General features: G+C 57.3%; 103 protein-coding genes and 1 pseudogene (2 of these 104 cut by a window edge). 53 read left to right on the top strand and 51 right to left on the bottom strand.

Going from position 1 to position 114375, the window contains the following annotated elements; all coding sequences use genetic code 11:
- Nucleotides 1–500, bottom strand: the 5' end (the start) of a protein-coding gene (locus tag ACOTZC_RS05520; protein WP_421635644.1) for a cytochrome ubiquinol oxidase subunit I. 901 nt of this gene lie to the left of the window's left edge; only the first 500 of its 1401 coding nucleotides appear in the window; its start codon is at nucleotides 498–500; its stop codon lies off the left edge, out of view.
- A 391-nt stretch (nucleotides 501–891) separates the two neighbouring features.
- Between ACOTZC_RS05520 and ACOTZC_RS05515 the strand changes: the two genes are divergently transcribed.
- The 9 genes from ACOTZC_RS05515 to ACOTZC_RS05475 all read left to right on the top strand — a co-directional run bounded on the left by ACOTZC_RS05515 (nucleotide 892) and on the right by ACOTZC_RS05475 (nucleotide 9410).
- Nucleotides 892–1080: a hypothetical protein gene (locus ACOTZC_RS05515; protein WP_023311998.1), complete on the top strand. Its 189-nt coding sequence runs from the start codon at nucleotides 892–894 to the stop codon at nucleotides 1078–1080.
- 82 nt (nucleotides 1081–1162) lie between these two features.
- Entirely contained in the window at nucleotides 1163–2572 is a 1410-nt protein-coding gene (locus ACOTZC_RS05510; RefSeq protein ID WP_023311997.1) for a PLP-dependent aminotransferase family protein, read from the top strand.
- A gap of 271 nt (nucleotides 2573–2843) precedes the next feature.
- Nucleotides 2844–3989, top strand: coding sequence for a putative ABC transporter substrate-binding protein YdcS (ydcS, locus tag ACOTZC_RS05505; protein WP_045400070.1), 1146 nt, complete (start codon nucleotides 2844–2846; stop codon nucleotides 3987–3989).
- 17 nt (nucleotides 3990–4006) lie between these two features.
- Nucleotides 4007–5020: an ABC transporter ATP-binding protein gene (locus tag ACOTZC_RS05500; protein ID WP_045354186.1), complete on the top strand. Its 1014-nt coding sequence runs from the start codon at nucleotides 4007–4009 to the stop codon at nucleotides 5018–5020.
- 1 nt (nucleotide 5021) lies between these two features.
- A complete protein-coding gene (locus tag ACOTZC_RS05495; protein ID WP_023311994.1) occupies nucleotides 5022–5966 on the top strand; it encodes an ABC transporter permease in 945 nt (314 codons plus the stop codon).
- A complete protein-coding gene (locus ACOTZC_RS05490) occupies nucleotides 5956–6762 on the top strand; it encodes an ABC transporter permease (protein ID WP_023311993.1) in 807 nt (268 codons plus the stop codon). Before ACOTZC_RS05495 ends, ACOTZC_RS05490 begins: the two co-directional genes overlap by 11 nt.
- Before the next feature lie 24 nt (nucleotides 6763–6786).
- The gene (gene patD, locus ACOTZC_RS05485) at nucleotides 6787–8211 is read left to right on the top strand and encodes an aminobutyraldehyde dehydrogenase (RefSeq protein WP_163353877.1); all 1425 of its coding nucleotides are present in this window, start codon (nucleotides 6787–6789) and stop codon (nucleotides 8209–8211) included.
- 183 nt (nucleotides 8212–8394) lie between these two features.
- Nucleotides 8395–8568 carry a GhoT/OrtT family toxin gene (locus ACOTZC_RS05480; protein WP_013096478.1) on the top strand — a complete coding sequence of 58 codons (174 nt, stop codon included), beginning with the start codon at nucleotides 8395–8397 and terminating at the stop codon, nucleotides 8566–8568.
- Between the two features lie 86 nt (nucleotides 8569–8654).
- Entirely contained in the window at nucleotides 8655–9410 is a 756-nt protein-coding gene (locus ACOTZC_RS05475; RefSeq protein ID WP_047174494.1) for an alpha/beta fold hydrolase, read from the top strand.
- Nucleotides 9411–9440: 30 nt separating this feature from the next.
- Here the strand turns inward: ACOTZC_RS05475 and ACOTZC_RS05470 are convergent, their stop codons facing one another.
- Genes ACOTZC_RS05470 through ACOTZC_RS05460 form a run of 3 tightly spaced genes read right to left on the bottom strand, consistent with a single transcriptional unit; the run spans nucleotide 9441 to nucleotide 15950 of the window.
- On the bottom strand, nucleotides 9441–11618 hold the full coding sequence (locus tag ACOTZC_RS05470; RefSeq protein ID WP_248162410.1) for a virulence factor SrfC family protein: 2178 nt from the start codon (nucleotides 11616–11618) through the stop codon (nucleotides 9441–9443).
- The gene (locus tag ACOTZC_RS05465) at nucleotides 11615–14596 is read right to left on the bottom strand and encodes a virulence factor SrfB (RefSeq protein WP_421635643.1); all 2982 of its coding nucleotides are present in this window, start codon (nucleotides 14594–14596) and stop codon (nucleotides 11615–11617) included. Before ACOTZC_RS05465 ends, ACOTZC_RS05470 begins: the two co-directional genes overlap by 4 nt.
- Nucleotides 14597–14600: 4 nt before the next feature.
- Complete coding sequence (locus ACOTZC_RS05460) at nucleotides 14601–15950, bottom strand: SrfA family protein (protein WP_163353876.1); 1350 nt, start codon at nucleotides 15948–15950, stop codon at nucleotides 14601–14603.
- Between the two features lie 283 nt (nucleotides 15951–16233).
- Here ACOTZC_RS05460 and ACOTZC_RS05455 point away from each other — a divergent pair, with 283 nt between their 5' ends.
- Nucleotides 16234–17832, top strand: a complete 1599-nt coding sequence (locus tag ACOTZC_RS05455; protein ID WP_421635642.1) for an ABC transporter substrate-binding protein — start codon at nucleotides 16234–16236, stop codon at nucleotides 17830–17832.
- A gap of 101 nt (nucleotides 17833–17933) precedes the next feature.
- Nucleotides 17934–18167, top strand: coding sequence for a YdcY family protein (locus tag ACOTZC_RS05450; protein ID WP_047174489.1), 234 nt, complete (start codon nucleotides 17934–17936; stop codon nucleotides 18165–18167).
- Nucleotides 18168–18170: 3 nt separating this feature from the next.
- Here ACOTZC_RS05450 and ACOTZC_RS05445 read toward each other — a convergent pair whose 3' ends face one another.
- Together ACOTZC_RS05445 and ACOTZC_RS05440 are read right to left on the bottom strand one after the other, a co-directional pair.
- Nucleotides 18171–18620: a DMT family transporter gene (locus ACOTZC_RS05445; protein ID WP_045400041.1), complete on the bottom strand. Its 450-nt coding sequence runs from the start codon at nucleotides 18618–18620 to the stop codon at nucleotides 18171–18173.
- Entirely contained in the window at nucleotides 18617–19135 is a 519-nt protein-coding gene (locus tag ACOTZC_RS05440; protein WP_045354167.1) for a GNAT family N-acetyltransferase, read from the bottom strand. The genes ACOTZC_RS05445 and ACOTZC_RS05440 overlap by 4 nt, the downstream gene beginning before the upstream one ends.
- A gap of 148 nt (nucleotides 19136–19283) precedes the next feature.
- Here ACOTZC_RS05440 and ACOTZC_RS05435 point away from each other — a divergent pair, with 148 nt between their 5' ends.
- From ACOTZC_RS05435 to ACOTZC_RS05425, 3 genes are all read left to right on the top strand, one after another.
- Nucleotides 19284–19859: a helix-turn-helix domain-containing protein gene (locus ACOTZC_RS05435; protein ID WP_023311983.1), complete on the top strand. Its 576-nt coding sequence runs from the start codon at nucleotides 19284–19286 to the stop codon at nucleotides 19857–19859.
- A 65-nt stretch (nucleotides 19860–19924) separates the two neighbouring features.
- Nucleotides 19925–20965, top strand: a complete 1041-nt coding sequence (locus ACOTZC_RS05430; protein ID WP_421635641.1) for an NADP-dependent oxidoreductase — start codon at nucleotides 19925–19927, stop codon at nucleotides 20963–20965.
- A gap of 254 nt (nucleotides 20966–21219) precedes the next feature.
- The gene (locus tag ACOTZC_RS05425; RefSeq protein WP_248169652.1) at nucleotides 21220–21888 is read left to right on the top strand and encodes a GntR family transcriptional regulator; all 669 of its coding nucleotides are present in this window, start codon (nucleotides 21220–21222) and stop codon (nucleotides 21886–21888) included.
- 119 nt (nucleotides 21889–22007) lie between these two features.
- Here the strand turns inward: ACOTZC_RS05425 and pqqU are convergent, their stop codons facing one another.
- A complete protein-coding gene (gene pqqU / locus ACOTZC_RS05420) occupies nucleotides 22008–24122 on the bottom strand; it encodes a TonB-dependent receptor PqqU (protein WP_023311980.1) in 2115 nt (704 codons plus the stop codon).
- Nucleotides 24123–24364: 242 nt separating this feature from the next.
- Here pqqU and ACOTZC_RS05415 point away from each other — a divergent pair, with 242 nt between their 5' ends.
- Nucleotides 24365–25426, top strand: a complete 1062-nt coding sequence (locus ACOTZC_RS05415; RefSeq protein ID WP_421635640.1) for a YncE family protein — start codon at nucleotides 24365–24367, stop codon at nucleotides 25424–25426.
- 51 nt (nucleotides 25427–25477) lie between these two features.
- On the opposite strand, the gene ansP is transcribed toward ACOTZC_RS05415, so the two are convergent.
- The gene (ansP, locus tag ACOTZC_RS05410) at nucleotides 25478–26974 is read right to left on the bottom strand and encodes an L-asparagine permease (RefSeq protein ID WP_023311978.1); all 1497 of its coding nucleotides are present in this window, start codon (nucleotides 26972–26974) and stop codon (nucleotides 25478–25480) included.
- 304 nt (nucleotides 26975–27278) lie between these two features.
- Nucleotides 27279–28193: a LysR family transcriptional regulator gene (locus ACOTZC_RS05405; protein ID WP_045400026.1), complete on the bottom strand. Its 915-nt coding sequence runs from the start codon at nucleotides 28191–28193 to the stop codon at nucleotides 27279–27281.
- 112 nt (nucleotides 28194–28305) lie between these two features.
- On the opposite strand from ACOTZC_RS05405, the gene ACOTZC_RS05400 reads away from it, so the two are divergent.
- A complete protein-coding gene (locus ACOTZC_RS05400) occupies nucleotides 28306–28704 on the top strand; it encodes a (R)-mandelonitrile lyase (protein WP_023311976.1) in 399 nt (132 codons plus the stop codon).
- On the opposite strand, the gene ACOTZC_RS05395 is transcribed toward ACOTZC_RS05400, so the two are convergent.
- A complete protein-coding gene (locus ACOTZC_RS05395; RefSeq protein ID WP_047174485.1) occupies nucleotides 28701–30236 on the bottom strand; it encodes a methyl-accepting chemotaxis protein in 1536 nt (511 codons plus the stop codon). The two genes, ACOTZC_RS05400 and ACOTZC_RS05395, sit on opposite strands and share 4 nt — an antisense overlap.
- Nucleotides 30237–30581: 345 nt before the next feature.
- Between ACOTZC_RS05395 and ACOTZC_RS05390 the strand changes: the two genes are divergently transcribed.
- From ACOTZC_RS05390 to ACOTZC_RS05340, 11 genes and pseudogenes are all read left to right on the top strand, one after another.
- A complete protein-coding gene (locus ACOTZC_RS05390; RefSeq protein ID WP_047174484.1) occupies nucleotides 30582–31121 on the top strand; it encodes an AAA family ATPase in 540 nt (179 codons plus the stop codon).
- Between the two features lie 110 nt (nucleotides 31122–31231).
- A complete protein-coding gene (locus ACOTZC_RS05385) occupies nucleotides 31232–32233 on the top strand; it encodes an LLM class flavin-dependent oxidoreductase (protein WP_047174483.1) in 1002 nt (333 codons plus the stop codon).
- Nucleotides 32230–33351, top strand: a complete 1122-nt coding sequence (locus tag ACOTZC_RS05380; protein WP_047174482.1) for an amidohydrolase — start codon at nucleotides 32230–32232, stop codon at nucleotides 33349–33351. The genes ACOTZC_RS05385 and ACOTZC_RS05380 overlap by 4 nt, the downstream gene beginning before the upstream one ends.
- Before the next feature lie 16 nt (nucleotides 33352–33367).
- Nucleotides 33368–35631 (top strand): annotated as a pseudogene (locus ACOTZC_RS05375) (NtaA/DmoA family FMN-dependent monooxygenase).
- A 9-nt stretch (nucleotides 35632–35640) separates the two neighbouring features.
- Nucleotides 35641–36150, top strand: a complete 510-nt coding sequence (locus ACOTZC_RS05370; RefSeq protein ID WP_032656866.1) for a GNAT family N-acetyltransferase — start codon at nucleotides 35641–35643, stop codon at nucleotides 36148–36150.
- Between the two features lie 9 nt (nucleotides 36151–36159).
- A complete protein-coding gene (locus ACOTZC_RS05365; protein WP_045400006.1) occupies nucleotides 36160–37086 on the top strand; it encodes an amino acid ABC transporter permease in 927 nt (308 codons plus the stop codon).
- The gene (locus tag ACOTZC_RS05360) at nucleotides 37070–37843 is read left to right on the top strand and encodes an amino acid ABC transporter ATP-binding protein (protein ID WP_024909602.1); all 774 of its coding nucleotides are present in this window, start codon (nucleotides 37070–37072) and stop codon (nucleotides 37841–37843) included. The genes ACOTZC_RS05365 and ACOTZC_RS05360 overlap by 17 nt, the downstream gene beginning before the upstream one ends.
- Nucleotides 37844–37852: 9 nt before the next feature.
- Nucleotides 37853–38740, top strand: a complete 888-nt coding sequence (locus tag ACOTZC_RS05355) for an ABC transporter substrate-binding protein (protein ID WP_421635639.1) — start codon at nucleotides 37853–37855, stop codon at nucleotides 38738–38740.
- A gap of 233 nt (nucleotides 38741–38973) precedes the next feature.
- Nucleotides 38974–39591: a glutathione S-transferase family protein gene (locus tag ACOTZC_RS05350; RefSeq protein ID WP_126303393.1), complete on the top strand. Its 618-nt coding sequence runs from the start codon at nucleotides 38974–38976 to the stop codon at nucleotides 39589–39591.
- A gap of 37 nt (nucleotides 39592–39628) precedes the next feature.
- Nucleotides 39629–39859 carry a tautomerase PptA gene (gene pptA, locus ACOTZC_RS05345; protein WP_023311964.1) on the top strand — a complete coding sequence of 77 codons (231 nt, stop codon included), beginning with the start codon at nucleotides 39629–39631 and terminating at the stop codon, nucleotides 39857–39859.
- A 197-nt stretch (nucleotides 39860–40056) separates the two neighbouring features.
- The gene (locus ACOTZC_RS05340) at nucleotides 40057–41058 is read left to right on the top strand and encodes a Kdo(2)-lipid IV(A) acyltransferase (RefSeq protein ID WP_322408063.1); all 1002 of its coding nucleotides are present in this window, start codon (nucleotides 40057–40059) and stop codon (nucleotides 41056–41058) included.
- Nucleotides 41059–41102: 44 nt separating this feature from the next.
- On the opposite strand, the gene ACOTZC_RS05335 is transcribed toward ACOTZC_RS05340, so the two are convergent.
- Nucleotides 41103–42788, bottom strand: a complete 1686-nt coding sequence (locus ACOTZC_RS05335; protein ID WP_047063576.1) for an NAD-dependent malic enzyme — start codon at nucleotides 42786–42788, stop codon at nucleotides 41103–41105.
- 32 nt (nucleotides 42789–42820) lie between these two features.
- Nucleotides 42821–43768: an AEC family transporter gene (locus tag ACOTZC_RS05330; protein WP_126303389.1), complete on the bottom strand. Its 948-nt coding sequence runs from the start codon at nucleotides 43766–43768 to the stop codon at nucleotides 42821–42823.
- A gap of 404 nt (nucleotides 43769–44172) precedes the next feature.
- On the opposite strand from ACOTZC_RS05330, the gene ACOTZC_RS05325 reads away from it, so the two are divergent.
- Both ACOTZC_RS05325 and ACOTZC_RS05320 read left to right on the top strand, forming a co-directional pair.
- A complete protein-coding gene (locus ACOTZC_RS05325; RefSeq protein WP_322408062.1) occupies nucleotides 44173–45504 on the top strand; it encodes a 2-hydroxycarboxylate transporter family protein in 1332 nt (443 codons plus the stop codon).
- 121 nt (nucleotides 45505–45625) lie between these two features.
- Entirely contained in the window at nucleotides 45626–46261 is a 636-nt protein-coding gene (locus tag ACOTZC_RS05320; protein ID WP_045399993.1) for a helix-turn-helix domain-containing protein, read from the top strand.
- A gap of 27 nt (nucleotides 46262–46288) precedes the next feature.
- Here the strand turns inward: ACOTZC_RS05320 and ACOTZC_RS05315 are convergent, their stop codons facing one another.
- Nucleotides 46289–47767 (bottom strand): PLP-dependent aminotransferase family protein, encoded by a 1479-nt coding sequence (locus ACOTZC_RS05315; protein ID WP_248162392.1) that lies wholly within the window; start codon nucleotides 47765–47767, stop codon nucleotides 46289–46291.
- A gap of 164 nt (nucleotides 47768–47931) precedes the next feature.
- Between ACOTZC_RS05315 and ACOTZC_RS05310 the strand changes: the two genes are divergently transcribed.
- Nucleotides 47932–48387: a GNAT family N-acetyltransferase gene (locus ACOTZC_RS05310; protein WP_047174472.1), complete on the top strand. Its 456-nt coding sequence runs from the start codon at nucleotides 47932–47934 to the stop codon at nucleotides 48385–48387.
- A gap of 69 nt (nucleotides 48388–48456) precedes the next feature.
- On the opposite strand, the gene ACOTZC_RS05305 is transcribed toward ACOTZC_RS05310, so the two are convergent.
- Nucleotides 48457–48759 (bottom strand): ArsR/SmtB family transcription factor, encoded by a 303-nt coding sequence (locus ACOTZC_RS05305; protein WP_047174471.1) that lies wholly within the window; start codon nucleotides 48757–48759, stop codon nucleotides 48457–48459.
- Nucleotides 48760–48919: 160 nt separating this feature from the next.
- On the opposite strand from ACOTZC_RS05305, the gene fusA reads away from it, so the two are divergent.
- Complete coding sequence (fusA, locus tag ACOTZC_RS05300; protein ID WP_023311955.1) at nucleotides 48920–51019, top strand: elongation factor G; 2100 nt, start codon at nucleotides 48920–48922, stop codon at nucleotides 51017–51019.
- Nucleotides 51020–51054: 35 nt separating this feature from the next.
- Here the strand turns inward: fusA and ACOTZC_RS05295 are convergent, their stop codons facing one another.
- The gene (locus ACOTZC_RS05295; protein WP_029741093.1) at nucleotides 51055–51627 is read right to left on the bottom strand and encodes a flavin reductase family protein; all 573 of its coding nucleotides are present in this window, start codon (nucleotides 51625–51627) and stop codon (nucleotides 51055–51057) included.
- Nucleotides 51628–51735: 108 nt separating this feature from the next.
- Here ACOTZC_RS05295 and nhoA point away from each other — a divergent pair, with 108 nt between their 5' ends.
- Complete coding sequence (nhoA, locus tag ACOTZC_RS05290) at nucleotides 51736–52581, top strand: N-hydroxyarylamine O-acetyltransferase (RefSeq protein ID WP_322408058.1); 846 nt, start codon at nucleotides 51736–51738, stop codon at nucleotides 52579–52581.
- Nucleotides 52582–52620: 39 nt separating this feature from the next.
- Here nhoA and ACOTZC_RS05285 read toward each other — a convergent pair whose 3' ends face one another.
- Nucleotides 52621–53214 (bottom strand): TetR family transcriptional regulator, encoded by a 594-nt coding sequence (locus ACOTZC_RS05285; protein ID WP_045399983.1) that lies wholly within the window; start codon nucleotides 53212–53214, stop codon nucleotides 52621–52623.
- Nucleotides 53215–53330: 116 nt separating this feature from the next.
- On the opposite strand from ACOTZC_RS05285, the gene ACOTZC_RS05280 reads away from it, so the two are divergent.
- Together ACOTZC_RS05280 and ACOTZC_RS05275 are read left to right on the top strand one after the other, a co-directional pair.
- Nucleotides 53331–54818, top strand: coding sequence for an MFS transporter (locus tag ACOTZC_RS05280; protein ID WP_126303381.1), 1488 nt, complete (start codon nucleotides 53331–53333; stop codon nucleotides 54816–54818).
- A gap of 77 nt (nucleotides 54819–54895) precedes the next feature.
- Nucleotides 54896–56779 (top strand): potassium transporter Kup, encoded by a 1884-nt coding sequence (locus ACOTZC_RS05275; protein WP_023311950.1) that lies wholly within the window; start codon nucleotides 54896–54898, stop codon nucleotides 56777–56779.
- Nucleotides 56780–56818: 39 nt separating this feature from the next.
- On the opposite strand, the gene ACOTZC_RS05270 is transcribed toward ACOTZC_RS05275, so the two are convergent.
- From ACOTZC_RS05270 to ACOTZC_RS05240, 7 genes are read right to left on the bottom strand one after another with little or no spacing between them, the layout of a single operon-like run.
- Nucleotides 56819–58045 (bottom strand): Zn-dependent hydrolase, encoded by a 1227-nt coding sequence (locus ACOTZC_RS05270; RefSeq protein WP_047174467.1) that lies wholly within the window; start codon nucleotides 58043–58045, stop codon nucleotides 56819–56821.
- Nucleotides 58042–58524: an L-2-amino-thiazoline-4-carboxylic acid hydrolase gene (locus ACOTZC_RS05265; RefSeq protein WP_047174466.1), complete on the bottom strand. Its 483-nt coding sequence runs from the start codon at nucleotides 58522–58524 to the stop codon at nucleotides 58042–58044. Before ACOTZC_RS05265 ends, ACOTZC_RS05270 begins: the two co-directional genes overlap by 4 nt.
- 18 nt (nucleotides 58525–58542) lie before the next feature.
- The gene (locus tag ACOTZC_RS05260; protein WP_163353857.1) at nucleotides 58543–59700 is read right to left on the bottom strand and encodes a branched-chain amino acid ABC transporter substrate-binding protein; all 1158 of its coding nucleotides are present in this window, start codon (nucleotides 59698–59700) and stop codon (nucleotides 58543–58545) included.
- A 28-nt stretch (nucleotides 59701–59728) separates the two neighbouring features.
- Nucleotides 59729–60448, bottom strand: coding sequence for an ABC transporter ATP-binding protein (locus ACOTZC_RS05255; RefSeq protein WP_045399974.1), 720 nt, complete (start codon nucleotides 60446–60448; stop codon nucleotides 59729–59731).
- Complete coding sequence (locus tag ACOTZC_RS05250; protein ID WP_047174464.1) at nucleotides 60441–61208, bottom strand: ABC transporter ATP-binding protein; 768 nt, start codon at nucleotides 61206–61208, stop codon at nucleotides 60441–60443. Before ACOTZC_RS05250 ends, ACOTZC_RS05255 begins: the two co-directional genes overlap by 8 nt.
- A complete protein-coding gene (locus tag ACOTZC_RS05245; protein ID WP_322408057.1) occupies nucleotides 61205–62311 on the bottom strand; it encodes a branched-chain amino acid ABC transporter permease in 1107 nt (368 codons plus the stop codon). Before ACOTZC_RS05245 ends, ACOTZC_RS05250 begins: the two co-directional genes overlap by 4 nt.
- 8 nt (nucleotides 62312–62319) lie before the next feature.
- Nucleotides 62320–63270, bottom strand: a complete 951-nt coding sequence (locus ACOTZC_RS05240) for a branched-chain amino acid ABC transporter permease (protein WP_047174462.1) — start codon at nucleotides 63268–63270, stop codon at nucleotides 62320–62322.
- A 170-nt stretch (nucleotides 63271–63440) separates the two neighbouring features.
- Here ACOTZC_RS05240 and ACOTZC_RS05235 point away from each other — a divergent pair, with 170 nt between their 5' ends.
- Nucleotides 63441–64385: a LysR substrate-binding domain-containing protein gene (locus ACOTZC_RS05235; protein WP_322408056.1), complete on the top strand. Its 945-nt coding sequence runs from the start codon at nucleotides 63441–63443 to the stop codon at nucleotides 64383–64385.
- A gap of 22 nt (nucleotides 64386–64407) precedes the next feature.
- Here the strand turns inward: ACOTZC_RS05235 and ACOTZC_RS05230 are convergent, their stop codons facing one another.
- The 3 genes from ACOTZC_RS05230 to yddG all read right to left on the bottom strand — a co-directional run bounded on the left by ACOTZC_RS05230 (nucleotide 64408) and on the right by yddG (nucleotide 67474).
- The gene (locus ACOTZC_RS05230; RefSeq protein ID WP_421635638.1) at nucleotides 64408–64815 is read right to left on the bottom strand and encodes a GFA family protein; all 408 of its coding nucleotides are present in this window, start codon (nucleotides 64813–64815) and stop codon (nucleotides 64408–64410) included.
- A 77-nt stretch (nucleotides 64816–64892) separates the two neighbouring features.
- The gene (gene ompC / locus ACOTZC_RS05225; protein WP_045619887.1) at nucleotides 64893–65975 is read right to left on the bottom strand and encodes a porin OmpC; all 1083 of its coding nucleotides are present in this window, start codon (nucleotides 65973–65975) and stop codon (nucleotides 64893–64895) included.
- Between the two features lie 620 nt (nucleotides 65976–66595).
- Nucleotides 66596–67474 carry an aromatic amino acid DMT transporter YddG gene (gene yddG / locus ACOTZC_RS05220; RefSeq protein WP_063409218.1) on the bottom strand — a complete coding sequence of 293 codons (879 nt, stop codon included), beginning with the start codon at nucleotides 67472–67474 and terminating at the stop codon, nucleotides 66596–66598.
- 221 nt (nucleotides 67475–67695) lie between these two features.
- Between yddG and fdnG the strand changes: the two genes are divergently transcribed.
- From fdnG to fdnI, 3 genes are read left to right on the top strand one after another with little or no spacing between them, the layout of a single operon-like run.
- A complete protein-coding gene (fdnG, locus tag ACOTZC_RS05215; RefSeq protein WP_421635637.1) occupies nucleotides 67696–70743 on the top strand; it encodes a formate dehydrogenase-N subunit alpha in 3048 nt (1015 codons plus the stop codon).
- Nucleotides 70744–70754: 11 nt separating this feature from the next.
- Complete coding sequence (fdxH, locus tag ACOTZC_RS05210) at nucleotides 70755–71639, top strand: formate dehydrogenase subunit beta (RefSeq protein ID WP_322408053.1); 885 nt, start codon at nucleotides 70755–70757, stop codon at nucleotides 71637–71639.
- Nucleotides 71632–72288: a formate dehydrogenase-N subunit gamma gene (fdnI, locus tag ACOTZC_RS05205; protein ID WP_032640727.1), complete on the top strand. Its 657-nt coding sequence runs from the start codon at nucleotides 71632–71634 to the stop codon at nucleotides 72286–72288. The genes fdxH and fdnI overlap by 8 nt, the downstream gene beginning before the upstream one ends.
- Before the next feature lie 51 nt (nucleotides 72289–72339).
- On the opposite strand, the gene ACOTZC_RS05200 is transcribed toward fdnI, so the two are convergent.
- From ACOTZC_RS05200 to ppk2, 3 genes are all read right to left on the bottom strand, one after another.
- Nucleotides 72340–72663, bottom strand: coding sequence for a CcdB family protein (locus tag ACOTZC_RS05200; RefSeq protein WP_045619889.1), 324 nt, complete (start codon nucleotides 72661–72663; stop codon nucleotides 72340–72342).
- Nucleotides 72663–72851 carry a type II toxin-antitoxin system CcdA family antitoxin gene (locus ACOTZC_RS05195; RefSeq protein ID WP_045354074.1) on the bottom strand — a complete coding sequence of 63 codons (189 nt, stop codon included), beginning with the start codon at nucleotides 72849–72851 and terminating at the stop codon, nucleotides 72663–72665. The genes ACOTZC_RS05200 and ACOTZC_RS05195 overlap by 1 nt, the downstream gene beginning before the upstream one ends.
- Nucleotides 72852–72953: 102 nt before the next feature.
- Nucleotides 72954–73796 carry a polyphosphate kinase 2 gene (ppk2, locus tag ACOTZC_RS05190; protein ID WP_045399953.1) on the bottom strand — a complete coding sequence of 281 codons (843 nt, stop codon included), beginning with the start codon at nucleotides 73794–73796 and terminating at the stop codon, nucleotides 72954–72956.
- 179 nt (nucleotides 73797–73975) lie between these two features.
- On the opposite strand from ppk2, the gene ACOTZC_RS05185 reads away from it, so the two are divergent.
- On the top strand, nucleotides 73976–74620 hold the full coding sequence (locus ACOTZC_RS05185; RefSeq protein WP_047174394.1) for a quinolone resistance pentapeptide repeat protein QnrE4: 645 nt from the start codon (nucleotides 73976–73978) through the stop codon (nucleotides 74618–74620).
- A gap of 120 nt (nucleotides 74621–74740) precedes the next feature.
- Nucleotides 74741–75916, top strand: coding sequence for an MFS transporter AraJ (gene araJ / locus ACOTZC_RS05180; protein ID WP_126303368.1), 1176 nt, complete (start codon nucleotides 74741–74743; stop codon nucleotides 75914–75916).
- 6 nt (nucleotides 75917–75922) lie between these two features.
- On the opposite strand, the gene ACOTZC_RS05175 is transcribed toward araJ, so the two are convergent.
- The 12 genes from ACOTZC_RS05175 to ACOTZC_RS05120 form a co-directional block, all read right to left on the bottom strand.
- On the bottom strand, nucleotides 75923–77014 hold the full coding sequence (locus tag ACOTZC_RS05175) for an alkylhydroperoxidase domain protein (RefSeq protein WP_421635636.1): 1092 nt from the start codon (nucleotides 77012–77014) through the stop codon (nucleotides 75923–75925).
- Between the two features lie 10 nt (nucleotides 77015–77024).
- The gene (locus tag ACOTZC_RS05170; protein WP_126303367.1) at nucleotides 77025–78014 is read right to left on the bottom strand and encodes a putative FMN-dependent luciferase-like monooxygenase; all 990 of its coding nucleotides are present in this window, start codon (nucleotides 78012–78014) and stop codon (nucleotides 77025–77027) included.
- Nucleotides 78011–79618, bottom strand: coding sequence for a dipeptide ABC transporter ATP-binding protein (locus tag ACOTZC_RS05165; RefSeq protein WP_045399947.1), 1608 nt, complete (start codon nucleotides 79616–79618; stop codon nucleotides 78011–78013). The genes ACOTZC_RS05170 and ACOTZC_RS05165 overlap by 4 nt, the downstream gene beginning before the upstream one ends.
- A complete protein-coding gene (locus ACOTZC_RS05160) occupies nucleotides 79618–80466 on the bottom strand; it encodes an ABC transporter permease (protein ID WP_421635635.1) in 849 nt (282 codons plus the stop codon). Before ACOTZC_RS05160 ends, ACOTZC_RS05165 begins: the two co-directional genes overlap by 1 nt.
- On the bottom strand, nucleotides 80463–81407 hold the full coding sequence (locus ACOTZC_RS05155; protein ID WP_421635634.1) for an ABC transporter permease: 945 nt from the start codon (nucleotides 81405–81407) through the stop codon (nucleotides 80463–80465). The genes ACOTZC_RS05160 and ACOTZC_RS05155 overlap by 4 nt, the downstream gene beginning before the upstream one ends.
- 10 nt (nucleotides 81408–81417) lie before the next feature.
- Nucleotides 81418–83037 carry a TIGR04028 family ABC transporter substrate-binding protein gene (locus tag ACOTZC_RS05150; RefSeq protein WP_126303361.1) on the bottom strand — a complete coding sequence of 540 codons (1620 nt, stop codon included), beginning with the start codon at nucleotides 83035–83037 and terminating at the stop codon, nucleotides 81418–81420.
- A gap of 149 nt (nucleotides 83038–83186) precedes the next feature.
- Nucleotides 83187–84197, bottom strand: a complete 1011-nt coding sequence (adhP, locus tag ACOTZC_RS05145; RefSeq protein WP_023311899.1) for an alcohol dehydrogenase AdhP — start codon at nucleotides 84195–84197, stop codon at nucleotides 83187–83189.
- Between the two features lie 196 nt (nucleotides 84198–84393).
- Nucleotides 84394–86106 carry an ABC-F family ATP-binding cassette domain-containing protein gene (locus ACOTZC_RS05140; RefSeq protein WP_163353847.1) on the bottom strand — a complete coding sequence of 571 codons (1713 nt, stop codon included), beginning with the start codon at nucleotides 86104–86106 and terminating at the stop codon, nucleotides 84394–84396.
- A 328-nt stretch (nucleotides 86107–86434) separates the two neighbouring features.
- Entirely contained in the window at nucleotides 86435–88132 is a 1698-nt protein-coding gene (locus tag ACOTZC_RS05135; RefSeq protein WP_023311897.1) for an NAD-dependent malic enzyme, read from the bottom strand.
- A gap of 176 nt (nucleotides 88133–88308) precedes the next feature.
- Complete coding sequence (sra, locus tag ACOTZC_RS05130; protein WP_008501714.1) at nucleotides 88309–88446, bottom strand: stationary-phase-induced ribosome-associated protein; 138 nt, start codon at nucleotides 88444–88446, stop codon at nucleotides 88309–88311.
- Nucleotides 88447–88541: 95 nt separating this feature from the next.
- Complete coding sequence (gene bdm / locus ACOTZC_RS05125) at nucleotides 88542–88757, bottom strand: biofilm-dependent modulation protein (protein ID WP_013096534.1); 216 nt, start codon at nucleotides 88755–88757, stop codon at nucleotides 88542–88544.
- A 232-nt stretch (nucleotides 88758–88989) separates the two neighbouring features.
- The gene (locus ACOTZC_RS05120; RefSeq protein WP_163353846.1) at nucleotides 88990–89841 is read right to left on the bottom strand and encodes a Vmh family MBL fold metallo-hydrolase; all 852 of its coding nucleotides are present in this window, start codon (nucleotides 89839–89841) and stop codon (nucleotides 88990–88992) included.
- A gap of 110 nt (nucleotides 89842–89951) precedes the next feature.
- Here ACOTZC_RS05120 and ACOTZC_RS05115 point away from each other — a divergent pair, with 110 nt between their 5' ends.
- Nucleotides 89952–90827: a LysR family transcriptional regulator gene (locus tag ACOTZC_RS05115; RefSeq protein WP_248190872.1), complete on the top strand. Its 876-nt coding sequence runs from the start codon at nucleotides 89952–89954 to the stop codon at nucleotides 90825–90827.
- A 7-nt stretch (nucleotides 90828–90834) separates the two neighbouring features.
- On the opposite strand, the gene ACOTZC_RS05110 is transcribed toward ACOTZC_RS05115, so the two are convergent.
- A complete protein-coding gene (locus ACOTZC_RS05110; protein WP_248162371.1) occupies nucleotides 90835–91794 on the bottom strand; it encodes a hypothetical protein in 960 nt (319 codons plus the stop codon).
- A gap of 115 nt (nucleotides 91795–91909) precedes the next feature.
- Between ACOTZC_RS05110 and ACOTZC_RS05105 the strand changes: the two genes are divergently transcribed.
- Nucleotides 91910–92338, top strand: coding sequence for an OsmC family protein (locus ACOTZC_RS05105; RefSeq protein WP_023311893.1), 429 nt, complete (start codon nucleotides 91910–91912; stop codon nucleotides 92336–92338).
- 23 nt (nucleotides 92339–92361) lie between these two features.
- Here ACOTZC_RS05105 and ACOTZC_RS05100 read toward each other — a convergent pair whose 3' ends face one another.
- Nucleotides 92362–93267, bottom strand: a complete 906-nt coding sequence (locus ACOTZC_RS05100) for a LysR family transcriptional regulator (RefSeq protein WP_248162370.1) — start codon at nucleotides 93265–93267, stop codon at nucleotides 92362–92364.
- A 133-nt stretch (nucleotides 93268–93400) separates the two neighbouring features.
- Between ACOTZC_RS05100 and ACOTZC_RS05095 the strand changes: the two genes are divergently transcribed.
- Complete coding sequence (locus ACOTZC_RS05095) at nucleotides 93401–94150, top strand: SDR family NAD(P)-dependent oxidoreductase (protein ID WP_023311891.1); 750 nt, start codon at nucleotides 93401–93403, stop codon at nucleotides 94148–94150.
- Here the strand turns inward: ACOTZC_RS05095 and ACOTZC_RS05090 are convergent.
- From ACOTZC_RS05090 to ACOTZC_RS05060, 7 genes are read right to left on the bottom strand one after another with little or no spacing between them, the layout of a single operon-like run.
- Nucleotides 94147–95076, bottom strand: coding sequence for an oligopeptide/dipeptide ABC transporter ATP-binding protein (locus ACOTZC_RS05090; protein WP_045399916.1), 930 nt, complete (start codon nucleotides 95074–95076; stop codon nucleotides 94147–94149). The genes ACOTZC_RS05095 and ACOTZC_RS05090 overlap by 4 nt on opposite strands.
- The gene (locus ACOTZC_RS05085) at nucleotides 95069–96055 is read right to left on the bottom strand and encodes an ABC transporter ATP-binding protein (RefSeq protein ID WP_126303355.1); all 987 of its coding nucleotides are present in this window, start codon (nucleotides 96053–96055) and stop codon (nucleotides 95069–95071) included. Before ACOTZC_RS05085 ends, ACOTZC_RS05090 begins: the two co-directional genes overlap by 8 nt.
- Complete coding sequence (ddpC, locus tag ACOTZC_RS05080) at nucleotides 96055–96948, bottom strand: D,D-dipeptide ABC transporter permease (RefSeq protein WP_023311888.1); 894 nt, start codon at nucleotides 96946–96948, stop codon at nucleotides 96055–96057. Before ddpC ends, ACOTZC_RS05085 begins: the two co-directional genes overlap by 1 nt.
- A complete protein-coding gene (locus ACOTZC_RS05075; RefSeq protein WP_033145620.1) occupies nucleotides 96945–97967 on the bottom strand; it encodes an ABC transporter permease in 1023 nt (340 codons plus the stop codon). Before ACOTZC_RS05075 ends, ddpC begins: the two co-directional genes overlap by 4 nt.
- A gap of 23 nt (nucleotides 97968–97990) precedes the next feature.
- A complete protein-coding gene (locus tag ACOTZC_RS05070) occupies nucleotides 97991–99523 on the bottom strand; it encodes an ABC transporter substrate-binding protein (protein ID WP_248169631.1) in 1533 nt (510 codons plus the stop codon).
- 15 nt (nucleotides 99524–99538) lie between these two features.
- Nucleotides 99539–100114, bottom strand: coding sequence for a D-alanyl-D-alanine dipeptidase (gene ddpX, locus ACOTZC_RS05065; RefSeq protein ID WP_023311885.1), 576 nt, complete (start codon nucleotides 100112–100114; stop codon nucleotides 99539–99541).
- A 12-nt stretch (nucleotides 100115–100126) separates the two neighbouring features.
- Nucleotides 100127–100981 (bottom strand): MurR/RpiR family transcriptional regulator, encoded by an 855-nt coding sequence (locus ACOTZC_RS05060; RefSeq protein WP_045399904.1) that lies wholly within the window; start codon nucleotides 100979–100981, stop codon nucleotides 100127–100129.
- Between the two features lie 265 nt (nucleotides 100982–101246).
- On the opposite strand from ACOTZC_RS05060, the gene ACOTZC_RS05055 reads away from it, so the two are divergent.
- From ACOTZC_RS05055 to ACOTZC_RS05020, 8 genes are all read left to right on the top strand, one after another.
- Complete coding sequence (locus ACOTZC_RS05055; protein ID WP_421635633.1) at nucleotides 101247–102728, top strand: alpha/beta hydrolase; 1482 nt, start codon at nucleotides 101247–101249, stop codon at nucleotides 102726–102728.
- Between the two features lie 95 nt (nucleotides 102729–102823).
- Nucleotides 102824–104035 carry a diguanylate phosphodiesterase gene (locus ACOTZC_RS05050; RefSeq protein WP_023311882.1) on the top strand — a complete coding sequence of 404 codons (1212 nt, stop codon included), beginning with the start codon at nucleotides 102824–102826 and terminating at the stop codon, nucleotides 104033–104035.
- A gap of 88 nt (nucleotides 104036–104123) precedes the next feature.
- Nucleotides 104124–105014, top strand: a complete 891-nt coding sequence (locus ACOTZC_RS05045; RefSeq protein ID WP_421635632.1) for an aminoimidazole riboside kinase — start codon at nucleotides 104124–104126, stop codon at nucleotides 105012–105014.
- Nucleotides 105015–105187: 173 nt separating this feature from the next.
- On the top strand, nucleotides 105188–106705 hold the full coding sequence (locus tag ACOTZC_RS05040) for a carbohydrate porin (RefSeq protein WP_133549058.1): 1518 nt from the start codon (nucleotides 105188–105190) through the stop codon (nucleotides 106703–106705).
- 66 nt (nucleotides 106706–106771) lie between these two features.
- Nucleotides 106772–108142 carry a sucrose-specific PTS transporter subunit IIBC gene (locus ACOTZC_RS05035; RefSeq protein ID WP_032656958.1) on the top strand — a complete coding sequence of 457 codons (1371 nt, stop codon included), beginning with the start codon at nucleotides 106772–106774 and terminating at the stop codon, nucleotides 108140–108142.
- Complete coding sequence (locus tag ACOTZC_RS05030; RefSeq protein WP_322408049.1) at nucleotides 108142–109548, top strand: sucrose-6-phosphate hydrolase; 1407 nt, start codon at nucleotides 108142–108144, stop codon at nucleotides 109546–109548. Before ACOTZC_RS05035 ends, ACOTZC_RS05030 begins: the two co-directional genes overlap by 1 nt.
- A 28-nt stretch (nucleotides 109549–109576) precedes the next feature.
- Nucleotides 109577–110593, top strand: a complete 1017-nt coding sequence (locus ACOTZC_RS05025; protein WP_047174371.1) for a LacI family DNA-binding transcriptional regulator — start codon at nucleotides 109577–109579, stop codon at nucleotides 110591–110593.
- Nucleotides 110594–110682: 89 nt separating this feature from the next.
- Entirely contained in the window at nucleotides 110683–112233 is a 1551-nt protein-coding gene (locus tag ACOTZC_RS05020) for a methyl-accepting chemotaxis protein (protein WP_126303349.1), read from the top strand.
- A gap of 354 nt (nucleotides 112234–112587) precedes the next feature.
- Here the strand turns inward: ACOTZC_RS05020 and ACOTZC_RS05015 are convergent, their stop codons facing one another.
- Nucleotides 112588–113220, bottom strand: coding sequence for a hypothetical protein (locus ACOTZC_RS05015; RefSeq protein WP_421635631.1), 633 nt, complete (start codon nucleotides 113218–113220; stop codon nucleotides 112588–112590).
- A gap of 465 nt (nucleotides 113221–113685) precedes the next feature.
- Here ACOTZC_RS05015 and ACOTZC_RS05010 point away from each other — a divergent pair, with 465 nt between their 5' ends.
- Together ACOTZC_RS05010 and ACOTZC_RS05005 are read left to right on the top strand one after the other, a co-directional pair.
- Complete coding sequence (locus ACOTZC_RS05010; protein WP_023311873.1) at nucleotides 113686–114105, top strand: hypothetical protein; 420 nt, start codon at nucleotides 113686–113688, stop codon at nucleotides 114103–114105.
- A 5-nt stretch (nucleotides 114106–114110) separates the two neighbouring features.
- A protein-coding gene (locus ACOTZC_RS05005) for an RNA polymerase sigma factor (protein ID WP_080337270.1) crosses the window boundary here: on the top strand, nucleotides 114111–114375 show its 5' portion. Its footprint extends 296 nt past the window's final position; the window shows 265 of its 561 coding nt (coding positions 1–265); the start codon lies at nucleotides 114111–114113; its stop codon lies off the right edge, out of view.

Genomic DNA, 114375 nt, shown 5'->3' with positions numbered 1-114375 from the left:
ACGACCTGACCGTTGACGATCTCATAGCCCTGCGGGGTCTGCATCCAACTGTTCGACGAGAGGATCCAGAAGGTGGAAATAATTGTGCCCAACGCCACCATGCAGGTGGAGAAGAAGTGCAGTCCCGGCCCGACTTTGTTCCAGCCGAACAGCATCACGCCGAGGAACCCGGCTTCGAGGAAGAAGGCGGTCAGCACTTCATACGTCAGCAGCGGGCCGGTAATGCTGCCCGCAAACTGTGAAAATCCGCTCCAGTTGGTGCCGAACTGGTAGGCCATCACCAGCCCGGAGACCACGCCCATGCCAAAGTTGACGGCAAAAATCTTTGACCAGAAATGGTACAGCGAGCGCCAGACCGGATTTTTGGTTTTCAGCCACAGCCCTTCGAGTACGGCAAGATAGCTTGCCAGGCCGATGGTGATCGCCGGGAAAATAATGTGAAAGGATACGGTAAAGGCAAACTGTATCCGTGCAAGGTGAAAAGCATCTAAACCAAACATGCACAGCCTCAATGTCAAACGGTGTGCTGTTATGGTATAGGGGCAACGTTCGGACTATCAGACGCAGAAAAGTGATTTTTAACCATAACAGTTGGCTTAAAACTCATGCTTTAACCATCTGATATACCTCGCGTGAGGTATAAAAATTGTATTTTTATGAATTTTACGCATAAAACTGCTTGCCTTGTCGTCTGCGCCGTGCGTTAATCACCCTCTGGTTTTGAGTCCAAATAAATATCTGACGTAGTTTTATAAAGCAGTTCTCATCACGTTGTGCCTCTCCGCAGCCTCTCTTGGGTCTTTATCTACTTTCCGATTCGTTTTGTTTAAAACCATTATTGCCCAATCGGCCCATTAGTAATTTACGTTTTTACGTTCACAGGAGAATCCTATGACTTCTTATATTCATTTCCGCTGCCCATGCTGTCATGGCTCGCAGTACCGTACCTCAGTCTTTGATATGTCCGAGAAAAACCCACTCGGCGCGAAATGCATCTTTTGCAAATCGTCGATGATTACGCTCGATCACCTGGCCGCCGCGCGCCAGGCGCAAAGCCACATTACCGAGTACCGTAAGTAATTCGTTTCACGAACCATAACAGTTAGCTAAATCTTCTCTTTTTCTCCTGCTGATATACACTGTCGGTCACAAGGAGAATTTGATGAAAAAATACCAGAGTCTGGCGCAACAAATTATCTCGCAGATTGAGCTTGGCGTATGGCTGCCGGGCGATAAGCTGCCTTCGCTGCGAGAGCAGGTGGCGAGCAGCGGCATGAGTTTTATGACCGTTGGCCACGCGTATCAGATGCTGGAAAGTCAGGGGCGCATTGTCGCCAGACCGCAGTCGGGCTATTACGTTGCCTCGCGCCCGACCGCACATCAGCCTGCTCCACCTGCCCAGGTGATGCGTGACGAAGTGGTGGATATTAATACCTACATCTTCGACGTCTTACAGGCCAGCCGCGACCCGTCCGTTGTTCCTTTTGCCTCCGCGTTTCCCGATCCCCGGCTTTTCCCGCTGCAGCAGCTCAACCGCTCGCTGGCGAACGTCAGCAAAACCGCGACGGCGATGAGCGTGATTGAGAACCTGCCCCCAGGTAACGTCGATCTCCGCCACGCCATTGCCCGTCGCTACGCGCAGCAGGGGATGAATATCTCCCCGGAAGAGATCGTGATCACCGCAGGCGCGCTTGAAGCGCTCAATCTCAGCCTGCAGGCGGTAACCGAGCCGGGCGACTGGGTGATAGTCGAAAACCCGTGTTTTTACGGCGCGCTGCAGGCGCTGGAACGCCTGAAGCTCAAAGCGTTGTCGATTGCGACGGATGTCCGCGAGGGGATTGACCTGAATGCCCTTGAACAGGCGCTGAAGGAGTACCCGGTTAAGGCCTGCTGGATCATGACCAACAGTCAAAACCCGCTTGGCTTCACGCTGAGCGCGGAGAAAAAAGCGCAGCTTGTCGCGCTGTTAACGCAACACAACGTCCCCCTGATTGAAGACGATGTCTACAGCGAGCTCTATTTTGGCCGCGAAAAGCCGCTCCCGGCGAAAGCATGGGATCGCCAGGACATGACGCTTCACTGCTCGTCCTTTTCAAAATGTCTGGTAGCCGGTTTTCGCATCGGCTGGGTTGCGGCAGGAAAACACGCGAGACGCATTCAGCAGCTACAGCTGATGAGCACGCTCTCCACCAGCTCACCCGTGCAGCTGGCGCTGGTGGATTACCTGGCGACGAAACGCTACGACGCCCATCTGCGCCGGCTGCGGCGTACGCTCGCCGAGCGAAAACAGCAGGCCTGGCAGTCCCTTTTGCGCCATATGCCTGCCGGCGTCAAAATCCACCATAACGACAGCGGCTACTTTTTATGGCTGGAGCTTCCGGCGCAGCTGGATGCGGGGCTGCTCAGCGAAAAAGCCTTAACGCACCACATCAGCATTGCGCCCGGAAAGATGTTTTCCACCTCCGACGCGTGGACACCGTTCTTCCGGTTTAATACCTCCTGGGCCTGGGGAGAGCGAGAAGAGCAGGCGGTCATTCAATTAGGAAAATTAATTAGCACGATGCTGGAATAAACTTTTCTCCGTTATTTAAATAATCAATTCTTATCCTGATGACGGCGCTGCGAATATTTCGCGGTGCCCTGTCATAGGAAATCTGCATACCGTCTCTCGCGGCTAACTCCTTGTCTATAATCCAGTTAACGGGGAATGCGCCCTCGGTCACACCTTGATGAAATTTCCTGAAGCCGTACGGTGCGGCGCATTTGCGCGGTCTACGTTTAATAAGGGAGATATTTTTACGGCACGGCTGCCGCTAAATTTCATTGCGACAGGAGTAACCCTTATGAGCAAAAAATTTGCCCGCAGCAGCCTGTGCGCGCTCGGCATGACTATCATGACAGCGCAAGCCGCAGAACCACCAAAGGCCATCGGCGACGGGGAAGGTCGACTGGATATTATCGCCTGGCCGGGATACATCGAACGCGGACAGACGGATAAAAACTACGACTGGGTCACCCAGTTTGAAAAAGAGACCGGGTGTGCGGTCAACGTCAAGACGGCGGCCACGTCGGATGAAATGGTCAGCCTGATGGCGAAAGGGGGATATGACCTGGTCACCGCCTCGGGTGACGCCTCCCTGCGCCTGATCATGGGGAAACGCGTTCAGCCCATTAACCCCGACCTCATCCCCAACTGGAAAACCCTCGACGCGCGGATTGTGAAAGGGGAATGGTTTAACGTCGGCGGGAAAGTCTACGGCACGCCGTATCAGTGGGGGCCAAACCTGCTGATGTACAACACCAAAACCTTCCCGACGCCGCCGGACAGCTGGAGCGTGGTCTTTACCAAACAGGATCTGCCGGACGGTAAAACCAATCAGGGACGCGTTCAGGCCTATGACGGCCCGATTTATATCGCCGATGCGGCGCTCTTCGTCAAAGCTACCCAGCCGCAGCTGGGTATCAATGACCCTTACCAGCTTACCGAAGCACAGTATGCCGCCGTGCTGAAAGTGCTGCGCGACCAGCACGCGCTGATCCACCGCTACTGGCATGACACCACCGTTCAGATGAGCGATTTCAAAAATGAAGGCGTCGTGGCCTCCAGCGCCTGGCCGTATCAGGCGAATGCCCTGAAGGCCGAGAACCAGCCCATTGCCACCGTCTTCCCGAAAGAGGGGGTGACAGGCTGGGCGGACACCACAATGCTGCACGCGCAGGCAAAACACCCGATGTGCGCCTATAAATGGATGAACTGGTCGCTGACGCCGAAAGTGCAGGGCGATCTGGCGGCCTGGTTTGGCTCCCTGCCCGTGGTTGCTGAAGGGTGTAAGGCCAGCACGCTGCTGGGTGATAAAGGCTGCGAAACAAACGGTTATAACGAGTTCGACAAAATCATGTTCTGGAAAACCCCCATCGCCGAAGGCGGCAAATTTGTCCCTTACAGCCGCTGGACGCAGGATTACATCGCCATCATGGGCGGTCGTTAATTGCCCGGGAGCAGAACATGACGTACGCGGTAGAGTTTAACAATGTTTCCCGTCTGTACGGCGACGTACGGGCGGTGGATGGGGTCACCATTGCTATTCGTGACGGAGAATTTTTCTCCATGCTGGGGCCTTCGGGCTCCGGCAAAACCACCTGCCTGCGTCTGATCGCAGGTTTTGAACAGCTGTCAGGTGGCACAATTTCTATCTTCGGCAAAGAGGCGAGCGAACTGCCTCCCTGGGAGCGGGATGTGAATACCGTCTTTCAGGACTACGCGCTGTTCCCGCATATGTCGATCCTCGACAATGTTGCCTACGGGCTGATGGTCAAAGGCATCGACAAGAAAAAACGTCATGCGCAGGCCCGTGATGCCCTGGAAAAAGTGGGCCTGAGCTTTGCCATAGCCCGCAAACCTTCACAACTTTCCGGCGGCCAGCGGCAGCGTGTCGCCATCGCCCGGGCGCTGGTCAATGAGCCGCGCGTCCTGCTGCTGGATGAACCCTTAGGTGCGCTCGATCTCAAACTGCGTGAACAGATGCAGTTCGAGCTAAAGAAGCTTCAGCAGGAACTCGGCATCACCTTTATTTTTGTCACCCACGATCAGGGCGAGGCCCTGTCCATGTCAGACCGGGTGGCGGTGTTCAATAACGGGCGCATCGAGCAGGTGGATACTCCGCGCGATCTCTACATGCGTCCGCGCACGCCGTTTGTCGCCGGTTTTGTCGGCACGTCCAACGTCTTTGATGCTGGCCTTGCGCAGAAAATATGCGGCATGGAAGGCAGCTATTCCCTGCGCCCGGAACATATTCGCCTTAATGAGGGCGGAGACGTTCAGGTTCAGGGCATCGTGCAGGCCGTTCAGTATCAGGGGGCGGCCACGCGGCTGGAGCTGAAACTTGCCGATGGCGCCAAACTGCTGGTGAGCCAGGCCAATCTCAGTGAAACCTCGTCGCTGAGCGGCATTGCGCCGGGGCAGGCGGTGATGGCGTCGTGGTCACGCGAGGCGATGATTCGCCTGCACGAGGAGAGGTGAAATGTCTATGAGTGTCGCGCATCCTCCCGCCTCGCACGGCCGCTTAAGCCGCATGACGGCGCTGTTCTGGCGTAAACCGTCGCTCGGCCTGTTCCTGCTTCTGCTCGCGCCGCTCATGTGGTTTGGCATCGTCTATTTAGGATCGCTTCTGACCCTGCTGTGGCAAGGATTTTACACCTTTGACGATTTCACCATGGCCGTCACGCCGGATCTGACCCTGGCGAACATTCAGGCGCTTTTCAACCCGGCAAACTACGACATTATCCTGCGCACGTTAACCATGGCGATTGCGGTGACGATTGCCAGCGCCATCCTGGCCTTCCCGATGGCCTGGTACATGGCGCGATACACCCGCGGCAAGTGGAAAGCGTTTTTCTATATCGCTGTGATGCTGCCAATGTGGGCGAGCTACATCGTCAAAGCCTACGCCTGGACGCTGCTGCTGGCGAAGGATGGGGTGGCGCAGTGGTTTCTCAACCATATGGGGCTGGAGCCGATCCTGACCTCCCTCCTTACGCTCCCGGCGATTGGCGGCAACACCTTGTCTACCTCCGGGCTGGGACGGTTTCTGGTCTTCGTCTATATCTGGCTGCCGTTTATGATCCTGCCCGTCCAGGCGGCGCTGGAACGCCTGCCTGCCTCGCTACTGCAGGCCTCAGCCGACCTTGGCGCGCGTCCGCGCCAGACCTTTCGCTACGTCGTTCTGCCGCTGGCGATCCCTGGTATTGCCGCGGGCTCAATATTCACCTTTTCCCTGACGCTGGGGGATTTCATCGTTCCGCAGCTGGTGGGGCCGCCGGGCTACTTCATCGGTAACATGGTCTACTCGCAGCAGGGCGCAATTGGCAATATGCCCATGGCCGCCGCGTTCACGCTGGTGCCCATCGTGCTGATTTCACTCTATCTGGCGTTCGTGAAACGTCTGGGAGCATTCGATGCACTCTGAACGCGCACCGCTGTTCCTGAAAGTGGCAGCCTGGGGAGGCGTCATCTTCCTGCACTTCCCGCTGCTGATTATCGCGACCTATGCCTTCAATACCGAAGAGGCGGCCTTCAGCTTTCCGCCGCAGGGGCTGACGCTGAAGTGGTTTAGCGTGGCGGCGGGGCGCGGCGATATTATTGAATCAGTGACGTTGTCACTTCAGATTGCGGCGCTCTCCACCGCGATTGCCCTCGTGCTTGGCACGCTTGCTGCAGCGGCGCTGTGGCGAAGCGAGTTTTTTGGCAAGAATGCGATCTCGCTGCTGCTGCTGTTGCCGATTGCGTTGCCGGGGATCATCACCGGTCTGGCGCTGCTGACGGCCTTCAAAACGATCGACCTTGAGCCTGGGTTTTTCACCATCGTGGTCGGACACGCCACCTTTTGCGTAGTGGTGGTGTTTAACAACGTGATTGCCCGGTTCAGACGCACCTCCTGGAGCCTGGTGGAAGCGTCGATGGATCTCGGGGCTGACGGTTGGCAAACCTTCCGCTATGTGGTGCTGCCCAATCTGGGTTCAGCGCTGCTGGCCGGGGGAATGCTGGCGTTTGCCCTGTCGTTTGACGAGATAATCGTCACAACGTTTACGGCGGGACACGAGCGCACGTTACCGCTGTGGTTGCTCAATCAGCTCGGTCGTCCGCGCGACGTTCCGGTCACCAACGTCGTGGCACTGCTGGTGATGCTGGTGACAACTATCCCCATTCTGGGAGCCTGGTGGCTAACCCGCGACGGTGAGAACATCGCCGGCAGCGGGAAATAACAGTGAATTCAACAGGAAAATGCTATGCAAACACAACTGCTGATAGAGGGAAAACTGGTAACCGGAGAGGGAGAAAAGCAGCCGGTCTATAACCCGGCCACTGGAGAACTCCTGCTGGAGATTGCTGAGGCGTCAGCGGCTCAGGTCGACGCGGCGGTTCAGGCGGCCGACCGTGCTTTTGCGGAGTGGGGGCAAACCACGCCGAAAACCCGTGCCGAGTGCCTGCTGAAGCTGGCGGATGCGATTGAAGCGCATGGGGAGGACTTTGCCCGGCTCGAATCCCTCAACTGCGGGAAGCCGCTGCACAGTGCTCTGGGCGATGAAATTCCGGCGGTGGTCGACGTTTTCCGTTTCTTTGCCGGGGCCGCCCGCTGTCTGAACGGGCTGGCCGCCGGGGAGTACCTTGACGGCCACACGTCGCTGATCCGCCGCGATCCGGTGGGCGTGGTTGCCTCTATTGCCCCATGGAACTATCCGCTGATGATGGCGGCCTGGAAGCTGGCCCCCGCGCTGGCGGCAGGGAACTGCGTGGTGATTAAGCCCTCAGAGATCACGCCGCTGACCGCGCTGAAGCTGGGAGAGCTGGCAAAAGATATCTTCCCGGCAGGTGTGCTGAACGTCCTGTTTGGCCGGGGGAAAACGGTGGGCGATCCGCTTACCGGGCATGAAAAAGTCCGTATGGTCTCGCTGACCGGTTCGATTGCTACCGGGGAACATATCATCGGCCATACCGCGTCATCCATTAAACGCACCCACATGGAGCTGGGCGGCAAAGCGCCGGTTATCGTCTTTGATGATGCCGACCTGGATGCGGTTGTCGAAGGGGTGCGGACGTTTGGTTTCTACAATGCCGGGCAGGACTGTACGGCGGCGTGCCGGATTTATGCCCAGAAGGGCATCTATGCCGCGCTGGTGGAAAAGCTGGGCGCAGCGGTCGCCAGCCTCAAAATGGGGGCGCCGGAGGATGACTCTACCGAACTGGGACCGCTCAGCTCGGCCGCCCATCTTTCACGCGTCTGTCAGGCGGTCGATGAGGCGAAAGCGCTCGGCCACATCCGCGTTGTCACCGGTGGGACCAAAAAAGAGGGGGCAGGCTACTACTTCCAGCCAACCCTGCTGGCGGGGGCGAAGCAGGACGACGCCATCGTTCAGCGGGAGGTGTTTGGCCCGGTGGTGAGCGTCACCGAGTTTGATGATGAGGCGCAGGTGCTGGCCTGGGCGAACGATTCGCAGTATGGCCTGGCGTCATCGGTCTGGACCAAAGACGTGGGCCGCGCCCATCGTCTGAGCGCGCGCCTGCAGTACGGCTGCACCTGGGTGAATACCCATTTTATGCTGGTGAGCGAAATGCCGCACGGCGGCATGAAATTATCCGGCTACGGCAAAGATATGTCGGTCTACGGGCTTGAGGATTATACGGTCGTGCGGCATGTCATGATCAAACACTAAGCCCGCCACGCCTGGCCGCATGCGCGGCCAGGCGTTCCCCGTGCCCGCCATGAGTGTTACGCAAGATACTCAATTGTTATTATCCATAATCTTTAAGTGGTTATTCTGTAACGAAAAAACTTGATCTGTATCAACATATGACGCATATTGCGTGCGGTTATTTTTTCGGCTCTGGTATACAGAATGACGTTGTATCAAAAGATGTTGGTTTTCTACGCAATCATGGCTTCCATCTGCGCATTAATTACCTGGTTCCTCTCTAAAGACCGCAAACGTATCCGCCTGCTCAGCGCTTTTCTGGTGGGGTCAACCTGGCCAATGAGCTTTCCCGTTGCGCTGCTGGTCTCGCTTTTCTGAAGCACGCTTCCATTTTTAAAAGATGAATATGGCATTCCAGATACGGTAACTGTATAAATAAACAGTGCATCGTAAAAGGAGTGCTTATGAACAGTTTTTACTCGCAGCAGGCCGGTTGTACCGTGCGCTGGCATGACCTGCCCGGCACCGGCGATCCCGTGGTGTTCATTCACGGGCTGGGCTGCGCCTCTTCCTATGAATATCCCCGTGTCGTTCATGACCCGCTGTTTGGCGCGCGCAGAGCGATTCTCATCGATTTGCCCGGCAGCGGCTACAGCGACAAGCCTGAACGCTACAGCTATAAAACCACCGACCAGGCCCACGTTGTGGCGGAACTGATTGACCATCTAGAGCTGGAGTCCTTTTGGTTATACGGCCACAGCATGGGCGGCAGCATTGCTATCGAAACGGCGGGGCTGCTGGCGTCGCGCGTGAAGGGCCTGATGGTGTCAGAGCCTAATTTTCACGCGGGCGGGGGCATGTTCAGCCGGTCTATTGCGGCGCAAACCGAGCAGCAGTTTCTGACGCAGGGCTATGACGCCATGCTCAGCGCGGAAAAAACGGCGTGGGCCGGGTGCCTGCAGAGCAATGCGCCATATGCCGTCTGGCGGGGCGCATCGAGCCTGGTGGCGGGCGTAGAGCCCGAATGGGAAGCGCAGTTCCTGTCACTTCCTTGCCCGGTAACGTTGATTTTCGGCGAACTGTCTCTGCCGGATGACGATGTGGAAAGTCTGAAGCAAAAGGGCGTCGAGGTGAAAATCATTCCTGCGGCAGGGCATTCAATGTCGTGGGAAAACCCTTCTGCGCTGGCGCAGACGATCGTTGGCTGTATGGCGCGGTGAAAATGGCCCGCATGGCTGCGGGCCGACATCTCAGCGCAATAACGCCTGTAAAGCCCGGCGAGCACCGGGCTGAACATCATGCGGATGCTGGTAATCAATGTTCTCTATCGCGCGGCTATAGAGTGCGACCAGCCAGTCGTATACGTACGCGGTGGCCGCATGCACAGGCTGTTCTCCCAGTCGCGTCAAGCGAGGCTCGGCGCTGCTGACCACTGGCGTAACGAAGATGGCCTGCCCCTTGCGGATGCGGCTTGCCGGACGTGTTGCCACAGGCGTCTGGTCGTAACCCAGCCAGCCAATGAAATTGCCCATCACGGCATGCAGCTGTGCCGCGCTGCTTTTATCCGCTTCGACGATACGCTGAAGCTGTTGAGGCAGATCAAGCCGGTAGCTGGTGACCACCAGCACATCCGCGATTTGCTGTAATACCGAAGGCTCCAGCCCAAGGCGCGCGGCCGTGGCCTCATTGCGGCTCCACTGACGCAGATGATTTATCCAGACTCTGTGCGCCAGACGCGCTTTGTCTTTTGTCTGGAACAGGCCGCTGCTTTCCTGGGTATTCTCGGCAAACAGGTCAATAGTGTCCGTAAACAGCCCGTTCACCTGCTCCTCGCGCGGCTGCTGAACGGCGAGCAGCGTTTCAAAGGCTTTCAGCGGCGGCAGCAGGCCTTCAAGCAGTTCGCCGTGGCGGGCGGCGCTGCTTTGCAGCGTGCGCACCATGTTTTCGGCCTGAGCGCGTCTTGTCCCCGGCTCTTCAACCAGCGGTGCCAGATAGCTCTGCATCAGCGATGAGAGCTCCTGTCGCAGCAAGCCTTTCAGCGTGCCGAGACGCTTCTGTCGATGCGCGGGCAGCGTGGCCTGAGAGAGCCACTCAATGACGCGCTGCATGCTGTGGCTGTCCAGCGCCTGCAGCGTGCCCCAGCGTAAACCCGGCTTTCCAAGCAGATGCTGTACGGCTTCATCGAGATTCTGTCGGGTGGTAAAGCGGGCGTCGTGAGGGGTAATCGCCCACACCAGCCCTGGCAGGGCAGATTCTTCAGCAGGCTGCGTCTCCCTGACCCAGTTCATCAACACTTTTGCTTTTTTTGCCGTGTGTTCGTGCTGCGCCGTCGCGTTGCAAATCACCAGCACATCCGGCTGAAGCTGTTGACGGTAATGCTCGAGCAGCCACTGGGACTTCGCCTGGCGTAGCGGGTCGGCACGGTTATCTTCAAAAACCGGAATATCAATAATATCGACGTTATCCAGCGCGCCGTTCTCAACCGGCAGCACCAGCTCGCGGGTCAGGAAGGCCAGCACGTCGACGGGGATGCTGATGGCGTTTAGCATTTCACCGCTATTCAGCGGATGAAGCAGCGTCTCCTGCGCGTCCTGAAGATCTAACGTGCCGTCGTGCGTCAGGAATCCTTCACCCGGCAGGCCAAAGCTGTCCACCAGCAGGCTAAGCGGGGCAGCAAGCTCGCCGGCATGGCTGGTCTGGTGCAGCACATGGGCCAGTTTTAACCACTGCTGGGTCAACTCCTGCTGCTCGCCCCACAGCAGCGACCAGACGCTGGCCCGCGTGCTGAGATCGAGAGAAGGCACCAGCCTGGCGAACTCATGCCACAGGGCATCATCAATTTGCTGCTTAGCGGCGGGTACGGTGCTTTGCCAGAAGCGGGCTATCGCACCCACTTCCTGAGCCGTGATACCGGGCACGCCCTGCGGCTGGCGCAGCCCGCGCCATTTCTCCAGACGTGTCTCAATGACAGCCTTATCTACCGCGCGCATCTGCGGATGCAGCGTCGAGCGGGCAATAAACAGCTGTACCAGCTCGGCCTCGGTGACCAGGCTTAGACGCAGCGGGAACGCCTCATCCGCCACCTCCGGGCTTTCCCGGGTGAAGCGGACGGCCATATTGGTCAGGGCATGTCCCGGATTGATATGCGAAAAATAGTCAAAGGTGCGCTGGCCCGGCGTCACGTTCAGGCGTCCATTACCGCTGCCGCACAGGGATAACAGCAGATGGGCTTTCGCGCTCTGCGAATGACCGTAAAGCCCAATGCTGCTCTGGCGCGTCATGGCGCGTTCAATGGCCTGCTCCCGCGCCTGCGCCGAGTTGATGCGAGCAAGCAGGGCGTCAGCATCGTTATCCAGCACAGGGGCGTTCAGGCGCGTCTCATTAATCCACCCGATTAAGGCCTGAGTGGTGGTCGTCGTCGCTGTCATTTCAGGTATACGCTCCCGCTGTCGATCCAGTAGTGGCTACCGCTGTGTCGGCGATCGGCCAGGGTATTCAGTTTGAAGGTTAATGCGTCAGGGGCAACCGGCGTGCCGTCCTGCAGCCAGGCATCGCTCAGCTCGAAGGCCTCAGGACCTTCCTGCTTGCTGCCGCCGCAGAGCTTCAGCCGCACGTTCAGCACGCCGTCACCGGCAATGGCTTTCGCCAGTTCAGCCGAGTTGATGCTGAGCGTGTAGAGCGGCGTGGCGGGCCAGCGCGCGTTCGCCAGCTGGCGGAAGCCGAGGGTAACGTTACCGCGCAGCGGGAAGTGCAGACGCGCGTCGAGCTTCGCGCCCGGCTTATCGAGGTCGATATCCTGATACCAGACGTTTTCCTCGCGCAGGGTATTAACGGTGTTATCCAGCACGCCGAGATACCGCACGGTTGAATACGCGCCAATGTCCGCGGCTTTAAAGTTGAAGCGCGGCAGTCGCAGGTCCAGCGCCAGGCTGCAGAGCATGGCCCCCACGGCGGCCGTCGATTTCGGGTTGCCAATGCGCCCCTGCTGGCTGAACGGATACCACTCGTGCACCTGGTATTTATCCAGCCAGACGATACGGTTTACAGGCACCGGCTGCAGATGACGAATCAGCGCCTGAACGCCAGGCAGGCAGCCGGGGCGTCCGGTGATCAGCAGAATATCGCAGCTGTAATGGGATATCGCCTCGCACACCGCGTGAAGCGGCGAGGCCAGCGTAAACTGCCCGGCCAGCATTGCATCCTGCATTTCGCGGAAGTTCACATGCAGCGGCACAGCGAACAGGTCAAACGCGTCTGAACCCGCAGGCAGGGCATGGTCGATCGCCTGCTGCAGATAATTCATTACGTTGCGGGTCGGTTTCTGCGGCAGGAGATCGCCAAAGGAGGCATGCAGACCGGCCAGCGGATCGTCAACGTCGCTCGATTCCCACGCGGCAAGAATAGCGTGGCCAATCGGCATAAAGAGCTGAAGCGCCGTTTGCTGACGGAGTACCGCCTGGGTATCGATGCGCCCGGAGTCGCCAAACAGCGACGCCATCAGCAGCGAAGCGTCCGCGATACCGGATTTCTGCAGCTGCGTTTGCAGCGCGGGCAACACGTAGCGCTGAATCACGTCCAGAAGCGTGTCGTCGCCCGCGACTTTAAAGCCTTCACGGAACAGCAGCTGCGGGGTGATTTTGACGTTATTGCCGGAGCCGTCATCCAGCTGATAATGGGTGATCGCCATATCCGTTGTGCCGCCGCCGATGTCGATGGACGCGACGCGCAGCGCGCGGCCCGGCGGGCTACCCGGCTCAGGCTCACGGTCCGGGCGGGCCAGGGAGGCGAAGAAAGCTTCGGTCTGACCGCCAAAGCGGGAGATTGCTTCGTTATACAGCCAGACCAGCTGACCGCAGCTGGCTTCATCCCACTCCATCTGGATTTCAGGAACCGGCACCACGCTTTTATCCTGCTGTTTGCGGGTGACAAAATCCTCATCCTGCGGGTGCCAGCCCATCGCTTTCCAGACGATGGCGATGGCTTCAAACATGCGGCGACGGAAAATTTCGCGCTCCTGCTTGGGCATGGCCGAGGGCAGGGTCAGGATCAGGGTGCGCAGCTGGCGCGGCGACGCCGGGAAGCCCAGACGCAGGCGCGTGGCGACGCTGTTGATCTGCCCCAGCGCCTGCGCCAGCAGCTCGCACAGCATGTGCGTCATCAGCGTACTGCGGCTGTACTGCGGCGAGAAGACCGGCAGGCGCTCGTCCTGCGGCAGCGTGAAGAGCGGCTCGCCGTCGTCGTTCATCAGGTTCATCAGCGGAAACGCGGTGGCAAGCGGCTCACGCTGGGTTTTGCTGTTCATCTGGCTAAAGCGCCAGTCCTGCACGACCGGCGTTTCATTCCACAGGTAGCGACGCGGGCTGGAGATGCCGCTGTTGCCTTCGGTCCCCAGACGCTGCATCGCCAGCTTGCGGGCTTCATCGCCCACGCGAACAATTGACGGCCAGACAAAGGCATCTTCGCGACCGCTTTCAACCGAGAAGTGCTGCTTGCCAAAGCGCGCTTCCGAAAACTCAAGACGGCTGGTGAACAGGGGCGCATTCAGGAACTGCGGCTCGCTTAGCGAGCGGACCTGCAGCTCGGCGGTCTGGCGCAGGCCATCGTTGGCGTCGCCGTGGTCTTCAATAATGACGCCGCAGGTGTGGGTATTGCCCACGTCGAGGATCAGGTCGACCGGAATGGCTGGCGTGCTGAGCGTATGGGTGACAAATTTCACTTCCGGTACGGTGAGCTGTTCACCGAGCATGGTCAGCAGGTTAAGCCAGTGGGCCTGATATTCAAAACTGCGCATCGCCTGCTGCAGGTCGCGTTCAGAGCGGTTCTCAACGCCGTCGGCATACTGGGTAAACGCCTCGCGCAGCCAGCCGTCAATCCAGGTCTGGTCGAGGAAACTTTCAACTTCGTTGTCTCGCCAGGCCAGCGCGAATCGGGTCCCGTTGAGAATATCGTTTTCAACCGGGGACAGGGCGGAGGTGGCGTGTTCTGCAATCTGGCTGTCAAGGGCGAGCGTGACGCGGTGCGTATTGCCCGCCGTGTCGGGTGTTTCCAGCCTGCGCACCTGAACGCGGGCCCAGTTATCCGGCCCCTCAACGAAGGTTCGCGGCGGGTTGAAGCGCAGGAACGGAACCGGAAGCCAGACGCCGTCCAGCACCGCCAGGGACTGATGCAGCGGAAGGGTGGTTTCCGGTTTGACCACTTCAGGCTGCCCGCCGTTCGTGCCCGGGAGGGTATAGCGCCCGTTGACCAGGTCGAAATCGAGGCGCAAAAGCGGACCGTTCGCGGTTTTACGTACGAAGCGCCCGTTGCTGGCGGTGTCCTGCGGCGTCAGACCGAAATCAAGGAACTGCACGCCGCTGTTGGCAATAAGCGTGACGCTTTGTTTATAGTCGCAAAGATTAACCAGCATAGGATCAGGCACCTGCTTTCTTGAACGTCAGGGGAACGACGGTATTGGCATCATAACGGGCGCGACATTCTGCGATATCGCTGGCGCCTGCTTTACAGGCAACCTCCGGCATCGGGTAGCGGGAGCCGTCGGTGCAGCGGGCAGTACCGCGACTTTTAATCATCAGCTCACCGTTGCTGTGCAGGCCGGAGAATACTTCCGCGCGGCAGACAACATTGTCGCCATGGACAACCCGGGCGAAGCCTTTATTGTTCTGGATCTGATAGCGCATTGACGGCGGCTTGCCGGTGACCGGATCTTTCACGTCGAGAACCGCACGCCAGGTGCCGTTCAGGAAACGCGTCGATCCCGCTTTCACCTGATTCGCTTCCATCACCATGGCGTCTTTCGGGATGGCGACAATCACCACCGGAGCGGGCTGTGGCGCAGGAGCGGCCGGAGCTGCTTCTTTTTCTTTGCTGGCCACGACCTCTGCCTGATGCAGCGGTAATTTCATGGCCAGCGGCTCAACCGCTTTGATCGGCTTTGGCGCAATCTCTACGGGCTGAGGGGCGGGCACCGGGGCGGGCTCAGCGGAAGGCGACTGTTTTGGCCACAGCAGCGGTGCGGCAATGGCGGCAACGATCGCGACGGCAACCGGCAGCGTCCACAGGGGAATGCGACGTTTTTTCACGACGTTCGCCGGAACAGGTTCCTGGACTGGTTGCGCAACGGCCTGTGCCGGCTCAGGCTCATACAGATCTTCCGGCGTGATACGCACCACCGTGGAAGGGGCGATCAGCGGCTCGTCGGCGTGTTCGAAGGCCACAACCGGTTCTGGCTCAGGCTCGGGTTCAGGATCTTCAATCACAACGGGGGCAGGCTCAGGGACCAGCGATTCACGCAGGCAGTCGAGGACATCGTCGCGCGCATTTTCGTTCAGGTTTACAAACCCCCAGAAGCTGATGACCGGCTTTCCGTCCACCAGGAAGAGGAAGTTTTCACCCGGGAACTGAAACGCCTTTGACAGCAGAGAACCAAAAAGCTGCTGTGCGGTTTTGGGCGACTGGAGGCATTTCTTGCTTAACGACTCAACGCTGGCTAGCGTGTTTTCCAGATAGCGCAGGGCGCGATAACGGTCATCTTCATCGGCCGCTTTCCAGCTGGTTACGCTCCCTTCAACGGGGGAATACCAGTCCACGCGGTCACCGCTGTCGTTGACCTGAGGAATAGCCAGACAGTCGACGATGGCCTGTTGTTTGCGCAACCGGAGCGCTTCCCGGATTTGTAACGCTGATTCAAAAACGGCTTGTCCGCCGCCGCCAACGGCCTGAAAGTCATCCAGGTTACCGCTGCGTAAAAGAGTTTTTGCCACGATTTGATCCCATATACTTCTTCACACCGTTACTTTAACGAAACGAGGAAGCAACCAAACGGGGGAAGAGACGCTAAAAGGACCGATTTCTTGCGGCATAGAAAGTGACGGTTGTGCTTGACGAATAATGGCCCTTAAGGCAAATCACCTTTTTGGGCGCTGGCTGTTAAAACAGCAATAAACGCGGCTTTAGAATAACCTGATAGTGTTTCGTTATTTGCCAGGTCATATCGCCTGTGCTGTTATTACTGTCTTATATAATAAAACTGTCAGGGTTATAACCATGTCTACAGGGAAAACACTGCTCGCCCTTGCGCTGAGCGCGCTGTTACCAGCCGGTGCCGCATGGGCGGCAAACAACGACACCCTTATTTACTGTTCTGAAGCGTCTCCCGAGTCCTTCAACCCGCAAATCGCCAGCTCTGGCCCGTCTTTTGTGGCCAGCTCTCAGGTACTGTACAACCGCCTGATCAATTTCGACCCGGTGAAAAACACACCGGTTCCGTCGCTGGCGGAGTCCTGGACGATTTCGCCGGACGGTAAGACGTATACCTTTGCCCTGCGCAAAGGGGTGAAGTTCAACAGCAATAAATACTTCAAACCGACGCGCGACTTTAACGCCGATGACGTTATTTTCTCGGTTCTGCGTCAGAAAGACCCTAAACACCCGTATCACAACGTGTCGCAGGGCAACTACGAATACTTTAACGATGTCGGTCTCGATAAGCTGATCCAGGACGTTAAAAAGGTCGACGACTATCACGTCCAGTTCACCCTCAGCGAGCCTAACGCCGCGTTTCTGGCCGGCTGGGGGATGGATTTCGCCTCCATTCTCTCCGCCGAATACGCCGACGCGATGCTGAAAAAAGGCACGCCTGAAAACGTTGACACCTGGCCGATTGGTACCGGGCCTTATGTCCTGCAGCAGTACAAGGTGGATTCGCTGATCCGCTACGTCGCGAACCCGAACTACTGGGAAGGCGAAGTGCCGACGAAGCATCTCATCTTCTCCATCACGCCGAATGTGGAAACCCGTCTGGCGAAGCTGCAGACCAACGAGTGCCAGATCATTCCTGCACCGTCCCCGGTTCAGTTTGACGCCATCAAGAACAACAAAGACCTGACTTTGCACTCGGTCGATGCGCTGAACGTCGGCTATCTGGCGTTCAACACCGAGAAAAAACCGTTTGATAACGTGCTGGTGCGCCAGGCGCTTAACTACGCGACCGACAAGAAGGCGATCGTCAATGCGGTCTTTATGGGATCCGGTACGGTGGCAAAATCGCCGATCCCGCCAAATATGCTGGGCTTTAATAAAGACCTGAAGGACTACAGCTACGATCCTGAAAAAGCGAAAGCGCTGCTGAAGCAGGCGGGGCTGGAGAAGGGGGCGGAAGTCACGCTGTGGTCAATGCCGGTTCAGCGTCCGTACAACCCGAACTCGCGCCGTATCGCAGAGATGATCCAGAGCGACTGGGCGAAAGTCGGCGTGAAGGCCAAAATTGTCTCTTACGAGTGGGGTGAATATCTCTCCGGAATGCGTAAAGGCGAACATGACTCCGCGCTGTTTGGCTGGATGTCCGATAACGGTGACCCTGATAACTTTGCCGACGTGCTGCTGGGCTGCAACAGCATTATAACCGGATCAAACGCCGCGCGCTGGTGCGATAAGGGTTATGATGCTCTGGTGCAAAAAGCGAAGCTGACCAGCAGCCCGGCCGAGCGCGCGAAACTTTACGGCCAGGCGCAGGAGATTTTCTACCAGCAGGCGCCGTGGATCGCACTGGCAAACGGGAAAACGTTCTATGCAACCCGCAGCAACGTGACCGGATACAGCGTGAGCCTGATGGGCAGCGATTTCTCCAAAGCGAAGCTGAACTAAGCGTTTTATCGCCGGGTGGCGGCTACGCCTTACCCGGCCTACATTTGGCACCCGTAGGCCCGGCAAGCGTAGCGCCACCGGGCACACGACAAGGAGTGACAATGTCACATTTAAGCGAAGTTACCACCCGTGTCGATGCCGCTATCGAAGAGAGCGTGATTACCCATATGAATGAACTGCTGATCGAATTAAGCGATGACGCTGAGCTCAGCCGTGAAGATCGCTACACCCAGCAGCAGCGTCTGCGTACCGCGATTTCGCACCACGGTAAGCAGCATAAAGAGGAGTTGGACGCGCGTGAGGAACAGCTGACCAAAGGCGGCACCATACTGTAACGATCAAAACTGGCGTCGCGCCACCAGCCAGGCCCCGATGACCAGCATCACCGCGCCGCACGCCGGGCCAATGAGGGCGCGCAGCGGAATGCCGTTGCTTCTCAGCACGTCCATCACCAGCCCGCCAATCAGCTGGCTTGCTACCAGCACGGCGATAGTCGTCGCCGCGCCAACGTTCTGATACCCGCTGATGCTGGCAAACACGAAAAACGACCCCAGCAGCCCCGGAATAAGCGTCCACCAGCGTACCGTTGCGGCCAGCTCGCTGAATCCGGCGACGCCCTGTTTCAGCAGCAGAATGCTGACAAACAGCACAATGCCGACCAGAGAGTTCAGCAGCATCGCGATAAGAATGGTGGAGGAAGACTGGGTGATACGCACCATTAAGGTATTTTGCAATACCAGTCCAATTCCCGCCGCCACCAGAAACGCCAGGGTCAGTGACTGATTCATGGGATAGCGTCCGGATCGCTGCGCTCGTCCAGCTGCAGCTGCATAAAGGTCAAGTCCAGCCAGCGGCCAAACTTGGTTCCCACCTGCGGCATCTGCCCCGTGGTGACAAAACCAAGCGTTTCATGGAGATGAATCGAGGCATGGTTTTGCGCTTCAATACCGGCCACCATTACGTGTTTACCGATGGCGCGGGCCTCGTTAATCAGCGCGACCATCAGCGTGCGGCCAATGCCTTGTCCCTGATGATCCGGGTGGACGTAGACCGAATGCTCAACCGTATGACGGAAACCGTCGAAGGCGCGCCAGTCGCCGAAAGAGGCGTAACCGGTGATAACGCCGTTTTCTTCGCTCACCAGAACCGGGTAACCCGCGAGCGTGCGCGCTTCAAACCAGGCGATTCGGTTATCGGTATCGACGGTTTTATCGTTCCAGATCGCGGCAGTATGCAGCACCGCGTGGTTGTAGATTTCGCCTATCGCAGCGCAGTCTTCCTTGCAGGCATGACGAACGATCATGATTAACCCTCTGTGTGTTGTTCACTATAGTATTACGCATTAGTTACGATATTACACAAGTGTATTGTTCGATCGCTACGGCATAAGCAATATTTTTTTGTTATCAAAAGCCCATTGAAATGCCTTTCATACACTATAGTATGACGTCATGAACACCATAACAGACACGATGAATCAACGGATTAGCGCAAGAATTCGCCTTGAACGCGAGTCTCGCGGATGGTCCCTGAGCGAGCTTGCTGACCGGGCAGGGGTCTCGCGCGCGATGATCCACAAGATTGAACGCGGAGACAGCAGCCCGACAGCCACCTTGCTTGCTCGCCTGTCCGGCGCGTTTGGCATCAGCATGTCAACGCTTATTGCCCGGGCCGAAATGCAGGAGGGCAAGCTGCTGCGCCTTGCAAACCAGCCCGTCTGGCGAGATCCGCAGACGCACTATCTCCGCCGCCATGTTTCTCCCCGCACCGATCTGCCCATCGACCTTGTTCAGGTTGAACTGCCCGCGGGCAGCGATGTTCCGATGCCTGCATCTTCTTACGCGCTGGCACGTCAGCTTATCTGGCTCCAGTCCGGCGAGCTGGTGTTTCAGGAGGGCGATACGCGCCACGAAATGCACGCCGGAGACTGTCTCGAGCTGGGGCCGCCAAATGACTGCCGGTTCATCAACGAAACGAATGAAACCTGCATCTATCTGGTTGTACGGCTTAACCAGTCTGCCTCGTAATGCTAATGCGATAACGCCGATCGTGAGCCAGGCTGTAATGACATTTGTACCAGAAGGAGATCCCGATGAATCAACCTGTTTCGCAAAATCGCCGCTGGGTGCTGGCCTCTCGTCCGCAGGGTGCGCCGGTCGCGGATAATTTTCGTCTCGAAACGCAGCCTGTTCCCGCCCCGGCTGAGGGACAGCTTTTGCTGCGCACCGTCTGGCTGTCGCTGGACCCTTACATGCGGGGGCGCATGAGCGATGCGCCATCCTATTCACCACCGGTTGAGCTGGGCGCGGTGATGGTGGGGGGAACGGTTAGCCGCGTTGAGCAGTCAAATCATCCCGACTTCAAAGCCGGGGAGTGGGTGCTGGGCTACAGCGGCTGGCAGGAGTATGAACTCTCGGACGGAAGCGGCCTGGTGAAGCTGGGCGAAGATCCGTCACATCCTTCCTGGGCGCTGGGTATTCTGGGCATGCCGGGCTTCACCGCCTATATGGGATTGCTGGATATCGGGCAGCCAAAAGCGGGCGAAACGCTGGTGGTCGCCGCGGCGACAGGCCCGGTTGGTGCGACCGTCGGGCAGATCGGCAAAATTAAAGGTTGCCGGGTGGTCGGCGTCGCCGGTGGGGCTGAAAAATGCCGCCATGCCGTTGAGGTCCTCGGGTTTGACCTCTGTCTGGATCACCACGCGGCCGACTTTGCCGAACAGCTGAAACGCGCCTGCCCGAATGGGATTGACGTCTATTATGAAAACGTCGGCGGGAAAGTATTTGACGCCGTGCTGCCGTTACTGAATACCTCCGCGCGCGTGCCGGTGTGCGGTCTGGTGAGCGGCTACAATGCGACGGGCCTGCCCGAGGGGCCGGATCGCCTGCCGCTACTGATGGCGACCATCCTGAAGAAACGCATTCGTATGCAGGGCTTTATCATCGGCCAGGATTACGGTCACCGCATTAAGGAGTTCCAGGAAGCGATGGGGCGCTGGGTGCAGGAGGGCAAAATTCACTATCGCGAACAGATAACGGACGGGCTGGAGAACGCGCCCGAGGCGCTGATTGGCCTGCTTGAAGGGCGTAACTTCGGCAAAGTCGTGATTCGCGTCGCGAGTGACAATAAATAAACGGCACTATGGCGGGGTTTCCCGCCATATTTATTTGTGAAGATACGATATATTGTCTTTAATTAACGGACATGGCATTTCGCGTCCGCATCCCGGATGGGCCCGAAACCAATAAAAAAACAAATTTTGCTTTTTTGATGTTTTTACGTACTTCCCACCACCAGGCATGACGATACAGGATATATCGGACCAGCGTCGTTTTATTAAAACTGGCGTTTAAAAATAGCATTAAGTTTTAGCTACAGGAATTGAACATGCTTGATTTGGACCACTTAGAAAAAGCCCAAAGGGTCAGTCTTACCATGCAAGTTGAACACAGTTTGAAAGGAGCGTTAATTACAGGCTCACTCAAACCTGGGGCACGACTGATTACGAAAGAGATCGCCGATAAATTAGGAACCAGTATTACCCCTGTTCGCGAGGCGCTGTTGCGCCTGGTGTCATCAGGGGCGTTACACGCCACGCCGGCACAGGCATTTCTGGTTCCGGAAGTCACGCTGGAGCGCTATAACGAGATTAACGCCATCCGCAAGCAGCTTGAGCCGATGGCGGTCGCCGCGGCCTGTCAGAATATGTCTGATAGCAAACTGGAGGCGTTGCGCAAATTGTCGGATGCCTTTCATGAGGCCATGCGCGACGGGAACGTCCAGCAGGCATTGCATGCGAATCGCGTCTTCCGGTTTACGCTTTATCAGTATGCAGAAATGCCAACGCTTAATGCCTTAATTGAGCAGCTCTGGGTGCGCATCGGGCCCTGTATGAACTATCTGCATCAGGAGCTTAACGACATCAAAGCCTCGACATATCACTATGACGAACTGCTTTCCGCCCTTGAGCGAAGAGATGTTGTTGCCTGCCAGAAGGCGATTGATAAGGTGATTGATGAAGCGAATTTGCTTTTACAGCGACAATATTTTAACTAAGAGATTATTTAGTAGAGCGACTATATTCCGCCCCTAATTATTTATCTGGTGAATAACTCCTGATGGTTTATTGCCATCAGGAGCGTTATTTCATTAATAAGATAAACTTTTCTTTTCGCTTACTCGAAGCGATAAGAGACCGACAGCCCGACTCCGTAGTTACGGCCCGGTGCAGGCTCGTAATAACGACCGTTAGACTCGTTGACAATAACCGAGCCCGCGTACTCTTTATCGAACAGGTTATCGACGCGGCCAAAGACATCCATGCCCCAGCTGCCGTAGTTGAATTTGTACCCGGTGTTCAGCCCGACCACAGTATACGACGGCGCTTTCGCCGTATTCTCGTCGTCGGCCATGATATCGCTCATGTAGCGCACGTCAGAGCCCGCGTACCAGCCTTCCTCCGGCTGCCAGCCAAACGAGGCGTAACCCATGTTGCGGGCAATGCCCGGCATACGGTTACCGTTACAGTCTGCGTCGCTGCAGACGTTAGTCCGGTAGGTGGCATCCAGATACGTCCATGCCATCTTCAGCTTCCAGTTCTCAGCAAACTGCTGGTCGAGGGAGACTTCCACCCCCTGACGACGGGTTTTACCGGCATTTTTATAGCTGGTACGCCCGCCAGAGCTGGCATCCACCACGATCTCATCATCCGTATCGGTGCGGAACAGCGCCGCGGTCAGCAGGCCATTGCCGATGCGGGTTTTGCTGCCCACTTCATACGTGTTGTTGGTGGACGGCTGCAGGCCGATGTTCAGGCCGCCCTGGTTATCGGCGCGATAGGAAAGCTCGTTGATGGTTGGCGTTTCGAATCCACGCCCTGCGGCAGCGTAGAGGTTCCATGCGTCCGTCACCGCATACTTCACGGAACCGGCCGGGAGCCACTTATGATAGCTCGCGTCACCGCTGTCATCGCCGTTGCCCGGCGTAACGTAATGGTCGTTGGAATCAAACCAGACCGAGCTGTAGCGCACCCCCGCATCCACAGACAGCTTCTGCGTCAGCTGCCAGCTGGTTTGCAGGTAAGGATCGACGTTCCACATCAGGTTACGTTCGTTTCGACGCTTGTCACCCTTCACGCCGTAATCCGGCACGCCGTTGTTCATCACGAAGTTCTCGTATCCGCGACGATCTTCGCTCAGGTTTTCGTAGTTCAGGCCGGTAGTAAAGGTCACCGGCACCAGCAGCTCGCCGCGGTGCGTCCAGCGGGTATCGATACCCTGATAATGACGCTGCATATCAATCACGCCGCCGGAGTGGGAGGGTTTTAGCTGCGGCTGATACGGAATCGACTGGTACTGCGTCATTTCACGCTCGCCGGCGTACATCATTACGCTGAGATCGTCCTGAGCGCTGAGCTGGCGGTCGTAGCGCAGGCCGGCCTGGGTCTGCTTGATGGTCTTGCGGGTATTGTACTGATCGCCGCGTGGAGACTGACGCGGATTGTTCTGCCATTCCTGATAGCTCAGCCCGCCCGGATCGTTGGCCTTCATGTCCACGCTGTTGAAGATCAGCGTCAGCTTGCTCGCGTCGTCAATGCGCACGCCCAGCTTGGCATTGGCCAGATTCTTCCGCGCGCCGCTGTGGTCGCGGTAGCCTTTGGTGGTGAAACGGGTGGTGGAAACGGTGTAATCCACGTCCCCGGCGTGGGTGCCGTCACCCATCGCGCCGGTGGCTTTCATGCCGTAGCGCCAGGTCCCGTAGCTGCCGTAATAGCTGCTGGCTTCAATGGTTGGCGGCTGCTGCCCGGTCTGGGTGTTGATGTTAATCACGCCTCCGGAGGCGTTGCCGTACAGGGCCGAGAAGGGGCCGCGCAGCACTTCAACGCTCTCCACGCTGGAGAGATCGATGTTGGAGGTCTGGCCCTGTCCGTCCGGCATGGTGGCAGGGATACCGTCGACGTACATACGGATACCGCGCACGCCAAACGTTGAGCGGGCACCAAACCCACGCATTGAAAGCTGGAGATCCTGGGCATAGTTCTGGCGGTTCTGAATTTGCAGTCCCGGGACGCTGCCAAGAGATTCAGACAGGTTGATGCGCGGCGCGGCCTGGCGCATATCATCGCCGTTAACGACGCTGACAGCGGCCGGGGTATCGAGCTCCGATACGGTTTGCGGCGTGGCGCTGACGATCATGGTTTGTTCTTCCGCGCTCATTGCGCTAAGCGGCGCCAAAATAACGGGAACCAGCAGCAGCGGGAGAGAGGCCTTACGGGCAGAAATGATTTTCATGAATAAAACCGGTTGTGGTGTATAAACGAACCAAATGGAACATGTCCATACATGTTAAAGGTTTTGTAAATGTTTTGAAAACTATAACCGCACATTGCGTTAATGAAAGGCGAAGCGCGAAAGAAAAACTCCACATTCAGTCCATTAATGATTACTATTCTCATTATCAAAAGACAATGCCATGACGTTGTCTGCCGGAAGTGATGTCAGCCCAAACCCCTCTTTTCAGAAAAGGAATTGTTATGTCTTTACGTCATCTGTGCTCGCCGCGTCTGAGCCTGTCACTGCTGTCTGCCACTTTACTGCTTGCCGGGACGTTCCAGGTGCATGCCGCCGAAGAGGTGCTGCGTAAAGCGGTGGGCAAAGGGGCGTATGAAATGGCGGTCAGCCAGCAGGAGAATGCGCTGTGGGTGGCGACCTCGCAAAGCCGCAAAACCGATAAGGGCGGAGTTATCTATCGCCTTGATCCGGTTACGCTGGACGTGACGCAGGCGATTCACAGCGATCTCAAACCCTTTGGCGCCACGCTCGACGGCGCGACGCAAACCCTGTGGTTTGGCAACACCCTCAACGGCGCGGTGACGGCCATCGATGCGAAAACGGGCGACGTGAAAGGGCGACTGGTGCTCGATAATCGCCAGCGCAGTGAAACCGTCAAACCGCTGCAGCCGCGTCAGCTGGTGGCGGATGACGCGAGCAACACGATTTACATCACCGGTGTCGGCAAAGAGAGCGTGATTTGGGTGGTGGATGGCGCAACGCTGAAGCTAAAAGAGACCATTGCCAATACCGGTACGTACAGCACCGGCCTGGCGCTGGATGCGCAGGCAAAACGTCTGTACACCACGAATGCGGACGGCGAGCTGGTAACCATTGATACGGCGACCAATAAAATCCTGAGCCGCAAAAAGGTGCAGGATGACGGCAAAGAGCACTTCTACCTGAACATCAGCCTCGATACCGCCGGCCAGCGCGCGTTCCTGACCGATTCAAAACAGCCGGAAGTGCTGGTGGTGAGCCTGAAAGACGGCAGCGTGATGGAGAAGATCGCCGCGCCTGAATCACTGGCCGTCCTGTTTAACCCAACGCGCAATGAGGTTTACGTGACGCACCGTGAAGCCGGTAAGGTGAGCGTGATTGACGCGAAAACGTATAAGGTCACAAAAACCTTCGACACGCCGGTTTACCCAAACAGCCTGGCGCTCTCTGCAGATGGCAAAACCCTGTACGTGACGGTGAAACAAAAATCCACTCGCCAGCAAGAAGCCACCCAGCCTGACGACGTTATTCGTATCGAGCTGTAAGATAAAAAAAGGGAAGGCATTTGCCTTCCCTTTTTAATGCTTACCGGATGCTTAACGCGAGGTTTCTTCTACCAGCGGTGCGTCGTGTTTTTCATCGTCGTGATGAACCGGCGCGGTGCTATGAATTTCGTGAACGCGCTTACGCACGCCGAACCAGCCGGCAATCAGCAGTACCGCCAGCAGCGGAATGGTCGCGATGGTGTAGGTACCGTTCGGGTAGTCGAACGCCATCAGCACCAGCACGCTGAACAGGAACAGCAGGGTGAGCCAGGAGGTCACCGGTGCGCCCGGCATCTTGAAGCTCACATCAGCCGCTTTGCCTTCTTTGATCGCTTTGCGCAGACGCATCTGGCAGACCACAATGAAAGCCCAGGAGGCGATAATCCCCAGTGCAGCCACGTTCAGAACGATCTCAAATACGCGGGACGGCACCAGATAGTTCAGGAACACGCCAAAGACGTAAACCACCAGCGTTGCCAGAATCCCCGCATAGGGAACCTGCTGCTTGCTCATCTTCGACATGAACTTCGGCGCAGAACCGCCCATCGACATAGAGCGCAGGATACGGCCGGTAGAGTAAAGGCCTGAGTTCAGGCTGGAGAGCGCTGCCGTCAGAACCACGATGTTCATGATGCTGCCAACGTAAGGCACGCCGAGCTTAGAGAAGAAGGTCACAAACGGACTCTGACCGGCCTGATAGGCAGTCCACGGGAGCAGCAGAACCAGCAGCACCACGGAACCGACGTAGAACAGACCGATACGCCAGATCACGCTGTTAATGGCTTTTGGCACCATGGTCTGCGGATCTTTACATTCACCTGCTGCGGTACCCACCAGTTCGATGGAGGCGAAGGCGAACACCACGCCCTGAACCAGGACCAGCGCAGGCAGCAGACCGTGCGGGAAGAATCCGCCGTTATCGGTTATCAGGTGGAAGCCGGTGGCATTGCCGTCCAGCGGCTTGCCGCTGCCGAGGAAGACGGTACCCACGACCAGGAACACCACGATGGCCAGCACTTTAACCAGCGCAAACCAGAACTCCATCTCCGCGAACCACTTCACGCCGATCATGTTCATGGTGCCGACAATCGCCAGCGCGCCAAGCGCAAAGACCCACTGCGGCACATCGCCAAACGCGCCCCAGTAGTGCATATACAGCGCAACGGCGGTGATATCGACAATACCGGTCATCGCCCAGTTGACGAAGTACATCCAGCCCGCAACGTAGGCCGCTTTTTCACCGAGGAATTCACGGGCGTAAGAGACGAAGCTTCCGCTGGAAGGGCGATGCAGTACCAGTTCGCCCAGCGCACGAAGAATAAAGAAAGAGAAGATCCCGCACACCAGATAGACCAGGGCGAGAGCAGGGCCAGCCATCTGCAGACGCGCACCCGCACCTAAAAACAGACCCGTTCCGATAGCGCCGCCGATGGCGATCATTTGAACCTGACGGTTGCCCATCGCTTTGTGGTAGCCCTCTTCGTGGGAGTTCAACCAGCGACGTTTAGCAGCATGATGATCGGCTGCGCTTTTATTGCTTGTTTTCATTGAGTTACCTGTTTGCCTGTCTGAACCATTATCGTGATAGTCCTGCCTGGCAGAGCGCAATACAAACGATTGCTTCTGCGCAAACACATGTCGCCTTCCCAGTCATTCTGCGTATGGATAAGGCGAAACATGGCGAGGCATCCTACCTGCAATTCATAAGCGACGCAAAATATAACCGTGCCGAAAGTGATGCACGTCGAAGGAAATCGTGTGGTCAGAGCAGACGGCGATCACAACACGCTGAATCGTGGTGAGTTTTTAGACAAAACATGCGGCGGGTTGATTATTTAATCATCAGAATCTCTTAATTATTACCAGGTGGTAAAGATTTTGACTGCTGCAGAGCATCTAACAGTAACCTGAAAGCGGTAGTGTGCTGGCGACGGCTCGGATAATAAAGGTGATATCCCTCGAAGGTAGGGCACCACGATTCAAGGACCCTGACCAGCCGTCCGTGATTAAGCGCCTCCAGAACCGACGCCTCCGGCACGTAGGCTAATCCGAGTCCATTCTCAGCGGCGTCGATGCGCTGCGACAGGCTGCTCAGCGTAAGCTGCCCCTCAACCCGCACGCGAAGCTCGCGCCCGTCGCGTTCAAATTCCCAGTGATACAGTCCGCCGCGCGTGGGCAGGCGCATGTTGATGCAGCGGTGGTCAGCGAGCTGCTCCGGCGTCTGCGGCACGCCAAAGCGAGCCAGATAATCCCTGGAACCGACCACGGCCATGCGCATATCCGGCGCTATCCGTACCGCAATCATATCTTTTGCCACCTGTTCACCCAGGCGTACTCCCGCGTCGAAACGGCCATCCACGATATCCGTCAGGCCGTTATCTACCGTCACTTCGACGTTAATCTCAGGATACTGCACCATAAAAGCCTTCAGGACCGGCCAGAGCACGGCGTCCATCGCGTGTTCGCCGGCGACGATGCGGATAGCGCCTGCGGGTTTGTCGCGTGCGCTGCGAAGCGCCGTGAGTTCCTGTTCGATCTCCAGCAGATGCGGGCTTAAGCGCGTAAAAAGCTGCTCACCCGCGAGTGTCGGAACCACGCTGCGGGTTGTGCGGGTTAACAGGCGAACGTCGAGCCGCGCTTCAAGCTTGCGCATGGCATGACTCAGCGCCGATTGCGAGACGCCCAGCTGCGCCGCCGCGCGCGTAAAGCTGCGCTCGCGGGCGACTACCATAAAAGAGAGGAGGTCGTTGAAATTATCTTTTAGCATCGCGATTGCCTCTATTTATGAATTTCAATCATATTTCCTATCTGATTATGCACGCTAATGCTCCGGATTGCTTTGCGCTACTGTTAACCCAACAGTAAACGAGGAGCATAAGATGAAAATTATTCGCAGCGGATCATTACCTTCAGCAAAAGGGCCGGAAGCCTGGTTCACCGGCACCGTCCGCATTGACGCGCCATTTCAGGCGAGCGAACCTGCCAGCGTCGGCGGGGCAACCGTGACCTTTGAGCCGGGCGCGCGCACCGCGTGGCATACGCATCCCCTTGGGCAAACGCTGATTGTGACGCAGGGTCGCGGCTGGTTACAGGAGTGGGGCAAAGCGGCGGAAATATTGAATCAGGGCGATATCGCCTGGATCCCACCCGGCGTAAAGCACTGGCACGGCGCAAGCGCGCAAACGGCGATGACGCATATTGCCATCGCCGAATCCGTTAACGGCAGCCCGGTTGCATGGCTGGAAAAAGTCACCGACGAGCAGTATCCGAACGGCTAACCGCCAAAAACGGCAATCGCCTGCTGCAGGCGCGTGGTGCGCTGCGTCAGGTGATTCGCGGCGTGAGTGACGTTATCCACCATCCCCGTATTGTTGTGGGTCATTGCGCCGATACGGGAGATGGATGCGTTGATGAGCGTCAGCGCCTGGGTTTGCTCCTGCGTGGCGTGGCCGATCTCCTTAATCAGGGAGGAGACCCGCAGCACGTTGTCGATCATGACCGTCAGCTGCGTTTCGGTTTGTTCTACCTTCTCCACGCCAGAGTTGACGCTGGCGACGTTTTTCTCAATCAGCGCTTTGATCTCTTTCGCCGCCGTCGCGGAGTGCTGCGCAAGATTGCGCACCTCAGCCGCCACCACGGCAAAACCGCGCCCGGCTTCACCCGCACGCGCTGCTTCCACGGCCGCATTCAGCGCAAGAATGTTGGTCTGGAAGGCGATACGATCGATAACGCTGATAATATCGACGATCTGGCTGTTATCCTGCGACACGGATTGCATCATACCGATGGTCTCTTTCATCATCGCTTCACCGCGGTGGGCGCTGTCGCGGGTGCGATCCGCCATCTCCGTGGCTTCTTTCGCGGTTTCTGCCGTCTGCTTCACCGCGCTGGCGATCTCTTCCACCGCTGACGCGGTTTGCTGCAGAAAGTCTGCGGTCTCTTCTGAACGCGTTTGCAGCGCCGCACCTTCTTTCGCGACCTGCTGGCTGATGGTGCCAATCCCGCTGATTTGCGCCCCGACATCGTCAACCAGCGAATTCAGGTTCAAGCCTGATTGATTCACCAGGCGCATCATCAGCCCGATGTCGTCGATCCTGTCAAAATGGTAATAGTCCGTTTTACGTCCTGAAACCACGCGCTGCATCTGTTGCACAATAGATTTTACCGGACGGGCGATCTGCGCATGAAGATAATAGGTCAGGGCAATAAACAGCAGCGCCAGACTTCCCGACTGCATAAGTTTATCAGGGAATAAATACACCGCCAGGCAGGAGAGTAACGCCGTCGTCGCAATACCCAGGTGGATGCGTTTACTGGTGCTGAGACATTTAAAGAGCGACATAAACGAAAATAAACCGCGCCGAACCAGTAACCCTTTATAAAAGCGGTAATGTTTTAATTCGTTATTACGCACTCTTGCATACAGTTTTTCACTGGCCGCAATCTCTTCCCGTGCGGGTATATTTCGCACGGAAATATAGCCCGTCAGGGATCCACCCTGCCAGACCGGCGTTACGTTAGCCCGCACCCAGTAGTGGTCGCCATTATGACGACGGTTCTTCACCAGCCCCGTCCAGGTCTCACCCTGCTGCAGGGTATACCACATGTCGCCAAACGCTTCGGCAGGCATGTCGGGATGGCGGATGAGGTTATGCGGCTTACCCAGAAGGTGTTCTTCTTTATATCCGCTGGCTTCAATAAAAGCGGAATTAGCATAGGTAATATGACTTTTGGTATCGGTGGTCGACATTAACGTCGAACCATCGTTAAGTAAATACTCGTTTTGTGTAACGGGACTGTTACGCCTCATGAGTAACTCCATGATGATGTGCAAGAATAAAAAACGTCCGGAAAATGCTCCGGCAAGATAAATGTGATTATTTTTATATAACGCTCTGCTGCATATTCTCTCTGAAATTCTGACCGCCTGAAATACCCGTTGTTCATTATTTTTAATCTGTTAATGCTGGCGAATGTAATAAAAATGAAAATATTTTCAGGGGCGTATTCTGGCGTCGCTGCAAATAAACGACATAACCAAAACTGAAAGAGGGAGATCGTCTCTCAGGAAAAATTGCCATGCTGAAATAGCGTTTCGTTAACAGGATGAAAACGCTATGATTTGGGCTGTTTTCGATAATACAGTGAGGTTGAGGTGAAAATTAACGTCATCGGGACCAGCGGGAGCGGAAAAAGCACGCTGGCAAAGCAGATTGCGACCGAACTGGCTATTCCCTATATCGAGATGGACAGACTCTACTGGCGGCCTGACTGGCAGGGAACGCCGGACGATGTGTTTCAGGAAAAGCTGGAGCAGGCGCTACAGGCTTCGCCAGACTGGGTGCTTGACGGCAACTATAACCGCACGCGCCCGGTTAAATGGCGTGACGTCGACGTTGTGGTATGGATCGATTATGGCTTTGCACGTACCCTCTGGCAGGCCGTCAACAGGGCAGTCAAACGCGCCTGGCATAAACAAGAGCTCTGGCCCGGAACCGGGAACAAAGAGAGTTTCCGGCGCGCGTTCTTCAGCAGAGAGTCCATTCTCATCTGGACGATGAAAACCTGGCGTAACAACCGCACGCGCTATGAAGCCGATCTGCAAAACCCGCAGTATGGGCATATTCGCTTCGTCCGCATTACCCGGCGCGAGCAGGGGAAAACGCTGATTGCCGACTTAAAGTCTTATTCTTAGCATGGTTTTATATATCTGATTTCCGGCAAACTAAATGTAAATTAATTGTTTCTCAGTGGTGAAATGCGCCTTTAATAATGTCGACATGTTAAGTCAAACGAGAACGCAACATGTCATGGCGAATCAGCATTCTGGATAAAAGCCCCATCGCTGAAAACGAAACGGCTGCCGATGCACTGGCGCGTACGCTGGCGCTGGCGCAGCAGGCAGAAAATCTGGGCTATCACCGCTTCTGGATTGCCGAACACCACAACACTCCCCATCTTGCCAGCCCCTCGCCGGAGCTGCTGATTGCCTGGATCCTCGGGCAGACAACGCGCATCCGCGTCGGATCCGGCGGCGTGATGCTCCAGCACTACAGCCCTTATAAAGTCGCCGAGAATTTTAACGTGCTGGCCGCGCTGGCGCCCGGCCGCGTGGATCTCGGCGTCGGAAAAGCCCCCGGCGGGCTGCCGCTCTCAACCCGCGCGCTTCAGCAGGGTCTGAATCAACTGGAAAAGGGCAGCTTCGCCGAACAGCTGGCCCAGCTCGATCGCTGGATCCGTCCTGAGCATCAGTCTAATGATGAGGTCGTTCGCGCCACGCCGCTGCCGCCGCTGCCTGCAGAGGGTTACCTGCTGGGCGCGAGTATCGATAGCGCGCTGCTGGCCGCCGGGCTCGGCTGGCACTTTGTGTTTGCCGCGCATCTGAACGGTGACCCTGAGCTGCTGCGCGAGGTGGTCTCGACCTGGCGTAAGAACAGCACGCGGGACGTGATTGTGGCGGTACAGGCGATTGTCGCGCCGACGCAGGCAGAGGCGGAAGCCCTGGCGCAGAAGATTGAAGTGTGGGGCGTTGAGCTGGCAAACGGCCAGCGTGTCACCGTGGCCAGCGAAGAGCAGGCCTACGCCTTTGCGCGCCAGGCGGGCAGCGAGCCGGTGCGCATTGCACGTCGGGCGCAGTCGCTGCTGGCGGGTACGGCTGAGTCGGTGCTCGAACAGCTTAACGCCCTGCATGAAAAGTGGGGTATTGACGAATTTATCATCGACACGCCGGTAGCGGAGGGGGCAACGCGCGTCGCGTCGCTGCGCCGGCTTGCCGAGGCGCGTCTTAACAAGGAGGTCACCGTATGAGCTTTGGCGAACAGCTGATTGCCTGGCGTCGCGAGCTGCACCAGAACCCGGAGCTCTCCGGCCAGGAAGTGGAGACCACAACGCGCCTGCGCCAGTGGCTGACTAATGCCGGGATTATTCCGCAGCCTTACGACCTGTCGACCGGGCTGGTGGCGGAAATCGGCTCGGGCAACAAACTGATTGCGCTGCGCGCAGATATTGATGCCCTGCCGATTGAAGAGCGCAGCGGCGTGCCGTTTAGCTCCCAGCGTGCAGGCGTAATGCATGCCTGCGGACACGATATCCACACCAGCGTGATCCTCGGCGCCGCGTTAAAGCTGAAAGAGCGGGAAGCGTCGCTTAACGGCCGGGTGCGGATCCTGTTTCAGCCTGCCGAAGAGAACTTTGGCGGTGCGAAGAGCATGGTGCGGGCCGGTGCCCTGCGTGACGTCAGCGCTATCTTCGGCATGCATAACGAGCCCGGCCTGCCGGTCGGTGAGTTCGCTACCCGCGGCGGACCGTTTTATGCCAACGTCGATCGCTTCGTGATCCGCATTACCGGTAAGGGCGCGCACGCCGCACGTCCGCACGAAGGCAACGACGCCATCGTGCTGGCGAGCCAGCTGGTAACGGCGCTGCAAAGCGTCGCCAGCCGCAACGTCAACACGCTGGACTCGGTGGTGCTGAGCGTGACGCGCATTGCAGGCGGTAACACCTGGAACGTGCTGCCGGAAAGCGTCGAGCTGGAAGGCACGCTGCGCACCCACCGCACGGAAGTGCAGCAGAATGTGAAGGCCCGCGTGGGCGAAATCGCCGCCGGGTTTGCCAGCGCCTTTAGCGCGCAGATTGACATCACCTGGTATGCCGGGCCCACCGCGCTGGTGAACGACGAGCGCTGGGCCGATTTCGCCACCTCGGTCGCCAGAGAAGCAGGCTACGAAACCCGGCACGCCGAGCTGCATATGGGCGGGGAAGATTTCGCGGTCTATCTGCAGCATATCCCTGGGGCATTTGTCAGCATCGGCAGCAACAGCCCGTACGGTTTACACCATCCGGCATTCAATCCGGATGAAGCATTAATTGAGCCCGCTGCCCGCTATTTTGCACAGCTTGCGGAAAAAGCTCTGCAACACGTCTAATTCTTAAGAGGTGAATATGTCTGCACATCGTCAACTGCGGCTGGGGACCATTTTGCATGGTGCATCCGGAAATATGTCCGCCTGGCGTCACCCTGAGGCCGTCGCCGATGCCAGCATCAATTTTGATTTCGTCAAAGCGACGGCGTTAAAGGCGGAGGAGGGCAAACTCGATTTTTTATTCGTTGCCGACGGTCTCTATATCAACGAGAAATCGATCCCGCATTTTTTAAATCGCTTTGAACCGCTGACGGTGTTATCCGCTCTCGCCAGCATCACCTCGCGCCTGGGGCTGGTGGGAACCTTATCCACCTCCTACAGCGAGCCTTTCACTACGGCGCGCCAGTTCGCCAGCCTCGATCACCTGAGCAACGGGCGCGCGGGCTGGAACGTGGTGACTTCCCCGCTGGAAGGATCAGCAAAGAACTTCTCTCGCGAAAAACACCCCGAGCACGCGCTGCGCTATCGCATTGCGGATGAGTATCTCGACGTGGTGAAAGGGCTGTGGGATTCCTGGGAAGGCGACGCCTTTGTGCGCAATAAAGAGAGCGGTCAGTTTTTTGACCCGGCAAAATTGCATACCCTGGACCACCGCGGTGATTTCTTCCAGGTCGCCGGCCCGCTGAATATTGGGCGAACGCCACAGGGGCGGCCGATTGTCTTTCAGGCAGGCGCGTCGGACGACGGGAAAAAGCTGGCGGCGAAACATGCCGACGCCATTTTTACCCATCACGAAACGCTCGACGAAGCGAAAGCCTTTTACCGCGACGTGAAGCAGCAGCTGGAAAGTAACGGACGCCGCGCGTCGGATTTACATATTTTCCAGGGCGTCAGCGTGATTGTGGGTAAAGACGCCGATGACGTGGAAAACCAGTATCAAACCACGGCGGCGCTGGTGTCGATTAACGATGCCCTCAACTACCTCGGACGCTATTTCGAGCATCACGATTTCAGCCAGTATCCGCTCGACGAGCCGTTCCCGGATATCGGCGACTTAGGCAAAAACAGCTTCCGCAGCACCACCGATGAAATCAAGCGTAACGCCCGCGAGCGCAGCTTAACCCTGCGTCAGGTGGCGCTTGAAGCCGCTTCGCCTCGCCCGCGCTTTTCCGGTACGCCAGAAGAGGTGGCCGACGGCCTGCAGGCCTGGTTTGAAGGCTATGCCGCAGACGGCTTCATCATTCAGGGCGGCACGCCGGACACCTTCCCGCGCTTTGTTGACCAGGTGGTGCCTGTTTTACAGGCGCGCGGCCTGTTCCGTACCGACTACTCGGGCACCACGCTGCGCGAAAGTCTGGGTTTAGACGAACCTGGAAACCAATACACACAACAATAAAAGAGAACCCCGCTATGCAGAAAACAACGCTTATTCTGGCGCTCGCGCTGGCCTTTTCCCCTGCCGTCTGGGCAGAGAATGTGAATATTAACGGCACCGGCGTGAGCATCGAGGCCAATAAAACGCCGATTAATACCGCTAAAAACAACGATGCGGTGGCACAGCTGCCGAAAGACTATCGCTTTGCAGTCCCGGGGAAATTTACCGTGGCGGTGGCGGGCCTCAATCAACCGCCGCTGACGGTGTTTTCCGATGACAACAAAACGCTGTTAGGGAGTGAAGTTGACGTCGCCCGTCTGGTCGCTGACAGCCTGGGGCTGGAGCTAAACGTGGTGCCGACCTCCTGGGAAGACTGGCCGCTGGGCGTGGCCTCCGGGAAATATGATGCCGCCATCAGCAACATTACCGTCACCAAAGAGCGTAAAGAGAAATTTGACTTTGCCACCTACCGCAAAGATTCCCTCGGGTTCTACGTGAAATCAACCAGCCCGATCAAGTCGCTGCAGAAGGCTGAGGACATCGCCGGGCTGCGGATTATCGTCGGCTCCGGCACCAACCAGGAGGCCATCCTGCTGGCCTGGAATGCCGAAAATCTGAAGAAGGGGCTGAAGCCCTTTACCCCGATCTACACCAAAGACGATGCGGCACAAACGCTGGCGCTGCAGTCGGGGCGCGCGGATGCCTACTTTGGTCCGAACGTGATTGGCGCCTGGAAAGCGGCGCTGAACGGGAAAACCAAACTGGTGGGTAGCGTCGACGGCGGCTGGCCGAAGGCGGCGCACATTGCGGTCACGCTGAAGAAAGGCAGCGGGCTGGTTGAGCCGGTGCAAACCGCGCTGAACGGCGTCATCAAAAACGGCGACTACGACAAAGTGCTGAACCGCTGGGGGGAAGGCGTTGAGCGTATTCCTCAGTCAGAAGTGAATCCGGCTGGCCTGGGCGATTAAGGAGGCGTGATGAGCGAACGATTTCGTGATGTTTCCCCGGAAGACGCCGAGCTTCAGCCCATTATCGAAGGGCTGTTCGGTGAATATGCCGCCCGCTACGGGGACTACTTCTCCAAAGACGCGGAGGTTGAGCTCACCGAATGGTATTTAGCGCCGCAGGGGCTGTTTATCGTTCTGGAGCGCGACGGGAAGATTATCGCCACCGGCGCGTACAAACCTTTCGACGAACGCACCGCGGAAATCAAACGCATCTGGACGGACAAAACCCTGCGTCAGCAGGGGCTTGCCGGGCGCGTGGTGCAGGAGCTCGAGCGCAGGGCGGTGCTGGCAGGATACAGCCAAATTTACCTGACAACCGGCTTTCGCCAGCCGGAAGCGGTACGGCTCTATCTCAGCCAGGGCTATCAGGCGCAGTTCGATCTGAACCGCGATCCGGAAGAGTACAGCCAGCCGCCGTTTGACGGTCGGCTGCGCTTCACCAAAACGCTGGTACGCGAAGCGTTCAGTAAAACCGCATGAGGAACGACGATGAGCAACGTTGAAACCATTAAGGTGGTCCCGGCGCGTTATCCGCTGCGGGCCGTCGGCGCCGCGGTGGCGCTGTTTGTCCTGGCGGTCGTGATTCAGTCTGTGGCCTTTAACCCGCGCTGGGAGTGGGCGGTGTTTGCCCGCTGGTTCTTTGACCCGGTGATCCTTGAAGGTGTCGGGCAGACCCTGCTGCTGACGCTGATCGGCACCGCGCTGAGCGTGGTGTTTGGCGGCATGCTGGCGCTGGCGAGACTCTCTTCATCCTGGCTGCTGAGCAGCCTGGCGTGGGCCTATATCTGGCTGTTTCGGTCGCTGCCGCTGATCGTGGTGCTGATTATCCTGTACAACTTTTCCTATCTCTACGACACGCTCTCGCTCGGCGTGCCGTTTACCGGTATTACCTGGGGCAGTTTTGAAACCATCAACGTGCTGGGGCAGTTCTCTACCGCCGTGGTGGGGCTCACCCTGGTGCAGAGCGCCTATACCGCCGAGATCGTTCGCGGTGGTTTCCTCGGGGTCGATCACGGCCAGTATGAGGCCGCCGCCGCGCTGGGCCTCCCCGCCTGGCGCCGCACGGTGCGCATCATTTTGCCTCAGGCGCTGCGCACCATTCTGCCGTCGGGGTTCAATGAAATCATCAGCCTCGCCAAGGGCACGGCGATGGTGTACGTCCTGGCGATGCCGGAGCTGTTTTATACCATCCAGATGATCTACAACCGCACGCAGGAGGTGATCCCGCTGCTGATGGTCGGTGCCGCGTGGTACCTGGCGATCACCACCGTCCTGTCCGCTATCCAGTATGGCGTCGAACGCGCGCTTGCCCGCAGCGAACGCCGCTCTGCCGTTAATCAGAACCGTGCCGCCCGTCGCACCCGTTCTGTCACCACCACGCCAGCACAGGAGCCCGTCCATGCAAGCCTCTCCTGAAGGACACATTTCGATTACCGGCGTCAGCAAGTTTTTTGGTCGCCATAAGGCGCTCGACAACGTTTCGCTGGAGATCCCGCCCGGGTCCGTGACGGTGATCCTCGGGCCGTCGGGCTCCGGTAAATCGACGCTGCTGCGCACTATTAACCACCTGGAGCGCGTTGACGAAGGCTTTATCCAGATTGACGGGGACTACATCGGCTATCGCCGTCAGGGCGACAGGCTCTATGAGCTGAAGGAGAAGGAGATCCTCAAGCAGCGCGTCAACGTGGGCTACGTGTTCCAGAACTTCAATTTGTTTCCGCATCTCACGGTGCTGGAAAACCTGATAGAGGCGCCCATCGCGCATAAAAAGCTCAGCAAAAAAGAGGCGGTGGAAAGGGCGTACAGCCTGCTGGACGTGGTTGGGCTGCGGGATAAAGCCGATGCCTGGTCGCGCCATCTTTCCGGCGGGCAGCAGCAGCGTATCGCCATTGCCCGCGCGCTGGCGCTGCGTCCCCGCGTGATGCTGTTTGATGAGCCCACTTCGGCGCTGGATCCGGAGCTGGTGGGGGAAGTGCTGGACGTGATCAAAAAGCTGGCCCGGTCCGGCACCACGCTGGTGGTGGTGACGCACGAGATCGGCTTTGCCCGGGAAGTGGCGGATCAGGTGGTGTTTATGGTCGACGGAAAAATCGTCGAGCAGGGAAGCAGTGACGAGGTATTAAACCGTCCGTCACATGCGCGAACGCGCCAGTTCTTGTCAAAAGTGCTGTAAGGAGCGCCAATGAAATACGGACTTCTGGCGGGGCTGATCTTCACGACGGTGAGCTACGCCAGCATTAATTTGAAAGCCAACGAGCAGCCTCTGCCGGTGACGGTCGATCCCCAGGCCGTGGCGAAGATCCCCGCCAATTACAAATTCGTTGAGCCGGGTACGCTCACGGTCGCCGTTTCGGCGCTGAATTCTCCGCCGCTGGCGCTGCTGGCCAGCGATAACCGCACGCGGATCGGCAGCGACCCGGATATTGCCCGCCTGCTGGCGGGCAGCCTGGGGCTGAAGCTAAAGCTGGTGCCGACGGCGTGGGAGGACTGGCCGCTGGGGATCGCCTCCGGGCGCTACGACGTGGCGCTGGTGAACATTGCGGTGACCGAACAGCGTAAAGAGAAGTTTGATTTTGCGACCTACCGCGTCGATTCGCTGGCGTTTTCGGTGAAATCCACCAGCGAGATCCAGTCAATCAAAAGCGCGGAAGATCTGGCTGGGAAAAAGGTGATCGTCGGCTCTGGTACCAATCAGGAACGCATCCTTTTGGGCTGGAACGAAGAGAACAAAAAGGCGGGAAGGGCGCCTGCGCTGCCGGTCTATCTCCACGACGATGCCTCGGGCAATCTCTATATTCAGTCCGGCAGGGCGGACGTGTTCTTTGGTCCGCAGTCGGTATCGGCCTATAAGGCAGCGCTCACGGGCAAAACCCGCGTCGTCGGTTTAGGGCCGAAAAAAGCCTATGTCGCGACCACCACCAAAAAGGGCAATGAGCTGGTGTACGCGCTGCAGGCCGCGCTGGACGGCGCGATTAAGCGGGGTGATTACCAGAAGGTGCTGGCGCGCTGGGGCGAGCAGGGCGAAGCGGTGGCGCAGTCGGAGGTCAACCCGCCTGGGATAACCTACTAATGGTGCTCTATACCCAAAATAATTCGAGTTGCAGGACAAAATGGCTTGCCGTTTTGAACAGCGCTTGCGCTGGCCCCGAAGGGGCGAGGCTACAGGCCGAGTAACGCGGCAAGGGAACGAATTCCCGGGAGCGTACACTAGTACGTGACTGGGGTGAGTGAGTGCAGCCAACGCACCTGCAACTTGAAGTATGACGGGTCTACACTTAGGGTTTTCATCCCTGAGGAGGCAACATGATTAAACTCTATGGCGTACCCGGCTGGGGCTCGGCGATCGGTGAAGTGATGCTAACCCTGGCCGATATCCCCTATCAATTTATCGACGTGGACGGGTTTGACCAGCCCGGTCCGCAGCGCGAGCTGCTGCAAAAGCTCAACCCGCTGTGTCAGGTGCCCACGCTGGAGCTGGAAAATGGCGCCATTATGACCGAAACGGCGGCGATTGCCCTGATGGTGCTCGACAGATGCCCCGATCTCGCGCCGCCCGTGGGGCAGGCCGAACGCCAGCAGTTTCAGCGTCTGCTGATCTGGTTTGTGGCCAACGTCTATCCCACGTTTACGTATGCAGACTATCCCGAACGTTGGGCGCCGGATGCGCCTGAACAGCTGCAGAAAAACTGCATCGAATACCGGAAGTCCCTCTATTTGTGGTTCGAAACTCAGCTCAAGGCCGCCCCGTTTGCGTTGGGGGAACGGCTGACGCTGCTGGATGTGTATATCGCGGTGGCGCGAACCTGGGGGCCACGCCATGACTGGTTTGCGACCAATACGCCGAGGTTTATGGCTATTGCGGACACCGTATGCCAGCTGCCGGAACTGCACAAGGTGTTAAAGGCCAACGGTATTATCTGATAACGTGGAGCCCTGACTCACAACTGGAAGCCTGCATATGCCACACGTAGATATCAAATGTTTTCCCCGCGATTTGAACGACGAACAAAAAGCCGCACTGGCCGAGGATATTGCTGAGGTCATTATTCGCCATTTCAACAGCAAAGACAGCTCTGTCTCCGTTGCGTTGAATCAGGTGAACCAGGAGGACTGGAAAGCGCAGGTCTGGGATACCGAAATAGGACCGAAGCTGGACGAATTAATTAAAAAGCCTGGCTATTCAATGTAAGCGCACTTGCCGGGGGGGATGGATCTCTCCTTCCCGGTTTTTTCCCGTCTCGTCTTCATTTTTTTCGCAAAAATCGATAAAAATGCGTTTTGTTTTATCCGCTACAATTAACGTTTCTGGCTGACATATTATTAATCCTTAGGAAAGATCTTCAAAAGAATCAATTAAGGACAGACACGTTAAAGGATAATTTTCGCATGACAAAATTACCCCGTTTTTCATTCGCCTTTCTTCATCCCCGTTACTGGCTAAGCTGGGCCGGCATTGCGGCTCTGTGGCTCATCATGCTGCTCCCTTATCCGCTGCTGTTCAGAATCGGTCATTGCCTTGGTCGACTGGCGATGCGCCTGCTTCCCCGCCGCGTCGAAATTGCCCGCCGCAACCTGGAGCTTTGTTTCCCGGAGATGAAAAAGGCGGAGCGAGAGTCCCTGCTGCAGCGTAATTTTGAATCGGTAGGAATGGGGGTAATCGAAACCGGGATGGCATGGTTCTGGCCCGCGTGGCGGGTGAAGAAATGCTTTACCGTGCAGGGGTATGAGCACATGGAAAAGGCGCGGGCAAAGGGCAATGGCGTGGTGCTCGTTGGCATGCATTTTCTCACCCTTGAGCTGGGCGCGCGGATCTTTGGCATGCTTAATCCCGGCATTGGGGTGTATCGTCCGAATAATAACGCGCTGCTGGACTGGCTTCAGACGCGCGGACGCCTGCGCTCCAATAAAACCATGCTCGATCGTCATGATTTAAAGGGCATGATCCGCTCGCTGAAGCAAAATGAGATTTTGTGGTACGCCCCGGACCATGACTATGGCAAAACCAATAGCGTCTTTGTGCCGTTCTTTGCGGTTCCGGATGCCGCCACGACCGCTGGAAGCTATATGCTGGTCAAAAGCGCTAAGCCTGCCGTCATCCCCTTTGTGCCGCGCCGCAGGGCGGATGGCTCCGGTTACGAACTGATTATTCTTGAGGATATCAGCGAGGCGTTGCAGGGCGGCGATAAAGAAGCCGTGGCGACGCAGATGAACAGGGCAATTGAGCAGGCCGTACGCATGGCGCCAGAGCAGTATATGTGGCTGCATCGTCGCTTCAAAACGCGTCCTGAAGGGGTACCTGACCGGTATGCCCGTCTGAAACAGGCGGCAACTCGGGATGATAGTCTCTCCGCCAGCGATTTTTCTGACCGCTCAGGCATACAGCACTAAAACCACAGCGATGCCCTCACCCTGCGGTGAGGGCATGACTGGCGCTACAGCGCAGACCTGCGGTACGGCGCATAGTCCGCCTGCCACCAGGTCTTCTCAATACGCGCCATCAGCGTCTCATCATCTATCGACGGAGCCACGCCCTGTTTAATCGCGGCCCGGGCGACGGCGACGGCAATCTGGCGTGAAACCGTTTCAATCTGATCTACCGGCGGCAGCAATCCGCCTTTTTCCGTGGTGACCAGCGGAGACTGCGCGGCCAGGCTGCGGCTTGCTGCCATCAGCATCTCTTCCGTCACCCGGCGCGCGTTGCAGGCCAGCACGCCCAGCCCCAGGCCCGGGAAAATATAGGCGTTGTTACACTGGGCGATCTCGTAGTGTTCATTCTCCCAGAATACCGGGGCAAACGGGCTGCCGGTGGCCACCAGCGCGGCCCCCTGGGTCCAGGCGATAAGATCCTGCGGCTGGGCTTCCGCCCGCGAGGTCGGGTTCGAGAGCGGCATGATGATTGGGCGCGGACAGTGGCGATGCATCTCTTTGACAATCTCTTCGCTGAACAGCCCCGGCTGGCCTGAAACGCCGATCATCACCGTGGGATGCGCGTTTTTCACCACGTCCAGCAGGGAAATATTTTGCGAGTCTACCTGCCAGCTGCAAACGGCGTCGCGCGCGGTAAGCAGGTTTTTCTGGAAATCGAGCAGGTTGGTCATGTCGTCGGTCAGCAGGCCGAAGCGATCGACCATAAAGATCCGACTGCGGGCTTCGGACTCGGTCAGGCCGTCGTCCACCATCAGCGCCACAATCTTTTCAGCTATTCCGCATCCGGCAGAGCCGCTGCCCAGGAAGACCACGCGCTGGTCGCGAATGCGCGTACCAGCCGCATGCGCCGCCGCCATCAGCGTACCGGCGGTGACGGCGGCCGTGCCCTGTATATCATCATTGAAGCAGCACAGCTGGTCGCGGTAGCGCTGGAGCAGCCTGGTAGCGTTTTTCTGCGCAAAGTCTTCAAATTGCAGGAGCACATTGGGCCAGCGCGCTTTAACGGTGCTGACAAACATATCCATAAACTCAGCGTACTGGTCGTCGCTGATGCGCGGGTGGCGCCAGCCCATGTACATCGGGTCGTCGAGGTGTTGCTGATTATTGGTGCCGACATCCAGCATAATCGGCAGGGTAGAGGCCGGATGGATCCCCCCACAGGCGGTATACAGCGACAGCTTGCCAATTGGGATGCCCATTCCGCCGATACCCTGATCGCCAAGCCCTAAAATACGTTCCCCGTCCGTCACCACAATCACGCGAACGTCGTTGCGCGAAAAGCTTTGCAGCATCTCATCAATACGATGGCGATTCGGCCATGAAATAAACAGGCCGCGCGCGCGTCGATATATCGTGGAGAAATGCTCGCAGGCTTCACCGACCGTCGGGGTATAGATAATCGGTAACGTCTCTTTCAGGTGCGAACGCAGGAGGTTATAAAAAAGAGTTTCATTGGTGTCCTGAATATTTCGCAGGTATACATGACGCGAAATATCGCTTTTAAAATGACAGAACTGCACCCAGGCGCGCTCGGTTTGTTCCTCAATCGTTTCAACGTTGTGCGGCAATAACCCATGCAGATTAAAATTGTCACGCTCTTCTTTAATAAATGCGAGCCCTTTATTTAGCAGCGGATTTTCCAGCAATACGGCCCCGTTATAGGGGGTGTACAGAACTTCTTTCCGGGACATGGTTAACTCCTGAATTTTTTAAATAAAACAGATTAAGAGATGAAATAGATCATAATGCCTTCGGTCACGACCCCGACGGCAGTGCCAATTAATATGGAAGAGGATGCGGTATCAATATAGGTATCGCTGCGTAAGGCAAACATCCCCGCGGCAATAGCGGAAGGCGTTGCGCCAATAATGACGACCTGCTGCAGTAAGGTATGGCTCAGGCCAAAGGCGATCCCCGCGGCGGCCATAATTGCCGGCTGAATAAGGTTTTTAATACTGATATTGGTAAACGTCTGCACGTTCAGTTTTGGACGTTCACCGTAAAACAACAGGCCGAGGGCAAACAGGGACAGTCCGCCTGAAACTTTGCCAACCATTTCGATAGGCATGCTGAGAATAGAAGGGATTTGCACGCCGGCCAGACTGAGCAATACGCCGGAGACCGGGATCCAGACGATAGGATTGCGTGCCGCCTTGATGAGGTTTTGCACGATCATCGCGCCCGGGTGCAGCGCCTCCAGGCCATCTTGACCGTTTTTATCACCCATACGAATCAGGACGATAGTCAGGGGGATCATGATAACGCTGGTAATAATATTGCCAATCAGCACGCCGATAAATCCTTCCGGCCCAATCAAGACCGCCAGGACCGGTGCGCCAAAGTAGGCCATATCGGGAAAGGCGCAAACCAGTGACTGAATGGCGCTGGTTTTGATATCGTGGCGAAAAACGTAGCGCGAAATAAATAGCGTCAGTAAATACGACCCCATTAAACCGACAACTAAAACGGCCATAAAGGTCAGGTTCTTAATTTTATTGGGATCGGTATGCAATGCACCGATAAAAAGATGGAAAGGAAGGGCGAAACGAATCACCACGGTTGCCATGACGTTTGCATCTTCACGCCGGGAATATCCCAGCTTTCCACTTAGCCATCCAAGTAACATTATAAAGACGAGCGGAAACAGTGACTGTAATAGTAATGAAGGCATAGTATTTCCTGTAGGGTATTTTATGTGTTTTATTGCAGCGCTAATCTAGCGCTTAGAAAGCAGAGCAGGAGTGACAAGGGTCACACTCTCTCTGGTTTTATTAATTTCAAAAAGATTGCATTAGTTGGATAACTAATACTTTCATCAAATATTGATAAGACGCAAGAAAGCAACATTAGCCGTTATAAATAACTTTGGTTACTTAATGCTGAATTAAGTTATTTAAAAGCAAAGAGCCAGATTGTTCACATTTCTACTCGCAGGTCCATGATAATTTCATCGTGAGCCTGTTTTTAGAAAAGGCCATCTAAGTCTTTATTTATATTTAAGAACATTTATTCGTATCAGGAATAGTTTCAGTTATTCCTTTCTCTGTTTATCCGAACATAAATTCAGGTGATTATATGAAAGATAATCCTGTACCGACTTCTGAGCTGTCTACCTCGCGTTTCGCCTTTGGGCTCAACAATACCGAGGTGGGCACGGTCCCGTTGATGCTGTTCGTCGGGATTGCCGCCATTGTGGCGACGTCCGCCTGGGCAGGGCTGCTGCCAAAAAATATGATTGGTGGTCTCGCGGTCATTATGACCCTCGGCTTCGCGTTTGCCAAAGTAGGGCGTCAAATCCCGGTGCTGAAAGATATCGGCGGCCCGGCGATCCTGTGCCTGATGGTGCCTTCCGTGCTGGTCTATTTTGGCGTATTCGGGAAACATACCCTTGATACCGTCCATCTGCTGATGAAAGAGGCGAATCTGCTCTATTTCGTCATCGCCTGCCTGGTGGTCGGCAGCATTCTGGGGATGAACCGGGTGCTGCTGATCCAGGGGATGATGCGCATGTTTGTTCCGCTGGTGGCGGGAACATGCATGGCCGTGCTGAGCGGCCTCATTGTGGGCTCACTGTTTGGTTATACGGCTTACCACACCTTCTTCTTCATCATTGTGCCTATTATCGGCGGCGGGATCGGCGAGGGGATTTTGCCGCTGTCCCTGGCCTATTCGGCAATACTGGGGCAGACGCCGGACGTCTACGTTGCGCAGCTGGCACCCGCTGCGGTCGTCGGGAATATCTTCGCCATTATTTGTGCGGGATCGCTGGCGCGTCTCGGCGCGAAACGTCCTGCGCTTTCGGGAAATGGCATGCTTACGCGGAGTAAAGACGACGCCAGCCTGTTTGCCGGGACGCAGAGCACGCAGCAGACGGATTTTCATCTGATGGGGGGCGGATTGCTGATGGTGTGCGCGTTTTTCATCGTCGGCGGATTGTTTGAAAAACTGGTACACATTCCCGGCCCGGTGCTGATGATCCTGATTGCCGTTCTGTGTAAATACTTCAGGGTGATTCCGGCCTCAATGGAGCACGGCGCGCATAGCTGCTATAAATTCGTCTCGGCTGCGCTGGTCTGGCCGCTGATGATCGGCCTCGGGATGTTATACGTGCCGCTTGAGAGCGTGGTGTCGGTATTCTCGGTGGGATACGTGGTGGTATGCGGTTCGGTTGTGATTGCGATGGCGCTGAGCGGCTACGTTATTGCGTCGCGTCTGAATATGTATCCTGTGGAAGCGGCCATTGTGACCTGCTGCCACAGCGGGCTGGGCGGAACGGGGGACGTGGCCATTTTGTCCGCGTCTAACCGGATGTCGCTCATGCCGTTCGCGCAGATCGCCACCCGCATCGGCGGCGCGTCGACGGTGATTTTCGCCACGCTTCTGATGGGCTGGATTATGGCGCACTGATCCGAAACGTCAGGATACTGAATCGCAACGACATTTACAGATTGTCGCTGCGGTTCAGTCCTTTATAAAACTCACCGCGCTGTATAGAATTACCGCAGCCACAGCGACGGGATACCACACGATGACCGGAAGAGTTGATTATCAGATTGAAAAATATCTCCTGACCGAAGCCGCCGAACCGGAGCGCCTGACGCGCCAGTGGGCGGAGGTGCTGGAGGAGTGCCGTGAGCAACAGTCCGGTGCGGAGGATCGTCTGCGTCTCGCGCTGCTTAATGTGGATTATGTCACCAGCTTCGAGCTGCCGTTCAGGCTGCTCCTCACCCGCGCGCCCCAGCTGATTGACGCTGTCAGAAAAGAGCTTCAGCTCAGTCAGAAAAATGTTCTGTTTAACGGCAAGCGCTTTGGCTGCGTCTATAGCCTGAAAAGAGATCTGGACGGAATACCTGACGAATTTACCTATCAGCTGAAAACGCGTATCCAGCGCAGTGACGCGACAGGATGCAATGAAGCGCCTTACCGGCAAATTGCCCAGCAGGTTAAAGCCCCCCGCGAACGACTTAAGCTGGCGCTGGAAAATGGGTTAGCGATAACGGCACTCGACGGGCTTTTCTGGTTTGGCATTCAGCGCATCGCGGCCGATGTGCAGAGATTACGCAAAACGGGGATGAGGATCGTGACGTCCGACGCCGAGGTGTTTGATACGCTCACCAAAACAACCCGGCGGATACCTGTTTATAGCCTTGCTCGCCCGGAATGAGTGTTCGCCGCTGACCGGTCGACGGCATCAAACATGACGGAAAATTGCGGCCAGTTTTTTTACAGCGTCTTCTATCTCCCTTTCCGTGTAAGCAGCAAATCCCATCAAAAAACCGGTGGACGCGGGAGGACCTGCATATAAATTGGTAAGACCAAGTATATCAACACCCGCGCGGCGGGCGGCGGTGGCTATTTCTTTCTCGGATATGCCGTATTTCAGGTGACAAGGCATTTGCATTCCCCCCGCAGGCGTTTCACAGGTAACATATTCGGAGAGATATTCGTCCATCATGCTTGCCAGCGCGTCGCGACGAGCAACATAAATACTCCGCATCTTACGAACATAGGCGCCAAAATGGCCTCCCTCCAGAAATTTAGCCAGCGTCAGCTGGGTTATTGAGGCGGTGTGACCATCCATTAATGTCCTCGCCATGGTAAAGGGCTCTATCAGTTCTGAGGGAACGATGGTGTAGGCAATACGTAGCCCAGGGAACAGAGACTTGGTGAACGTGCCGATATAAATTGTCCGGTTGGAAGTATCAAGCCCCTGAAGACTGGCCATAGGCTTGCCTTCGTAGTGAAACTCGCTGTCATAGTCATCCTCAATGATCCAGGCTCCGTAACGGTTTGCCCATTTAATAACCGCCAGTCGTCGGTCAAGAGAGAGCGTCACACCGGTAGGGTACTGATGAGAAGGCGTAAGGTAGATCGCCCTGGCAGGCTCGGTCAGAGAATTAAGACCGTCAACCGAAATGCCTTTTTCATCAAGAGGAACCGGAATACAGCGAAGCCCTGCAGCGTTGAACGCTTTGTGCGCCCCTTGATAGGAGGGATCCTCAATGACAATGCCATCCCCGGCGTCCATCAGCACGTGGGAACAGAGCGCAAGCGCCTGTTGAGAACTTGTCAGAACGATGACCTGTTCTGCATTCGCCCGTGTTCCGCGCTCAAGATTGACGTATTCCGCAATTGCCCGTCGCAGGCGCTCTATACCCTGTGGGGGACTTTGCTCTAATGCCTGATGCTGAAACTCCTTCAGGACCTCTCGCTGAAGACGCTCCCAGATCGGAATGGGAAACATGCGGGTTTCAGGAATGCCGGGCGCAAGGGGGCGAGGGGAGGAAAATTCTCGGATCCCGCCGCTTTCATAAACGATCTTTCCCCGGACGCTGAGTTTTGCTTTTTGTATCTCAGCGGTTGGCTGATTCTGTCGAGGACGGGGTTTTAAAAAACGCGCGCTGGAAGAGACGAAGCTCCCTCTGCCTGTTTGTCTCTCAATAAAACCTTCGGCATGCAGGCTGGAGTAGGCCGCTTCAATGGTATCCCGGGAAACGCTGAGAGAAGCCGCCAGAGCGCGTGAGGCAGGAAGGGCCTTACCGTGAGATAATACCCCTTCCAGTATCAGCGTCCGTATTGCTCTCTGGATCCTTTCATGAAGCGGTAGCGATCCGTTAGCGGGGTCGATAATCCATGCCTTAACCGTTTCAAGCTGTGCGTGCTTAAACATTACGTTGTCCACTTTTCCTGTGTGTCTTTTGATTCTAAAGCAATATTGCATGCAGAAGGATGAAAAATTGGTCTGCCTTGATGGCGAGAATTGGCGGGACAAAACGTGCCATTCAGCGAATACACTCTTCCTGAAACGAATAAACGGGTGACCAAAGAGGCAATATGAATAATACGAGCGTAATAATTGAGGCAGTTAAAGAACGTGATTTTGAAAGCTGGATGCCGCTATGGGGAAAATATCAGGCGTTTTACAACGTCGATCTGTCCGGGGCAATTACTGAACGAACCTGGCAACGATTTTTCAGCCCCGTTGAGCCGCTATTCTGCGTGGTTGCACGATGTAATGGAAACGTAGTGGGTTTTGCGCATTATCTCTTTCATCGTTCGACCTGGGCTGAGAGCGATTACTGCTACCTCGAAGATTTATACGTCTGCGAAGCCGTAAGGGGCAAACACATTGGCAAACAGTTAATAGAATATGTTCAGAGAGAAGCCAGAAAACATCATGCCAGTCATCTTTACTGGCATACGCATGAAGCCAACTATCGCGGGCAACGATTGTACGACTGGATTGCGAAGAAAAGTGGAATGATTGAATATCGTATGCAGGTTAGATAAATCCCTTCGCTGACGTAATGCCCCCTCAACTACGTACGGGGCATTTTTCAGGAAAAAACAGGCATGTCCTTATGATTTGGCCTGTAAAAGTATCTCCATCAGCCCCGGAAAGCGGGCATCCAGATCGTCTCTGCGTAACGAAATCATGTTCTCCCGCCCCTGCGGGCGCTGCCAGATAACGCCGCTGTCGCGCAGAACGCGCCAGTGGTGTGTCATCGTGGACTTCACCACGTCTTCCGGACGCAGCGCGTTACAGCTGAGTTCGCTGCCATCGGCGAGCCGGCGAATAATCGACAGCCGGAGCGGATTGCCGAGGGCAAACAGCACATTTTCCAGCAGTATTTGTTCAGTTTCAGGGTGGTTTGGGATCATCGTTTTCCTGCGTTTGGCGTCAGATTGAGCTATATCAACAATAGGTCAACCGTTAAAAAATAGTTCGATAATACTCGTACAATAGGACTATTATAGCAAACGAACGAATGCACGACCATCCTGGTCGTCACAGACAAGTCATAAGACTTAAGGAAATATCATGCCCCGACCCATCCCACTCGAACGTTATCGCAACATCGGTATCTCCGCGCATATCGATGCCGGTAAAACCACCACCACTGAGCGCATCCTGTTTTACACCGGGATGAGCCACAAGCTGGGTGAAGTACACGATGGCGCGGCAACCACTGACTGGATGGCGCAGGAGCAAGAGCGCGGGATCACGATTACCTCCGCAGCCGTCAGCTGCTTCTGGCCGGGTATGGACAGAGGCTATGAGCCGCACCGGATCAACATCATCGACACCCCGGGCCACGTGGATTTCACCATTGAGGTGGAACGTTCCATGCGCGTACTCGACGGCGCCGTGATGGTGTATGACTCCGTGGGAGGCGTGCAGCCGCAGTCGGAAACCGTCTGGCGTCAGGCCAATAAATATCACGTTCCGCGACTGGCCTTCGTCAACAAAATGGACCGTGCGGGTGCCGATTTCTTCCGCGTCGTGCGGATGATGCAGGAGCGCCTGAAGGCCAATCCGGTGCCGATTGTCATTCCGGTGGGTGCAGAAGATCATTTCACCGGCGTGGTGGATCTCATCAAGATGCGCACCATTCTGTGGGACGACGCGACGCAGGGCATGGTGTTTACCTATGCGCCCGTGCCGGACGATTTGGTCAGTACCGCCCAGGAATGGCGGGAAAAAATGGTCTCTGCGGCGGCGGAAGCCAGCGATGAACTGATGGATAAGTACCTGGAAACGGGCGACCTGACGGAAGCGGAAATTATCAAAGGGCTGCGTATTCGCACCATCTCGGGTGAAATTCAGCCGATGCTGTGCGGCAGCGCGTTCAAAAATAAAGGCGTGCAGCGCATGCTCGATGCGGTCATTGAGCTCATGCCGTCGCCGCTGGACGTGCCGGCCATTGATGGCGTGGATGAAAAAGGGCAGCACGCGGAGCGTCATCCGAGCGATGATGAGCCGTTCTCGGCCCTGGCGTTCAAGCTGATGAGCGATCCGTACGTCGGGCAACTGACCTTTATCCGCGTGTACTCTGGCGTGCTGCGCAAAGGCGACGCGGTGTACAACCCGGTGAAAGGGAAGAAAGAGCGCATCGGGCGTATCGTGCTGATGCATGCCAACGATCGTCACGAGGTGGACGAACTGCGCGCCGGAGACATCGCGGCCTGCGTGGGGCTGAAGGATGTGACCACCGGCGATACGCTCACCGATCCGAATGCAGTGATCACGCTTGAACGCATGGAGTTCCCGGACCCGGTTATCTCGCTGGCGATCGAGCCGAAAACTAAGGCCGATCAGGAGAAAATGGGGATCGCGCTGCAGCGTCTGGCGGCGGAAGATCCATCGTTTCGCCTGCATACTGACGAAGAGTCCGGCCAGACCATCATCTCCGGGATGGGTGAGCTACACCTTGAGATCATCGTCGACCGCATGAAGCGTGAGTTTGGCGTCGAGGCCAATATTGGCCGCCCACAGGTAACCTACCGTGAAACCCTGCGTAAAACGGTGAAGGATATCGAAGGTAAATTTGTTCGTCAGTCCGGCGGTAAAGGGCAGTACGGCCATGTGGTGCTGAGCCTTGAACCGCTGGAGCCCGGAAGTGGCTTTAAATTTGAAGATGCCACCAAGGGCGGCGTGGTGCCGCGCGAGTACATCCCGTCCGTTGAGAAAGGGCTGCGGGAAGCGATGAACAGCGGCGTGCTGGCGGGCTATCCGGTTGTCGATGTCAAAGCGACGCTGACGTTTGGCTCGTATCACGACGTCGACTCCTCGGAGATGGCGTTCCGCATGGCGGCGATCCTCGGCTTTAAAGAGGGCGCCCGCAGGGCGGACCCGGTGATCCTTGAGCCGATCATGCATGTGGAGGTGGAAACGCCGGAAGAGTACGCCGGCAACATCATGGGCGATCTTTCTTCCCGCCGCGGCATGGTGCAGGGGATGGCGGAGCAGTACGGAAGCCAGATTATTCGCGCTGACGTGCCGCTGGCAGAGATGTTTGGTTATGCCACGACATTGCGCTCGATGTCCCAGGGACGCGCGACGTATACGATGGAGTTCCATCATTTTGCGGAAGCCCCGCGGAATGTTGCGGATGAAATTATTGCGCGGCGTGCGAAGTAATACGGTCACCCTCTCCCAATAGGGGGAGGGTTTTCTCAATCCGGCGCCTTCACCATCTTCCCGCTCGCGACAAACGTTCCGGCCCCAAGATGATGCAGGGTATTCAGCTTATCCCCGTCAAACTGCCAGCGCCCGGCGATAAACGCGCGTTCATCGGCTGCCGCTGAAACCACTTCACCAAACAGCGTATCGTATTTTTCTGCCGCTGAGGTGACGGGTAATAACCGACACTCCATCCACGCCAGACATTTTTCTTCTATCACCGGCAGGCCAAGTTCAGGACCGTTCACCACCGGGATCCCGTAGCAGTTGAATTTGTCCTCATCGCGCCCGCTGACGCTACCGACCGCGTATGTCCAGTTGGCCGCCGCCACGCCGGGGATGACGATGCCAAACTTCCCGCTGCGCTCAATCAGCTCGCGCGACCAGGTGCTTTTATCCACGACTATTGCGATGCGCGGCGGTTCAAACTCAACGGGCATTGACCATGCGGCGGCCATCACGTTGCGTCTGTCGAGGCTTTCATCCCGACTGGTGATAAGCACAGTAGGGCCGTGGTTCAGCAGACGGCTGGCATGACGTAATTCAACAGGGCGAAAGTGGCTCATAGGGTCTCCTCATCTACACCGATGAGTATGACGAAAAAGCACGTAAATCAAAGCGGATGCGTAAAATTAGTTTATAAACAGAACATCTCAATCAAAGGAAACTGATGTATGTCCCCATTTCTGAACGCCTATTTTGTCCGCATCGGCTGGGCGCAACCGACGCGGGTGGATATCAATACCCTGCGCGCGCTGCATTTACATCACAACTGTGCGATCCCTTTTGAGAATATTGATGTTGTTCTGCCTCGCGAAATCCAGCTTGACGATCGGTGCCTGGTCGACAAGCTGGTCACCGCACGTCGCGGAGGGTACTGCTTTGAGCAAAACGGCCTGTTCGAGCGCGTCCTGCGTGAAGTCGGGTTTACGGTGCGTAGCGTGCTGGGGCGCGTGGTATTAGCGAGTCCGCCGCAAATGCCGCCGCGCACGCACCGCCTGCTGCTGGTTGAGCTTAACGGTGAGCGTTGGATTGCCGATGTCGGCTTTGGAGGCCAGACGCTGACGGCGCCGATTCGCTTGCTCGCTAATGAAGAACAAGAGACGCCGCACGGGCTGTATCGTCTGCTGAGCGAGGGGAACGACTGGGTGCTGCAGTTCCGGCACCACGAGCACTGGCAGTCGATGTACCAGTTTGACCTGACGACGCAGTATTTCAGCGATTACGTGATGGGGAATTTCTGGTCGGCGCACTGGCCGCAGTCGCATTTCCGCCATCATCTGTTGATGTGTCGCCATCTGCCGGACGGCGGCAAGCTGACGCTGACCAACTTCAACTTTACCCACTGGCGGAACGGCCATGTGGAGGAGCAGATCCATCTTCCCAACGCTGCGGCGCTATACCAGCTAATGCAGGAGCGCTTTGGTCTTGGGGTTGACGATCCGAAGCACGGCTTTACACTGTCAGAATTGACGGCGGTGATGGCAGGGTTTGATACACATCCTCAGGCCGGGAAATAATACGCAGGCCGGGTAAGGCGTCGCCGCTACCCGGCAACATCACTGCTTAGACGGCGTATTAAACAACTCGAGCGTGATTAATTTATCAAGATGGTTGTTAAAGGCGGCTTCGTCCATTTCGGGCATGTTTAAGATATACATTCCGTCAAGACCGCACACCAGACCAATCAAGCGCCAGGCAATATTTTCCGCCCGATCGCCCGGATTTAATGCCCCGGCCTCCGTTCCCGCTTTGATAAGCGCCACCGTTTCCTGGTGCCACATCTCCATGGTCATCACATAGGCGCCTTTGATGTCGGCATCGCGGCTGGCCAGGATCTGCGCCTCACGCCACAGGCGAATATAGGGCTCAAACCTCCCGTCATCGCTGCCGAGCATGGCATGAAGCTGTTCCCGCCAGCCGGCCTGTTTACCCGCGACATCCGCATCCAGCAGCTCGCGAATTAGCCGTACGAAGGCCAGCGATTTTAGTTCGCCGCCGGACGTAAAATGATGATGTACCTGGCCGGTGGCGACTCCGGCCTCGGCGGCAATACGGCGTACCGTCATTGCAGCCAGTCCTTCAGCCAGCGCCACGCGCATGGCGGCCTGTAAGATGGCTTCCCGCCGTTCATCCTTGCTCAGATATCGCATGTTTACTCACTCTCAATGGGAATGAAACGAGTGTAACAAAAAGCTGGACATGCGTTCAACTTTACGTAGGATCGCATCCTGGACATGTGTCCATGTTTTAAAAGAAAAGGAAATTTATGTTTCGTCAGTGGTTAGCGTTAGTGATTATCGTGCTGGTGTATATCCCGGTGGCGATCGACGCGACGGTGCTGCACGTGGCGGCGCCGACATTGAGCATGACGCTGGGCGCCAGCGGCAATGAATTGCTGTGGATCATCGATATTTACTCGCTGGTGATGGCGGGAATGGTGCTGCCGATGGGCGCCCTGGGTGACCGCATTGGTTTTAAACGACTGCTCATGATTGGCAGCACGCTGTTTGGCCTGTCGTCGCTGGCGGCAGCATTTGCCCCGTCAGCAGGGTGGCTGATTGCGGCGCGCGCCTCGCTGGCAATCGGCGCGGCGATGATTATTCCGGCCACGCTTGCCGGGATCCGCACGCTGTTTATCGACGCGCGGGATCGTAACATTGCGCTCGGCGTCTGGGCTGCGGTGGGCTCCGGTGGCGCGGCGTTTGGCCCGCTGATTGGCGGTATGCTGCTCGAGCATTTTTACTGGGGATCAGTCTTTTTAATCAACGTGCCGATCGTGCTGGTGGTGGTTTCGCTGGCCGCGCGTTTGGTGCCTCCTCAGCAGGGGCGTCCGGAGCAGCCGCTGAATATCAGCCATGCCATTATGCTGATTGTGGCGATTTTGCTGCTGGTCTACAGTGCGAAAACCGCGCTAAAAGGCGTCCTGTCGCCGTGGGTGGTCGCGTCCGCGCTGGTGACCGGCTCGGTGCTGCTGTTTATCTTCGTGCGTATTCAGCTCCGCGCCCGCGTGCCGATGATCGACATGCGTCTGTTCTGCCATCGTATCATTTTGAGCGGCGTGGTGATGGCGATGACCGCCATGATTGCCCTGGTCGGGTTTGAGCTGCTGATGGCCCAGGAGCTGCAGTTTGTTCATGGCTTTACGCCGTTTGAAGCGGGAATGTTCATGCTGCCGCTGATGGTGGCGAGCGGGTTTAGCGGACCGATCGCGGGTGTGCTGGTGGGTCGTCTCGGTCTGCGCATTGTGGCGGCTGGCGGAATGGGGCTCAGCGCCGTCAGCTTTATCGGCCTGTCGATGCTCGACTTCAGCACGCAGCAGCTGCTGGCTTCTGCCCTGATGGTTCTGCTCGGCTTCAGCGCCGCCAGCGCGCTGCTGGCCTCGACCTCGGCGATTATGGCCGCTGCGCCGAAAGAGAAAGCCGCCGCGGCAGGGGCGATTGAAACCATGTCCTATGAGCTGGGCGCCGGGCTGGGGATCGCCATCTTTGGTCTGCTGTTGACCCGCAGCTTCTCGGCGTCGATTGACCTGCCGCAGGGGCTGAACGCCTCGCTCGCAGATAAAGCCTCGTCATCCATTGGTGAGGCGATGAAGGTGGCGCAGGATCTGACCCCGACGCTGGCGGAGTCGGTGATTGAGGCGGCGAAAAGCGCGTTTATCACTTCGCACAGCGTGGCGCTGGGCAGCGCGGGCGGAATGCTGCTGCTGTTGGCAGTGGGGATCTGGTTTAGCCTGGCGAAGGCCAGGCCGCAGTAATACAGGGCGCGCGGTTGGCGCGGGTGGGGCAGATGGGCTATGTTTTTTAAAGGATTATCTGACTCTTGCTGGAAAATATGAGCCCTCGCCACAGCAGTGAACCGTCCCAACCGCTCTCCCGGTTAACCCTGCTTGCAGGAGGCGCGCTGGGCGTCGTTTTTGGTGATATCGGCACCAGCCCGCTCTATACCTTCCGCACGGTGCTGTCGCTCTCTGAGCATGACCCTACGCCCGGCGTCATCCTGGGCCTGCTCTCCCTGATTACCTGGACACTCATCCTGGTAACGTCCATAAAATATGCCGCCTTTGCCATGCGAATTGATAATCATGGCGAGGGGGGCATCATGGCCTTAATGTCGCTTCTGGTGGAGAAAGGCAAAGGCGGGCGCTGGGTGATTTTTTCCGCCCTTATCGGTGCCGCTTTAATTTACGGTGACGGCGCGATAACCCCGGCTATCTCCGTGCTTTCTGCCCTTGAAGGGCTGGAGATGGTCATTCCTGAATCTCAGCCGTACATATTGCCCCTGACGGTGGCGGTCCTGCTGGCGCTGTTTCTTCTTCAGCCTTTTGGTACTGCTCGCATAGGGAAAATATTTGGCCCGGTTATGGCGGTTTGGTTTTTGGCGATTGCTGCGCTGGGCGTGCGGGGGATCGTTCAACACCCGTCGGTATTGCTGGCCCTCAACCCTGCGTACGGCATCGCGTTTTTGTTTTCGAACGGGTACACCAGTTTTCTGGTCCTGGGCGGCGTTTTTCTCTGCGTGACGGGTGCCGAGGCCCTGTATGCAGACATGGGGCATTTTGGCAAAAAGCCCATCTGGCTTGCCTGGTACGGCATCGTCTTTCCTTCGCTGCTGCTCAACTATGCCGGCCAGTCAGCGCTGATTCTGGCCGGTGCCGACAGCAAGCAAAACCTTTTCTACACGCTCTGTCCGCCTGTGCTCCAGGTTCCGCTCATCATTCTTGCCGCGCTGGCGACGATAATCGCCAGTCAGGCGATTATCACCGGCGCTTTTTCCATGACGCGCCAGGCCATACAGCTTGGCTGGTTACCCCGATTACGCATCAAGCAGACGGCGGCGGAAAGCTACGGTCAGATTTATATCGGGATAATCAACTGGCTGCTGATGGGGGTAACCATCGGGCTGGTGGTGTTCTTTAAATCCTCCGATAAGCTCGCCGCCGCGTACGGCATTGCCGTGTCGTTAACCATGCTGATGACCACGGGGCTGCTGTTTGTGGCAATGCGCGAAGTGTGGCGCTGGAGCCTGGCCAGCAGCGCGGTGATTGCCCTCTGCTTCCTGGTGATTGATGCCACCTTCTTATTTGCCAATCTGATTAAGGTCCTGGAGGGCGGCTATATTCCGCTGCTGATGGCCGCAGCGATTTGTACGGTGATGCTGATCTGGCATCGCGGCGTCAAGGCGGTATCCGCATCGGTGGGCGAGAAGGGCGTCAGCGTGGATGCGTTCTTTGCCCAGCTTCAGCAAAAGACGGTGCCAAGAGTGGCTGGCTCCGCCGTCTTTTTGACCCGGACACAGAACAATATTCCGCCGGTCATGCGCTGGCACGTCGCGCGAAACCGGGCGCTACAGCAGGATGTGTTGTCGCTTACCATTGATATTCTGAATGTGCCATACGTGGGGGAAGAACAACGCATCAGGGTAGAGCAGCGGGCGCCGGGCTACTGGCACGGCGTGGCGCAGTATGGCTTTATGGAACACCCGGATATCCCGCGTTTGCTGCAGGGTGTCAGCGAGATTAACGCGCTTTTTGCCACGGACGACGCCACCTGGTATGTCGGGCATGAAACCATTGTCGCAGGCGAGGGTGAGGCAGGCATGGCGGCCTGGCAACGACACATCTTTGCGTTCATGAAGCGCAACTGTACGCACGTCATCAACCACTATCACCTTCCCAGCGATCGGGTTGTCGAAATCAGCCGACGCGTTGCCGTGTAGATTCTGGCGAAAGCAGAGCTCGTCTGCTTTCGCACCGTTCTATCTCTCAAGGGCCGCGGACAGAACGCTATGCAATAACACGTTCGCCCCTTTCTCCGACCACTCCGGCAGGATCCTCTCCGCTTCGTTATGGCTGATGCCTTTCACGCAGGGGATAAAGATCATGCTGGCAGGCGCCATTTTGCTGACATAGCAGGCGTCGTGTCCCGCACCGGAGACCATCGGTTTCGACGAATAGCCCAGTTCCGCCACGGCCTTCTCCGAACGCGCCAGGCATTCGGCATCAAACGCGATGGGCGCGTAGTCAAAAATGCGCTCAACGGCAGCAGCGACGCCGCGCAGGCTGAGGCTTTCAGCCACCTTATGCAGTGCCGCTTCCATGGATTCAAGCGCCTGCTGCATAGGGTGGCGAAACTCAACGCTGCATTCCACGCGAGACGGCACAACGTTGCGCGAGTTTGGCGTAACCTTCGCCATACCGATCGTCGCGCGTCCGTCCGGCGCATGCCGATAGCCAATCTCTTCCACCTTCAGCGCCAGCTCTGCGAAGGCGGTCAGCGCGTCGCGGCGGCTGTGCATCGGCGTCGTGCCCGCGTGGGCGGCGAATCCGTCCAGCGTCAGGGTAAACCAGCGCTGGCCCATTGCCGCGCGGACTAACCCGATATCAATGGCTTCATCTTCCAGGATCGGACCCTGTTCGATGTGCAGTTCGTAGCAGGCGTGAACGGGAAACGAACGGGCAGGGGTTTCACCCCGGTAGCCAATGCTCTCCAGCGCTTCGCCCACGGTAGTGCCTTCGTTATCCGCGCGGGCATGCGCGTATGCTTCGCTAAACTGTCCCGTCCAGACCCCTGAAGAGAGCATGGCCGGCGCAAAGCGCGCGCCTTCTTCGTTAGTCCAGTTCACCAGCACAACGTCACGTTCAGTCTCAACGTTATGGTCGTTAAGGGTTCGCAGCAGCTCCAGCCCGGCCAGCACGCCGTAAACCCCGTCGTAGTTACCGCCCAGCGGCTGGGTATCCACATGTGAACCCGTCATGACCGGGGCAAGCTGCGTGTTTTTCCCCGCGCGACGGATAAACATATTGCCCATGCTGTCGACGTCGCAGGTGAAACCCGCGTCCAGCGCCCAGTCGCGCAGCAGGTTACGCGCAATACGATCTTCCTCGCTCAGCGCCAGACGGGTCACGCCGCCGGCGGGCGTGCAGCCGATCTGCGCCATCATCTCAAGCGTTGACCACAGCCGTTCGGCGTTAACGCGGATCATGGCTTGTCCTTACTGCTGCGGTAGCGGAAATCACAGCACGAACCGCCCTGCATGATGGTAGTCGTGCGGGTCAGCTTCACGTCCGGCGCATAGCCAACGATGAATTTTTCATCGCGCGCGCAGGAGAGCAGATGACCAATCTCTCCCAGCCCCATCTCGTGATACATCTCCGCGTAGCGGCAGCGGGTCACGTTGTAGTTGTACTGCTGGTCGTCGGCGTCGATCACCTTCACGTCAAGCGCGTTATCTTTTTCCCACAGATACTGCAGGGCGATGAAGCTCTTTACGTCCGTGCCGTTGGGTTCTTTGCTGGCAAACGCTTTGCCAGCGTCAATCGCGGCCTGCTCAATGGCCTCGCCAATGACCGCCTGGGCGCGGGGTTTCCCTATCTCGCGCACCAGGATTTCATAAATTGGCTTTATAATTTCTGCTTCAATTTTGCGGCGGGCGAGAATGCCCAGCTCGTTATTATCACTCATCACATTGCCCTCGCTGCGTTACTTCGCTTTTGCGCCACCCAGCACGGTTTGCGGCTGCCATTTGCCGTCGACAACTTTGTAAACGGTGAAGGACGGCGATTTCAGGTTACCTTCTTTATCAAACGCGATCTGTCCGGTGACGCCGGAGTAGCCGATGGCGCGCAGGGCGGGCAGATAGTCGGACGGCTCAACGGAGTCTGCTTTTTCCATCGCCGCAACCAGCACGCGGGTGGCGTCATAGGCGAACGGGGCGTGCAGTTCGATATGGGTGTGGTAGCGCGACTGATAAGCCTGTTCGAATGCCTTTCCACCCGGCATCTGGTCAACGGGCAGACCCGGCTCCAGCGCGACCACGCCTTCGCCTTCTTTCTGCGCCAGCTGCAGGAACGTCTGGCTGACAAATCCGCCTGCGCCCATCAGCGTAGCGTTCATGCCCAGCTGTTTGATACGACGAGCCAGTGGCGCTGCCTGGCTGTCGACGCCGCCGAAGAAGATCAGATCGGCGTTTTTACTGCGGATGGCGGTCAGCACGGCGCTGAAGTCCACCGTTTTGTCATCAACGTACTGACGATCGACAACCTTCACGCCCTGCGCTTCAAGCGATTTAATAAACTGGTCCGCCAGTCCCTGACCAAAGGCGGTACGGTCGTCGATCACCGCAATGCGTTTGGCTTTCAGCGTATTAACCGCGTACTGACCGGCTAGCTGACCGCCGTCGTCGTCGTGGCCCATCACGCGGAAGCTGGTATCAAAACCCTGTTTGGTATAGGCGTGACCGGTCGCGACCGGTGCCACCTGCGCGATGCCCGCATCGTGATAGATACGTGCGGCAGGAATGCTGGTACCGGTGTTCCAGTGGCCGACAACACCCGCCACGCCGCTATCCACCAGACGCTGCGCCACGGCCACGGCGGTGCGCGGGTCGGACTGATCGTCTTCGGACTGCAGTTTGAAGGTCACCGCTTTGCCGCCGATGGTCGGGTGCTGCTTGTTAATGTCGTCAATGGCCAGCTGCGCGCCGTTCTCCAGATCCTTACCGATACGGGCAGACGGGCCGGTGAGCGGGCCTGCCAGACCGATAACCACGGTTTCACCGTCGACTGCCCAAGCGGCCGTCGAGGCAAAACTGCCGAGGAGGATAGCGGCGCTGAGCGCACTGATTTTTACTGTTTTCATTGTTTTTCCCTGATGTTGGCTGGTGTTGTTAAACGGGCATTTCGCCCAAATAAATCTGTGCAATCTGGTCATCATTGAGCAGCGCTTTCGATTCGCCGTGATGGACGATGCTGCCGCTGTCCATCACCCACGCGCTGTCGGTGACTTCCAGCGCGAGACGGGCGTTTTGTTCGATAAGCAGCAGGGCAACGCCGCGTTCGCGCAGCCCGGCGATAACGGCAAAAATGTTCTCGACCATCTTCGGGGCAAGGCCCATCGAAGGTTCGTCGAGGATCAGCAGCCGCGGGCGGCTGAGCAGGGCGCGGTTAAGGGCCAGCAGCTGTTGCTCGCCACCGGACAGCAGCCCGGCAAGCTGATGCTGGCGCTCGCCCAGGCGCGGGAAGCGCTCGAAGATCTCGTTCATCTCGCGCCTGACGGTGACAGTGTCACGCCTGAGCCAGGCGCCCATCTGCAGGTTTTCCAGCACCGTCATTCGGGAGAAGATCCCCCGGCCTTCCGGGACCATCACCAGTCCGTCACGGAGCAGGGTTTCGGGCTTGTGCTTACGCACCGCTTTACCGTTGAATTCAATACGACCGCTAAAGTTTTCCAGCCCGGTAATGGCGCGTACGGTGGAGCTTTTCCCCGCGCCGTTCGCGCCGATCAGCGTAGCCTGTTCGCCCTCGCGCAGGGTAAAAGAGACATCGCGTACGGCCTGAATACCGCCGTAATGCACGTCCACACGTTCCACCTTCAGTAATTCAGACATGGGCGTTGCCTCCAAGCCAGGCGGCGATCACTGCCGGGTCGCGACGCACGCTCTCCGGCGTGCCGCTGGCGAGTGTTTTGCCGTAATCAAGTACCGTCAGGCGATCGCAGATGCCCATCACCAGCTTGACGTCATGTTCAATCATCAGCAGGGTTATGCCGTCATCGCGCAGGCGGATAAGCAGCTCGCCGAGCGCCACTTTTTCCGCCGCGTTCATCCCCGCGGCGGGTTCGTCCAGCGCCAGCAGCAGCGGATCCGTTGCCAGCGCGCGGGCAATCTCCAGACGGCGCTGATGGCCATAGGCCAGATCGCAGGCGCGGTAGTGGGCGAACTTCGCAATGCCGGCGTACTCAAGCCAGTGCCAGGCCAGCTCCCGGGTCTGTTTCTCTTCTTCGCGAGCGCGTTTGTGGCGGCTCAGCGCGGCCCACAGGCCGTTACGGGTGCGCACGTGGCGACCCACCATCACGTTTTCCAGCACCGACATGTCGTTAAAGAGGCGCACGTTCTGAAACGTGCGGGCAATCCCGGCGGCGGTGACTTTCTCAATGTGCTTTGGGAAATAGGGCTTGTCGGCAATCGAAAATTCACCGCTGTCCGCCGGATAAAGCCCGGTGATCAGGTTAAAACAGGTGGTTTTTCCCGCCCCGTTAGGACCAATCAGGCCGTAGATCTCACCCTTGTTCACGGCGATCGAAACGTCATCCACCGCGGTAAGACCGCCGAAGCGTTTGGACATATTGCGTACGGTTAACAGGCTCATGTATTCACCTCCTTGTGGCGTACCGGCCAGATCCCGGCAGGACGCACCAGCATGACCAGCACCAGCGCCAGGCCGTAGAACAGCTGACGCAGCACTTCCGGGTCAATCAGTATCGTACCGAACAGCGCCTGCTGAACCGGAGCTGCCTGACTGCGCAGCAGTTCCGGCAGGGAGGTAAGCAGTACCGCGCCGAGGATCACGCCCGGAATGTGTCCCATCCCGCCCAGCACCACCATCGCCAACACGGCAATGGATTCCTGTAACGTGAAGGATTCCGGGGAGACAAAGCCCTGAAACGCGCCGAACAGGGCACCCGCCACGCCGCCAAAAGAGGCACCCATCGCAAATGCCAGCAGCTTATAGTTACGCACGTTGATGCCCATCGCGCGGGCCACATCCTCATCTTCACGGATGGCGTGCCAGGCGCGGCCAATACGAGAATGCTGCAGGCGCAGGCAGACAAAAATAATCGCCACAATCACCAGCATCAGCAGGTAGTACCACAGCCACAGGGCGGGCACTTTGAAACCAAACCAGTGGTATACGCCGCTGAACTTCATGCCGAACAGATTCAGCGTATCCACCCCGGTAATGCCCTTTGCACCGTTGGTGATGTTCACCGGACGGTCGAGGTTGCGCATCAGGATGCGGATGATTTCGCCAAAGCCGAGGGTCACTATCGCCAGGTAGTCCCCGCGCAGCTTCAGCGTGGGAGCGCCCAGTAAAATGCCGCAGACCGCAGCGACGAGCGCCGCCAGCGGAATAATCAGCAGATATGAGGTGTGCAGCCCGTCCGGGAACCAGACGTTGAGGATCGGCAAAACCTCCAGCAGGTGTGGCGAGGCCATCAGCGCGGCGAGATAGGCGCCGACCGCGTAAAAGGCGATAAACCCCATATCCAGCAGGCCGGTATAGCCCACCACAATGTTAAGCCCCAGCGCCAGCATGATGTAGAGCAGGGCAAAGTCGATAACGCGTACCCAGTAGTTGCCGCCAAGCTGCGTGGCTACCACGGGGGCAACCAGCAGCGCGAGGCAGAACAGAACCATGCCTGACCAGAATTTGCCCGTCGCCGCCGGGGTTTGTAGTTGAAGCGTTGTCATTGTTTCCCTCACGCCCTGTGCGCTACGCGCTCGCCCAGCAGGCCTGCCGGACGGAAGACCAGCACCAGGATCAGCACCATAAAGGCAAAGACGTCCTGATAGTTGCTGCCGAAGACGCCGTGGGTCAGTTCACCCAGGTAACCTGCGCCCAGCGCTTCGATGATGCCGAGCAGGATCCCGCCAATCATTGCGCCACGAATGTTACCAATGCCTCCCAGCACGGCGGCGGTAAAGGCTTTGATCCCGGGCAAAAAGCCCATTGAGAAGCTGGCGTTGCCGTAGTTGCTGGCCATCATGACGCCTGCCAGCGCGGCAAATACGCCGCCAATGGCGAACGTCAGGGTAATAATGGCATTGGGATTAACCCCCATCAGCGTGGCCACGCGCGGGTTTTCCGCCACGGCGCGCATGCCGCGGCCCAGGCGGGTGTATTCCACCAGCAGCCATAGCCCCGTCATCACCGCAAGCGCCAGTGCCACGGTAACAATGCCGGTGACGGTCACAATGGCGGGGGGATGCTGTTCACTTCCTGACGTCACGGCGATCGGTTCCATAGGCAGGATCTGCGGGAACATCAGCGGATTGCGCGTCCAGATAATCATCGCCACGGTTTGCAGCAGGACCGAGACGCCGATACCCGAAATAAGCGGTGCCAGGCGCGGGGCGTTGCGCAGTCGACGGTAGGCAAAGCGCTCCACGGCCATTGCCAGCAGGGCACAAACGGCCATGGCAATCATCAGGGCAACGCCAAGCTGCAACAGCAGTGGCATATGAGGAAAAGTGGTATTCAGGGCGTTAATGGCGGAAAGGGTGGTGAGCGCACCGACCATCAGAATATCGCCGTGAGCAAAGTTAATAATGCGCAAGATGCCATACACCATGGTATAGCCCAGCGCGATCAGCGCGTAAATGCTGCCCAGCATCACACCGTTGATCAGTTGTTGTATCAGTGTATCCAACGTCTGTTCCCGCAAAGTCTTTTTTCTGCGGCTACCATCCGATAAATGAATTAAATTGTAAAATACACATATATTATTTCTTATGATAAACCGATATTGCTTTATCTTTATGATTTATATAAAGATAATGTAATCTCGTATTAAGGTGAAAAGCCTAAAGAAATCAACATATGAATAAAACAGAACAATCGGTGGGTTTGCCTGCGTATGCAGACAGCCGTCTGGCAAACGACCCGCCGCTTCGCGCCGTCCGGGCCTTTGAGGCCATCGCCCGGCTGGGCAGCGTCACGCTGGCCGCGCAGGAACTGGATATCTCACCGTCGGCGGTCAGTCATCAGCTCAAGGTCCTCGAAGGGTATCTGCAAATGCCGCTGACGGAACGTCAGGGGCGCAGGCTGGTGCTGAGCCAGCACGGACGTGAATATTACCGCTCGATCCGTGCGGCGTTTAACGTGCTGCGCCAGGCAACGGAGCATCTTGCAGAGCAGACGCAAACGCGTCAGGTCACCATCAGCCTGATCCCGCTTTTTGGCATGGGGTGGTTTATCCCGCGTCTGCCTGATTTCATGCGCGCTAATCCGCAGACCGAGATCAACGTTGTGTATGCCAACCATCGTAACTATCTGAGCGATGCGTCGGATATGTCGATTCGTTTTGGTAACGGCCAGTGGGCGGGCTATCAGAGCGAAAAGCTGATTTCCGGACAGATGGTTCCGGTATGTAGCCGTGCGTTTTTGCGCATTCATGGCCATATCGATACGCCTGAGCAACTGCTGCAAATGCCGCTGCTGCATGATGAGGAGCGCACCAGCTGGCCGCAGTGGTTTCAGTTGCAGGGGGTAAAACGATCTCTGCGGCGCAGCGGCCCCCTGTTTGAAGACGGGCTGTTAACGCTGGCGGGCGTACAGGCCGGGCTGGGCTGCGCGCTGATGCGCGAGCCGCTGATCGCGCCTTATCTTGAGAGCGGCGAGCTGGTGAAGATATTTGACTTACCCATTGACGACGGGCGCGACTATTATCTCTGCACGCGTGCCGATTCAGAGATGACCGAGGACGGTAAGCTGCTGCAAAACTGGCTTCGTCGGGCTGCAGGCGTCGAACCGCTTACGGCGTAAGCAGGCAGTGTTTATCAAGCGCTTAAATTTCCGAACCGCTGTAGCGCGCGTATTGCCCGGTCAGACCAAAGAACGCGGGCTGGGTTTCGGTGTAGATTTCCGCGGCTAGCACCAGCCGGCGTCGCTCATCTTCACCCATCTCAAGCAGCGTCCAGGGAATGAAATAGCGCGACGTTGAGGTCAGTTTGAACCACAGCGGGCAGCCGCAGCCGGGGCAGAACCAGCGTTCGCCGCGCGCCGATGACGCGAAATGAGAAGGGGCGATAGAGTCTTGCTCAAGAAGTGGTTCGCCCTGCGGCTCAAGATACATGGCAATGCCGCCCGACCACTTCTGGCATTGGGTGCAGTGACATGCGTATACGTCAAAATTATTGAGGCTCACGCTGAACTGACTCATTCCGCACAAGCAGCGTCCTTTGAATATGTGCATGGCGTACTCCTTGTTGACGCCAGAAATCCGTATAAAAAAAGCCAGCCGCATGGGCTGGCCTTTTATCGTGACAAATCTTAGAACTGGTAGGTCAGGCCTACAGCTACGATGTTGTCGGTAGCAACGCCAGTTGCTTTGGTGAAGCTGTTGTCGTCAACCAGGTTGATTTTGTAATCAACATAGGTAGACATGTTTTTGTTGAAGTAGTAGCTCGCGCCAACGTCAACGTATTCCACCAGATCCTGGTCGCCGTATGAACCGATGTCTTTACCTTTGGATTTCAGGTAAGCGATGGATGGACGCAGGCCGAAGTCGAACTGGTACTGAGCAACAACTTCAAAGTTCTGAGCTTTGTTCGCGATATAACCGTTACCGAAGTTGGTCATGTTGCGGGTTTCAGAGTAGGTGGTTGCCAGATAGATGTTGTTCGCATCGTATTTCAGGCCAGCAGCCCATACTTCTGCGTTCTCACCGCCAGCGTTAACGGTGTTAGCGACGCGACCTGCAGCAACCTGACGGTCAGTACGGTCAGATTTCGCGTAGGTTGCACCGACACCGAAACCGTCCATTTCATAGGTAGAAGACAGACCCCAGCCGTCACCGTTCGCTTCGGTGATGTCGTTACGGTCGTTTTTACCCTGGTACTGAGCGGCAACGTTCAGACCGTCAACCAGACCGAAGAAGTCGGTGTTACGGTAGGTTGCAACGCCAGTCGTACGGCCAGTCATAAAGCCATCGGTCTGAGTCCAGGTATCACCACCGAACTCTGGCAGAACGTCAGTCCACGCGCCGATGTCGTAAGCAACACCGTAGTTACGACCGTAGTCGAATGAACCGAATTCGTTGAATTTCAGACCCGCGAAGGCCAGACGGGTTTTGTTGCCGTCAGAGCCCTGTGATTCAGAACGGTTGCCTTTGAACTCATATTCCCACTGGCCGTAACCGGAAAGCTGATCGTTGATCTGAGTTTCGCCTTTGAAGCCCAGACGAACGTAAGTTTTGTCGCCGTCGTTATCAGTATCATCAGAGAAATAGTGCAGACCTGTTACTTTACCGTACAGATCCAGCTTGTTACCGTCTTTGTTATAAATTTCAGCCGCGTTTACAACGCCTGCTGCCAACATGGAAGTCACTGCCACTGCAACTAATTTAAGTTTCATCTTAAATGTTCCTTATAATTTTCTTTGGTATTTCCTGAGCCACTTTGAACGATTTCTAAACGAGGCTGATCGTCAATGGCATGCTATTTTTAAAAATCTTGTAGTCCTATTTCAATAATAAGTTTCAAATTATTAGCAATAATTTCATTTAGTGTGATCGAGATCGGGTAAATGACGATGAAATTGCGTCAAATGATTAGCATTTAATCAATTAATTGCCGGGTTGATTGCTGTGGATATAGTTTCTTTATGGTTTTATAAAAAGTGGTAATTATCGGTATTTCCGTTCATTTTTGAGGGGCGAATGGTCTTTATAGCCGTAATACCTTGTTTTATAGCTTTAATGCACGGAATTTCCGTTCTGAAGGATGAAATAAACAGAAACATACTATTGCACTTTGTGCTATTAATCCTGTGAGTATTTGGACAGTATTAATCACCCGCCGGTGTCAATTTATGTCAATGCGGGAGGGCCGGAATTTACGAAAGGGGGTGGAATATAAACAGAATCTAAACACGTGCTCTACTGTTCATATGAATATTTTGGCGTGCGCTCACATATTAAATTTATGTTAATTATTTGCTGTCGGGATAAATATTCCTCGACAGCAAAACCGACATTATTGTCTTGTTGCGTACCAGCAGAGCAACGACCCGGCGCAGACCATCAGCGCGCCCTGCCAGAACGAGAATGAGAGGGGCGAACTCAGCACTGCGGCGGCAAGCGCGGCGGAGAGGACAGGGGTAAAATAGGATACGGCAGCGAGTACCGTGACGTTACCGTGAAGGATGCCAATATTCCATGCGGCGTAACCAAACCCAAGCGCAATACCGCACATGACGAGTTTCACTATCACCGGAAGCGTAAACACCATCTCGGGCTGATCGCTCAGGAAATATTTCACCCACAGGCTCAGCGCGGTCAGCAAAACAAACAGCGTGATGCCATTTTGTCCTTTCGCAAATTTGCTGGTGACCGTGCAGTAGGCGGCCCAGATAAATGCCCCGGCAAACGCCAGCGCGTAGCTCAGCGGGCTGGAAACGATATTGCGGGTTATTTCATCAAGATGTAAACCCTGTTCACCGCCCAATACCCAGCAGACGCCCAGCAATGAGACGGCTAAGCCGGGGATCACCAACAGGGTCGATTTCTGCCCGTTGAACAAGATGGCAAACACAATGGTCAGGCTTGGCCAAAGGTAATTGACCATGCCCACTTCAATCGCCTGCGATCGCGTTGCGGCATAGCCCAGCGACAGCGCCAGGCATATTTCGTAGCTGACAAATAAAACGCTGCCGGCAATAAGATAGCGGGGTGAAAACCGCCTGATATCAGGAAATCCTACCGTCACCAGACACAGTAATCCGCTGAGGGTGTAAATCATCGCCGCACCGCCTACCGGGCCCAGTCCCTCACTCACGCTGCGAATAAGGCCGACCATGGTACTCCATAACAGTATTGCCGCCAGCCCAATAAGCGTTGCTCTTTTTCTGTCCATTACTTCGCCATTGCAATAACAATCAAAGGAAAAATGTATCGCATTCAACCTGACGCTGTCGTCAATTATTCTCTTAAACCGTTAATCAAAAAGGAGTATTTAAAGGTTCCGGTGGTGACTATTAAGGGGGGGAAGACAGATGACCTTGATTTGACGCAAAAAAATCAGGGGCTTTGCTGTTAGTTTGCGGCGCGAAGTCTTTTCAGATAACGAGGACAACAATGGACGTCAGCCGCAGACAATTTTTTAAAATCTGCGCGGGCGGTATGGCCGGAACAACGGCAGCCATGCTGGGATTTGCTCCCAAAATGGCGCTGGCGCAGGCACGCAACTATAAGCTGCTGCGCGCAAAAGAGATCCGTAACACCTGCACATACTGCTCCGTAGGTTGTGGGCTTTTAATGTATAGCCTGGGCGATGGCGCGAAGAACGCCAGAGAAGCGATTTACCATATTGAAGGGGATCCGGATCATCCGGTAAGCCGCGGCGCACTTTGCCCGAAAGGGGCGGGGCTGCTGGACTATGTACACAGCGAAAACCGCCTGCGCTACCCGGAATACCGCGCACCGGGTTCTGATAAATGGCAGCGTATCTCCTGGGATGAGGCCTTCTCCCGTATTGCCAAATTAATGAAAGCCGACCGCGACGCCAACTTTATTGAAAAGAACGCCCAGGGCGTAACGGTTAACCGCTGGTTATCCACCGGCATGCTGTGCGCCTCGGCGGCGAGTAATGAAACAGGCATGCTGACGCAAAAATTTGTGCGCTCTCTCGGCATGCTGGCGGTAGACAACCAGGCGCGCGTCTGACACGGACCAACGGTAGCAAGTCTTGCTCCAACATTTGGTCGCGGTGCGATGACCAACCACTGGGTTGATATCAAAAACGCTAACGTCGTGGTGGTGATGGGCGGAAACGCCGCGGAGGCCCATCCGGTGGGGTTCCGCTGGGCGATGGAGGCGAAAAACAACAACGATGCGACGCTTATCGTCGTCGATCCGCGCTTTACGCGCACGGCATCGGTGGCCGATATCTATGCGCCAATCCGTTCCGGTACGGACATTACGTTCCTGTCCGGCGTGCTGCTGTACCTGATCGAAAATAATAAAATTAACGCGGAATACGTTAAGCACTACACCAACGCGAACCTGCTGGTGCGGGATGATTTTGCCTTTGATGACGGGCTGTTTAGCGGCTATGACGCCGAAAAACGCCAGTACGATAAAACGTCCTGGAACTATCAGTTCGATGATAACGGCTACGCGCTGCGTGATGAAACGCTGACGCACCCGCGCTGCGTGTGGAACCTGCTGAAGCAGCACGTTTCCCGCTATACGCCGGACGTGGTGGAAAACATCTGCGGCACGCCGAAAGCGGACTTCCTGAAGGTGTGCGAAGTGCTGGCCTCCACCAGCGCCGCCGACAGAACCACAACATTCCTCTACGCGCTGGGCTGGACGCAGCACACCGTCGGCGCGCAGAACATCCGCACCATGGCGATGATCCAGCTGCTGCTCGGCAACATGGGGATGGCGGGAGGCGGCGTGAACGCGCTGCGCGGTCACTCAAATATTCAGGGGCTCACCGACCTTGGCCTGCTGTCAACCAGCCTGCCGGGCTACCTGACGCTGCCGTCTGAAAAGCAGGCGGATCTGCAAACGTATCTTGAGGCCAATACGCCGAAAGCGACGCTGCCGGACCAGGTGAACTACTGGAGCAACTATCCGAAGTTCTACGTCAGCCTGATGAAATCCTTCTACGGCGACGCGGCGCAGAAGGAGAACGACTGGGGCTTTGAGTGGCTGCCGAAGTGGGACCAGGCCTACGACGTCATCAAGTATTTCAACATGATGGATAAGGGCAACGTCACGGGGTATATCTGCCAGGGCTTTAACCCGGTGGCCTCCTTCCCGGACAAGAACAAAGTCGTTCGCAGCCTGAGCAAGCTGAAGTACATGGTGGTTATCGATCCGCTGGTGACCGAAACGTCCACCTTCTGGCAGAACCACGGGGAATCGAACGATGTCGACCCGGCGTCGATTCAGACCGAAGTGTTCCGCCTGCCGTCCACCTGCTTTGCGGAAGAGGACGGTTCCATCGCAAACTCCGGCCGCTGGCTGCAGTGGCACTGGAAAGGTCAGGATGCGCCGGGCGAAGCGCGTAATGACGGTGAGATCCTCGCCGGGATTTACCACCGCCTGCGCGAGATGTACCGCACCGAAGGCGGCAAAGGCGCTGAGCCGCTGCTGAAAATGGGCTGGCACTACAAGCAGCCGGATCGTCCTGAGTCAGAGGAAGTCGCGAAGGAGAACAACGGCGTGGCGCTGGCGGATCTCTATGACGCCAGCGGCAACCTGGTGGCGAAGAAAGGCCAGCTGCTGAGCAGCTTCGCGCTGCTGCGCGACGACGGCACGACGGCGTCGTCCTGCTGGATCTATACCGGCAGCTGGACGGAGCAGGGTAACCAGATGGCCAACCGCGATAACGCCGACCCTTCCGGGCTGGGCAATACGCTGGGCTGGGCATGGGCGTGGCCGCTGAACCGTCGCGTGCTTTACAACCGCGCGTCTGCAGACGTAAACGGCAGGCCGTGGGATCCGAAACGCATGCTGATTCAGTGGAACGGGGCGAAGTGGACGGGGAACGATATCCCGGACTACAACACCGCCCAGCCGGGCAGCAACACCGGGCCGTTCATCATGCAGCCGGAAGGGCTGGGACGCCTGTTTGCCCTCAACAAGCTGGCGGAAGGGCCGTTCCCGGAACACTACGAGCCGATGGAAACGCCGCTCGGCACCAACCCGCTGCATCCAAACGTCATCTCCAGCCCGGTGGTGCGCATCTACGAAGAGGACGTGCTGCGGCTGGGTAAAAAGGACAAGTTCCCGTACGTGGGGACGACCTACCGCCTGACCGAGCATTTCCACACCTGGACCAAGCACGCGCGGCTTAACGCTATCGCGCAGCCGGAACAGTTTGTGGAGATCAGCGAGACGCTGGCGAAGGCGAAAGGCATCGCCAACGGCGACCGCGTGAAGGTGAGCAGCAAGCGCGGCTTTATTCGCGCGGTGGCGGTGGTGACGCGTCGTCTCCAAAGCCTGAACGTGCACGGCCAGCAGGTGGAAACCGTCGGGATCCCGCTGCACTGGGGCTTTGAGGGCGTGGCGCAGAAAGGCTACATCGCCAACACCCTGACGCCAAACGTCGGCGATTCCAACTCGCAAACGCCGGAGTACAAGGCGTTTCTGGTCAACATCGAGAAAGCGTAAGGAGCGATTAAATGGCGATGGAAACACAAGACGTTATCAAACGCTCCGCGACCAACCCGATTACCCCCGCGCCCCGCGCGCGTGACTACAAGGCAGAGGTCGCTAAGCTTATCGACGTCTCCTCCTGCGTAGGCTGTAAGGCCTGCCAGGTGGCCTGCTCGGAGTGGAACGATATCCGCGACGAGGTGGGGCACTGCGTGGGGGTCTACGACAATCCGGCGGATCTGAGCGCCAAATCCTGGACGGTGATGCGCTTTAGCGAAACCGAGCAGAACGGCAGGCTGGAATGGCTCATCCGTAAAGACGGTTGCATGCACTGTGAAGATCCGGGCTGCCTGAAGGCGTGCCCGTCTGCCGGCGCGATTATTCAGTACGCCAACGGTATCGTCGACTTCCAGCAGGACAACTGCATCGGCTGCGGGTACTGCATCGCGGGCTGCCCGTTTAATATCCCACGCCTCAATAAAGAGGATAACCGGGTATACAAATGCACCATGTGCGTTGACCGCGTCAGCGTCGGGCAGGAGCCTGCCTGTGTGAAAACCTGTCCGACCGGGGCTATCCACTTCGGCACCAAAAAAGAGATGCTTGACGTGGCGCAGGCGCGCGTGGACAAGCTGAAAGCGCGCGGCTACGAGAATGCGGGCATTTATAACCCGCAGGGCGTGGGCGGTACGCACGTGATGTATGTGCTGCACCATAACGACCAGCCGGAGCTGTACCACAACCTGCCGAAGGATCCGGCGATCGATACCTCCATCAACCTGTGGAAAGGTGCGCTTAAGCCGCTTTCGGCGGCGGGCTTTATCGCCACCTTTGCCGGGCTGATTTATCACTACATCGGGATCGGGCCGAACAAAGAGGTGGATGACGACGAGGAGGATCATCATGAGTAAATCGAAAATGATAGTGCGCACGAAGTTTGTCGACCGCGCCTGTCACTGGACGGTCGTGATCTGTTTCTTCCTGGTAGCGGTGTCGGGGATTTCGTTCTTCTTCCCGACGCTGCAGTGGCTGACCGAAACCTTCGGCACGCCGCAGATGGGGCGCATTCTGCATCCGTTCTTTGGCGTGCTGATTTTCGTGGTGCTGATGTTTATGTTCGTGCGCTTTGTCCACCATAACATCCCGGACAAGCAGGATATCCCGTGGGTGAAAGGGATCGTCGAAGTCCTGAAGGGCAACGAACATAAGGTCGCGAAGGTGGGGAAATACAACGCCGGACAGAAGATGATGTTCTGGACCATCATGAGCATGATTTTTGTGCTGCTGGTGACCGGCGTGATTATCTGGCGTCCGTATTTTGCGCACTATTTCCCGATTCAGGTGATTCGCTACGCGCTGCTGATCCACGCCACGTCGGCCATCATTCTTATCCACGCCATCCTGATCCATATGTATATGGCGTTCTGGGTAAAAGGATCGATTAAAGGGATGATTGAAGGGAAGGTGAGCCGCCGCTGGGCGCAGAAACACCACCCGCGCTGGTATCGTGATGTGGAACGGCTGGAAGCGAAACAGGAAAGTACGGAAGGAATGAAGTAAGACCTGCGCCGTCGGCTTTGCCCGGCGGCGCTGCGCTTGCGCTGGCCTACGTTATGTATTGGTCACTAACGCATCTATCGCCGCGATAACAGTACTTCTCGCGCTGCGAAGATTACATACATAATCTTTATTATTTAGTTTCTGTTTCTCCACGTGTGTTATGCCAGCGGTGTTAAGGAAATATCGCTCGAAATCAATATTCACTAAAGGCATCGCGGCATTGATATGTCCACGTAGATAGCTATGGTAGCTTAATGGAATAATCAGTCTTGTTGATAAATCATCATAATAGTCATGTTGAATTATCATAAAATAAGGCTGGTAGTCCCGTGTTCTTTCTGAAGGGTTACGGTAAACGTCAAACTGAAAGCACATTAAATCCCTCCAAAGAAAGGATCGTCTGATAATAATCCCGCTTTAGCCGTAAATTCATTCATGGCTTTTATGAATTCTTTATCTTGCTGATGCTCTCGTCTTCGCGCCTCTGGTGTACGGGCCTCGCGGGAGACTCCACTCGCCATGCTCTCCCTTTTGCCATAGTCTTTGTTACGGTTTGGCTTCATTTTCAGCTCCTTTGTTGGTGCGGTCATTATCAACCGCAGCCAACAAAAAACAATACCGTATCCCCTGGTAATCTACATTCTGCGAGGCGTATTCCAGTAATTTCAGAACCGCTCTTCCACATACCGGAACGGATATTTTGTGGGTTTGACTTTACCAATTTTACGTTTCGGTAAATCCACCTTTTCGACGTGAATTTCTTTATAAGGAATTTGGGTGAGCAGGTGCGAAATAATATTCAGACGCACGCGTTTTTTATCTTCTGAACGTGCCACAAACCACGGCGCCCATGCGGTATCTGTCGCTTCAAACATGGCGTCGCGCGCGAGGGTATACTCGTCCCACAGGTTAAAGGACTTAATATCCATCGGCGATAGCTTCCAGATTTTACGACCATCGTTAATACGGTCGCGCAGGCGGCGCTCCTGCTCTTTAGGCGTGACCTCCAGCCAGTACTTCAGCAGGATAATCCCGGCATCCACCATCGCTTTTTCCATCACCGGCGCACCATCAAGAAACTTCTCAACCTGCTCGGGGGTGCAGAATCCCATGACCCGCTCGACGCCCGCGCGGTTGTACCAGCTGCGGTCGAATATGACGATCTCTCCGGCGGCAGGCAGATGGGGAACATAACGTTGAAAATAGAGCTGGGTTTTCTCTTTCTCGGTGGGTGCAGGGAGGGCTACAACGCGAAACACGCGAGGGCTGACGCGCTCGGTTATCGCTTTAATGGTGCCTCCTTTACCGGCACCGTCGCGTCCTTCAAAAACAATACACACTTTTAGCCCTTTTGCGACGACCCACTGCTGGAGCTTAACCAGTTCAACGTGGAGGCGACGTAGCTCTTTTTCATACTCTTTGGTCTTCAGCACGGGTTTAACCAGGCTATCTACGCTCGCTTTGGTCACGGTCGCTGCTTTGGTTTTATTCTGCTTTGCGTTTCCCATGATAATTCTCATCTCCGGATCGGGTGATGTGCTTAGAAGGAACTAACACTTTGAAGTGTAATGCTGGCCTGCAACCTTCGCGGGAATTTTTGACATGTGTGTCAGATAAGCGTGTTTCTCTTCTGCAGGTAACGGGTTAGAATGGTGACAGATACTGTATGAATAAACAGGTTGGTGTGATGGCATTGATTTTTGAGGGCGAAAAAATCGGTCGTACTCGTTTTACCGGCGAGAAAATAGAGAATGCAATCTTTCGTAACTGCGACTTTTCCGGCACGGATTTAACCAGCACGGAGTTTATTGGCTGTCAGTTCTATGACCGGAAAAGCCAGCAGGGCGGTAAGTTTACTCGGGCGCAGCTTAAAGATGCTATTTTCAAAAGCTGCGATTTATCGATGGCGGATTTCAGGCATTCGAATGCATTAGGCATCGAAATTCGTGAATGCAGGGCGCAAGGGGCTGATTTTCGCGGGACCAGTTTTATGAACATGATCACTACGCGTACCTGGTTTTGCAGTGCTTACATAACAAAAAGCAACCTGAGCTATGCCAATTTTTCGAAGGTGGTTCTGGAAAAATGCGAGTTGTGGGAAAACCGCTGGAACGGTGCGCAAATACTCGGTGCCACCTTCAGCGGCTCGGATCTGTCGGGGGGCGAGTTCTCCTCTTTTGACTGGCGAGCAGCCAATTTTACCCACTGCGATCTGACCAACTCAGAACTGGGTGAACTGGACGTGCGCGGTATTGATTTGCAGGGTGTCAAACTGGACAGCTATCAGATTGCCCAGCTGATGGAGCGGCTTGGCATCGTGGTTTTGGGCTAGCGGTATTCACAACCTTACCTGAATTAATGGATTAACCTGCCAGTCGGCTGATTTGAGCTGGCTCACCATACAAGATTATTCAATAATGTCCGTCGCGTGTAATTAACCAGTGGTTGAAGTATGAAAAAGACAATTTTTTCGTTGGCGCTTGGCACATTTGGCCTCGGAATGGCCGAATTTGGCATTATGGGCGTGTTAACCGAGCTGGCACATGACACCGGTATTTCGATTCCCTCCGCCGGGAATATGATCTCGTTTTATGCGTTCGGCGTGGTGATTGGCGCCCCGATTGTGGCGCTGTTCTCAGGCAAGTTTTCGTTAAAGACCACGCTGCTGTTTCTGGTAGCGATGTCCGCTGTCGGCAATGCCCTGTTCACGTTTTCCACGTCCTATTTCTGGCTGGCTGTGGGGCGGCTGATTTCCGGTTTTCCGCACGGGGCTATTTTTGGCGTCGGGGCGATTATCCTGTCTAAAATTGCGCCACCGGGCAGGGTGACGGTCGCGGTGGCAGGGATGATCGCCGGTATGACCGTGGCCAACCTGATGGGCGTTCCGCTGGGGACCTGGCTCGGACATCAGTTCAGCTGGCGTTATACCTTTTTTCTGATTGCCGTGTTCGATGCGCTGGTGATCCTCTCGGTTCTGCTCTGGGTGCCGGACATCCGCGACACTTCAGAAATCAAATTGACCGAGCAGTTCCATTTTCTGAAAAAACCAGAACCCTGGCTGATTTTTGCCGCCACCATGTTTGGTAACGCCGGGGTGTTCGCGTGGTTCAGCTTCGTTAAGCCGTTTATGGTTAACGTCTCCGGTTATTCAGAAGGGATGATGACGGCCATCATGATGCTGATGGGGCTTGGCATGGTGTTGGGCAATCTGCTGAGCGGTAAGCTCTCGGGGCGTTTTAGCCCGCTGCGCATTGCGGCCACCACCGACATGGTGATTGTCGCCTTGCTGCTGCTGCTTTTCGCCTTTGGTGAACTGAAAACGGCCTCGCTGGTCATGGGCTTTATCTGCTGTGCCGGACTGTTCGCGCTCTCTGCGCCGCTACAAATTCTGCTTCTGCAAAATGCGAAGGGCGGTGAGATGCTGGGGGCGGCAGGGGGACAGATGGCGTTTAATCTCGGCAGTGCGATTGGGGCGTACTTTGGCGGGATGATGATTGTCCTCGGCTTTAGCTGGCGTTACGTTACGCTGCCGGCGGCAATACTCTCTTTCTCGGCCATGAGCGCACTGCTGATCTACGGTCACCTGCGGGCCAGACGGGCTCAGGCTAACGCTCGCGCGCTAGCCTGACAGGCTTCAGGCAAACCAGGGCTCACCCAGGTTCAGCATCAGGCGGTTGGCCCAGGCGAAGAACGCGGCGGACTGCACCAGATCAAGCTGCGCTAAGGTATCCAGCCCCTCTTTTTCCAGCGCGGCAAGGTGCAGCGGCGTGGCGGCAGGCGGCGTGACCGACAGCGCCGCCGCAAAATCGATTTCCGCCTGCCAGCGTGCGGATTGCCCCTCGCTCAGGGACCGCCCCGGCCTCACGGCCAGCAGGGCTTCTACCGCCGCGTCATCCTTTGACAGCTGGCTGGCTTTACGCGCATGGACAGATGCGCAGTAAATGCAGCCATTGATTTTACTGGCGACCGTTGCGGCTAGCTCGCGCTCGGCGCGCGGCAATCCCCCCGATGTATAAAAAATTCCTTTATCCGTTAACGTGCGCTGTTCAAGCACCGGCAGGTTGCGCCCCAGCAGGCGGAAGTAGTCGGAATCGGTATGGCCAAATTTCGCCAGAATGGCAACCTCATCGTCACGGAAATCAGCCAGCGGTTTGGCCGCTATCCACGGTTCCCATCCCAGCTCCTGCTGGGTAAACGCGACGGGTGCCGCCTTCCCGGTGACCGTTGTTGCGGTCGTGTGCCAGATGCCTGCCGCCACCGGCGCATCGCTTTTGGCGACGGGCCTGTCGTTCAGCAGCCGCAGCCCGGTGATGAGTCGGCTCTGGAAGCTCACAAACGCAATAAGCTGCGCCAGGGTAACAATGCCTTCCTTGCTCCATCCCGCCTGGGTCAGCGCCCTTAACGCTGCGGGCGTCGCTTCGACGGGGGAGAACGTCAGCAGGCGCGCGAAGTTCAGCGCCGGGGTCAGGCGTTCTGAGGTGGGATCGGCCAGGCCAAATCCCGCATAGTGCGCGGCCAGCGCCTCCGCGCTGTGCCACCTGGCGACTTTTGCCGCTACGGCGAAGCGCTCGTCCAGTGCAAAATCAGCATCCTGCTGGCTAAAGAGAATTTCGTAGCTGCCCTGCGCGTGGCGCGTGGAGGCATCACGCGTGGCGCGCGCCTCTGCCAGAGGGGAACCGGGTTTAATTTCCGCCAGCTCGGCGAGAATGTCCTGACTTAACGACATAGGTGTCTCCTCAAAGGATGTGGGGGGCAATACGTTCGGCGATCAGTTCGATGGACCGCAGCGTGTCGCGATGCGTGGGTTCGACCGAATGGACCTGGAATGAGATATCCGTGGCGCGCCTGAGAATGGAGTCAGCATTCAGAGAATTCAGCACCGTATCGGGCGAACCAATATGGGCGTCAAACTGGCGGCGATAATCGGTGACGTTGTCACCTCTAACCACGTGCCCGGCAGCGCGATGCTGCTGGGCCTGTTTCGTAAGGCCCGGCGTCGCGACCCTGAGCGCATAGTCGTCGCTGTCGGCGACGAACGCCGTACGGGAGGCCAAAATGCGCGGTGCGATGCCCGCAGGCAGCGCATCGAGGTAGGCATCCACAATCGGGTTCTGGATCTCGTCGAGCGTTAAATCCAGCCGATCTGCCGGGCGCGGCTGCGTGCGGGAGAGCATTAAACCGTGTCCGGCCCGGGCGGCGCGAACGGCTCCGTCAACAGAGAAGGTGGCAATCCAGATACGGTCGGCCAGCTGCGGCGCAGGCGGGTAAAGGTGGTTATCCGGATGGGTCAGCGAATCCCCGCGCCAGGCGCTTTGGATCACATGCAAATGGTCAGCAAAGGCCGCGCCGCGCTCCTCAAACGTCAGGCCGAACGGCAGAAATGAGGTCGGTGTGCCGCCCGAACCAAAACCGACCTCAAGACGGCCATCAGCGAGTAAATCGAGCACGGCGGCATCTTCCGCGACGCGCAGCGGGTTTTCCATCGGCAGGGTGATGATGGCCGTGCCCAGTCGGATGGTTTCGGTATGCGCGGCTACGTGCGCCAGAAACAGCAGCGGCGACGGCAGGCCACCTTCACTTTCGTGGAAGTGGTGCTGGGCAATCCAGGCGCTGTCAAAACCGTGGCGTTCGGCGTGGCGGATCTGTTCAGTTGCCAGACGATAGCGCTCCTTCGGCGTAGCGTCGTCAAGCAGGCGGGTGAAAAATCCCAGGCGTTTTCGCGTCATGCGAACTCCTCCGTAGCGGATGAAAAATGGGGAATGGCGTCAATCAGCTCGCGGGTATAGTCGTTCTGCGGCGACGCGAATAAGGTTCCGACATCACCCTGTTCGACCACCTGACCGCTGCGCAGCACCGTGACGCTGTGGGCGAGCCGGCGGACGGTAGACAGATCGTGCGTGATAAAGAGGTAGGTCAATCCCAGCTGCTGCTGCAGCTGCTGAAGCAGAGCCAGAATCTGCGCCTGCACGGTGACGTCCAGCGCGGAGGTGGCTTCATCCAGCACCAGAATGGTCGGTTCCAGGATCAGCGCCCGGGCGATGGCAACGCGCTGCCGCTGTCCGCCTGAAAGCTCCCGGGCGGTGCGGGTCAGGAGTTCGACGGGCAGGGCAACCCGCTGAGCCACCGTCTCCACCCGGAGCTTTCGCTGCGCCTTACCGAGGCGAGAAAAGTTCTTCAGGGGCTCCTCGATGATCTCGAACAGCGTCTGACGCGGGTCGAGAGAGGCAAACGGGTTCTGGTAGACAAACTGGATCTTCTGGCGCAGCTGACGGCGTGCCTCGCGGCTGAGCGCGGTGGCATCAATATCATCAATGATGACCTGTCCGTTGTCGGCCTGTTCAAAACCCAGCAAAATACGGGCGAGGGTGGTTTTCCCGGAGCCGGATTCACCGACCAGCGCATGCGTGCTGCCGCGCCTGACGTCAAACGTAACCCGATCCAGCGCCTGAAGCTGATGACCTTTGCCCAGGGAGAATTGCTTGCTGATGCCGCGGGCGCGAATGGCCGGGGACGCGAGCGGGCGACCGGCCACCGGGGCGATGGTCAGGCGCTGGCCCTGGAGATCGCTCAACAGCTGACGGGTGTAGGCGTGCTGCGGCGTGCGGACGATATCGGCGGTGTTGCCCTGTTCCTGAACCTCGCCATCGCGAAACACCAGCAGCCTGTCCGCGCGCTGTGCGGCCAGCGCCAGATCGTGGGTGACAAACAGAACGGCGGTACCCGATTCCCGGCGCAGGATATCCAGCAGATCGAGAATACGTTTTTGCACCGTCACATCCAGCGCGCTGGTGGGCTCATCGGCAACGATCACGTCCGGACGCAGGGCAATGGCGATGGCAATCAGCACGCGCTGTTTCATCCCGCCGGAGAGCTGATGGGGATACTGCGTCATGCGCTGTTCGGGGTGGCTCAGGCCGACCTTTGTCAGCAGGGCGAGCACCTGCTCGTCGCGCTCGGCGCGGGTCACCTTCTGGTGTAGCTGAATAATTTCTCCGACCTGCACACCGATGGTTTTCACCGGGTTGAGCGAATTACCCGGATCCTGCGGCACCAGGCTAATTCGCGCCCCGCGAAGGGTATCGAGACGCTTCGCGGACCATCGGCTAATCTCCTCGCCGTTGAGCGATATCTTTCCCGCATCGCGCCGGGCGTTATCGGCCAGCAGGCCAATGATCGCCTGCGCCGTGGTCGTCTTGCCGGACCCGGATTCGCCGACAAACGCCAGCATTTCCCCTCGTCCGAGCGTGAAGCTGACGTTATGCACCACCTCTCGCCACTGGCGCGCGGTACGGTAGCTGATCGTCAAATTTTCCACTGAGAGCACGGTCATTAACGACCTCCGCTGAACTGTTGGCTGATGCGGTTGGTGGCCAGCACCACGGCGATGACGACGACGCCGGGGAAAGTGGTGAGCCACCAGGCGGTAGAGAGATAGTTACGGCCTTCGGCAATCAGTAAGCCCCATTCCGGCACCGGCGACGGGGTGCCGTAACCGAGAAAGCTCAGCGTGGAGAGCGCCAGGATGGCCTGACCAAACTGCAGCGTGGCAAAGGCGAGGACGGCGGTTAACGCGTTGGGCAGGATGTGTCGCCACAGCACGGCGAAAAACGTCCCGCCGCTGCCGAACACCGCCTCGACGTAATCCGTGTGGCGGATGCGCACCACTTCACCGCGCGCGAGGCGGGCGAAGCTGGCAATGGAGGCAACGCCTACGGCAATCGCGGCGTTAACGGTGCCAAACCCGAGCAGAATAATCACCGTCAGCGAGAGCAGCAGAGACGGGATGGACAGCAGCACGTCGACGAAGCGCATCAGCAGAGACTCGACGCGTCCGGCGAACGCCCCGGCAATCACCCCTAAACCGGTGCCTACCACCAGACCCATCGTCACGGCGGCCAGCGCCGCGCTCAGGGAATGGGAGGCGCCATAAACGATACGCGTATAAACATCCCGGCCAAGCTGATCGGTCCCGAGCCAGTGACCGGCCTGCGGTGCCAGGCGCTGTGCCCCGGCGATGCCCTCAATCGGGCTGAAGTGGGTTAACAGGCCGGGCGCCACGGCGGCAAAAGCGGCTAAAATAATCACCGCCCATGCCAGCCATAGCCCCGGCTGCCATTCCACTCCCTGCCACGCTGGAACGCGTTTTCGCGCGGCGGCCGCGTAATCGACCAGACTCATGATGCACCTCCGGTAACGGTTTGCAGACGGGGATCCAGCAGCGGCATCAGCATATCCACCAGCAGATTGATCAGGACAAAACCGAGGGCGGAAATCATAACCACCGTCTGAAGCACGGCGATGTCCTGATTATTCACCGCCTGCTGGGTCAGCTGCCCGAGCCCGCTGCGGCCAAAAACGGTTTCGGTGATCAGTGCCCCGGCAATCAGCTCGCCCAGCAGCAGCCCGGCAATGTTCAGGACCGGCAGCAGGGCGTTGCCGGTCACGTGACGCCACAGGACGGCGGTTTCACTCAGCCCTTTGGCACGGGCGACGGCGACAAACGGCTGCGTCGCCACCTGGTCCAGGCTGCGCATCAGAATTTGCGCCAGCGGGGCGGAGATCGGGATCGCGACGGTCACGATCGGCAGGATCAGCCCCTGCAGCGGCGTCGGGTTAATCACCGGGATCAGTCGCAGCTGAAAAGAAAAAAGCTGGATGAGGGCAATCCCCAGCCAGAACGTCGGTAAAGAGATAAACAGGACTGGCAGAGACTGGAGGGTATTACTCAGCCAGCGCAGACCCGGCAGGCGCGACGCAAAGGCCAGCGCAAATGCCAGCAGGACCGCGAGTAAAAAGGCAGGCAGGGCGAGGCTCAGGGTAGCCGGCAGATTGCTGGCAATCAGCTCGCTGACCGGCACGCCTGCCTGTAGCGAATAGCCGAAATCCCCGCGCAGCATCGCCAGCAGCGTATGACCGTATTGCTGCCACAGCGGCCTGTCTGCGCCGTAGGCCACGCGCATCTCCTCGATTTGCGCCGGGCTTAAGCCCAGGTCCGGGTTCTGAAATTTAATCAGCACCGCGTCGCCCGGCAGCACCTGGAGCAACACGAACGAGAGGGTAAAGGCGGCCCACAGTACCAGCAGCCCGTGCCCAAAGCGTTGAAGAAGTGCGTGGCGCATCGTCGGCTCCTCAGTGTTTCTCAATCCACGCGCCGTAGAACGACGGGCGGCCTACCGCTTCAAAATTGACGCCTTTCAGCCACGGCGCACCGGCAAAGACCTGCGGCTCCTCGAAAATCGGAATAACGTAGGCGTTATCCAGCAGGTAGCGCTGGGCGTCCCCCGTCAGCTGCAGGCGTTTTTGCGGATCGACTTCAGCAGAAATGTTCACCAGCAGTTCATTCAGCCTGTCGTCACGGAAGTTTTTGACCTTGTCGCTGGATCCGCCTTTTTGCAGCAGCGCGTCGCGGTTAGCCGGGTAGAACATGCTTTTCACCACGTCAGGATCGGCGCGGCCCACTTCGGAGACGGTTAACGGGGTTTTCAGCGGGTCAAGGTTATCCAGCGTGCGGCTGCCTGCGTCACCGGCTTTGACGCTCAGCGCCACGCCCACCTGTCGCCACTGCTGGGCAACCAGCTGCAGCACCTCTTTATTTTGTGGCTGCGGCAGGGATTCATACACCGTCAGCGCCAGACGTTGGCCGTCTTTGGCGCGGATCCCGTCGCCGCCTGCTTTCCAGCCCGCCTCGTCCAGCAGCTGGTTGGCTTTTTCCGGGTCAAAGGTCAATTTGTCGCTGAGATCGACAAAGCCTGCGGCGGAACCGGCAATCACGGACTTCGCCTGCGGATAGTTGGCCGAGAAGAGGGTCTCGACCACCTGTTTTGCATTGGTGGCATGCAGCAGCGCCTGGCGAACGCGAACGTCGGCGACCAGCGGGTTATCCGGGCGGAAGCTGATGCTGTCGTTCACCCCGCGGGTCGGGGCGGCGTAGATTTTATAGCCTTGATCTGTCGCCTGCTTTTCGTCATACGCCTGCACCTGGCGAATAAAGTCGGCCTGACCGGCCAGCAGGGCCCCCACGCGCACGCTGTCTTCCTGGGTCACGATAAACTTGATGCCATCGAGATTAGCGGGCCCCTGCTGCGCCAGGTTTTTCGGCCCCCACTGGTAGTCTTTGCGCGCTTCGAGCGTCACTTCACGTCCCAGCTTCTCGTCCTTCACCACAAACGGGCCGGAACCGATGATGTGGCGGGCATCTCCCAGCTCTTCGAAGTTGCGCTTCAGCGTGCTGAGCGAGACCAGACCCGAGCCAATGGTGGCGGTGCCCTGCAGGAACCCCGGCGACGGTTTTTTGAAGTAGAACTTCACGGTCAGCGGGTCGATGACTTCGCTGCGATCGTAGTTATTAATCACTTCTGACACCGGCAGGCGCTGTGCCTTATTGCCTGAACCGTAGGTATCAAAGTTTTTCGCCACGGCGTTGGCGTCCAGCGGCGTGCCGTCGGAGAAGGTGATGCCGGGACGAAGCTTAAAGGTGTATTCGGTTTTATCGGCGTTGGTGGTCCAGCTTTCGGCCACCCAGGGTTCGACCTGCAGCGTCTTTGGGTTCTGCCATGTCAGTTTGTCGGTGATTTGATTCAGAATGCCGCCGTTCGGGTAAAAGCCACCGGCAGGCGGATAGAGGTTGGTGTGCGCCTGTTGCTCCAGATAAATCAGCGTGCCGCCTTTGACGGGCGCATCTGCTGCCCAGGCTGCGGTTGTCGCCAGAATCAGCGCCGTCAGCAGCGGCAGACGAAATGGGGTTTGCATGGTGAATTCCTTTGTTATCTTCTTGTTAGCGTCGGATTCATCATCGGGCGCGGGGGAAAACAAGGGAACAAAGGAATTAAGATAAGGATTGCCGGAAAATGGCTATAAAAAAACCGCCCCAGCGAGGAGCGGTAATGAAAAATGAACGATTATGAACGTAGGTCGATCACCATACGGCCGCGGATCTGGCCCTGTTCCATCTCTTTAAAGATGGCGTTGATGTCCTCGATTGGACGCATCGTGACTTTCGGCACCACCTTACCTTCTGCGGCGAACTGGAAGGCTTCCTGCAGATCCTGACGGGTGCCGACCAGGGAACCTACCACCTGAATGCCGTCCAGCACCAGACGCGGAATGTCGAGGCTCATCGCTTCCGGCGGCAGGCCAACCGCGACCACGCGGCCACCGGCACGCACGGCGTCAACGGCTGAGTTAAAGGCCGCTTTTGCGACGGCAGTAACGACTGCGGCATGCGCGCCGCCGGTTTTCTCCTGCACAATTTTCGCGGCGTCTTCGCTGCGGGAGTTGATGGTTAAATCCGCACCCATGCTGGCCGCCAGCTTCAGCTGTTCGTCGTTAACGTCGAGAGCGATGACTTTGGCGTTAAAGACGTTTTTGGCGTACTGCAGCGCAAGGTTTCCCAGACCGCCCAGACCATAGATTGCGATCCACTGGCCCGGTTTGATACCCGAGACCTTCACCGCTTTATAGGTGGTGACGCCGGCGCAGGTGATGCTGCTGGCCGCAGCGGATTCCAGACCGTCCGGCACTTTTACGGCGTAGTCAGCGGTGACGATGCACTCTTCCGCCATGCCGCCGTCAACGGAGTAACCGGCGTTTTTCACGTCGCGGCACAGGGTTTCGTTGCCGGTATTACAGTATTCGCAGTGGCCGCAGCCTTCGAAAAACCAGGCCACGCTTGCGCGGTCACCGACTTTCAGCGACTTCACGCCGGGGCCGACTTCTTTTACGATGCCAATCCCTTCGTGGCCCAGGATAACCCCGGTTTTATCGCCAAAATCACCGTTCTTCACGTGGAGGTCGGTATGGCATACGCCGCAGCATTCCATCTTCAGCAGGGCCTCCCCGTGCTTTAGCGGGCGTAAGGTTTTTTCGGTGACATTAACCTGATGATCCTGAGTGACAACAGCAGCCTTCATATGTATCTCCTTGTTCATGATGAGTATCTGCATAGCAGGTGTAATACTCCTCAAGGATTAGTGGTTTGGCGCTGTAATGCAAGGCAACGGCAACATAATGTCATTATTTAATCCATTTTCAGAATAAGAATACGGCGTTCCTCTAATAATTTAGGGGGGAAATACTGGCCCGACGAGAGACTCGCCGGGCGCAGACTTACAGCTGTGCCTCTATCTCCTCTATCTCTTTACGCCATTGCGCCTGAAGATGCGGCTTTTGATGCTTCGGCTTACGCGCCAGATCGTCTTCCAGCAGCGTTTCCAGCGCGACCAGCCGTTCGAGCAGATCGTCATACGGCGAGGGTTGAACCGTCGCAGCGTCGATGACGGGCGCGGTGGATGTCGCCAGCCCCGCGCTTTCACGCAGGCGCTCAAACACCGCTTCTGCATCGTGCCACTCGCTCAGCTTTCCCTCTTCAATCAGCCAGAAACGGTTGCAGCTTTGGCTAATTAACTGACGGTCGTGGCTGACCAGCAGCACGCCGCCTTCAAACTGCTGAAGGGTTTGCGCCAGCGCCTCTTTGCCTTCCATGTCCAGGTGGTTAGTGGGCTCATCCAGCATCAGCAGGCTGTAGCGGGCAAGCGTCAGGCCCACGAACAGCAGGCGCGAGCGTTCGCCGCCGCTGAGCGTGCTGATTTTCTGCCCATGGCGGGACCACGGGAACCCGGCGCTGATGAGCGCCATTTTGCGGTTCTGCGGATCCGGTGCAAAAGGCTCCAGCGCGTCGAGCAGCGTGGCGTCATCCGGCAGCTGATTAAGCGTCTGGTCGTAATAGCCTGGCGACACGCGCGGATGGATTTTCAACCCGCTTTCTGCGGACTCATCGGCAAACTGTTGCCAGATAAGCCTCATCAGCGACGATTTGCCGCAGCCGTTACGACCGACAATCGCCACGCGATCGCCGCTTTTTAGCCGCGCCATTTCGATGTTAAACAGCGGCGGTAGCCCGGGCGCAGGCGGGACGCTGAGGTTTTCCATCTCCAGCAGACGGTCGGCCCGCAGCGCGTCGCCGCGCAGGGTTAACGTCCACTGGCTGCCTGCCGTGAGCGCCGTCTGGCTCTCCTTCAGCCGTTCGACCTGTTTTTCCATCTGTTTGGCTTTGCGGGCCAGGTCTTCGTTGTCGTAAACCTTGCCCCAGGTCGCCAGCCGCTTCGCGCTGGCGGTCACGCGGTCAATCTCCTTTTGCTCCGCCTTGTGGCGCTGCGCGTCGCTTTCATCCTTTGCTTCCAGCGCCTTGCGGGCGGCCGTGCAGGGAAGGGCGAAGTAGTGCAGCGTTTTATCGCGCAGGATCCAGCTGCCGTTGGTGACGGCATCCAGCAGCTGTCGGTCATGGGAGACCAGCACGAAGCTGCCTGACCAGTTCTGCAGAAAGTGTTCCAGCCAGAGCATGGTCGGCAAATCAAGGTGGTTGCTGGGTTCATCGAGCAGGAGCAGATCCGGGGCGTGAATCAGCGCCCGCGCCAGCAGCAGGCGGGTGTGCTGCCCGCCGCTCAGCGTGGCGGATTGCAGCGCCATATCCTGAGGCGTGAAGCCCATGCCTGCCAGCAGCGTTTCGGCTTTCCAGCGCAGGCTATCGCGCTCGGCTAAAGGCAGCTGTGCGAGCACGGCATCCAGCATGGTCAGCGGGAAAATGGCGTCCGGAAGATGTTGCTCCACGCGCGCCATCAGGCAGTGCCCGGCCAGCGCTACCGTGCCGGCGGCGGGGGAGTCAGTGCCGTCCAGCACCTTCAGCAGCGTGCTTTTGCCGCAGCCGTTGTCGCCCAGCAGGCCAATGCGATCGCCTTTTTTCAGCGTAAAGGAGAGTGAGTCGAAGAGCGTGCCAAACGCCGTATCAACGCGTAAAGATTGTGCAGTGAGTAAAGTGCTCATTGTTGCTTACCCAAGAGTTACAGGCATGTTTATGCCTCGTCAAACATCGCTGACGATAACTCAGTAAGCCCGAGAGAAGGGATTTCAGGGGTTGGTGTCTTCGCTCAAGCAGAAGTTATCGCAGCACGATACCGATAACGCTTGAGCTGGTGCGATCACCAAATGTATGTGAAACATTGAAAATTTCACGATACAGCATAATTGGCCTCCTTATATATTCAGTAGGTTAATAGATGAAGGGAGTGTAGCGGGGGAAAAGGGGTTTGGCTAGTGGGGGGCGAATCTAATTCCCTCTCCCAAAGGGAGAGGGAACGGTCGCAGTGCAGAATTAAATCGAGGTACGGCGATAGCTGCGGTATTCAGGCTTCCAGAAGTTGTCGTCGATGGCCTGCTGCAGCGCGTCGGCAGAGGTTTTCACCGCCACGCCCTGCTGCTGAGCCATTTTACCTACCGCAAACGCGATAGCGCGCGACACCTTGTGAATGTCCTTCAGCTCCGGCAGCACCAGCCCTTCACCGTTGTTGACCAGCGGCGAGTAGCCCGCGAGGGTTTCGCTCGCCGACATCAGCATCTCATCGGTAATGCGGGACGCGCCGGAGGCGATCACGCCCAGACCAATGCCCGGGAAGATATAGGAGTTGTTGCACTGGGCGATCGGATAGGTTTTATCCTTCCACACCACCGGGTCGAACGGGCTGCCGGTGGCGACCAGCGCGTTACCTTCGGTCCAGGCGATGATGTCCTGCGGCGTCGCTTCCACGCGGGAGGTCGGGTTGGAAAGCGGCATCACGATAGGGCGCTCGCAGTGCTTGTGCATCTCGCGAATGATCTCTTCGGTGAAGAGGCCGGTTTGCCCGGAAACGCCGATCAGAATATCCGGCTTCACGTTGCGCACTACGTCCAGCAGGGAAAGGACTTCGTTGTCGGTATCCCAGTTTTTCAGGTTCTCGCGCTTCTGCACCAGCTTGTTCTGGAACGGCAGCAGGTTCGGCATAGCGTCGGTCAGCAGGCCGAAACGGTCAACCATAAAGACGCGGGAGCGGGCCAGCTCTTCGCTTAAGCCTTCGCGCTGCGTCTGGGCGATGATCTGCTCGGCGATACCACAGCCCGCAGAGCCTGCGCCCAGGAAGACAATTTTCTGGTAGCTCAGCTGGCTGCCGGCTGCGCGGCTGGCGGCGATAAGCGTACCCACGGTCACGGCTGCGGTGCCCTGGATGTCGTCGTTAAAAGAGCAGATCTCATCGCGATAGCGGTTCAGCAGCGGCATCGCGTTTTTCTGCGCGAAGTCTTCAAACTGCAGCAGAACGTCCGGCCAGCGGTGCTTCACGGCCTGGATGAAGTCGTCGACAAACTGATAGTACTCGTCGTCGGTAATGCGCGGATGGCGCCAGCCCATATAGAGCGGATCGTTGAGCAGCTGCTGGTTATTGGTCCCGACGTCCAGCACCACCGGCAGGGTATACGCCGGGCTGATGCCGCCGCAGGCGGTGTAGAGAGAGAGCTTACCGATTGGGATCCCCATCCCGCCAATGCCCTGGTCGCCGAGGCCGAGAATACGTTCGCCGTCGGTCACCACAATCACTTTTATATTGTGGTTCGGCACGTTCTGCAGAATATCGTCCATGTTGTGGCGGTTCTGATAGGAGATGAAAACACCGCGTGAACGACGGTAGATCTCTGAGAAACGCTCGCAGGCCGCACCCACCGTCGGGGTGTAGATCACCGGCATCATCTCTTCGAGATGGTTCTGCACCAGGCGATAGAAGAGGGTTTCATTAGTGTCCTGAATGTTACGCAGGTAGATGTGCTTGTCGATTTCGGTTTTGAAACCCTGATACTGGATCCACGCGCGCTCCGCCTGTTCTTCAATGGTTTCAACCACTTCGGGCAGTAAACCCAGCAGGTTAAAGCTGCTGCGCTCTTCCATGCTGAAGGCGCTGCCTTTGTTGAGCAGGGGGAATTCGAGTAAAACCGGTCCGGCGTATGGGATGTATAAGGAACGATGTTTTTTCAGTTTGTTGTCCATGTCACTCACTCTTTTTATGAAGATCCGTCCCTGACACTGCTGTTTGTCATCTTTCTGGCCTGTGCGATGGGGTGCGGTCAGGCGGTATTATAAAGGAGCTAAATATTAATTACCGCAACACATAAACAAAAACACCATCGGGATTACCGATGGTGTTCTGGATCTCAGTCTGGAACTTACTTGCCGGCGTGGCGTTTTCTGCCGGTGGCGTGCGTGACCTGCGTTTCGTGGTCGCCTTCAATCACCACTTTACGCTGATTTGAAAGCTTGTAGTTCAGTCCCAGAATATGGCGTGCCTGACGGTTCGATTTCATGTTAACTCCTCAATCCTGTTGATAGTTTTAAGGACCAGTTTGCTTACGCAAACGAAATGTAACCCCTTAGGTTGCAGATCCAGCTTAGCAGGTTTTTACAAGGGTGCGTTTTGTCCGCTGACGACGTAGTTAATAGTCTGCTGGTAGATGTCACTGAGGATGTCATTATCGGTGGATTCCACCCATTTGGTTAGTTCCATCAAAATGTCATCTTCAGTCACAGCACCGTGCTCGGCGTGAAGACCCTGCGCAATCGCGTTAACGAGTTCAGGTTGTGCTGCTGCGGTATTAGCCGGGTAATAAGTAAACATGCTGCCTCCGTGTCGTTGTCTGTTTAATGGTACGGCTCGCAAAAAATTTAATTCATAAACAGAATGGCAAATATTTTCCCGGTTGTGGTTCAGATTCATCTTAGAAATAAAAATGGCATAAGTGCATGCTTTTATGCACTTTTAAAAGGTGTGGCTATATCGACGGGTAACGGCGGGGATATTTTGGCGGGGCTCCTGCTATCGCGGAAATATAGCAGGAGCCGTTTTTAAATTACCACTTCATTTCGCCAGTATTCACTTTGGCGCTTAATTCCAGCGAGCTTTCATCAGCCAGGCCTGGATACTGTTTTTTCAGGGTGCTGATGACGCCTGCGGAATCTTTATGCGCGGCTAAAGCCTTTTCAAAGCGCTGCAGATAGTCGCGGGTAAAATCAATCGCGCCAGTGCCCGCTGGAGGAGTGCCCAGGTAGTGGCCCGGGATCACGCGCTCAGGTTTGTGCGCGGCCATATGCTCCAGCGTTTCCTGCCACTGCTTGCGGCTTTCCGGCGTCTGGGTGTCTGCCGTCCAGACGTGAATGCCCCAGGCTACCCCGGTGCCGCCGAGGATCGTTTTTGCTGAGGGGATCCACACATAGGCCGCGTAGCTGTCTGACTGCTCGATATCGACCTTTTCCCCGTCAACCATGAACGTGGTGGAGGCAAGAACCTGCGGGACAACCAGCTCCGTTGGCGCGCCGTCCTTCATCTGCGGCCCCCAGAAGGCGAGCTTGGCGTCTTTGGTGGCTTTAATATGGTCAACCACATGCTGCGTGGCCACCACTTTGGCATTCGGGAAGGCTTTGACCAGCGGCTGCAGGCCAAAATAGAAATCCGGATCGCCGGAGGTGATCACAATCTTATTCAGGGTTTTACCGCTGCGGCGGATTTTTTCTACCAGCGCTTCGCCATCCTTCACGCTGAACTGCGCGTCAAACAGCACCGCCTCTTTCGGGCCGGAAACCAGCGTGGAGGAGACCGGGAAAATGCCTTTTTCCTGCGGGTTCCAGGTATCAATGGTTAACGGCGCGGCAAAAACAGCCGGCGTGAAAAGGGTGGAAAGCAGGGCAAGGTGAGTGAATTTCATGCTGTTGTCTCTGTTGTTCAGGAATGTCTTTATTGTACGGATATTCGTATTTGCCAGAATTCCTGAAACAAGACATGCTTAGTTTCATAAATCGAGCAAATGGAGCTTATATGGACCGCGTTATCGCCGCTCAGGTCTACAACCGGATATGCGAGCTGGGCAGTTTGAGCGCGGCGGCCCGCGCGTTGGGCATTTCCCGACCGATGGTGAGCCGCTACCTTGAACAAATGGAGAAGTGGGCGGGAACGCGGCTGGTAAACCGCTCTACGCGCAAGCTGACGCTGACCGCGGCAGGGGAAAAGGTGCTGCAAAAAACCCGGACGCTCTCGCAGATTTCGCAGGAAATCGAGGGCCAGTCGGAGAAGGATCTGCCGTCCGGCACGCTGCGGGTGGCCTGCGCCCATTTTACCGCCATGCACCTGATTGCGCCGGTGCTGCCCGGTCTGCTCTCGCGCTACCCGCAGCTGCGCATCGAGCTGGACGTGAACAACCACCCGGTGAGCCTGGTGGGAGAGCGCATTGATGTCGCCGTGCGCATTACCGACAACCCCGAACCCGGCATGATTGCCCGCCGGCTGGGGGAATGTCGCTCGGTGCTCTGCGCCTCGCCGTCGTATCTGGCACAGCACGGTACCCCCGTCAGCCCCGAAGAGTTAGCGCAGCACAACTGCCTGCACTACAGCTTTTTTGCCGGGCAGTCCTGGCACTTCCTGACGCCGGAAGGGGAAAGCCTGAGCGTGGCCGTCAGCGGCAACCTGAGCGCCAGCATCTCTTCACTGTTGATGGACGCGGCGATCAAGCACTGCGGTATTGCCATGCTGCCGGAGCGCGAAGCGTCTGCCGCGCTGGAACAGGGATTGCTGGTGCCGGTGCTGGAGGCGCTTGAGCCGAAACCGCTTGCCATCCATGGCATTTATCAGTCCCGGGAATACCAGCCTGCCGCGCTGCGCGTATTCCTTGACGAACTGTCGCGCTACCTGGCATAAGAAGGCATTACCTCACCTTTAGCCAGGGAGACGTCGTGCTCCAGAAAATAATATCGGCACCGAGATAACTTTCGCCGAAGCGGACAAATTCCGCTTTGGTGAACGGTTTTCCGGTCTGAGGATTCTTATAGGTCAGGGTCGGTTCCTGAACCGCCATGGCGATGAGCGGCAGCGTCTGTTTATTTTTATGGAAGAAGGGATAGGCATTCTTCATGTGTGCCTTGCGGTTGGGAACAATGTCCGGCCCACCCAGGCCGATATTGTTGGCGCTGGCATACGCAAACAGTCGCCCCATGTAGTTGTGGTCATTATCCCATTCGCACGGCCAGAAGTTCACGTACTGCACCACGCGTGATTTCTGAAAAGCCTTTCGCGCAAAGGCCAGGTTTTCCATTTCACCCGCGAAATAGCTGTCGCAGGTAAATCCGGCGGGCGGATTTTTTTCGTCGATATCAATGGCGGTTTCGGGCAGGTTTACCCCATACACCTTTCCATCAAAGCGTTTCGCGAGGGCGGCCAGCAGCGCTTGGTAGCGCTGGCGCACGGCAGGATCCCACTGACGCGCCACCCACCCTGAACCGACCGGCTTGTCTTCGCCGGGGTTATCGAACTGCGGCGCAATCCCGCCACCGTACTGCGTGTCGTGCATCAGATAGTCCGGAACGTAGCGGGCGTCCGGCTCAAAGAAACGATCCTGGATTTGAATAAAGAGCTTTTTTCCGGCGGCCTTAACGCGCACCAGATCCTGTTCGATCCGCGAGAAGTCATAGCTGTCCTTCTCGGGTTCCAGCAGGCGCCAGTTGTAAACGATCTGCACGCCGCCGATATCGCTTCGCGCAACGAGGGGAAACGCCGCGTCGAGATCGCCCGAGCTGGTATAGATAAAGTTCTCCGGCGTTTTCGCCAGTGAAGAGAGCGACAGAGCCAGCGTGGTGACGGCAACGGCCATCCTGATTTTTAGCGCCATATCATTATCCTTTTTGTCGGTACAGCAGGTGAAAGTCCCGGAATTGTCTGTGTTCCAGGGTGGGGCAGATGCGTAGTCTATACTTAACCCTTTGTAAGCCAAAAGGAGAGCAAGAATGACTATTCATAAGCACGGTTCGGCACACTGGTCTGGCGACATTAAGCGCGGAAAAGGAACGGTTTCCACCGAGAGCGGCGTTCTCAATCAGCAGCCTTATGGTTTCAATACCCGCTTTGAGGGCGAAAAGGGGACCAACCCCGAAGAGCTGATTGGCGCGGCACATGCGGCCTGCTTCTCAATGGCGCTGTCGCTGATGCTCGGCGAAGCGGGTTATACCGCCGATTCCATTGATACCACCGCGGACGTCTCTCTGGATAAAACCGACGGCGGCTTTGCCATCACTAAGGTTGCCCTGAAAAGCAAGGTGACCGTTCCAGGCATCGCCCCGCAGCAGTTCGACGGCATTATTCAGAAAGCAAAAGCGGGCTGTCCGGTATCGCAGCTCCTGAAGGCTGAGATTACGCTGGACTATAAACTTAACTAAGCCACAGCCGGGTTTGCGCCCGGCTATCCCTTCAGCGCGGCGGGAAACACCTCCGCCAGCCACGCAATAAACACCTTAAGACGGTGCGTCAGATGCCGGTTCTGAGGGTAAACCACATGAAACGGATAGGCGGCAGGGCGCCAGTCGCTCAGAATCGCCGTCAGCGTTCCCGCCCGTAAATACGCGTTTGCCGAATACTCAAAGGTCTGAACGACCCCCAGCCCCGCCGCGGCAGCCGCCAGATGGGCATTACTTTCATTTACGCCGAGATAATGCGGAACGTTGATTTCCAGCGTCTCGCCGTTCTTTCTGAAGCGAAAAGGAAACGCCCGCCCGGTGACGGGCGAGAGGTAGCTAATGAGCTTGTGGCCGTTGCACAGCTCCTGTGGATAGGCCGGAACTCCATGGTTTTTCAGGTAGCCCGGCGTCGCGCAGGTGACCATTTCGGCGTTACCGAGATGACGGGCGATGAGGGTTGAGTCGTCCAGCGGACCGCCGCGAATCACGCAGTCTACGTTACCGCTGATGAGATCGACCGGCCGGTCGGCCACGCCAAGGTCGATGCGGATCTCAGGGTAGCGCTGCATAAATTCCGGAAGCAGGGGAATGAGCACGTCCCGGGCGGTGGAGCCGCCCACGTCAACCCGCAAATGCCCTTTTGGCGTCGCGCGGGAAACGCGAAACGAGGTGTCGATATCTTCGATATCAATCAGCACCCTGAGCGCTTTTTCATAGTATTCCATCCCTTCAGGTGTCGCGACCACCCGGCGAGTGGTGCGGTGCAGAAGGCGTATCTCCAGGTGCGACTCAAGCGATTTGACCAGCTTGCTCAGCGTGGCGATCGGCATATTCAGCGAGTCCGCCGCGCGGGTAAAGCTGCCGGACTCCACGACCCGCGTAAAGGCGCGCATCGCCATGAGCTGGTCCATGATGACCTCTGATTATTTCTGTATGTGAATAGTCATTTTCATTTTTGCCTGTTTTTCACTAATGCCGCAAGGGCTAAAGTTTGTTCAACGCGAGCGAAAGCGCGCACCACAAACCCAACAAAAGGTAAATGACATGAACACGACTCTCTCAGGAAAAATCGCACTGGTCACCGGCGGCAGCACCGGTATTGGTCTTGCCACGGCGCAGGAGCTGGCGGCGCAGGGCGCGAAGGTGTACATCACCGGTCGTCGTCAGGCCGAACTGGACGCCGCGGTAGCAGAGATTGCTTCTGACGCCGTGGGCATTCGCGCGGACGTTTCAAAGCTTGCCGATCTGGATGAGGTTTATGCCCGGATAGCCAAAGATGAAGGCCGTCTTGATATCCTGTTCGCCAATGCCGGTGGCGGCGATATGCTGCCGCTGGGCGCGATCACCGAAGAGCAGTTTGACCGGATTTTTGGCACCAACGTCCGCGGAGTGCTGTTCACGGTGCAGAAGGCGCTGCCGCTGCTCTCCGCCGGATCGTCGATTATTCTGACCGGCTCGACGGTCTCCGTTAAAGGGACGGCCAACTTCAGCGTCTACAGCGCCAGCAAGGCCGCCGTGCGCAACTTTGCCCGCTCCTGGGCGCTGGATTTGCAGGGCCGCGGGATCCGCGTCAACGTGGTGAGCCCGGGCCCGATCAAAACGCCAGGTCTCGGCGATCTGGTGCCGGAAGAACACCGTCAGGGGCTGTACGACGCGCTGGCCGCCCAGGTACCGCTGGGGCGTTTAGGCGCGCCGGGCGAGGTGGGTAAAGCGGTGGCGTTTCTGGCCTCCGACGCGGCCAGCTTTATTAACGCCATCGAGCTGTTTGTGGACGGCGGAATGGCGCAAATCTAATCCAGACTGCGCCAGCAGCGGACGTTACGGCCCTCGCGTGAGGGCTGTAGCGGCTGGGGACGTTCACACCCCTGCGTTGCCATCGGACAACGGTCGCGGAAAAAACAGCCCTCGGGCAGGTGACGGTTGCCGGGAAGCTCCGTTTTGCGTAACGCCAGATTTTCATCCAGCGGTTCACCGGTGCGGGGAACCGAGTCGAGCAGCAGACGGGTATAGGGATGGCGCGGCTCGCCAAGCACCTGCGCGGCGCTGCCCAGCTCCACAATCTGCCCGAGGTACATCACCGCCACCCGGTCGCTCATGTGTCTGACCACCGAGACGTTATGCGAGATTAACACGTAGGTCAGATTACGCTGCTGTTGCAGGTTCACCAGCAGGTTGAGGATTTGCGCCTGCACGGAGATATCCAGCGCGCTGGTGGGTTCATCAAGCACGATAATATCGGGATCGGACGAGAGCGCCCGGGCGATGGCGATGCGCTGGCGCTGCCCGCCGGAGAAGGCGTGCGGAAGCCTGTCGAGGTATTCCGGGCGAATGCCCACCTGCAGCGCCAGATCCTCCGCCAGCTGACGGCGCTCGCGCTCGCTGCTGCGTTTTTGCACCCACACCGGCTCGGTGATGATGCGCCAGACCGGCAATCGCGGGTCGAGCGACGAGAGCGGATCCTGAAACACCATCTGCATGCCGCCTGCGTGGTGAGCCCGCTGGCACGCGCCGGCGCTGGGCTTAAGCATGCCCATCAGCAGCTGGGCCAGCGTGCTTTTCCCGCAGCCGGATTCACCGACAATGCCCAGCGTTTCCCCCCGGCGGATCTGCAGATCGAGCCCATTGAGGGCATGGACCTGTTCCGTCACGCGGCCCAGCCAGTTTTTGCGCGCCGCAAAGTTCACGTGCACGCTATCCAGTTCCAGCAGTACATCAGACATGGTGTTTCTCCCGTTGTGGATACCAGCAGGCAGCCTGTTGGCCCTCTGCACCGTTGGGCTGTAAGCGCGGCGTTTCGCTGCATTTCGCCCCGGCGGCAAAGCAGCGCTCGCGGAAGGCGCACCCCTGCGGAAGCTGGCTGAGGTTGGGCACCGTGCCGGGGATGGCGGGAAGCAGGTCGCGCGGCTGGCCGTTTTCCGGCGCGCACCGCAGAAGGCCGATGGAGTAGGGATGCACGGGTCGGTGGATCAGCGTTTGCGTGGCACCGCTCTCGATCACGCTCCCGGCATACATCACGTACATCCTGTCGCAGAGCTGCGACACCACGGCCATATCGTGGCTGATAAACAACACCGAGGTCCCGCTGGCCCGCGCCTTGTGCTTCAGGAGGCGCAGCACCTGGAGCTGGACGGTAACGTCCAGCGCGGTGGTCGGCTCGTCGGCGATAATCAGCTCCGGCTCGCAGGAGAAGGCAAGGGCGATCATCACCCGCTGGCGCATGCCGCCGGAGAGTTCAAAGGGATAACGCTCCATGACCTGCTTCGCGTCCGGGATTTGCATCTCTTCCAGCAGGGCAATCGCCTTCTGCTGCGCCTCGCGCCGCGAAAGCGGCTGATGCTGGCGGATCACCTCCACCATCTGTTTGCCAATCCGCCGCGTCGGGTTGAGGGCGGTCATCGGCTCCTGAAAAATCATCGCCACTCGGGCACCGCGCCACTGGCGAAGCTGTTTCTCGGACGCCGTCAGGACGTTTTCGCCGAGTAACTTCACCTGTCCGTGATGAATGCGGTAGCTCCCTTCCGGCAACAGCCGCATGGCGAGCATGGCGGTCACGGATTTACCCGAACCCGACTCGCCCACCACGCCGACGATTTCACCCCTGCCGATCTCCAGCGAAACGTGGTTCAGCGCGTGGACCTCACCGCGAAAAATCGGGAAGCTCAGGTGCAGGTCCTCAATACGTAATACCGGTTCGGTCATCACTGTTTTCCTCCCGATTTCGGATCCAGCAGATCGCGGATACCGTCGCCAAACAGGTTAAAGCCTACGGCGGTAATCAAAATTGCCGCACCGGGAAAGGCGCAGTACCACCACTGGTCCAGGACGTAGTTACGGCCAACGGCCACCATCGCGCCCCATTCGGCAGTGGGCTGCTGCGCGCCCAGGCCAATAAACCCCAGCGTGGCGGCCATCAGAATGGCGCTGCCAATGTCCAGCGAAGCCTGCACAATCAGCGGCGGAAGGGCGTTGCGCAGGATATGCCAGCGGATCAAATGCCAGCGGGAGGCGCCAAACGTGCGGGCGGCCTGAACGTAGGTAAACTGGCGCACCACCAGGGTTTGCCCGCGCGCCAGGCGGACGTAAAACGGGATGCGGACAATCGCAATCGCCAGCATGGCGTTGAACAGGCTCGGCCCGAGCGCGGCGGCCAGCGCCATGGTCAGCACCAGGGAGGGAATGGAGAGCATGATATCCATCACCCGCATGATGATGGCGTCGCCGCGCCCGCCCAGCACGCCGGAAAAACAGCCCAGCAGTGAGCCAATGCCGCCCGCAATCGCCACCACCGCCAGCCCGGCGGTAATCGACTGCTGGCTGCCCGTCAGCACGCGGCTGAACAGGTCGCGTCCCACCTCATCGGTACCAAACCAGTGTTGTGCAGACGGCGCCTGCAGGCGTGCAGTCAGATCCAGCGCGTTCGGGTCATGCGGCACAATCCACGGCGAAGCCACCATCAGGAAGAGCATCGCAATCATAATGATGCCGCCAACGATCGTGAGCGGGCTTTGACGCAGCATCCAGAACAGCTTTGCCCAGTTGATGCGTTGTCCGGCGGTTTTAGCCGGGACGGGCGTTTCCTGCGTTAACATCATTCGGCACCTCCGCGCCCGATTCGCGGGTCAATCCACAGGTAAAGCAGATCGACCACCAGATTAACCAGCACGTAGGCCAGCGAAACGACGACGGCAAAGCCCATCACGGCAGGGAAATCGAGCGCCTGAATGGACGTCACCACCCAGGCGCCCATGCCCGGCCAGGCAAAGACGGTTTCGGTCAGCACGGCGCCGTAAAGCAGATCGCCCAGCGCCAGCCCGAGCACGGTAATGGACGGGATCATCGCATTCGGCAGAGCGTAGCGCAGGACGATGTACCAGCCGGGCAGTCCGCTGGCGCGCGCGGTGCGGATGTAGTCCTCGCTGAGCTGCTCCAGCATCGCCGAACGGACCTGGCGCGCCACGATCCCCAGGTGAACAAACGCCAGCGTCAGCGAGGGTAAAATCAGGTGCTGAAGCGCGTTGAAAAAGACCTCACCGTTGCCCTCCAGCAGCGCGTCCAGCAGATAAAAGCCGGTGACGTGCGTCGGCGGATCGAGCCAGTCGTCCAGCCTGCCGCCGCCCGGGAGGATCTGCAGGTGCCCGTAGAACAGCACGATGACGCCCAGCCCGAGCCAGAAGGCCGGCGTGGAGATCCCGGTCATCGCCATTAAACGCACCAGGTGATCCAGCCAGCGGTTGCGGTACACCGCGGACAAAATCCCCAGAGGCACGCCGATGACGAGCGCCAGCAGCAGAGAACAAAAGGCCAGCTCCAGCGTGGCGGGGAAAAAGGCCTTCAGGTCTTCCGCGACCGGGCGTCCGGTACGGATGGACGTGCCTAAATCACCGTGGGCCAGAGCGTCCACGTAGCGGCCAAACTGAACATACAGGGGCTGGTCCAGCCCTAGCTGCTGGCGGATGTTCTGCACGATTTCGTCGCTGGCGCGGTCGCCGGCCAGCAGGCGGGCCGGATCGCCGGGGATCAGGTGTGAAATAATAAAGGTGATAATACAGACACCGGCCACCACCAGGATTAACCCCCAGCAGCGCTGGCGCACTATGCTCCAGAACGTCATACGCTTTCCCCCGGCGAGAACCGTTACTTGCTCATGGTGGCGATGTTGAACACCTGCTCGAGCATCGGATTAAAGGTGAAGCCTTTGACCTCTTTGTTCATCGCCAGCTGGTAGTTTTTCTGGAACAGATAAACGTAGGCCGCCTCGTCGATAACCACCTTCTGTGCCTGCTGGTAATCTTTGGTGCGTTCTGCCTGGTCGGTGGTTTTCAGCGCGGCCTGCAGCAGGGAATCGACCTCTTTGTTCTCATAGAACGAGCGGTTGCCCGGCAGCCCTTTTTTGTCCGATTCGAACCAGTAGTTCATGAACATGTACGGGTCAGCAAAGTCCGGGCTCCAGTTGCCGATGGCAATGTCGTAATCGCCTTTTCCGACGCGGTCGCGCATGGTGGCGTTGGCCAGTTTTTCCAGCTTGACGTTAATGCCGATCTTGCCGAGGCTGGCCTGAGTGGAGAGGGCGATAGGCTCCCAGTTCGGATCGTTGTCCGAGTAGAGGAAGGTCAGGCTGGCGGGTTTGTCTTTGACCTTCTCCAGCGCCGCTTTGGCTTTGGCCTCGTCAAAGCTGTACTGCATTGCCGTGGCGTCAAAGCCCCACATGCCTTCCGGGATCGGGCCGCGCATCTGCTTGCCGTTGCCGCTCAGAATGCCTTTCACCATCCCCTGGTAATCCGTCGCCCAGGAGATGGCCCGGCGTAAATCCACCTGATTGAGCGGCGCTTTACCGTTGTTGAGATAGATGTAAGTCACGCGCAGGGACGGGTATTCCGCGACGGCGACTTTGCCTTCCTGCTTCAGCGCTGCGAGCTGATCGACGGGCAGGGAGTCGGCAATGTCCAGATCGCCGCGGGAAAGCTGCAGTCGGCGCGAGGCGCTCTCACCGATAATTTTCACCGATACGCGCTTAAAGTGCGGCTTTTCACCCTGCCAGTGAGGGTTAGGGATCAGAATCAGCTGCTGGCCTTTCTGCCAGCTTTTCAGCATAAACGGCCCGGAACCGGCGGTGTTTTGCGCCAGAAAACCGCGCGCATCGTCCGCCGCATTGGCCTTCAGCACCGCCGGGTTAATGATGGACGCCCCGTCGTTTGCCAGCGTGTAGAGGAAAGGCGCGAACGGCTGGCTGAGGATGAACTTCACCGTATGGTCATCGACGGCATCTATTTTCAGATCTTTCGGGAAGGCTTCAGACGGCCCCTGGCCGAGCTTCAGCAGGCGCTCAAAGGAGAGTTTTACCGCCTCGGCGGTGACCGGCGTGCCGTCGGAAAATTTCGCGTTATCCGCCAGGGTAAAGGTCCACTCTTTCTGGTCTTCAGACGCCTTCCAGCCCGTCGACAGATCGCCTTCCACCTCGGTAGAGCCCGGCTTGTACTTAACCAGACGCTGGTAGGACGGATAGGTGACGGTCCAGTCGTTGTTATCAATGGTGATGGCAGGATCGAGCGTTTGCGGGTCGGCGGCTTTACCGATCGCCAGCATGTCTTTCGGAACGGCAGCCAGCGCCAGCGGGGCGCTCAGGGCCAGCGTGGCGGCGATCAGGGTCGAAACAAGCGATGTTTTCATGGCAGTGCTCCAGGTTTAAAGAGAAGTGTGCGTCAGGGGAAAACAGGCAAAACGGTCGTCGAGCAGCGGGTAGCTGGCGGCGTTCGGCAGTTCGAAGTGCCACCATTCGCTGCTGATACCGACAAAACCACCGCCGAACATGATGGCGTTCAACAGAAGACGGTTGCGCTGGGCGTGCGGCGGCACGGAAGGGTGATACGGATGCGAGCGGTCGTGCATTTCGTCAAAACCGGCACCCATATCCAGTACGGCGTTATGCTCATCCATCAGGGTGACGTCGATGGCCGTACCGCGGCTGTGATTGGAGCCAATCGCCACGTCGACCACGTATTCCGGGTTCGGGCAGGCATCCCACAGCTGGGCCTGCGCCTGCTGCGGCCGATAGGCGTCGTACACCACCAGCTTCAGCCCGGCCAGCGAGGCAATGCTGATGGCTTTTGCCAGCGCGGTGGCCGCGTCGGTATGCAGCAGGCACAGCGCCTCCTGATAGATCGGACGGCCGGTGATGTTGTCGGCGGTGGCGTACTTCAGATCGATATGCAGCGTGGGAAACGTCTTCGCCACATCAATCAGTTCACTCTCTTCGGGCATAGCTCCGCTCCTTTAGCGTTCGAATTGACCAAACTCTTGTTGTAATTGTCGGTTGACCGCCAGACGCGCCGGGAGCGCATCACCAAGCGCTTCCACCACGCCCGACAGCAGCAGGTTGAACAGACAGCTCACGGGGGCAAGCGAATCCCAGAAGTGACCGGTATCGGTTTTCACCTGCAGTAAATCAATCGGGTAATCCCGCGCCCACGGGCACCAGATGTCGGTGATTAAGGCCAGCGGAATGCCTTTCTCGCTGGCGACGCGGCAGTACTGGCGGGCCATCGAGGAGTAGGTGCGCGTATCGGTCAGCACGACGTACGGGTGCGAAAACCCCGAGTTCAGGGATTCCACCCAGCTGCCGGAAGCCCCCTCCGAATAGCTCACGCGCGGGCGGAGGTATTCAAGGTGGCTGAAGAAGGCGTTGGCAATCCCGCGCGTGGACTGGATCCCCAGCACAAACACCGCGTCGGCGTGGGCGAGGTTGTGCACCACCTGACGAAAGGCGTCCGTTTGCGCCATCTGGTACACCTGCGTGATGGCATCCACTTCCAGCGACAGGGCGTGCTGAAGGCGGCTGGAAAGGGGGCGCTGCTGCTGCCAGGAGTCCAGCCGCTCGTTCATGCCCCAGGGCTGATACGGATCGCGCAGGCTCTTTTTGGCATCCTCCAGGTTGCGATACCCCAGCTTGCGCAGGAAGCGTCCGACGGTAATTCCGCTGGTCCCGCTCGCCTGGCCGATGCTCTCCGCCGTTTCAAACGGGATTTGCGCGGCGTGCGCCAGCAGCCAGCTTCCGACCCGCTTTTCGCTGGGCGTGAGCTGGCTGAACGTCGCTTCGATACGGCTCAACATCTCAAGTTTCGTCGTCATACCGCCTCGCTGTTAACAGGCTGTCAAAAGCCGAATTTTTGTTACCGGGTTAACAATGCATGATGCGTGCCATGTTCACAGGGCGGGTGAAACCCGCTGTGCAGTAAACTTCATGCAATATTTGTTTAACCAATGATCAACATTTGTGCAGCGTAGTTCACTTTTGGTGCACTGGCTGAGCGGGCAGGTATGAATTTGGTGAATACGTCAGTCCGTTCACATTTTTGATAAGATAGAAGCATTGAGAACATAAAAGGGATCCCTCATGGCGAATTTGCCCTGGCGAGTCAGCGTGCGCCTGATCGCGCTTGCAAAGAAAACAGGAATGGTCGTGGGGATCGTCCTGGTCGTTCTGCTGGCGGTGCGGGTCTATCTCTCGCAGCAGGGGCCGGAACTGCACCTGTGGCACACCTGGCGGGCCGATGAGATGTCCGCGCGCGAGATGGACAACGCCGATTTTGCCGGGTATCAGGCCCGGGAAAAGGCGATTTTCACCGCTCTGGATAACGCGGTGACGGCGAAAACAGCGGGCGAGGAACAAACCCCGTTAAACCGCTATTACCGCCAGAGCCTGGTGTGGCCGGGACAGTTTACGCCCGATGCCAACCGCTCCTTTGTGCTGATGCCTGCCGGAAAGCCGCGCGGCGCGGTGGTGCTGTTGCACGGTCTGACGGACTCGCCTTACAGCGTCAGGCGGGTTGCGGTGAACTATCAACAGCACGGCTTTGTGGCCGTGGTCCCGCGCCTGCCCGGGCACGGCACCGCGCCCGGCGCGCTGACGGACGTCGACTGGGAAATGTGGCTCGCGGCGACGCGTCTTGCGGTGCGGGAGGCCACGCGTCTGGCGGGCGAGGCTGCGCCTTTGCATCTGGTGGGTTACTCCAACGGCGGGGCGCTGGCGATGAAATATGCCCTCGATGCGCTGGACGCGCCTTCGCTGCGTAAACCGCAGCAGGTGATACTGCTCTCACCGATGATCGGCGTGACGGCCTTTGCGCGGTTTGCCGGTTTCGCCGGGTTACCGGCGCTGCTGCCGGCGTTTGCCAAAGCGGCGTGGCTGAATATCTCTCCGGAATATAACCCGTACAAATATAACTCGTTCCCGGTGAACGCCGCCCGCCAGTCATGGCTTCTGACGAAGGCCCTGCAGGAGCAAATCGGCCGCGAGGCGCGGGAGAACAGGCTGGCGAATTTGCCGCCGATCCTGGCGTTCCAGTCGGTCATGGATTCCACGGTCAGCACCCGCGCGGTGGTGACCGGCCTGTTTGACCAGCTTCCGGCAAACGGCAGCGAGCTGGTGATGTTTGACATCAACCAGGCGGCGAGCTTCCGCCCGCTGTTCAAACCGTCGTCGTGGACGGCAACTTCGGCGCTGCTGCCGGTTGCGCAGAGGCGTTACGGTGTCACGATTATTACCAATGCCAGCGAGCACAGTTTCTCGACGGTGGCGAAGATCACTCCGGCAGGCAGCACCCGGGAGACGGTCGTGCCGCTGGCGCAGGCCTGGCCGCAGGATGTCTATTCCCTGTCGCATATTGCGGTGCCGTTCCCGCCGGATGACGATCTCTATGGCCGTGAGCCTGGGATGAAAAACCGCTACGGCATCAGCCTGGGGACGATTGCGCTCTGGGGCGAAACCTCCGTGTTGAGCGTCGGAAAAGAGGCGCTGATGCGGGTCACCTCGAATCCGTTCTACGACTATATGCAGGAGAGGATCGACAGCCGCATTGGCAACGGGGAAAAGTAACGTTCCCCTGTGGTGTGAATATGTTAGGTCGCATTGATTAAGTATGTTAAATAGTAGCTTCAAGGCACCTCACTTTCTCATCGGAACCCATTTTTGTGCTGACGACTCTGATTTACCGAAGCCAGTTGAATTTATCCCGCCCCTCCACCGAGCTGCGGGAACTGGTGGAGCGCGCCCGGATCCGCAATGCCAGTCTGAATATCACCGGGGTTCTGCTCGCAAAAGGCAGCGATGTGCTGCAAATACTCGAAGGGTCGGAAGAGAGCGTGCTCAAGCTGTTCCATAAAATCCGTGACGACAAGCGGCACAGTGGAGTGGTTGAGCTGATGCGGGACTATGGCCCGCGCAGGCGCTTCGAAAACGTCGGTATGCTGCTGTTCGATCTGCAGACGCAGTCACCGAAAGAGGTGCTGCAGTCGGTTCTGAATTACAGCAAGCTGGAAAGCTATCTCACATCCGATGACCGGGTGTTCAAATTTATTCAGACGTTTATCACAGGCAAACGTCCGGCCCTGTCGGGTGCACGCTACGTACCTGAAAAATGGACGCTTTCATCCGAGGCGTTGCCCTTTGGCGAACACCTGGGGCTGATGGCCAACCAAACCTGTCAGTTTGCGCTCCAGCCCATCGTTGAGCCCTCGGAAGGGAAGATCAGTTCGCTTGAAGCCCTCATTCGCGGCAACGAAGGCGGCAGCCCGGAGCATTTCTTCAGCGCCCTTGACCCGGACAAAATCTACGAAGTCGATCTCCAGACGAAAGCGTATGCCTTTGCTCTCGCGGAAAAGCTGGGCATTGGCAGCCATAAGATTGCGGTAAACCTGCTGCCGATGTCGCTGGTGAATGTCCCCAACGCCGTGGAATTTTTGGTCAGCGAGATAAAAAAACATGGCCTTCAGCCGGAGCAGGTGGTCATTGAAGTGACGGAAAACGAGATGATCTCCGGCTTCAACCAGTTTAATAGCGCCATCAAGCAGCTTCGCGGTGAGGGGATTGGCCTGGCGATCGATGATTTCGGCTCCGGCTATGCCGGTCTTTCGCTGCTGACCCGCTTCCAGCCGGATAAAATTAAGATCGACCGGGAGATAGTCAGCGATATCCACCTCAGCGGCCCGAAGCAGGCGATTGTGCGCTCCATCGTCAGCTGTTGCTCCGATCTCGAAATTACCCTGGTGGCGGAAGGGATCGAGAAGATAGAGGAGTGGTGCTGGCTCGAGTCTGCCGGGATCCGCCGCTTCCAGGGCTTTCTGTTTGCCCGCCCGCAGCTTAATGGCGTCGGTGATATTCACTGGCCGCATCTGGTGCGTTAGCCAATTTTCCTCCCGCGTTATTTCCCCTTCGCACTGCCTGTGCTTAAATAGCTAAAACGGTTTAACATTGTTTAGCTGCGAGGAAAGCATGAAAAAAATCTGGGTACTTGGCGATGCGGTAGTGGATTTGCTGCCCGATGGAGAAGGCAGATTGCTGCAGTGTCCCGGCGGCGCACCGGCAAACGTTGCGGTCGGTATTGCCCGGCTGGGCGGCCAGAGCGCCTTTATCGGCAGGGTTGGCGACGATCCCTTCGGGCGCTTTATGGCGAAGACTCTCGCTGACGAGCGGGTCGATGTGAAGTTTTTGCGCCTTGACCCGGCGCACCGCACCTCAACGGTGGTTGTCGATCTGGATGACCAGGGCGAACGCTCGTTTGCCTTTATGGTGCGTCCGAGCGCCGATCTGTTTCTCGAATCAGCCGATCTGCCGACGTTCAGCGCCGGGGAATGGCTGCACGTCTGTTCCATCGCATTAAGCGCAGAGCCGAGCCGTTCTGCGACGTTTGAGGCGATGGCCGCCGTTCGCGAGGTGGGCGGTTACGTCAGCTTCGACCCCAATATTCGCCCGGATCTCTGGCCGGATGAGAACGAGCTGCGCCGCTTGCTGGAGCAGGCCCTGCAGAGCGCCGACGTGGTGAAACTCTCCGTCGAAGAGCTGGCGTTTTTAACCGGAAATGTCGAGGTAAACGTCGGTCTGCATGTGCTGATGGCGCGCTGTCCGGCGCGTCTGGTGCTGGTCACCCAGGGAAAAGAGGGGGTGATCGCCTGGCATGACGGCGCCGTGGAGCACTATCCGGCAACGCCCGTTGAGTGTGTCGATACCACCGGCGCGGGCGATGCTTTCGTGGCGGGGCTGCTCTACGGGCTGGCTGCCGGGCAGGACCTGACGCCGGTCATCGCGCTTGCCCAGCGCTGCGGCGCATTAGCCACTACGGCCAAAGGGGCGATGACCGCATTGCCCTGGCAGCACGATCTGTAATTCCTTCCTCCACTGGCCGCCATCCGGCGGCCTGAATTGTCGCCTCGATCACACTTACTAAAACGGTTTAGCAAAAAAGATTGCCGATCCAAAATTCAGAGGTTTAGTATCAGCAACCTAAACCGGTTTAGCAATTTAGCACTTTTAATGACTTCTTTTAGGGATGCGACAAAATGTATAAAAAACGCAGACTTGCCGTGATGATAGGCATGCTGGCCGGAAGTACCTCTGTTTTTGCCCAAACGGATATGACAAGTATCGAAGCGCGTCTTGCCGCGATGGAGCAGCGCCTCCAGGCGGCAGAAACGCGTGCGCAGGTGGCGGAGAAACGCGCCACGGATGCGGAACAAAAAACGCAGCAGCTGGTTGCCGCGCAGCAGCAGACGCAAACGACCACCCAGGCGGTGGCGCAGCGCACCACCGCGCTGGAGAAGAAGGCGGATCAAAGCAGCGGGTTTGAGTTCCACGGCTACGCCCGTTCGGGCCTGCTGATGAACGATGCGGCCTCCAGCAGCAAAAGCGGTCCTTATCTTACCCCGGCCGGAGAAACCGGCGGCGCGGTAGGGCGTCTGGGTAATGAAGCCGACACCTACGTCGAGCTGAACCTGGAGCACAAGCAAACTCTGGATAACGGGGCCACCACGCGCTTCAAAGCGATGCTGGCCGACGGTCAGAGAACCTATAACGACTGGTCAGCCGATACCAGCGATCTCAACATTCGCCAGGCCTTCGCGGAGCTGGGTAACCTGCCTGATTTTACCGGCGCGCTGAAGGGCAGCACCTTCTGGGCGGGTAAACGCTTCGACCGCGACAACTTTGATATTCACTGGCTGGACTCCGACGTGGTGTTCCTCGCCGGTACCGGCGGCGGCGTCTACGACGTGAAATGGAACGATTCGCTGCGCAGCAACTTCTCCATCTACGGCCGCAACTTCGGCAGCGTGGAGCAGACCGACAATAACGTTCAGAACTATATCCTCAGCATGAACCACTTCGCCGGACCGTTCCAGCTGATGGTGAGCGGCCTGCGGGCGAAGGATAACGACGACCGTAAAGACACCAACGGCGATCTCATCAAAACTGACGCCGCCAATACCGGCGTTCATGCCCTGGTCGGGTTGCACAACGAGAGCTTCTACGGCCTGCGGGAAGGGACAGCCAAAACGGCGCTGCTGTACGGTCACGGGCTGGGTGCGGAAGTGAAAAGCATCGGTTCCGACGGCGCGCTGCTGTCTGAGGCGGATACCTGGCGCTTCGCAAGTTACGGTGTCACGCCTATCGGCGGCGGCTGGAGCGTTGCGCCCGCGGTGCTGGCGCAGAGCAGTAAAGATCGCTACGTCAAGGGCGATAGCTATGAGTGGGTGACGCTCAACACCCGCCTGATTAAAGAGGTGACGCAGAACTTCGCCCTGGCGTTTGAGGGAAGCTATCAGTACATGGATTTAAATCCGGAAGGCTATAAGGACCGCAACGCCGTTAACGGCAGTTTCTACAAGCTGACCTTTGCGCCGACGTTAAAAGCGAGCAAAATCGGCGATTTCTTCAGCCGTCCGGAGCTGCGTCTGTTTGCCACCTGGATGGACTGGAGCAGCAAACTGGATCATTACGCCAGCGATGATGCCTTTGGCAGCAGCGGCTTCAACGCCGGCGGGGAATGGAACTTTGGGGTCCAGATGGAAACCTGGTTTTAACCCATCACGCTCCCGCTTTGCGGGAGCGTTTCGCACATCATAAAAAGAAGTCAGGCAGAGGTATCTATGGATTTTAATCAAATCGCCCGCGAGCTTATTCCGCTGCTCGGTGGCAAGGAAAATATCGCCAGCGCGGCGCACTGCGCAACGCGTCTTCGTCTGGTGCTGGTCGATGACGCGCTTGCCGATCAGCAGGCGATCGGCAAGGTCGACGGCGTAAAAGGCTGTTTTCGTAACGCCGGGCAGATGCAGGTGATTTTTGGCACGGGCGTGGTCAACAAGGTCTACGCCGCGTTTATTCAGGCTGCGGGGATTAGCGAATCCAGCAAGTCTGAGGCCGCGGATCTGGCGGCGCGCAAGCTGAACCCGTTCCAGCGCATTGCCCGTCTGCTCTCCAACATCTTTGTGCCGATCATTCCCGCGATTGTGGCCTCCGGCCTGCTGATGGGGCTGCTCGGCATGGTGAAAACCTACGGCTGGGTCAATGCGGATAACGCTCTCTACATCATGCTGGACATGTGCAGCTCCGCGGCGTTTATCATTCTGCCTATTCTGATCGGCTTTACCGCCGCGCGGGAATTTGGCGGTAACCCGTACCTCGGCGCGACGCTGGGCGGCATTCTGACCCACCCGGCGCTGACCAACGCCTGGGGCGTGGCCTCCGGCTTCCACACCATGAACTTCTTCGGCCTTGAGATCGCGATGATTGGCTATCAGGGCACGGTGTTCCCGGTGCTGCTGGCCGTCTGGTTTATGAGCATCGTGGAGAAAAATCTGCGCCGCGCGATCCCGGACGCGTTAGATCTGATCCTGACGCCGTTCCTCACCGTCGTTATCTCCGGCTTTATCGCCTTGCTGATTATCGGCCCGGCGGGGCGCGCGCTGGGCGACGGCATCTCCTTTATCCTGAGCACGTTAATTGAACACGCGGGCTGGCTGGCCGGGCTGCTGTTCGGTGGGCTTTACTCGGTGATTGTGATCACCGGTATTCACCACAGCTTCCACGCGATTGAAGCCGGTCTGCTGGGCAACCCGTCGATTGGCGTGAACTTCCTGCTGCCGATCTGGGCCATGGCGAACGTGGCGCAGGGCGGCGCCTGTCTGGCGGTGTGGTTCAAAACCAAAGATGCCAAAATTAAAGCCATTACCTTACCGTCGGCGTTTTCTGCGATGCTGGGCATCACCGAAGCGGCTATTTTTGGTATCAACCTGCGCTTCGTGAAACCGTTTATCGCCGCGCTGATCGGCGGCGCGGTGGGCGGGGCCTGGGTGGTATCTGTTCATGTTTACATGACCGCCGTTGGGTTGACCGCTATTCCGGGCATGGCCATCGTGCAGGCCAGCTCGCTGCTCAACTATATTATCGGTATGGTGATTGCCTTCGGCGTGGCGTTTACCGTCTCACTGCTGCTGAAATATAAAACGGACTCTGAATAATGACGTTACCTTCCCGCTGGCCTGCGATCCTGCAGGCCGTTATGAAAGGTCAGCCGCGGGCGCTGGCGGATAGCCACTATCCGCAGTGGCACCCCGCGCCGGTGACGGGGCTGATGAACGATCCCAACGGGTTCATCTGGTTTGCCGGCCGCTACCACCTGTTCTATCAGTGGAACCCGCTGGACTGTGAGCATCGGTTTAAATGCTGGGGGCACTGGAGCTCTGCTGACCTGGTGCACTGGCAGCATGAGCCGCTGGCGCTGATGCCGGATGAAGAGTATGACCGCAACGGCTGCTACTCCGGTAGCGCCGTGGATAACCAGGGCGTTCTGACCCTTTGCTACACCGGCAACGTTAAGTTTGATGACGGCAGCCGCACGGCCTGGCAGTGCCTCGCCGTGGAACAGCCGGACGGGACCTTTACGAAGCTGGGGCCGGTGCTGGCACTGCCGGAAGGCTACACCGGACACGTGCGCGACCCGAAGGTGTGGCAGCACGACGGGGAGTGGTACATGGTGCTCGGCGCGCAGGATGTGCAAAAGCGCGGCAAGGTGCTGCTGTTTACATCAGCCGATTTGCACGCTTGGACGTCCTGCGGGGAAATCGCCGGTCACGGCGTCAACGGCCTGACGGACGCGGGGTATATGTGGGAGTGTCCGGACCTGTTCGCCCTCGACGGAACGCACGTCCTGATCGGCTGTCCGCAGGGGCTGGCGCGCGAGCCGCATCGCTATCTCAACACCTATCCGGCTACCTGGATGAGCGGGGCGTTTGACTATGAAAACGCCGCATTCGATCACGGCGAGCTGCACGAGCTGGACGCGGGCTTTGAGTTTTACGCACCCCAAACGACCCTGGCGGAGGACGGACGACGCATTCTGATCGGCTGGATGGGCGTACCGGACGGGGAAGAGATGCTTCAGCCAACCCGGACACACGGCTGGATGCACCAGATGACCTGCCCGCGTGAATTACGCTATCGCGACGGCAGGCTCTGGCAGACCCCGGCTCGCGAGCTGACTGCGCTGCGTGAAGATGAACAGCGCTGGCAGGGGCGCGCCAGCGAGGCACCGGACATGGACGCGACGCGCCTGGAGTTCGAGCTGAGCGCAGCGCAGGTGAACGTCGATTTTGGCGGCGCGCTGCGTCTCATGGTCGATGAGCAGGGTATACGTCTTGAACGCGCGAGCCTGAAAACCGGTGAAACGTTGACCCGCTACTGGCAGGGCGACGTCACTCATTTATGCGTTCTCTGCGACCGCTCCAGCGTTGAAATCTTCATCAATCACGGTGAAGGGGTGATGAGCAGCCGCTATTTTCCTGACCATCCGGCCCGGGTGCGATTCGAAGGTGCGTCCGATATCACATTACGCTACTGGTCGCTGCGCGCCTGCATGATAGAATGAGGGTTTTGGCAGCCGGATCTAAGTCGTTGTGAGAAAAACAAAACGCGTCACCATTAAAGACATCGCGGAGCTGGCGGGCGTGTCAAAAGCCACCGCCAGCCTGGTCCTCAACGGGCGCAGCAAAGAGCTTCGCGTGGCGGAAGAGACGCGCGAGCGCGTGCTGGCGATTGCAAAAGAGCACCACTATCAGCCCAGCATTCACGCCCGGTCGCTGCGCGATAACCGCAGCCACACCATTGGTCTGGTGGTTCCGGAGATCACCAACTACGGTTTTGCCGTGTTTTCTCACGAGCTGGAAACGCTGTGCCGCGAGGCAGGGGTTCAGCTGCTGATCTCCTGCAGCGATGAAAACCCGGGGCAGGAGACGGTGGTGGTGAACAACATGGTGGCGCGTCAGGTTGACGGACTGATTGTGGCCTCCAGCATGCTTAACGATGCGGACTACCACAAGCTGAGCGAGCAGCTGCCCGTTGTCCTGTTTGACCGCCACATCAACGACAGCGCGCTGCCGCTGGTGATCACCGATTCCATTACCCCGACGGCGGAACTGGTGGCCGACATTGCGCGCCAGCATCCTGATGAGTTCTATTTTCTCGGCGGCCAGCCGCGCCTTTCTCCGACGCGCGATCGTCTGGAAGGGTTTAAACAAGGTCTGCGAGAGGCCGGCGTGGAACTGCGCCCCGAGTGGATCATTCACGGCAACTATCACCCGAGCTCCGGTTACGAGATGTTTGCTGAACTCTGCGCCCGTCTGGGGCGTCCGCCGAAAGCGCTGTTCGCCGCCGCCTGCGGGCTGCTGGAAGGGGTGCTGCGCTATATGGGCCAGCACAACCTGTTGCAAAGTGATATCAGGTTAGCCAGTTTTGACGATCACTATCTCTACGATTCGCTGACGATCCCGGTGGATACTATTCGTCAGGATAACCGCCAGCTGGCGTGGCACTGCTTTGATTTGATTAGCAAATTGATCGAAGGAGAGACGCCGCAGCCGTTGCAGCGCAAGCTTAATGCCACCCTGCAGCGACGCTATAAGCCAGCGAAATAGCCCGGTTCGATACTTCAATAACTTTAATTAATTTAAGTTTTGGAATGGCCGATAACCATAAGGAATAATTCTCCTTGAGGTATTGGTTTATGTCGTTGAAAAAGTCGTCCCTGATCGTCCTGTTCTCGCTGCTTTTCTTCTTTGTTGTCAGCATTGTCACAAGCGTTGGCCTCATCATAAAAAGTAATAATTCCCTGGATAACGTCAATAAAGAAATCCAGGTTGTGCTGTCCATTATTGACCCCATCAACCACAGCCGTACGCTGCGCGTGCGGGTGATGGAGTATGTGAAGATGGTGGAAGCGGGCAACTCGGCGGACGGCGCTGCTAAGCTTACCGCCGTGAAAGAGGCGCTGACCAAAGCGGACCACGCCTTTGCGGCCTTTATGGCTTCACCGCGTCTGACGGATGAAGCGCCGCTGGTGACTGCCTATCAGGACGCCTGGCAAAACTACCGCAGCCAGGGGCTGGCGCCGCTGATCGATGCCGCCGAGGCGCACGATGTGGCCAAATTTAACGCGCTGATCCCGGAAGTCTCCCGCCTCGACCGCCAGTACGAGATCGTTCTCGACCAGGTCCTTTCCATCCACCAGAAATACGCCAAAAACCTGAACGAGGATGCGAGCAGCAATTTCGTCTCCGGCCTGGCGATCATTGCCGCTATCGCCAGCCTGTTTGTGGTGGTGATTGTCGCCGTCAGCCTGCTGATGAAGCGCTTTGTCTTTGCGCCGGTAAACCTGGCGCGCGAGCACTGCAGCCAGATTGCGGCGGGCAAGCTGGACGTTCCGGTACCGGTCAAGGGGAGCGCACATAACGAAATCGATCATCTTATGAGCTCAATGGAGCAGATGCGTCAGGCGCTGCTGGCGACCATCGCCCAGGTGCGCGATGCGAGCCATACCGTAACGCACGCGGCGCAGGAGATTGCCTCCGGAAATATCGACCTGGCGTCACGTACCGAACAGCAGGCTTCCGCGTTGACCCAGACGGCAGCGAGCATGGAAGAGCTGAGCGCGACGGTGGCGAACAATACCGACAACGTTTATCAGGCCGGGAAACTGGTGCAGGACGCGGTGAAAAATGCCCACACCGGTGAAGCGGTGACCCGTGAAGTCATTGACACGATGAATACCATCGCGGCGAACTCGAAGCGCATCGAAGACATTACCAGCGTCATTAACAGTATCGCCTTCCAGACCAACATTCTGGCGCTGAACGCGGCGGTTGAAGCGGCGCGCGCCGGTACGCAGGGTCGCGGCTTTGCGGTCGTGGCCAGCGAGGTACGCACCCTGGCGCAGAAAAGCGCGGTGGCGGCTAAGGACATCGAGAGCCTGATTGCGCAGTCGGTTTCCAGCGTGAAAAACGGTGCGGAGCTGGTGAGCCGCTCGGGCGAGGTGATTGACTCGATTATTTCGTCAGTGAATAAAGTGAATACGCTGATGGAGCAGATCTCCGTCGCCTCCGAAGAGCAGAGCCGCGGGATCAGCCAGGTCGGCCAGGCCGTGACCGAGATGGATGGCGTGACCCAGCAGAACGCCGCGCTGGTGCAGCAGTCCGCTGCGGCAGCGGCATCGCTGGAAGAGCAGGCGCAGCAGCTTTCGCGGAGTATTTCGAGTTTTAGTTTGCCGGTGCAGGCTTGATGGTATGAGGGAGGCTCCGCAGGGAGCCTTTTATCTACTTAGTGTGCGAAACTTTCAAAGTTGCTTCCCCATGAGGTCAGCTTGCAGACCTAATAGGACTGTTTTAATACCATTTATTATATTTCACATAAATAAAAGAAATAGCAATCACCCAAACGACGCTAAGTAAAGCAGCATAGTCCGGTATAAACCGGATAAAAAAATATATCCCAAGTACAATAAGTAATGCTGGCACCAGGTAAAAAAACGACTTCAAAAGCCATAAGATTGCTTGCTTCATTTCCGCAGTATCTCGTACAAAGCGTCACCTATAACTTGCTCGTTATTATCCCCGGAGTTTACCTGGTAGATAATTTAAGACATTTGCGGTTCGATTAAGAAATATAACATCTCAATATTTTCTTTATAAAGCGCCTGGTAGTACTGAGGATCCTGGAATTTGAGTCGATTAGCCGCAGATGCCGCTACCTGAGCCTTTGAGTAAAGTGTTGCACCATTAACAAACCATGTCGAGAATGAGTTAACAAGCCTGATGTGATTTTGCTTAAAATCCCTGCTGTTGATGATCAGATTCGCAAGGGTAAAAGAAAGGGCTAACTTGCTGGCTTTAGCAGAGGCATGTTCGGCAGCTTTACCCAATAAGTTATGGATATTAGTAATCATGTCTTTACTTTTTTGTTCGCCCAGCCTATTGAGAGTTTTCCTAAAATAAATTTCAACCATGTCTAAAGTGACATCTTTTCTGTTGTAAATTTCACCTAAGGCAAGGACTAAGCGTTTATCTTCGCGCCACGTATCACGGCAAGCGTTACGATAATACTCGTCTGGCATCAGGCATGCACCGTAGCTAATCAGGCGCTGTGTGCCCTGTTTCACCTTCTCCAGAGTAGCCATATGCTCTTCATGCATGTCTCGAAGCGAGTTTGTTAATGCAATCGCTAACTGTTTATTCGACTGCATTTTTAGTTGCAAATAGTTTTGTGCCATTTTATATAACCTTGCAGTATCATTATCTTATTATCATTGATCATGTTTGAGAAAGGGGCAACATCGAAAATGGGAAAGCGCAAGAGTGCTCTGGTTTATGTCCTGACCGTCATTATATTTTTGCTTATTATTCCTGAGATCATTTTGCGTGTATGCACGTCCGAGCAACTTGGCCGTATCAGCGACTTCACCAGTTTAGGTGGCTTGTTAAATCCACTATTATCCTTGCTTATCTTCCTGGCATTGGTGTCAATCATACTGGCCGTTATTGCTATCGCACTGGTTAAGCGAATTCTTCGTACGAGATGATTTGCCTGCAAGCGACTCATAGCACCCGTCAGCCGTTACCGCTATGAGTCCAAATCGTCAGCCCAAAAAATTTTATTCACCCCAGCAATATTTCCCTTCCTCATCCGTCTACCTCATCACAAGCCATAATCAGTTACTGTAAACGAGGTAAACACCATGAGAGATTTTGAACTGCACGGCAGAGGTCACGGGCGCGGATTCGGTCGCCACCGTATGGGTAAGGGTTTAGTCATCGGCGCGGTGATTTTCATCGTGCTCGGCCTGGTGGTGATGACCCTGTGGAACGCCTTGCTCCCGGCCATTCTCGGCGTTAAGGCTATTGGCTTCTGGCAGGCGCTGGGCATTCTGGTGCTGAGCCGCATTCTGTTTGGCGGGTTAGGTTTCCGCCCGGGGATGTTTGGCGCGCACCGCCGCATGCACGAGCGCTGGATGAACATGACGCCCGAACAGCGCGAGGCGTTTATTCAGCAGCGCCGCGAAGGGTTTGGTCGCCACGGTCGCGGCCACTGCGGCTGGCACGGTCATCGTGACGATAAGCGCGACGACGCCACGCCAAAAGCGCCGGAAGCAGAGTGAGCGAAATGAAAGCCGGGGAGGCGGGCGGATCCATGCTGATGTCGGCGCTCAATGCCTGCCGCGCCCGGCTGACAGCCTTCATTCGCGGACGGACCTCCGTTCGCGATGATGCCGACGACATTTTGCAGGAAGTCACCTATCAGCTGATGAAAGTGGAGCAGCCGGTCGAAAACGTCGCCGCCTGGCTGTTCCGCGCGGCGCGTAACGAGATGACCGACCGGGCGCGTAAAAAGCGTGAAGTGTCGCTCTCCGGCTATTTTACGGGCGAAG

Source organism: Enterobacter cloacae complex sp. SHL009 (assembly GCF_049237205.1).
GTDB classification, from domain to species: Bacteria; Pseudomonadota; Gammaproteobacteria; order Enterobacterales; family Enterobacteriaceae; genus Enterobacter; species Enterobacter cloacae_M.
The sequence above is the reverse complement of the archived record's forward strand: the minus strand, read 5'-3'. Positions and strand labels throughout refer to the sequence as shown.

Coding starts and splice junctions, on each gene's coding strand:
- ACOTZC_RS05515 (WP_023311998.1), top strand. CDS start 892: ATGACTTCTTATATTCATTTCCGCTGCCCATGCTGTCATGGCTCGCAG.
- ACOTZC_RS05510 (WP_023311997.1), top strand. CDS start 1,163: ATGAAAAAATACCAGAGTCTGGCGCAACAAATTATCTCGCAGATTGAG.
- ydcS (WP_045400070.1), top strand. CDS start 2,844: ATGAGCAAAAAATTTGCCCGCAGCAGCCTGTGCGCGCTCGGCATGACT.
- ACOTZC_RS05500 (WP_045354186.1), top strand. CDS start 4,007: ATGACGTACGCGGTAGAGTTTAACAATGTTTCCCGTCTGTACGGCGAC.
- ACOTZC_RS05495 (WP_023311994.1), top strand. CDS start 5,022: ATGTCTATGAGTGTCGCGCATCCTCCCGCCTCGCACGGCCGCTTAAGC.
- ACOTZC_RS05490 (WP_023311993.1), top strand. CDS start 5,956: ATGCACTCTGAACGCGCACCGCTGTTCCTGAAAGTGGCAGCCTGGGGA.
- patD (WP_163353877.1), top strand. CDS start 6,787: ATGCAAACACAACTGCTGATAGAGGGAAAACTGGTAACCGGAGAGGGA.
- ACOTZC_RS05480 (WP_013096478.1), top strand. CDS start 8,395: ATGACGTTGTATCAAAAGATGTTGGTTTTCTACGCAATCATGGCTTCC.
- ACOTZC_RS05475 (WP_047174494.1), top strand. CDS start 8,655: ATGAACAGTTTTTACTCGCAGCAGGCCGGTTGTACCGTGCGCTGGCAT.
- ACOTZC_RS05470 (WP_248162410.1), bottom strand. CDS start 11,618: ATGACAGCGACGACGACCACCACTCAGGCCTTAATCGGGTGGATTAAT.
- ACOTZC_RS05465 (WP_421635643.1), bottom strand. CDS start 14,596: ATGCTGGTTAATCTTTGCGACTATAAACAAAGCGTCACGCTTATTGCC.
- ACOTZC_RS05455 (WP_421635642.1), top strand. CDS start 16,234: ATGTCTACAGGGAAAACACTGCTCGCCCTTGCGCTGAGCGCGCTGTTA.
- ACOTZC_RS05450 (WP_047174489.1), top strand. CDS start 17,934: ATGTCACATTTAAGCGAAGTTACCACCCGTGTCGATGCCGCTATCGAA.
- ACOTZC_RS05445 (WP_045400041.1), bottom strand. CDS start 18,620: ATGAATCAGTCACTGACCCTGGCGTTTCTGGTGGCGGCGGGAATTGGA.
- ACOTZC_RS05440 (WP_045354167.1), bottom strand. CDS start 19,135: ATGATCGTTCGTCATGCCTGCAAGGAAGACTGCGCTGCGATAGGCGAA.
- ACOTZC_RS05435 (WP_023311983.1), top strand. CDS start 19,284: ATGAACACCATAACAGACACGATGAATCAACGGATTAGCGCAAGAATT.
- ACOTZC_RS05430 (WP_421635641.1), top strand. CDS start 19,925: ATGAATCAACCTGTTTCGCAAAATCGCCGCTGGGTGCTGGCCTCTCGT.
- ACOTZC_RS05425 (WP_248169652.1), top strand. CDS start 21,220: ATGCTTGATTTGGACCACTTAGAAAAAGCCCAAAGGGTCAGTCTTACC.
- pqqU (WP_023311980.1), bottom strand. CDS start 24,122: ATGAAAATCATTTCTGCCCGTAAGGCCTCTCTCCCGCTGCTGCTGGTT.
- ACOTZC_RS05415 (WP_421635640.1), top strand. CDS start 24,365: ATGTCTTTACGTCATCTGTGCTCGCCGCGTCTGAGCCTGTCACTGCTG.
- ansP (WP_023311978.1), bottom strand. CDS start 26,974: ATGAAAACAAGCAATAAAAGCGCAGCCGATCATCATGCTGCTAAACGT.
- ACOTZC_RS05405 (WP_045400026.1), bottom strand. CDS start 28,193: ATGCTAAAAGATAATTTCAACGACCTCCTCTCTTTTATGGTAGTCGCC.
- ACOTZC_RS05400 (WP_023311976.1), top strand. CDS start 28,306: ATGAAAATTATTCGCAGCGGATCATTACCTTCAGCAAAAGGGCCGGAA.
- ACOTZC_RS05395 (WP_047174485.1), bottom strand. CDS start 30,236: ATGAGGCGTAACAGTCCCGTTACACAAAACGAGTATTTACTTAACGAT.
- ACOTZC_RS05385 (WP_047174483.1), top strand. CDS start 31,232: ATGTCATGGCGAATCAGCATTCTGGATAAAAGCCCCATCGCTGAAAAC.
- ACOTZC_RS05380 (WP_047174482.1), top strand. CDS start 32,230: ATGAGCTTTGGCGAACAGCTGATTGCCTGGCGTCGCGAGCTGCACCAG.
- ACOTZC_RS05370 (WP_032656866.1), top strand. CDS start 35,641: ATGAGCGAACGATTTCGTGATGTTTCCCCGGAAGACGCCGAGCTTCAG.
- ACOTZC_RS05365 (WP_045400006.1), top strand. CDS start 36,160: ATGAGCAACGTTGAAACCATTAAGGTGGTCCCGGCGCGTTATCCGCTG.
- ACOTZC_RS05360 (WP_024909602.1), top strand. CDS start 37,070: ATGCAAGCCTCTCCTGAAGGACACATTTCGATTACCGGCGTCAGCAAG.
- ACOTZC_RS05355 (WP_421635639.1), top strand. CDS start 37,853: ATGAAATACGGACTTCTGGCGGGGCTGATCTTCACGACGGTGAGCTAC.
- ACOTZC_RS05350 (WP_126303393.1), top strand. CDS start 38,974: ATGATTAAACTCTATGGCGTACCCGGCTGGGGCTCGGCGATCGGTGAA.
- pptA (WP_023311964.1), top strand. CDS start 39,629: ATGCCACACGTAGATATCAAATGTTTTCCCCGCGATTTGAACGACGAA.
- ACOTZC_RS05340 (WP_322408063.1), top strand. CDS start 40,057: ATGACAAAATTACCCCGTTTTTCATTCGCCTTTCTTCATCCCCGTTAC.
- ACOTZC_RS05335 (WP_047063576.1), bottom strand. CDS start 42,788: ATGTCCCGGAAAGAAGTTCTGTACACCCCCTATAACGGGGCCGTATTG.
- ACOTZC_RS05330 (WP_126303389.1), bottom strand. CDS start 43,768: ATGCCTTCATTACTATTACAGTCACTGTTTCCGCTCGTCTTTATAATG.
- ACOTZC_RS05325 (WP_322408062.1), top strand. CDS start 44,173: ATGAAAGATAATCCTGTACCGACTTCTGAGCTGTCTACCTCGCGTTTC.
- ACOTZC_RS05320 (WP_045399993.1), top strand. CDS start 45,626: ATGACCGGAAGAGTTGATTATCAGATTGAAAAATATCTCCTGACCGAA.
- ACOTZC_RS05315 (WP_248162392.1), bottom strand. CDS start 47,767: ATGTTTAAGCACGCACAGCTTGAAACGGTTAAGGCATGGATTATCGAC.
- ACOTZC_RS05310 (WP_047174472.1), top strand. CDS start 47,932: ATGAATAATACGAGCGTAATAATTGAGGCAGTTAAAGAACGTGATTTT.
- ACOTZC_RS05305 (WP_047174471.1), bottom strand. CDS start 48,759: ATGATCCCAAACCACCCTGAAACTGAACAAATACTGCTGGAAAATGTG.
- fusA (WP_023311955.1), top strand. CDS start 48,920: ATGCCCCGACCCATCCCACTCGAACGTTATCGCAACATCGGTATCTCC.
- ACOTZC_RS05295 (WP_029741093.1), bottom strand. CDS start 51,627: ATGAGCCACTTTCGCCCTGTTGAATTACGTCATGCCAGCCGTCTGCTG.
- nhoA (WP_322408058.1), top strand. CDS start 51,736: ATGTCCCCATTTCTGAACGCCTATTTTGTCCGCATCGGCTGGGCGCAA.
- ACOTZC_RS05285 (WP_045399983.1), bottom strand. CDS start 53,214: ATGCGATATCTGAGCAAGGATGAACGGCGGGAAGCCATCTTACAGGCC.
- ACOTZC_RS05280 (WP_126303381.1), top strand. CDS start 53,331: ATGTTTCGTCAGTGGTTAGCGTTAGTGATTATCGTGCTGGTGTATATC.
- ACOTZC_RS05275 (WP_023311950.1), top strand. CDS start 54,896: ATGAGCCCTCGCCACAGCAGTGAACCGTCCCAACCGCTCTCCCGGTTA.
- ACOTZC_RS05270 (WP_047174467.1), bottom strand. CDS start 58,045: ATGATCCGCGTTAACGCCGAACGGCTGTGGTCAACGCTTGAGATGATG.
- ACOTZC_RS05265 (WP_047174466.1), bottom strand. CDS start 58,524: ATGAGTGATAATAACGAGCTGGGCATTCTCGCCCGCCGCAAAATTGAA.
- ACOTZC_RS05260 (WP_163353857.1), bottom strand. CDS start 59,700: ATGAAAACAGTAAAAATCAGTGCGCTCAGCGCCGCTATCCTCCTCGGC.
- ACOTZC_RS05255 (WP_045399974.1), bottom strand. CDS start 60,448: ATGTCTGAATTACTGAAGGTGGAACGTGTGGACGTGCATTACGGCGGT.
- ACOTZC_RS05250 (WP_047174464.1), bottom strand. CDS start 61,208: ATGAGCCTGTTAACCGTACGCAATATGTCCAAACGCTTCGGCGGTCTT.
- ACOTZC_RS05245 (WP_322408057.1), bottom strand. CDS start 62,311: ATGACAACGCTTCAACTACAAACCCCGGCGGCGACGGGCAAATTCTGG.
- ACOTZC_RS05235 (WP_322408056.1), top strand. CDS start 63,441: ATGAATAAAACAGAACAATCGGTGGGTTTGCCTGCGTATGCAGACAGC.
- ACOTZC_RS05230 (WP_421635638.1), bottom strand. CDS start 64,815: ATGCACATATTCAAAGGACGCTGCTTGTGCGGAATGAGTCAGTTCAGC.
- ompC (WP_045619887.1), bottom strand. CDS start 65,975: ATGAAACTTAAATTAGTTGCAGTGGCAGTGACTTCCATGTTGGCAGCA.
- yddG (WP_063409218.1), bottom strand. CDS start 67,474: ATGGACAGAAAAAGAGCAACGCTTATTGGGCTGGCGGCAATACTGTTA.
- fdxH (WP_322408053.1), top strand. CDS start 70,755: ATGGCGATGGAAACACAAGACGTTATCAAACGCTCCGCGACCAACCCG.
- fdnI (WP_032640727.1), top strand. CDS start 71,632: ATGAGTAAATCGAAAATGATAGTGCGCACGAAGTTTGTCGACCGCGCC.
- ACOTZC_RS05200 (WP_045619889.1), bottom strand. CDS start 72,663: ATGTGCTTTCAGTTTGACGTTTACCGTAACCCTTCAGAAAGAACACGG.
- ACOTZC_RS05195 (WP_045354074.1), bottom strand. CDS start 72,851: ATGAAGCCAAACCGTAACAAAGACTATGGCAAAAGGGAGAGCATGGCG.
- ppk2 (WP_045399953.1), bottom strand. CDS start 73,796: ATGGGAAACGCAAAGCAGAATAAAACCAAAGCAGCGACCGTGACCAAA.
- ACOTZC_RS05185 (WP_047174394.1), top strand. CDS start 73,976: ATGGCATTGATTTTTGAGGGCGAAAAAATCGGTCGTACTCGTTTTACC.
- araJ (WP_126303368.1), top strand. CDS start 74,741: ATGAAAAAGACAATTTTTTCGTTGGCGCTTGGCACATTTGGCCTCGGA.
- ACOTZC_RS05175 (WP_421635636.1), bottom strand. CDS start 77,014: ATGTCGTTAAGTCAGGACATTCTCGCCGAGCTGGCGGAAATTAAACCC.
- ACOTZC_RS05170 (WP_126303367.1), bottom strand. CDS start 78,014: ATGACGCGAAAACGCCTGGGATTTTTCACCCGCCTGCTTGACGACGCT.
- ACOTZC_RS05165 (WP_045399947.1), bottom strand. CDS start 79,618: ATGACCGTGCTCTCAGTGGAAAATTTGACGATCAGCTACCGTACCGCG.
- ACOTZC_RS05160 (WP_421635635.1), bottom strand. CDS start 80,466: ATGAGTCTGGTCGATTACGCGGCCGCCGCGCGAAAACGCGTTCCAGCG.
- ACOTZC_RS05155 (WP_421635634.1), bottom strand. CDS start 81,407: ATGCGCCACGCACTTCTTCAACGCTTTGGGCACGGGCTGCTGGTACTG.
- ACOTZC_RS05150 (WP_126303361.1), bottom strand. CDS start 83,037: ATGCAAACCCCATTTCGTCTGCCGCTGCTGACGGCGCTGATTCTGGCG.
- adhP (WP_023311899.1), bottom strand. CDS start 84,197: ATGAAGGCTGCTGTTGTCACTCAGGATCATCAGGTTAATGTCACCGAA.
- ACOTZC_RS05140 (WP_163353847.1), bottom strand. CDS start 86,106: ATGAGCACTTTACTCACTGCACAATCTTTACGCGTTGATACGGCGTTT.
- ACOTZC_RS05135 (WP_023311897.1), bottom strand. CDS start 88,132: ATGGACAACAAACTGAAAAAACATCGTTCCTTATACATCCCATACGCC.
- sra (WP_008501714.1), bottom strand. CDS start 88,446: ATGAAATCGAACCGTCAGGCACGCCATATTCTGGGACTGAACTACAAG.
- bdm (WP_013096534.1), bottom strand. CDS start 88,757: ATGTTTACTTATTACCCGGCTAATACCGCAGCAGCACAACCTGAACTC.
- ACOTZC_RS05120 (WP_163353846.1), bottom strand. CDS start 89,841: ATGAAATTCACTCACCTTGCCCTGCTTTCCACCCTTTTCACGCCGGCT.
- ACOTZC_RS05115 (WP_248190872.1), top strand. CDS start 89,952: ATGGACCGCGTTATCGCCGCTCAGGTCTACAACCGGATATGCGAGCTG.
- ACOTZC_RS05110 (WP_248162371.1), bottom strand. CDS start 91,794: ATGGCGCTAAAAATCAGGATGGCCGTTGCCGTCACCACGCTGGCTCTG.
- ACOTZC_RS05105 (WP_023311893.1), top strand. CDS start 91,910: ATGACTATTCATAAGCACGGTTCGGCACACTGGTCTGGCGACATTAAG.
- ACOTZC_RS05100 (WP_248162370.1), bottom strand. CDS start 93,267: ATGGACCAGCTCATGGCGATGCGCGCCTTTACGCGGGTCGTGGAGTCC.
- ACOTZC_RS05095 (WP_023311891.1), top strand. CDS start 93,401: ATGAACACGACTCTCTCAGGAAAAATCGCACTGGTCACCGGCGGCAGC.
- ACOTZC_RS05090 (WP_045399916.1), bottom strand. CDS start 95,076: ATGTCTGATGTACTGCTGGAACTGGATAGCGTGCACGTGAACTTTGCG.
- ACOTZC_RS05085 (WP_126303355.1), bottom strand. CDS start 96,055: ATGACCGAACCGGTATTACGTATTGAGGACCTGCACCTGAGCTTCCCG.
- ddpC (WP_023311888.1), bottom strand. CDS start 96,948: ATGATGTTAACGCAGGAAACGCCCGTCCCGGCTAAAACCGCCGGACAA.
- ACOTZC_RS05075 (WP_033145620.1), bottom strand. CDS start 97,967: ATGACGTTCTGGAGCATAGTGCGCCAGCGCTGCTGGGGGTTAATCCTG.
- ACOTZC_RS05070 (WP_248169631.1), bottom strand. CDS start 99,523: ATGAAAACATCGCTTGTTTCGACCCTGATCGCCGCCACGCTGGCCCTG.
- ddpX (WP_023311885.1), bottom strand. CDS start 100,114: ATGCCCGAAGAGAGTGAACTGATTGATGTGGCGAAGACGTTTCCCACG.
- ACOTZC_RS05060 (WP_045399904.1), bottom strand. CDS start 100,981: ATGACGACGAAACTTGAGATGTTGAGCCGTATCGAAGCGACGTTCAGC.
- ACOTZC_RS05055 (WP_421635633.1), top strand. CDS start 101,247: ATGGCGAATTTGCCCTGGCGAGTCAGCGTGCGCCTGATCGCGCTTGCA.
- ACOTZC_RS05045 (WP_421635632.1), top strand. CDS start 104,124: ATGAAAAAAATCTGGGTACTTGGCGATGCGGTAGTGGATTTGCTGCCC.
- ACOTZC_RS05040 (WP_133549058.1), top strand. CDS start 105,188: ATGTATAAAAAACGCAGACTTGCCGTGATGATAGGCATGCTGGCCGGA.
- ACOTZC_RS05035 (WP_032656958.1), top strand. CDS start 106,772: ATGGATTTTAATCAAATCGCCCGCGAGCTTATTCCGCTGCTCGGTGGC.
- ACOTZC_RS05030 (WP_322408049.1), top strand. CDS start 108,142: ATGACGTTACCTTCCCGCTGGCCTGCGATCCTGCAGGCCGTTATGAAA.
- ACOTZC_RS05020 (WP_126303349.1), top strand. CDS start 110,683: ATGTCGTTGAAAAAGTCGTCCCTGATCGTCCTGTTCTCGCTGCTTTTC.
- ACOTZC_RS05015 (WP_421635631.1), bottom strand. CDS start 113,220: ATGGCACAAAACTATTTGCAACTAAAAATGCAGTCGAATAAACAGTTA.
- ACOTZC_RS05010 (WP_023311873.1), top strand. CDS start 113,686: ATGAGAGATTTTGAACTGCACGGCAGAGGTCACGGGCGCGGATTCGGT.